The 114,913-nt window shown below is 65.5% G+C and carries 102 protein-coding genes, 1 tRNA gene and 1 riboswitch (2 of these 104 only partly in view); of the genes, 45 read left to right on the top strand and 58 right to left on the bottom strand.

Going from position 1 to position 114,913, the window contains the following annotated elements; all coding sequences use genetic code 11:
• The 14 genes from C722_RS0114030 to C722_RS0113965 all read right to left on the bottom strand — a co-directional run.
• A protein-coding gene (locus C722_RS0114030) for a LysR family transcriptional regulator (protein ID WP_017641099.1) crosses the window boundary here: on the bottom strand, positions 1–698 show its 5' portion. It extends 214 nt beyond the left edge of the window; the window shows 698 of its 912 coding nt (coding positions 1–698); the start codon lies at positions 696–698; the stop codon falls past the left edge of the window.
• A gap of 105 nt (positions 699–803) precedes the next feature.
• Positions 804–1,505, bottom strand: coding sequence for a M48 family metallopeptidase (locus C722_RS0114025; RefSeq protein WP_017641098.1), 702 nt, complete (start codon positions 1,503–1,505; stop codon positions 804–806).
• A complete protein-coding gene (locus C722_RS0114020; RefSeq protein WP_017641097.1) occupies positions 1,502–4,828 on the bottom strand; it encodes a type I restriction endonuclease subunit R in 3,327 nt (1,108 codons plus the stop codon). The genes C722_RS0114025 and C722_RS0114020 overlap by 4 nt, the downstream gene beginning before the upstream one ends.
• Positions 4,829–4,901: 73 nt before the next feature.
• Positions 4,902–6,557: an ATP-binding protein gene (locus C722_RS0114015; protein WP_017641096.1), complete on the bottom strand. Its 1,656-nt coding sequence runs from the start codon at positions 6,555–6,557 to the stop codon at positions 4,902–4,904.
• A gap of 1 nt (position 6,558) precedes the next feature.
• Positions 6,559–7,896 (bottom strand): restriction endonuclease subunit S, encoded by a 1,338-nt coding sequence (locus C722_RS25820; protein ID WP_081594588.1) that lies wholly within the window; start codon positions 7,894–7,896, stop codon positions 6,559–6,561.
• Entirely contained in the window at positions 7,889–10,384 is a 2,496-nt protein-coding gene (locus tag C722_RS0114005) for a class I SAM-dependent DNA methyltransferase (protein ID WP_017641093.1), read from the bottom strand. Before C722_RS0114005 ends, C722_RS25820 begins: the two co-directional genes overlap by 8 nt.
• A gap of 340 nt (positions 10,385–10,724) precedes the next feature.
• Complete coding sequence (gene ychF / locus C722_RS0114000) at positions 10,725–11,825, bottom strand: redox-regulated ATPase YchF (protein ID WP_017641092.1); 1,101 nt, start codon at positions 11,823–11,825, stop codon at positions 10,725–10,727.
• 42 nt (positions 11,826–11,867) lie between these two features.
• Complete coding sequence (gene pth, locus C722_RS0113995; RefSeq protein ID WP_017641091.1) at positions 11,868–12,452, bottom strand: aminoacyl-tRNA hydrolase; 585 nt, start codon at positions 12,450–12,452, stop codon at positions 11,868–11,870.
• A gap of 34 nt (positions 12,453–12,486) precedes the next feature.
• A complete protein-coding gene (locus tag C722_RS0113990) occupies positions 12,487–13,110 on the bottom strand; it encodes a 50S ribosomal protein L25/general stress protein Ctc (RefSeq protein ID WP_017641090.1) in 624 nt (207 codons plus the stop codon).
• Positions 13,111–13,232: 122 nt separating this feature from the next.
• Positions 13,233–14,174: a ribose-phosphate pyrophosphokinase gene (locus tag C722_RS0113985; protein ID WP_017641089.1), complete on the bottom strand. Its 942-nt coding sequence runs from the start codon at positions 14,172–14,174 to the stop codon at positions 13,233–13,235.
• Positions 14,175–14,215: 41 nt separating this feature from the next.
• A tRNA-Gln gene (locus tag C722_RS0113980) sits at positions 14,216–14,290 on the bottom strand.
• 25 nt (positions 14,291–14,315) lie between these two features.
• Positions 14,316–15,176, bottom strand: coding sequence for a 4-(cytidine 5'-diphospho)-2-C-methyl-D-erythritol kinase (gene ispE / locus C722_RS25815; RefSeq protein ID WP_081594587.1), 861 nt, complete (start codon positions 15,174–15,176; stop codon positions 14,316–14,318).
• On the bottom strand, positions 15,173–15,793 hold the full coding sequence (gene lolB / locus C722_RS0113970; RefSeq protein WP_017641087.1) for a lipoprotein insertase outer membrane protein LolB: 621 nt from the start codon (positions 15,791–15,793) through the stop codon (positions 15,173–15,175). Before lolB ends, ispE begins: the two co-directional genes overlap by 4 nt.
• Entirely contained in the window at positions 15,790–17,514 is a 1,725-nt protein-coding gene (locus C722_RS0113965; RefSeq protein ID WP_017641086.1) for a tetratricopeptide repeat protein, read from the bottom strand. Before C722_RS0113965 ends, lolB begins: the two co-directional genes overlap by 4 nt.
• 244 nt (positions 17,515–17,758) lie before the next feature.
• Between C722_RS0113965 and hemA the strand changes: the two genes are divergently transcribed.
• The 6 genes from hemA (at position 17,759) to C722_RS0113935 (ending at position 23,153) form a co-directional block, all read left to right on the top strand.
• Complete coding sequence (gene hemA, locus C722_RS0113960; protein ID WP_017641085.1) at positions 17,759–19,027, top strand: glutamyl-tRNA reductase; 1,269 nt, start codon at positions 17,759–17,761, stop codon at positions 19,025–19,027.
• Complete coding sequence (prfA, locus tag C722_RS0113955) at positions 19,024–20,106, top strand: peptide chain release factor 1 (RefSeq protein ID WP_017641084.1); 1,083 nt, start codon at positions 19,024–19,026, stop codon at positions 20,104–20,106. Before hemA ends, prfA begins: the two co-directional genes overlap by 4 nt.
• 3 nt (positions 20,107–20,109) lie before the next feature.
• Positions 20,110–20,940 (top strand): peptide chain release factor N(5)-glutamine methyltransferase, encoded by an 831-nt coding sequence (gene prmC, locus C722_RS0113950; protein WP_017641083.1) that lies wholly within the window; start codon positions 20,110–20,112, stop codon positions 20,938–20,940.
• Positions 20,934–21,689 carry a molybdopterin-synthase adenylyltransferase MoeB gene (locus tag C722_RS0113945; RefSeq protein WP_017641082.1) on the top strand — a complete coding sequence of 252 codons (756 nt, stop codon included), beginning with the start codon at positions 20,934–20,936 and terminating at the stop codon, positions 21,687–21,689. Before prmC ends, C722_RS0113945 begins: the two co-directional genes overlap by 7 nt.
• Positions 21,682–22,473: a glutamate racemase gene (gene murI, locus C722_RS0113940; protein WP_017641081.1), complete on the top strand. Its 792-nt coding sequence runs from the start codon at positions 21,682–21,684 to the stop codon at positions 22,471–22,473. Before C722_RS0113945 ends, murI begins: the two co-directional genes overlap by 8 nt.
• 152 nt (positions 22,474–22,625) lie before the next feature.
• Entirely contained in the window at positions 22,626–23,153 is a 528-nt protein-coding gene (locus C722_RS0113935; protein ID WP_017641080.1) for an acyloxyacyl hydrolase, read from the top strand.
• A gap of 28 nt (positions 23,154–23,181) precedes the next feature.
• On the opposite strand, the gene C722_RS0113930 is transcribed toward C722_RS0113935, so the two are convergent.
• The 4 genes from C722_RS0113930 to C722_RS0113915 all read right to left on the bottom strand — a co-directional run bounded on the left by C722_RS0113930 (position 23,182) and on the right by C722_RS0113915 (position 27,728).
• Complete coding sequence (locus C722_RS0113930; protein WP_017641079.1) at positions 23,182–24,603, bottom strand: deoxyribodipyrimidine photo-lyase; 1,422 nt, start codon at positions 24,601–24,603, stop codon at positions 23,182–23,184.
• Positions 24,600–25,523 carry a MerR family transcriptional regulator gene (locus tag C722_RS0113925; RefSeq protein ID WP_051226154.1) on the bottom strand — a complete coding sequence of 308 codons (924 nt, stop codon included), beginning with the start codon at positions 25,521–25,523 and terminating at the stop codon, positions 24,600–24,602. The genes C722_RS0113930 and C722_RS0113925 overlap by 4 nt, the downstream gene beginning before the upstream one ends.
• Before the next feature lie 10 nt (positions 25,524–25,533).
• Complete coding sequence (locus C722_RS0113920; RefSeq protein WP_017641077.1) at positions 25,534–26,505, bottom strand: DUF523 and DUF1722 domain-containing protein; 972 nt, start codon at positions 26,503–26,505, stop codon at positions 25,534–25,536.
• 125 nt (positions 26,506–26,630) lie between these two features.
• On the bottom strand, positions 26,631–27,728 hold the full coding sequence (locus C722_RS0113915) for an NAD(P)/FAD-dependent oxidoreductase (protein WP_157225833.1): 1,098 nt from the start codon (positions 27,726–27,728) through the stop codon (positions 26,631–26,633).
• A gap of 65 nt (positions 27,729–27,793) precedes the next feature.
• Between C722_RS0113915 and C722_RS0113910 the strand changes: the two genes are divergently transcribed.
• Both C722_RS0113910 and C722_RS0113905 read left to right on the top strand, forming a co-directional pair.
• Positions 27,794–28,702: a TIGR01777 family oxidoreductase gene (locus C722_RS0113910; protein WP_017641075.1), complete on the top strand. Its 909-nt coding sequence runs from the start codon at positions 27,794–27,796 to the stop codon at positions 28,700–28,702.
• Positions 28,699–29,754, top strand: coding sequence for a ferrochelatase (locus C722_RS0113905; RefSeq protein ID WP_017641074.1), 1,056 nt, complete (start codon positions 28,699–28,701; stop codon positions 29,752–29,754). Before C722_RS0113910 ends, C722_RS0113905 begins: the two co-directional genes overlap by 4 nt.
• Before the next feature lie 19 nt (positions 29,755–29,773).
• Here the strand turns inward: C722_RS0113905 and C722_RS0113900 are convergent, their stop codons facing one another.
• Together C722_RS0113900 and upp are read right to left on the bottom strand one after the other, a co-directional pair.
• The gene (locus C722_RS0113900; RefSeq protein ID WP_017641073.1) at positions 29,774–31,039 is read right to left on the bottom strand and encodes a uracil-xanthine permease family protein; all 1,266 of its coding nucleotides are present in this window, start codon (positions 31,037–31,039) and stop codon (positions 29,774–29,776) included.
• Positions 31,040–31,041: 2 nt separating this feature from the next.
• Complete coding sequence (gene upp, locus C722_RS0113895; RefSeq protein WP_017641072.1) at positions 31,042–31,680, bottom strand: uracil phosphoribosyltransferase; 639 nt, start codon at positions 31,678–31,680, stop codon at positions 31,042–31,044.
• 255 nt (positions 31,681–31,935) lie between these two features.
• Between upp and C722_RS0113890 the strand changes: the two genes are divergently transcribed.
• The 3 genes from C722_RS0113890 (at position 31,936) to C722_RS0113880 (ending at position 33,361) form a co-directional block, all read left to right on the top strand.
• On the top strand, positions 31,936–32,490 hold the full coding sequence (locus C722_RS0113890) for a hypoxanthine-guanine phosphoribosyltransferase (protein WP_017641071.1): 555 nt from the start codon (positions 31,936–31,938) through the stop codon (positions 32,488–32,490).
• Positions 32,487–32,957 carry a WbuC family cupin fold metalloprotein gene (locus tag C722_RS0113885; RefSeq protein WP_017641070.1) on the top strand — a complete coding sequence of 157 codons (471 nt, stop codon included), beginning with the start codon at positions 32,487–32,489 and terminating at the stop codon, positions 32,955–32,957. Before C722_RS0113890 ends, C722_RS0113885 begins: the two co-directional genes overlap by 4 nt.
• Positions 32,958–33,073: 116 nt before the next feature.
• The gene (locus C722_RS0113880; RefSeq protein ID WP_017641069.1) at positions 33,074–33,361 is read left to right on the top strand and encodes a PA4642 family protein; all 288 of its coding nucleotides are present in this window, start codon (positions 33,074–33,076) and stop codon (positions 33,359–33,361) included.
• Positions 33,362–33,440: 79 nt separating this feature from the next.
• Here the strand turns inward: C722_RS0113880 and C722_RS0113875 are convergent, their stop codons facing one another.
• From C722_RS0113875 to ahcY, 3 genes are all read right to left on the bottom strand, one after another.
• A complete protein-coding gene (locus tag C722_RS0113875) occupies positions 33,441–35,318 on the bottom strand; it encodes a DEAD/DEAH box helicase (protein WP_017641068.1) in 1,878 nt (625 codons plus the stop codon).
• 184 nt (positions 35,319–35,502) lie between these two features.
• Positions 35,503–36,339 carry a methylenetetrahydrofolate reductase [NAD(P)H] gene (metF, locus tag C722_RS0113870; RefSeq protein ID WP_017641067.1) on the bottom strand — a complete coding sequence of 279 codons (837 nt, stop codon included), beginning with the start codon at positions 36,337–36,339 and terminating at the stop codon, positions 35,503–35,505.
• A 52-nt stretch (positions 36,340–36,391) separates the two neighbouring features.
• Positions 36,392–37,798, bottom strand: a complete 1,407-nt coding sequence (ahcY, locus tag C722_RS0113865; RefSeq protein ID WP_017641066.1) for an adenosylhomocysteinase — start codon at positions 37,796–37,798, stop codon at positions 36,392–36,394.
• A gap of 22 nt (positions 37,799–37,820) precedes the next feature.
• A riboswitch (S-adenosyl-L-homocysteine riboswitch) is annotated at positions 37,821–37,962 on the bottom strand.
• Between the two features lie 151 nt (positions 37,963–38,113).
• Between ahcY and C722_RS0113860 the strand changes: the two genes are divergently transcribed.
• Entirely contained in the window at positions 38,114–38,509 is a 396-nt protein-coding gene (locus tag C722_RS0113860) for an acyl-CoA thioesterase (protein ID WP_017641065.1), read from the top strand.
• On the opposite strand, the gene C722_RS0113855 is transcribed toward C722_RS0113860, so the two are convergent.
• The 12 genes from C722_RS0113855 to C722_RS0113800 form a co-directional block, all read right to left on the bottom strand.
• A complete protein-coding gene (locus C722_RS0113855; RefSeq protein ID WP_017641064.1) occupies positions 38,493–41,267 on the bottom strand; it encodes a hybrid sensor histidine kinase/response regulator in 2,775 nt (924 codons plus the stop codon). The two genes, C722_RS0113860 and C722_RS0113855, sit on opposite strands and share 17 nt — an antisense overlap.
• Before the next feature lie 94 nt (positions 41,268–41,361).
• Entirely contained in the window at positions 41,362–42,645 is a 1,284-nt protein-coding gene (gene purD, locus C722_RS0113850) for a phosphoribosylamine--glycine ligase (RefSeq protein WP_017641063.1), read from the bottom strand.
• Between the two features lie 90 nt (positions 42,646–42,735).
• Positions 42,736–44,328 (bottom strand): bifunctional phosphoribosylaminoimidazolecarboxamide formyltransferase/IMP cyclohydrolase, encoded by a 1,593-nt coding sequence (gene purH / locus C722_RS0113845; protein WP_017641062.1) that lies wholly within the window; start codon positions 44,326–44,328, stop codon positions 42,736–42,738.
• A 66-nt stretch (positions 44,329–44,394) separates the two neighbouring features.
• The gene (gene fis, locus C722_RS0113840) at positions 44,395–44,712 is read right to left on the bottom strand and encodes a DNA-binding transcriptional regulator Fis (protein ID WP_026083845.1); all 318 of its coding nucleotides are present in this window, start codon (positions 44,710–44,712) and stop codon (positions 44,395–44,397) included.
• Positions 44,709–45,701 carry a tRNA dihydrouridine synthase DusB gene (gene dusB, locus C722_RS0113835; RefSeq protein WP_026083844.1) on the bottom strand — a complete coding sequence of 331 codons (993 nt, stop codon included), beginning with the start codon at positions 45,699–45,701 and terminating at the stop codon, positions 44,709–44,711. Before dusB ends, fis begins: the two co-directional genes overlap by 4 nt.
• Positions 45,702–45,856: 155 nt before the next feature.
• On the bottom strand, positions 45,857–47,287 hold the full coding sequence (locus C722_RS0113830) for a DUF3426 domain-containing protein (protein WP_017641060.1): 1,431 nt from the start codon (positions 47,285–47,287) through the stop codon (positions 45,857–45,859).
• A gap of 110 nt (positions 47,288–47,397) precedes the next feature.
• On the bottom strand, positions 47,398–48,273 hold the full coding sequence (prmA, locus tag C722_RS0113825; RefSeq protein ID WP_017641059.1) for a 50S ribosomal protein L11 methyltransferase: 876 nt from the start codon (positions 48,271–48,273) through the stop codon (positions 47,398–47,400).
• A 210-nt stretch (positions 48,274–48,483) separates the two neighbouring features.
• Positions 48,484–49,830 (bottom strand): acetyl-CoA carboxylase biotin carboxylase subunit, encoded by a 1,347-nt coding sequence (gene accC / locus C722_RS0113820; RefSeq protein WP_017641058.1) that lies wholly within the window; start codon positions 49,828–49,830, stop codon positions 48,484–48,486.
• A 16-nt stretch (positions 49,831–49,846) separates the two neighbouring features.
• A complete protein-coding gene (gene accB / locus C722_RS0113815; protein ID WP_017641057.1) occupies positions 49,847–50,308 on the bottom strand; it encodes an acetyl-CoA carboxylase biotin carboxyl carrier protein in 462 nt (153 codons plus the stop codon).
• Positions 50,309–50,361: 53 nt separating this feature from the next.
• Positions 50,362–50,808: a type II 3-dehydroquinate dehydratase gene (gene aroQ, locus C722_RS0113810; RefSeq protein WP_017641056.1), complete on the bottom strand. Its 447-nt coding sequence runs from the start codon at positions 50,806–50,808 to the stop codon at positions 50,362–50,364.
• A 116-nt stretch (positions 50,809–50,924) separates the two neighbouring features.
• A complete protein-coding gene (gene dsbD / locus C722_RS0113805) occupies positions 50,925–52,688 on the bottom strand; it encodes a protein-disulfide reductase DsbD (protein ID WP_017641055.1) in 1,764 nt (587 codons plus the stop codon).
• Between the two features lie 51 nt (positions 52,689–52,739).
• Positions 52,740–54,359: a PleD family two-component system response regulator gene (locus C722_RS0113800; RefSeq protein ID WP_017641054.1), complete on the bottom strand. Its 1,620-nt coding sequence runs from the start codon at positions 54,357–54,359 to the stop codon at positions 52,740–52,742.
• A 268-nt stretch (positions 54,360–54,627) separates the two neighbouring features.
• Here C722_RS0113800 and C722_RS0113795 point away from each other — a divergent pair, with 268 nt between their 5' ends.
• From C722_RS0113795 to C722_RS0113765, 7 genes are all read left to right on the top strand, one after another.
• A complete protein-coding gene (locus C722_RS0113795) occupies positions 54,628–55,644 on the top strand; it encodes a DUF2333 family protein (protein ID WP_017641053.1) in 1,017 nt (338 codons plus the stop codon).
• A complete protein-coding gene (locus C722_RS0113790) occupies positions 55,644–56,195 on the top strand; it encodes an NUDIX hydrolase (protein ID WP_017641052.1) in 552 nt (183 codons plus the stop codon). Before C722_RS0113795 ends, C722_RS0113790 begins: the two co-directional genes overlap by 1 nt.
• Positions 56,196–56,338: 143 nt before the next feature.
• Positions 56,339–56,683 (top strand): translation initiation factor Sui1, encoded by a 345-nt coding sequence (locus tag C722_RS0113785; protein ID WP_017641051.1) that lies wholly within the window; start codon positions 56,339–56,341, stop codon positions 56,681–56,683.
• Between the two features lie 86 nt (positions 56,684–56,769).
• Positions 56,770–58,683, top strand: coding sequence for an arginine decarboxylase (gene speA, locus C722_RS0113780; protein WP_007161593.1), 1,914 nt, complete (start codon positions 56,770–56,772; stop codon positions 58,681–58,683).
• A gap of 64 nt (positions 58,684–58,747) precedes the next feature.
• Positions 58,748–59,002: a hypothetical protein gene (locus C722_RS0113775; RefSeq protein ID WP_017641050.1), complete on the top strand. Its 255-nt coding sequence runs from the start codon at positions 58,748–58,750 to the stop codon at positions 59,000–59,002.
• The gene (locus C722_RS0113770; RefSeq protein WP_007161595.1) at positions 58,999–59,562 is read left to right on the top strand and encodes a lipocalin family protein; all 564 of its coding nucleotides are present in this window, start codon (positions 58,999–59,001) and stop codon (positions 59,560–59,562) included. The genes C722_RS0113775 and C722_RS0113770 overlap by 4 nt, the downstream gene beginning before the upstream one ends.
• A gap of 16 nt (positions 59,563–59,578) precedes the next feature.
• A complete protein-coding gene (locus C722_RS0113765) occupies positions 59,579–60,073 on the top strand; it encodes a YbhB/YbcL family Raf kinase inhibitor-like protein (protein ID WP_017641049.1) in 495 nt (164 codons plus the stop codon).
• A 17-nt stretch (positions 60,074–60,090) separates the two neighbouring features.
• Here the strand turns inward: C722_RS0113765 and C722_RS0113760 are convergent, their stop codons facing one another.
• Positions 60,091–60,894 (bottom strand): hypothetical protein, encoded by an 804-nt coding sequence (locus tag C722_RS0113760; protein ID WP_017641048.1) that lies wholly within the window; start codon positions 60,892–60,894, stop codon positions 60,091–60,093.
• Positions 60,895–61,026: 132 nt separating this feature from the next.
• On the opposite strand from C722_RS0113760, the gene pip reads away from it, so the two are divergent.
• From pip to mdoH, 4 genes are all read left to right on the top strand, one after another.
• Positions 61,027–61,992 (top strand): prolyl aminopeptidase, encoded by a 966-nt coding sequence (gene pip, locus C722_RS0113755; protein WP_017641047.1) that lies wholly within the window; start codon positions 61,027–61,029, stop codon positions 61,990–61,992.
• Entirely contained in the window at positions 61,989–62,426 is a 438-nt protein-coding gene (dtd, locus tag C722_RS0113750) for a D-aminoacyl-tRNA deacylase (protein ID WP_017641046.1), read from the top strand. Before pip ends, dtd begins: the two co-directional genes overlap by 4 nt.
• 213 nt (positions 62,427–62,639) lie before the next feature.
• Positions 62,640–64,160 carry a glucan biosynthesis protein G gene (locus tag C722_RS0113745; protein WP_186354039.1) on the top strand — a complete coding sequence of 507 codons (1,521 nt, stop codon included), beginning with the start codon at positions 62,640–62,642 and terminating at the stop codon, positions 64,158–64,160.
• Positions 64,153–66,750 (top strand): glucans biosynthesis glucosyltransferase MdoH, encoded by a 2,598-nt coding sequence (mdoH, locus tag C722_RS0113740; RefSeq protein WP_017641044.1) that lies wholly within the window; start codon positions 64,153–64,155, stop codon positions 66,748–66,750. The genes C722_RS0113745 and mdoH overlap by 8 nt, the downstream gene beginning before the upstream one ends.
• Before the next feature lie 85 nt (positions 66,751–66,835).
• Here the strand turns inward: mdoH and C722_RS0113735 are convergent, their stop codons facing one another.
• The 9 genes from C722_RS0113735 to ubiE form a co-directional block, all read right to left on the bottom strand.
• A complete protein-coding gene (locus tag C722_RS0113735) occupies positions 66,836–67,546 on the bottom strand; it encodes a 16S rRNA (uracil(1498)-N(3))-methyltransferase (RefSeq protein ID WP_017641043.1) in 711 nt (236 codons plus the stop codon).
• Positions 67,543–68,340 (bottom strand): twin-arginine translocase subunit TatC, encoded by a 798-nt coding sequence (gene tatC / locus C722_RS0113730; protein WP_017641042.1) that lies wholly within the window; start codon positions 68,338–68,340, stop codon positions 67,543–67,545. The genes C722_RS0113735 and tatC overlap by 4 nt, the downstream gene beginning before the upstream one ends.
• Positions 68,337–68,693 carry a Sec-independent protein translocase protein TatB gene (tatB, locus tag C722_RS0113725; RefSeq protein ID WP_007161604.1) on the bottom strand — a complete coding sequence of 119 codons (357 nt, stop codon included), beginning with the start codon at positions 68,691–68,693 and terminating at the stop codon, positions 68,337–68,339. The genes tatC and tatB overlap by 4 nt, the downstream gene beginning before the upstream one ends.
• A 9-nt stretch (positions 68,694–68,702) precedes the next feature.
• Positions 68,703–68,969, bottom strand: coding sequence for a twin-arginine translocase TatA/TatE family subunit (locus C722_RS0113720; protein ID WP_007161605.1), 267 nt, complete (start codon positions 68,967–68,969; stop codon positions 68,703–68,705).
• A 27-nt stretch (positions 68,970–68,996) separates the two neighbouring features.
• The gene (locus tag C722_RS0113715; protein WP_007161606.1) at positions 68,997–69,329 is read right to left on the bottom strand and encodes a phosphoribosyl-ATP diphosphatase; all 333 of its coding nucleotides are present in this window, start codon (positions 69,327–69,329) and stop codon (positions 68,997–68,999) included.
• Positions 69,322–69,723 (bottom strand): phosphoribosyl-AMP cyclohydrolase, encoded by a 402-nt coding sequence (gene hisI, locus C722_RS0113710; RefSeq protein ID WP_017641041.1) that lies wholly within the window; start codon positions 69,721–69,723, stop codon positions 69,322–69,324. Before hisI ends, C722_RS0113715 begins: the two co-directional genes overlap by 8 nt.
• Positions 69,724–70,000: 277 nt before the next feature.
• The gene (gene ubiB, locus C722_RS0113705) at positions 70,001–71,599 is read right to left on the bottom strand and encodes a ubiquinone biosynthesis regulatory protein kinase UbiB (RefSeq protein ID WP_017641040.1); all 1,599 of its coding nucleotides are present in this window, start codon (positions 71,597–71,599) and stop codon (positions 70,001–70,003) included.
• Positions 71,596–72,231, bottom strand: coding sequence for an SCP2 domain-containing protein (locus tag C722_RS0113700; protein ID WP_017641039.1), 636 nt, complete (start codon positions 72,229–72,231; stop codon positions 71,596–71,598). The genes ubiB and C722_RS0113700 overlap by 4 nt, the downstream gene beginning before the upstream one ends.
• On the bottom strand, positions 72,231–73,001 hold the full coding sequence (gene ubiE / locus C722_RS0113695; protein ID WP_017641038.1) for a bifunctional demethylmenaquinone methyltransferase/2-methoxy-6-polyprenyl-1,4-benzoquinol methylase UbiE: 771 nt from the start codon (positions 72,999–73,001) through the stop codon (positions 72,231–72,233). Before ubiE ends, C722_RS0113700 begins: the two co-directional genes overlap by 1 nt.
• A gap of 151 nt (positions 73,002–73,152) precedes the next feature.
• Here ubiE and C722_RS0113690 point away from each other — a divergent pair, with 151 nt between their 5' ends.
• The gene (locus C722_RS0113690) at positions 73,153–73,431 is read left to right on the top strand and encodes a polyhydroxyalkanoic acid system family protein (protein WP_017641037.1); all 279 of its coding nucleotides are present in this window, start codon (positions 73,153–73,155) and stop codon (positions 73,429–73,431) included.
• A gap of 7 nt (positions 73,432–73,438) precedes the next feature.
• On the opposite strand, the gene C722_RS0113685 is transcribed toward C722_RS0113690, so the two are convergent.
• The 6 genes from C722_RS0113685 to C722_RS0113660 all read right to left on the bottom strand — a co-directional run bounded on the left by C722_RS0113685 (position 73,439) and on the right by C722_RS0113660 (position 80,992).
• Complete coding sequence (locus tag C722_RS0113685; RefSeq protein ID WP_017641036.1) at positions 73,439–73,810, bottom strand: gamma-butyrobetaine hydroxylase-like domain-containing protein; 372 nt, start codon at positions 73,808–73,810, stop codon at positions 73,439–73,441.
• A 228-nt stretch (positions 73,811–74,038) separates the two neighbouring features.
• Positions 74,039–75,388 carry an ATP-dependent protease ATPase subunit HslU gene (hslU, locus tag C722_RS0113680; RefSeq protein ID WP_017641035.1) on the bottom strand — a complete coding sequence of 450 codons (1,350 nt, stop codon included), beginning with the start codon at positions 75,386–75,388 and terminating at the stop codon, positions 74,039–74,041.
• 19 nt (positions 75,389–75,407) lie between these two features.
• A complete protein-coding gene (gene hslV, locus C722_RS0113675; protein WP_017641034.1) occupies positions 75,408–75,941 on the bottom strand; it encodes an ATP-dependent protease subunit HslV in 534 nt (177 codons plus the stop codon).
• Positions 75,942–76,171: 230 nt separating this feature from the next.
• Positions 76,172–76,909 carry an SPOR domain-containing protein gene (locus tag C722_RS0113670; protein ID WP_026083841.1) on the bottom strand — a complete coding sequence of 246 codons (738 nt, stop codon included), beginning with the start codon at positions 76,907–76,909 and terminating at the stop codon, positions 76,172–76,174.
• 15 nt (positions 76,910–76,924) lie between these two features.
• Entirely contained in the window at positions 76,925–78,682 is a 1,758-nt protein-coding gene (gene argS, locus C722_RS0113665) for an arginine--tRNA ligase (protein WP_026083840.1), read from the bottom strand.
• Positions 78,683–78,778: 96 nt separating this feature from the next.
• Entirely contained in the window at positions 78,779–80,992 is a 2,214-nt protein-coding gene (locus tag C722_RS0113660) for a primosomal protein N' (RefSeq protein ID WP_017641031.1), read from the bottom strand.
• Positions 80,993–81,149: 157 nt separating this feature from the next.
• On the opposite strand from C722_RS0113660, the gene rpmE reads away from it, so the two are divergent.
• The 3 genes from rpmE to C722_RS0113645 all read left to right on the top strand — a co-directional run bounded on the left by rpmE (position 81,150) and on the right by C722_RS0113645 (position 83,573).
• Complete coding sequence (gene rpmE / locus C722_RS0113655; protein ID WP_007161618.1) at positions 81,150–81,365, top strand: 50S ribosomal protein L31; 216 nt, start codon at positions 81,150–81,152, stop codon at positions 81,363–81,365.
• The gene (locus C722_RS0113650) at positions 81,365–82,192 is read left to right on the top strand and encodes a thermonuclease family protein (RefSeq protein ID WP_037063937.1); all 828 of its coding nucleotides are present in this window, start codon (positions 81,365–81,367) and stop codon (positions 82,190–82,192) included. The genes rpmE and C722_RS0113650 overlap by 1 nt, the downstream gene beginning before the upstream one ends.
• 112 nt (positions 82,193–82,304) lie before the next feature.
• The gene (locus C722_RS0113645) at positions 82,305–83,573 is read left to right on the top strand and encodes a malic enzyme-like NAD(P)-binding protein (RefSeq protein ID WP_017641029.1); all 1,269 of its coding nucleotides are present in this window, start codon (positions 82,305–82,307) and stop codon (positions 83,571–83,573) included.
• A gap of 52 nt (positions 83,574–83,625) precedes the next feature.
• On the opposite strand, the gene C722_RS0113640 is transcribed toward C722_RS0113645, so the two are convergent.
• Entirely contained in the window at positions 83,626–86,046 is a 2,421-nt protein-coding gene (locus tag C722_RS0113640; protein ID WP_017641028.1) for a penicillin-binding protein 1A, read from the bottom strand.
• A gap of 167 nt (positions 86,047–86,213) precedes the next feature.
• Between C722_RS0113640 and C722_RS0113635 the strand changes: the two genes are divergently transcribed.
• From C722_RS0113635 to C722_RS0113550, 18 genes are all read left to right on the top strand, one after another.
• On the top strand, positions 86,214–87,278 hold the full coding sequence (locus tag C722_RS0113635) for a pilus assembly protein PilM (RefSeq protein ID WP_026083838.1): 1,065 nt from the start codon (positions 86,214–86,216) through the stop codon (positions 87,276–87,278).
• Positions 87,279–87,866, top strand: a complete 588-nt coding sequence (locus C722_RS0113630; RefSeq protein WP_017641026.1) for a PilN domain-containing protein — start codon at positions 87,279–87,281, stop codon at positions 87,864–87,866.
• Positions 87,863–88,516, top strand: a complete 654-nt coding sequence (gene pilO, locus C722_RS0113625; protein ID WP_017641025.1) for a type 4a pilus biogenesis protein PilO — start codon at positions 87,863–87,865, stop codon at positions 88,514–88,516. Before C722_RS0113630 ends, pilO begins: the two co-directional genes overlap by 4 nt.
• Entirely contained in the window at positions 88,513–89,031 is a 519-nt protein-coding gene (locus C722_RS0113620; protein ID WP_026083837.1) for a pilus assembly protein PilP, read from the top strand. The genes pilO and C722_RS0113620 overlap by 4 nt, the downstream gene beginning before the upstream one ends.
• Positions 89,031–91,280: a type IV pilus secretin PilQ gene (gene pilQ / locus C722_RS0113615; RefSeq protein WP_026083836.1), complete on the top strand. Its 2,250-nt coding sequence runs from the start codon at positions 89,031–89,033 to the stop codon at positions 91,278–91,280. The genes C722_RS0113620 and pilQ overlap by 1 nt, the downstream gene beginning before the upstream one ends.
• A 5-nt stretch (positions 91,281–91,285) precedes the next feature.
• Positions 91,286–91,804 carry a shikimate kinase AroK gene (aroK, locus tag C722_RS0113610; protein WP_026083835.1) on the top strand — a complete coding sequence of 173 codons (519 nt, stop codon included), beginning with the start codon at positions 91,286–91,288 and terminating at the stop codon, positions 91,802–91,804.
• A 52-nt stretch (positions 91,805–91,856) separates the two neighbouring features.
• A complete protein-coding gene (aroB, locus tag C722_RS0113605) occupies positions 91,857–92,951 on the top strand; it encodes a 3-dehydroquinate synthase (RefSeq protein WP_017641021.1) in 1,095 nt (364 codons plus the stop codon).
• 18 nt (positions 92,952–92,969) lie between these two features.
• Positions 92,970–94,574, top strand: a complete 1,605-nt coding sequence (locus C722_RS0113600) for an AAA family ATPase (RefSeq protein ID WP_017641020.1) — start codon at positions 92,970–92,972, stop codon at positions 94,572–94,574.
• 216 nt (positions 94,575–94,790) lie between these two features.
• Positions 94,791–99,239 carry a glutamate synthase large subunit gene (gene gltB, locus C722_RS0113595; RefSeq protein ID WP_017641019.1) on the top strand — a complete coding sequence of 1,483 codons (4,449 nt, stop codon included), beginning with the start codon at positions 94,791–94,793 and terminating at the stop codon, positions 99,237–99,239.
• Between the two features lie 90 nt (positions 99,240–99,329).
• A complete protein-coding gene (locus C722_RS0113590; protein ID WP_017641018.1) occupies positions 99,330–100,748 on the top strand; it encodes an FAD-dependent oxidoreductase in 1,419 nt (472 codons plus the stop codon).
• 371 nt (positions 100,749–101,119) lie between these two features.
• Complete coding sequence (gene hemE / locus C722_RS0113585; protein WP_017641017.1) at positions 101,120–102,187, top strand: uroporphyrinogen decarboxylase; 1,068 nt, start codon at positions 101,120–101,122, stop codon at positions 102,185–102,187.
• 92 nt (positions 102,188–102,279) lie between these two features.
• On the top strand, positions 102,280–103,293 hold the full coding sequence (locus C722_RS0113580; RefSeq protein ID WP_017641016.1) for an Ldh family oxidoreductase: 1,014 nt from the start codon (positions 102,280–102,282) through the stop codon (positions 103,291–103,293).
• A 113-nt stretch (positions 103,294–103,406) separates the two neighbouring features.
• The gene (locus tag C722_RS0113575) at positions 103,407–104,930 is read left to right on the top strand and encodes an MFS transporter (protein WP_017641015.1); all 1,524 of its coding nucleotides are present in this window, start codon (positions 103,407–103,409) and stop codon (positions 104,928–104,930) included.
• A 191-nt stretch (positions 104,931–105,121) separates the two neighbouring features.
• The gene (locus C722_RS0113570) at positions 105,122–105,595 is read left to right on the top strand and encodes an RNA pyrophosphohydrolase (protein ID WP_007161635.1); all 474 of its coding nucleotides are present in this window, start codon (positions 105,122–105,124) and stop codon (positions 105,593–105,595) included.
• Positions 105,596–105,706: 111 nt separating this feature from the next.
• A complete protein-coding gene (gene ptsP / locus C722_RS0113565) occupies positions 105,707–107,986 on the top strand; it encodes a phosphoenolpyruvate--protein phosphotransferase (RefSeq protein ID WP_017641013.1) in 2,280 nt (759 codons plus the stop codon).
• A 76-nt stretch (positions 107,987–108,062) separates the two neighbouring features.
• Positions 108,063–108,845, top strand: a complete 783-nt coding sequence (locus tag C722_RS0113560; protein WP_017641012.1) for a sulfite exporter TauE/SafE family protein — start codon at positions 108,063–108,065, stop codon at positions 108,843–108,845.
• A 19-nt stretch (positions 108,846–108,864) separates the two neighbouring features.
• Entirely contained in the window at positions 108,865–109,677 is an 813-nt protein-coding gene (gene lgt / locus C722_RS0113555; protein WP_017641011.1) for a prolipoprotein diacylglyceryl transferase, read from the top strand.
• A gap of 85 nt (positions 109,678–109,762) precedes the next feature.
• On the top strand, positions 109,763–110,119 hold the full coding sequence (locus tag C722_RS0113550; protein ID WP_017641010.1) for a hypothetical protein: 357 nt from the start codon (positions 109,763–109,765) through the stop codon (positions 110,117–110,119).
• 10 nt (positions 110,120–110,129) lie between these two features.
• On the opposite strand, the gene C722_RS0113545 is transcribed toward C722_RS0113550, so the two are convergent.
• The 6 genes from C722_RS0113545 to C722_RS0113520 form a co-directional block, all read right to left on the bottom strand.
• A complete protein-coding gene (locus C722_RS0113545; RefSeq protein ID WP_017641009.1) occupies positions 110,130–110,381 on the bottom strand; it encodes a YfhL family 4Fe-4S dicluster ferredoxin in 252 nt (83 codons plus the stop codon).
• A 99-nt stretch (positions 110,382–110,480) separates the two neighbouring features.
• Positions 110,481–110,966 (bottom strand): pantetheine-phosphate adenylyltransferase, encoded by a 486-nt coding sequence (gene coaD, locus C722_RS0113540; protein ID WP_007161641.1) that lies wholly within the window; start codon positions 110,964–110,966, stop codon positions 110,481–110,483.
• A gap of 99 nt (positions 110,967–111,065) precedes the next feature.
• Positions 111,066–112,070 carry a hydrolase gene (locus tag C722_RS0113535; RefSeq protein ID WP_017641008.1) on the bottom strand — a complete coding sequence of 335 codons (1,005 nt, stop codon included), beginning with the start codon at positions 112,068–112,070 and terminating at the stop codon, positions 111,066–111,068.
• A complete protein-coding gene (gene rsmD / locus C722_RS0113530; RefSeq protein ID WP_017641007.1) occupies positions 112,067–112,636 on the bottom strand; it encodes a 16S rRNA (guanine(966)-N(2))-methyltransferase RsmD in 570 nt (189 codons plus the stop codon). The genes C722_RS0113535 and rsmD overlap by 4 nt, the downstream gene beginning before the upstream one ends.
• A gap of 1 nt (position 112,637) precedes the next feature.
• A complete protein-coding gene (locus C722_RS0113525) occupies positions 112,638–114,077 on the bottom strand; it encodes a pitrilysin family protein (RefSeq protein ID WP_017641006.1) in 1,440 nt (479 codons plus the stop codon).
• On the bottom strand, positions 114,074–114,913 hold the 3' portion of the coding sequence (locus C722_RS0113520; protein WP_017641005.1) for a pitrilysin family protein. 522 nt of this gene lie beyond the right edge of the window; 840 of the gene's 1,362 nt are visible here — the last part of the coding sequence; its start codon lies beyond the right edge, outside the window — the gene reads right to left on this strand; the stop codon is at positions 114,074–114,076. Before C722_RS0113520 ends, C722_RS0113525 begins: the two co-directional genes overlap by 4 nt.

The raw sequence follows: 114,913 nt of genomic DNA, 5'->3' as shown, positions 1-114,913 counted from the left end.
CCCTGACCGGCAATGGCCGCATCCCGCACCACCTCACCGTTGTTGGCCCGGAGCTGACCCTGCATGGGCAGCACCAGCGGCTTGCCTCCGCGCTGAAAGCGCCATTCCACCTGGCGACCATGGCCATAGAGCAGACAGCTGTGCTCGGCCAGATCCTCCGGCTGCAGCAGCGGCGGCGCCTTCTGCAGATAATCCGGACTGGCACAGGTCACCAGCTGCATCTCGGTCAGCCGCTTGGCGATCAGGCTGGAATCGGCCAGGGTGCCGATGCGGATCGACATGTCGTAGCCCTCGGCGAGCAGATCCACCGCCCGGTCATTGAGATCCAGCTCCAGGCGGATCTGCGGATAGGCCGAGAGAAAATCCGGCAGCAGGGGACTCAGGTGCAGGGTGCCGAAGGTCATGGGCGCACTCACGCGCAGCACCCCCTGGGGCACCGTCCGCCGGCTGGAGAGCAATTCCTCGGTGTCGTTGACGTCCTCGAGGATCTTCACCGCCCGCTCATAGAGCAGCATCCCCAGTTCGGTCGCCTGCAGGCGTCGCGTGGTGCGATTGAGCAGCCGCACCCCCAGACTTTCCTCCAATGCCATGGTCCGCCGGCTGACGAACTGCTTGGAGAGCCCCAGCTTGTCGGCGGCGGCGGTGAAGCTGCCCTCGTTCAGGGTGGTGACGAACAGGCGTAGGTCATCGAAATTCATGGCGGCATCCAGGCAGCGAGAAGGTTGACTAAGAATTGATATCCTGGAGTAGGAAATACTCGGGGCATGATCGCTTAACTAGAATGGCGGCTTGGCCATCAAAGGCTAGATCCCCTCAACCTCAATGCCGTGTTCTGCCAACCAGACCTTGCGTTGCGCATAGTCCGGCATGGCGCGTTCCAGACGCAGCCAAAACTCCGGGGTGTGGTGCGGCTCGTGCAGGTGCACCATCTCATGCACCACCACGTACTCGGCAATGTGCTTGGGCAGCAAGATGGTCTTCCAGTGAAAATACAACTGCGCGCCCTTACCACAGGACCCCCAGCGATAGCCCAGGTCCTGCACCCGCACTCCTCCCGGGGCTAGTTCCATGCGGGCTTGGTAAAGCTTCACGCGCGAGGTCAGCCAATTGCGCGCATGGTTGCTGTACCAGCGGACAAAATGTTCCCGAGCGTTTGGCAGCTCGCTACGCAACAAGCAGAAGCGGCCGGCTGAGAGTTTGAGCGGCACCTCTTGCTCCTCTACTAGCTTGAGACGATAACTTCGCCCCAGATACAGGAAACCCTCGCCATTGACATACTCCTTGGTAGGGATAGCGCGCTGCAGGCGATCCTTTTCGGCTAGACGCGAGTAAATCCAGAAGCTTTTTTCCGCTACGAATTGGCGCAGCCTTTGTTCCTCCACTTCGGGTGGTGCGGAAAGAATCAGGGTGCCATCTCGCTCGACGGTGATCTGCATCGTCTTGCGGCGTGCACTACGATGCAGCCTCAAGTGCAGGTCGTTAACGGTGAGGGATTGATGGCTCATAACTGCACCAGCCGCTCATGGCTGGCCCTGGCCTGATCCAGCAGGCGGTCAGCCAATACCCCCGCCGTATCAGTATTCACCAAGGGCGGACGCAGCCGCATCAGGTGGTCGAATAACTGTCCGGCCAGCTCCTCCTGTGCCGCTCGCTTGCGCGGGCTCCAGATGTCACGGTGGCTTTGCAGTTCGTCCACCAATAGATCGACCAGATCTACCGTGACATCCTTCAGTCGGAGCAGTGCTGCAGGCTCCGGAGTGGCGTCGGCGCACACCACATCCAGCAGCGTGCGCAGGAAGGGCGCATAGTGCTCGGGCACATCCAGGGAGCTGTTGTCATCGCTCATTTGGCCGCTACGCAACTCGTCGATGAGCTTCTGCAGTTGTGCAACAAGTTGATCCCACTGGTCACCAAACGCCTTGAGCAGTTCGTTCAGGCGCTCGGATAGCTTGCGATACCGCACCGGATCCTCATCTACATGCTTGCGCACATGTGAGCGGATGGCGTGCTCCATCTCCGAAGCCTTGGCGCGGTCGTTGACACTACGCGATAGCTGCTTTTCGAAGTCCGCGTCGGTGAGCTGGATCGGCGGAATCTTCGGGTCGATGCCCAGCGAGATCACGTGATCGTCGATCAGCTTGCGCACCTTGGCGCCAACATCCTTGCCCAGTTGCGGTAGGTCTTTGTAGCGCCCGCGCGCCCGGGCATGGATATAGGCCAGGCGCTTGGCATCCTTGACGAAGGGCAGGCCCTCTGGGCGCGGCAAGACGGTATCCAGTGTATCGAGAAAGGCTTTTAGCTTGACCGCGAACTCAGCGCGTACCTTTTCCGATTCAAGTGCCGTAAGACAGGCTTCCACATCGTCCAGCGACTCGATCCCCTGACGGCGCAACACATCCACCACCCGCAGGTGTCGGTCACGGAGCACCGGCACCTCGTCCTTGATGCTGCTCAGCGCACCCTCGATATCCTCGTCGGCATAGGCAGCCAGGGCTTCGCGTAGATGGTTGGCGACTCCGTAGTAGTCGACCACGATGCCACAACGCTTGCCGAAGCCGGTGCGGTTGACCCGCGCGATGGCCTGCAGCAGTTCGGCTTCCCTGATCGGCCGGTCGAGGTACATCACCCCCTCGATGGGGGCATCAAAGCCGGTCAATAGCATCGACTTGACGATCAAGAAGGCGAGCGGATCGGACTTGCCCACCTGCTCATGCTTCAGGGGCTTCTTGAATCTTTGGATCAGGTGTTCGTGCTTACTGCCATCCGTCCAGCTTTTCCACTCGGCTGGGTCGTTATTGGATCCGGAAATAATGGCCGCGAACTCCAGACCGCGTAGCGTGTCGCGATAACGCCACGCCTGTATTTGCGCCTGCAGCTTGGGCGGGCGTTGGCACAGGGCTTCATCGTCCAGGGCCTTCTCATCAGCAGGCAAGGCGTCGGCTTCAGCGAGCAGTTCATTGCGGGCAGTATCTAGCGCATGGAAATAGCGGACGGCTGCAAGCCGGCTGTAGGCCACCACCTGCGCCTTGTAGCCATTGGGTAGGATATGGGTGACATAGTGACGGAGGATGTCACGAGCCTTGTCCGCGATCAGTGCTGGAGCATCGAGGATATGGCCCTTGGTGGCGTACTTCCGCTTGATCAGTTCCAGCTCGTCCTGGCTGTGATCACGGAACAAATCCTCGAATAGCCCGTCCAGGCTAGCCCCGTCTTTCACGGCGCCCCGTGCGGTGCGCCCTTCATAAAGCACCGGCACGGTCGCGCCATCTGCCTCGGCTTCCTTGATGGTGTACTTGTCGATAAAGGCGCCGAAAATCTCATGGGTACGCTTCTTGTCACCCATGATGATCGGCGTACCGGTAAAGCCGATACGCACGCAGTTGGGCAGACCTGCCAGCAGGTTGGCGTGCAGGTCGCCGGCCTGGGTGCGGTGCGCCTCATCGATCAGCACCAGAATGCTCTCGTCGGGGTTCAGCACCTCAAACGGTTTGCCTACCTGGTAGGGCGCACGCTTTTCCGCGGCTTTGGCAAGGGCAGGGGGTTCTGAAGCGCTACTGGTCGAGCCATCCTCATCCTGCTCGGGGTTGCGATATTTCTGGATGGTGGCGAACACCAGGCCGGGCCCCCGGCGGCGTGCCAAGGCTTTAACGCCCTCGATAGTAGAGGCCACCTCGGGCAGCTCGCCACTCAAGGTAGCGGTGGCCGCGAGTTGGTTCTGCAGGTCCTTGCGGTCGGTGACCACGATGATCTTGAAGCGGCGCAACTGCGTATCCGTGCGCATCTTGCGCACCAGGAATACCATGGTCAGGCTCTTACCCGAACCCTGGGTATGCCAGACGATGCCGCCGCGCTGGTCGCTCTCGCCATGCTCCAAGCGCGTCTGTCCGCGTTTCATACGGGGCACCGTACGATTCACGGCGCGATACTGCTGGTAGCGGCAGACCGTCTTGATGGTCTGCCCGCCCACTGGCATGAACAGCATGAAATGCCGAACCAGATCGAGCAGGTGATCAGGCGTCAGCATGCCCGCCACCAAGCGCTCCTGCTCGGACAGTTTGGCTTTGCCCAACCGCTCGGCCACCACCTGTTCACTGCCGTTGCCGTCGGGACCAACTACCGTTTTCCACTGGAAAAAATGCGCGAAGCCGGCGCCAATGCAGCCCACCCGTGCTTCGTCGTAGCTGCTGGCGATCAATAGCTGCACGCTGGCGAACAACGCCTCGTTGCCCTCGTTCTCCTCGACCTCGAAGGCCGCCTTGCGTTGATTGCTGTAGCGGCGCAGTTGATCGACAGACTCGGCCAGCGGTTCGTGAGTGGATGGGCTCTTGCATTCCACCACCACCAAGGGGATGCCGTTCACCAACAGCACCAGATCCGGGACGATGAATTGCCTGCCGCTGTTGTAGCCTGGCGGGCAATCAACCCGGTATTGATTGATCACGCTGAAGTGATTGTTGGCCGGAGTGTCCCAGTCGATGTACTGGATGGTTTGGCCGCGCCCACCCTCCCAGCCAGGAAGCCCGTCAACGGTAATGCCCTTGAGCAGCAACTCGGTGACCTTCTGGTTGGCTTCCATCAGCTTGCCGCTGCCCACGCGGGTAATGGCCGCGACTGCCTCGGCAATGCGCTGATCGTCCAGCCACGGCTGGCCGTCGCGCAGGTTGATGGCGCGCAAGCGCTCGACCAGTGCGGCACGCTGAATGACTTCACTGAAACTGCTGCGGCCGGTCGTGGCCGGGTTGTCGAGGCTGCCCTCGGTGTGCTGCCAGTTCAGCCCCTGCAACTGCGCCACAAAGGGTTTTTCGACGTCTTCCAGTTCCCAGCCCACAGGGTTTCTCCTTTAATCCAGTTCAGGCGTGTATGGGCTCATACAGGCTTATTCCGGCTCATTCCGGCTCATTTCAGGGGGCGATGGTGTAGGACGCCCCTCGATTCTTACCGCTCTGGACAATGGCGCCTTTATCTTTCAGCTTTTTCAGAAGCTTGGCCGCCTGGTCTGTCGATATCCGACATAACTCCATGACCTCGGCACGTTTGATTTGCCCATGCTGCTGCACATAGTTGAGCACCATCTGCTCATGCTGAATCGGTGCGAAGCCTGCCTGGCGGGTATAGGCGGCTTTGTCCCCCGCGGCCTGGTACAGGCTGGCCGACAGGGTGTAACTGCGCCCGCGGGTGGCGCCGTGGGCTTCCACCAGGCCGGCTTCGGTCAGAGCTTCCAGGGTGCGTTTGGCGCTGGCGGTGTCGCGCTGAATCTGCACAGCCAGTTCATCGGCGGTGACGCGTTTGCTCGCGCGCAAGGCGGCCAGGGCGATCAGGCTGTCGATGGGCAGCTCGGCATTGGTGGCGCGCTCGTGCTCCACCACCAGGCGGCGGAAATCCAGGTCAGCCTCGGCGGTGGGCAGGCGCAGTACCACGCTCTGGGCGGTGGTATAGCTGTAGTCCGGGGCCGGGCGACCGAACTTGAGCATGCCGCGAAAGATCTTGTCCACGCCACGACCGGAGCGTTCGACCACGCCGATGCGCTTCATGGCGTCGGCCAGTGCTGGGTTGCGTGGGCGGGGTTCGGTTACTAGAAGATTGGCCAGAGTCACACCATCGACTAGGCCTCCGGGATTGCTGACCACCAGAGCCTCGTCTTCGAGGCGCACATGTACCGCCCCCCGGCCATGGTAATCCCTGTGTACCAGGGCATTGGCCACCGCTTCGCGAAAGGCGCCGAGGTCCACCTTGGGCACCGGCACGCGGAACAGGCCGACCTGCAGCTCTTCTTCTGGGTTATAGGGGCGGAAATTGGTTTCCAGCCAGTCCAGCGCCTTGAGTAGCGGAAAGCGGCGGAACTCGTTGAAGCGCACTGCTTGCTGGGCCAGCACCTGGAAGGCGAACTCGTGGGTGGGCACCAGTTGCCGCAGTGAGGTCTCCCGACCGATCAGCAGCAAGCCAGTAAGGGTTGGTACGCGTGAGCCGTCGGCTTGGCGCGCGGTGAGCAGAAGCGCACCGTCGAGGGCTTCATCGTCCAACTCCAGCAGCACACGGTCGCCACCATACTGCTGCACGGCCTGGCGCAGGCGTTCGCGTTCCAGCGGATCGAGGTCTGCCAGAGTGGCGCCGGCCACCGGCTGGGCGGACACATCGAGCAGACCGAAGCTACTGGCGCGGCTACTACGCTCATGGGGCAGCATGGCCACGCATTCGGGCGTGCCGTCGTGCTTCAAACGGCGGCGCAAGTACACGCCACTGGTGGTGGCTACCTCGCCCGCGAACTTGGGCACCAGGATGCGCGCCACCGTCACACCAGCTAGATCAACCGCCTCTGCTTGGACGCTTAGAGACGGCGAGGTACGCGCCGCGACCATGCCAGCCAGCCCCTCCAGGAGGCGATGCTCGGCATGTAGGCCACTAGGCGTCCCGTCGTCCTCCACGCCCAGCCACAATTCGCCACCCTCGGCATTGGCCAGGCACATCAGCGCCTCGATCAGGTCTCGGTCGGGGAGTTTGCTGCGGTCGCTCTTGAACTCGACGGTAAGGGATTCCAGGGGCGGCAGGCGCTGGGGCATATCAGGCTCCCGTAGGAGTTGCGGCTTGTTGTATGGATTCCAGCAGTGGGGTGACGCAGACGCGGCCGGTGAGTAGGTCGTCCATTAGGCCGAATTTTTTCTGGCACAGCTTGTTCACAGCGATCTGTTCCGCCTCCAGCTGTGCCTGAATGGCGTCATAACGTGCCGCAATGGCATCTTGCTCGATCCTGCCTGGCACTGCCAGCAAGAGTGGGCGCAGGTCTTGGAGGTTGATGTTTTTCTGTGCGCTCTGAGGAGCACGAGTATCCAAGGTTCTCTTTGCCCGACGAATCGACAGTTCAACAAAGCGGATGTTGTATTCTGGCGCAACCACAGCCCCTACAATACTGTCTGGAAAAAACATTGGGCACGCCAGAATTGCGGTGTCTGCAATGTTGGCTGCGATCGTAATGGCGATAGTGCCAGCCGGGAACTCTTGGCTTACGGAAATGCCCCGCTTACTTAGCGTTTGGGAGTAGCTATATATGTAGCCTCCCTGAGCTAGTGCGACATCTCCAGTTTGGATGAATGGGTATTCTCCACCAAAGAAAGCAGGGTCATTCCTCGGTCTATGCGTGAATTTCCCACGCGAAATTTCTGCCAGTTTTCCAAGTTCTCGCAATTCCCATTCCCTCGGAATCCACCCCAACGGCGATTCTCTGTAGAGCTGCGGCGCTTCGCTCTGTAGCGGGCGCAGTTGGCCGTTGGTGTCGATGCCACGGGTCAGCAGGTCGTGCAGCAGGCCCTGCTTGACGGCCTTGAGCTTGTCGATCAGCGCTTCGGTTTCGCGGATGGCGGTGTCGAGAGTGTCGAGGACTTGGGCGATGGCGTGCTGCTCTGCAAGCGAAGGCACGGGAAGCATGCTCGCTGTAACAGGAGTCCGGCTTAGCTCAAGCTGGTTGGTCGAACCCGCGTAGCAAAACCGCTCAAGGTGCCTCTGTCCCCAAGAAGTACGCAGTAGAGCATTGAGCCATCTTCCATCGGCGCCTTCAGGCTTTGGCCGAAGTACGGTGACATGCCCATCAACAATAAAAGCCCCGTCATGATCGAATACAACTGATCGGCCAATTGTTCCGGTGCCAGTGGAATTCAGCAGCACATCGCCAGACTCCGGGCGCAGAACATTGCGGATCGCTCGTTCTGCATGCGGGCGCGCAAACTCCGGAGCGAAGCGTGATGTTGTGACACAGCGCTGACCGATGGCCAAAACGCTGCTGCTTTCCACATAAACCGGAGCTGTACCTCGGGAAATCAGGCTGCACAGCTCATCGAGAGTCTTCTTTGGCCATCCTGCTTTATCAGGTATCGCAACGTCCAAGGACTGGAGTTTCTCAGACATAACCCAACCCCTTCAGGAACCCCTGCAACTCCTTTGTCGCCGCATCACGCTTCTGCTCGATCTCGTTCAGCGTCACCCGATACTTGTCCCACCAGTTCTCGAATGCGGCGACTATCTGCTTACGCTGGGCGGCGATATAGCGCTCGACGATGGCCTGCATATCGTCATGCAGAATGGTCAGCAACAGCTCGGCGGCCTGCGCCTCGTCCAGGCCGTCGACGGCCTGGTTCAGATGGCTGGCGAAGTTTTCCTGCTGGGTCTTGAGCTGCTTCTTCACCTTGGCCAACTCGGCCTTCCAGGCCTTGAGCTGGGCTTCGTCGATGGGATTTTCCTCATCATCAGCATCCGCCTGGCTGTCAGCTTCATCGGAATCTTCCCCCCTGGTTGGGGCGGCAGCCTTGAGCTGGCTCTCCAATTCGGCCTTTTTCGCTTCCAGCTCGGCCAGCCCGGTGACGAAGTCACTGAGCAGGAATTTCACCAGCTTGTGTTCCAGCGGGCTTTGCTTGCTGGCCTTGTCTTCCAGGGCGGTGATGATGCTGGTGCGCCAGGCGTCGATCACGCCCCGGCTGCCACGGGCCATCAAGCCGAGAAAGTCGTATTTGCTCTGGTACCAGAAGCCGGCCACGATGCCCCGCACCTGGAAGGGGTCGAGCAGGCCGATGCCTTCCAGGGTCTGGCTAAAACTGTTTAGTAGCTCGCCGCGCAACTCGACCAGGGCGGCGCTGTTATCCAGCTTGCCCGCCAGGGCGGTGATGCGTGGGCTGTGCAGGTGCCACCAGGTCTCGAAGGTATCGCGCAGGGTGGCTTCTTTGGCTAACAGGCCGGCGTTGCCTTCGATAGCCGGCTTGAGGTCGGCGCCGCGGCTCAGCTCATGGCGAAAGTCGAAATACTGCGCGTCGCGCGCGATGAACAGGTCATGCGGGTCGAGGCCATGGGCGGCGAACAGCGGCGCTTTCGCTTCGACTTCAGCCTTGGGCACGCCGCCTAGCAGGTGGGCACGCACATCATGGGGCTCGGGCGGTGGGGCATTGTCCACATAGCGGCGGATGTTCAGGTTGTAGTCATTGGCGCGCAGCGTGGCGATATCCACCACATCGCTGAGACCGTCGATGCGGCGGAATTCGTCGAAGGCGTTGCTGATCTTCTCGATATGTTCGGGCAGCAGATGGTTCTGCGCGCGGCCCTCGAAGTATTCGCGGTCGGCGTTGATGAATAGCACCTTGCCCTGGCGCGCGGATGGCTTGCTACTGATGCGATTAGCACCATCCTGCTTTTGTTGGCGCAGGATGAGAATGCAGGCCGGGATGCCTGTGCCATAGAACAGATTGGCCGGCAGGCCGATCACCGCTTCGAGCAGATCGTTCTCGATGATGCTGGCGCGAATGCCGCGTTCCTCACCACCCCTGAACAATACGCCGTGAGGCAATACAGTGGCGATCATGCCCTCGTCGCGGGTGACGCCGAGCATGTGTTGGAGGAACATTAGATCGGCCTTTTTCGAGCCCAGCGGCACCTCGCCGAAGGGAAAACGTATCTCGCGGAAGGTTGGGTTCCAGGCCAGGCTGCCATCCGGGTTCTTTTCGGTGTGACCCCAGTTGATAGAGAACGGCGGGTTAGTGAGGATGCGGTCGAAGCGGCGCAGTTCGCCACCTTCGATATGCCTGGGATCGGCCAGAGTGTCTTCGTTCTCCAGCCAAGCGTTGCTGATGCCGTGCAGCAACATATTCATCTGTGCGATGGACCAAACGGTACCGTTGAACTCCTGACCGAACAGATTGGCCTTGCGACCGTCCTCGCCGTGCTCTTCGATATATTCCTTGGCCGCAATCAACATGCCACCTGAACCGCAGCAGGGGTCATAGATATCGTGTTCGAGGGTTGGCTTGAGCAGATTCACCATCAACCGTACCACCGAACGCGGCGTATAAAATTCTCCGCCTTTCTTGCCAGCTGAATCGGCAAATTCCGCAATCAGGTACTCGTAAGCGGCCCCCAAGAGGTCGGGAAATTCGAAGTCGCTATTACGCAGCCGTACCTCACCGAAATGGGTAATGAGTTGGCGCAGCTTCTGATCGGGAATCTTGCTCTGACCGACCTTGCGAGTGAAGTCGATATGATCGAGCACCCCGTTTAAGGAGGTGTTGTTATCTTCGATACCACCCAGCGCCTTATTTAGCAGGCTGCCAACGTTGATGTGCGCTTCGTTACGCAGATACCAGAACCGCGAATGCGTGGGCACCCAGAAATTGCCGTGGAGCTTGTACCAACGTGGGTTTTCCGCTGTAGCGCAGGCCTCGGATTTGCTCTTGCCAGCATTCATCTCAGCGGCAACGACCTGCTCATAGCGTTCCTCGAAAACGTCGGAGCAACGCTTCAAGAACAGCATGCCGAAGATGTATTCCTTGAACTCCGAGGCGTCCATCTTACCGCGCAGAATATCGGCGGCCTTGAACAGGTGACGTTCCAATTGTTGCAGCGTAAGGGGCATTGCTGAGTCTCTTGTGGGCACCCTTGGGCAGGCGCCAGTCGTGATGACATAAAGGTCAGTGATTGTATCTCAAGCAGAGGGCTGGACTGCCTCCAGGCTCCCGTTAGGTCACTGCAAAGGGCGGCGCTAGCGACAGTCGGGAGCTGGTTCGTCGACCGATGTGCCACTGGTTCAGCGGCATCCAGGTAACCGACCTGCTGACGGCACAGTCATGATCGAGCTGATGAGCGGCATCGCCTCGGCTGGCAATCCACCCATGGCTAATGCATCCGTCAGAAAAGAAAAACCCTCTCAGGCTGCATGCCTGAGAGGGTTTGTTCAGTAAGATCCGGGTAGTGGATCAGACGTTGAAGCGGAAGTGCATGACATCACCGTCCTTGACGATGTAGTCCTTGCCTTCCAGGCGCCACTTGCCGGCTTCCTTGGCGCCGTTCTCGCCCTTGAAGGCGATGAAGTCGTCATAGGCCACCACTTCGGCGCGGATGAAGCCCTTCTCGAAATCGGTGTGGATGGCCGCGGCCGACTGGGGCGCGGTGGCGCCGACGCGGACGGTCCAGGCGCGGACTTCCTTCACCCCGGCGGTGAAGTAGGTCTGCAGGTTGAGTAGTTCGTAGCCGGCGCGGATCACCCGGTTCAGGCCCGGCTCTTCCATGCCCATGGACTCGAGGAACATCTGCTTTTCCTCGTCGTCGTCCAGTTCGGCGATTTCCGCCTCGATCTTGTTGCACACCGGCACCACCACGGCGCCTTCTTCCTCGGCGATGGCGCGGACCACGTCCAGGTGCGGGTTGTTCTCGAAGCCGTCTTCGGCGACGTTGGCGATGTACATCACCGGCTTGCTGGTCAGCAGGTGGAAGCTGCGCACCAGGCGCTTCTGCTCCTCGTCCAGCCCCTTCATCAGGCTACGAGCAGGCTTGCCGGCCTCGAAGTGGGGAATCAGCTGTTCCAACAAGGCCTTTTGCGCCAGGGCTTCCTTGTCGCCGCCCTTGGCGTTGCGGGTGACGCGCTGCAGCTGCTTCTCGCAGCTGTCGAGGTCGGCGAAGATCAGCTCCAGGTCGATCACCTCGATGTCCCGCTTGGGATCCACCGAGTTCGACACGTGGATGACGTTCTCGTCTTCGAAGCAGCGCACCACATGGGCGATGGCATCGGTCTCGCGAATGTTGGCGAGAAACTTGTTGCCCAGGCCTTCACCCTTGGAGGCACCCGCCACCAGGCCGGCGATATCGACGAACTCCATGGTGGTGGGGATCACCCGCTCGGGCTTGACGATCTCCGCCAGGGCGTTCAGCCGCGCATCGGGCATGGGCACGATGCCGCTGTTGGGCTCGATGGTGCAGAAGGGGAAGTTTTCCGCCGCGATACCGGATTGGGTCAGGGCATTGAACAGGGTGGACTTGCCGACGTTGGGCAGGCCGACGATGCCGCAATTGAATCCCATGGTGTGTGTCCTCGCGGAAGAAAAGGAAGAGGGTAGGGTAGGTCAGGCTTTGCGGCTGTGCAGGCGTTGCATGGCCCGGGTCAGGTCGCCGGAGAGCAGCTCCGGTACCACTTCCAGGGCGGCGTCGATGCTGGTGTCGAGCAGCTCCTGCTCGCTGCGCGGGGCGCGACCCAGCACGAAGTTGGAGACCAGGCTGGCATGCCCCGGATGGCCGATGCCCAGACGTAGACGCTGGAAACCGTTCTGATTGCCGAGCTGGGCGATGATGTCGCGCAGTCCGTTGTGCCCCCCATGGCCGCCGCCGGTCTTGAGGCGGGCGGTGCCGGGTGGCAGGTCGAGTTCGTCATGGGCCACCAAAATGGCCGCCGGCGGGATGCGAAAAAAGCCGGCGAGTGCCGCCACGGCCTGGCCGCTGCGGTTCATATAGGTGGTGGGGATGAGTAGACGAACCTCGTTGCCCGCGTGGCGAAAGCGCCCCACGAGGCCATGATACTTGCGCTCGACAGCCAGGCTCGCACCTTGGGCAGCTGCCAGTCGCTCAACGAAAAGGGCCCCTGCATTATGCCGGGTCTGGTCGTATTCGGGGCCTGGATTACCCAGGCCGACGATCAGTTGAACGGCAGTCATGTCAGGAGCCCTTCTCTTCCAGGCGTGCGCGAACTTACTCGGCAGTGCCTTCTTCGGCAGCGCCGTCTGCAGCTTCTTCACGGATGCGCGGCAGGTGGATGCTGGCAACCGGCAGATCGCTGCCGTGGGCCAGGGACACCAGCTCGACGCCAGCCGGGACGTTCAGGTCGCTCAGGTGCACGATCTGGTCCAGCTCGACCTTGGCCATGTCGACTTCGATGAATTCCGGCAGGTCTTTCGGCAGGCAGGAGACTTCGACTTCGTTGATGGTGTGCAGGATCTCGCCACCCTGTTGCTTCACGCCCACGGAGGTTTCCTGGTTCATGAAGTGCAGGGGCACGTGAGCGGTCAGCTTCTGACCGGCGATGACGCGCAGGAAGTCGGCGTGCATGACGTAGCCCTTGGAGGGATGACGCTGCAGGGCCTTGACCAGCACGCTTTCGTTGCTGCCATCAACCTTCAGGGTGATGACGCTGGCGAAGGCGGCTTCGCTTTCCAGCATCTTGGCCAGGTCTTTGCCGACCAGGGTGATGGACGTCGGAGCCTTGTCGCCACCGTAGATCACGGCGGGAACGTTACCGGCATTACGACGCAGGCGGCGGCTCGCACCTTTCCCCAGGTCGGAACGCACTTCGGCATTCAGAGTGAAATCAGACATTGTGAATCTCCAGGATAAGGAATCGGCAGACCGGGACTTGCGACCAGTTCCACGGCCCTACCGACTAAAAAGCCCCGGTAGACCGTCACGGCCTTCCGGGGCGCTTCCAGAGCGGCTGTTCCTTAACGGAACATCGCGCTGATGGATTCTTCGTTACTGATCCGGCGTACCGCCTCGGCCACCACCGGCGCGATGTCCAGTTGGCGGATACGGCTGCAGGCCTGAGCCGCGGCGGACAGCGGAATGGTGTTGGTCACCACCAGCTCGTCCAGCACGGAGTTGTCGATGTTCTCTATGGCGCGACCCGACAGCACCGGGTGGGTGCAGTAGGCCAGGACCTTGGCGGCGCCGTGTTCCTTCAGCGCCTTGGCCGCATGGCACAGGGTGCCGGCGGTATCGACCATGTCGTCGACCAGCACGCAGGTGCGGTCCTGGATGTCACCGATGATGTGCATCACTTCCGACTGGTTGGCCTTGGGCCGGCGCTTGTCGATGATCGCCAGGTCCACACCCAGGCTCTTGGCCACGGCACGCGCACGCACCACGCCGCCGATGTCCGGGGAGACGATCATCAGATTTTCGAAACGCTGGTCTTCGATGTCATCCACCAGGGCGGGGGAGCCGTAGATGTTGTCCACGGGAATATCGAAGAAGCCTTGGATCTGGTCGGCGTGCAGGTCGACGGTGAGCACGCGATTGATGCCCACCACGGTCAGCATGTCGGCCACGACCTTGGCGCTGATGGCGACCCGCGCGGAACGCGGACGGCGATCCTGGCGCGCATAGCCGAAATAGGGGATGACTGCGGTGATACGAGTCGCCGAGGAGCGGCGGAAGGCATCGGCCATCACCACCAGTTCCATCAGGTTGTCGTTGGTCGGCTCGCAGGTAGGCTGGATGATGAAGACATCCTTGCCCCGTACGTTCTCGTTGATTTCGACGCTGATCTCGCCATCGGAGAATTTTCCGACGGAGACGTCACCGAGAGGGATGTGCAGCTGGCGCACGATGCGCCGTGCCAGATCGGGGTTGGCGTTCCCCGTGAAGACCATCATCTTGGACACGCTGCAGTTCCTGCGGCTTGAGGTGGGTCTTGGAAGGAAAATGGCAGGGGCGGCTGGATTCGAACCAACGCATGGCAGGATCAAAACCTGCTGCCTTACCGCTTGGCGACGCCCCTGTATCTTGCAGAGTACTAGCTGTACTCATTCTCTGGTCAGGCTTGCCAGCGCCCGGTGCAACATGGAAGTGTTGCTGCCTTTGGCTACGAAGCCTGGAAGTGATGCTGGTAGCTGGCTAGCTACTGTATCAGCTTCGGTCTTATTTGGAAAGCTTCCAAATATGCAACCTCCAGTGCCGGTTAATCTAGCTGAAACAAATTTGTTTAGCAAGATCAAAGCGTTACGAATTTCTGGGTAACGCCTTTCGACCGTACTCTGGCAGTCGTTTCGACCTGACCACTTGAGAACGGCGCAAACTTTAATGGCGGGAGTGTCCCGTGTCAACAGCGGATCTGAAAAAATTTCTGCTGTACTTACAGAGACTTGCGGCACCGCCACGAGATACCAGGGTTCCGGCGGCGCGACGGGGGTGAGCTTTTCCCCCACGCCCTCGGCAAAGGCGGCCTGGCCGCGGACGAATACCGGCACGTCAGCGCCCAGGCGCAGCCCCAGTGCCGCCAGGTCGTCGAGGCTGGCGCCCAGGCCCCAGAGATGATTCAGACCGAGCAGGGTGGTGGCGGCATCCGAGCTGCCGCCACCGATGCCGCCACCCATGGGCAGGCGCTTGGTCAGCCAGAGGTCAGCGCCCTGGCGGGTACCGCTTGCTTCCTGCAGCAGGCGAGCGGCGCGCAGGATGAGATTCTGTTCGGGGGCGACGCCCGGCAGGCCATCGTGCAGGTGTAGTTCGCCGTCATCGCGCCCGGCGAAGCCCAGGTCATCGCCCCAGTCGAGAAACTGAAACAGCGTCTGCAGTTCGTGATAGCCGTCCGGGCGGCGACCAAGGATGTGCAGGAACAGATTGAGCTTGGCCGGCGCCGGCAGGGTGAAGGCGGGCGCCGGGGTCATTTGCCCAGCTCGCGCGGCTGCCAGGTCTTCACCACCAGGATGACTTCCAGGTCCTTGCCGGTGAGCTTGAGGCGCTCGGGCAGGGTGTAGCCGTTCTGCTCGGTGTAGCGGGTGTATTCGACGGTCCAGCCGTCCTGCACCAGGCGCGCCAGGTGGCTGTCGGCGTCCAGGGTCAGCTGGCTGCGACTGTCCGGCGCCGGCAGGCCGCGCACCCACCAGAGCAGGTGCGAGACCGGCAGGCGCCAGCCGAGTTGCTGTTCCAACAAGGCTTCCGGGGAATCGGCCTGATAGCTGCCCTGGCCGGAGACGTCGAGGGTGACGGCGCCCGGACGCCCGGTGAGGCGAGTGGCGCCGCGGCCCAGGGGGCCGGCCAGGCGGATATCGTAGTAGTCCTGGCGCTGCAGCCAGAACAGGGTGCCGCTGCCGGAATCGCGCGGGGCGCGGATGCCGACCTTGCCGTCGATCTGCCAGCCGTCGAGGGCAGCGATACGTTTTTTATGCGCCTGCCATTGGGCGGCGTTGCCCTGGCCTTCCACGGCCTCCTGGCGAGAGGTGCTGGCGCAACCGGCCAGCAGGGCGAGCAGCAACAGGGTGAAGAGGGTACGGACGCGGATCATCGGAGGGTTTCGCTTCCAGTCAGGCGTTTGAGGGTACTGCGCAGGATGGCGTCATCGGCGTCGGCGTCGAGGCCCACGCGCCAGACCTTGCGCGCTTCGCTGCGCTTGCCCTGGGCCCAGAGCACCTCGCCCAGGTGGGCCGCCACTTCGGCATCGGGGAAGCGTTCGTAGGCCTGGCGCAGATATCGTTCGGCGTCGGCCAGCTGGCCCTGGCGATAGCGGATCCAGCCCATGCTGTCGAGGATGGCCGGATCGTCCGGGCTCAACTGGTGGGCCTTGTCGATCAGCTGGCGCGCCTCGGCCAGCCGCGGCGTGCGATCGGCCAGGGTGTAGCCGAGGGCGTTGAGCGCCATGGCGTTGTCGGGGTCGTGGGCGATGATGTAGCGCAGATCGCTTTCCAGCTGCCCGAGGTCGCCGCGCTTTTCCGCCAGCATGGAGCGGACATAGAGCAGGTTGAGGTCGTTGGGATACTGCTGCAGGGCCTGCTGCACGGTCTGGTCGGCGAGGGCGGTCTGGTCGGCACTGGCCAGGCCTTCGACTTCCAGCAGATAGAGCGGCACGGCGTATTCGCTCTGGCGCTTGCGCGCCTCGGCCAGGCGTTGACGGGCCTCGGCGATGCGGCCGCTGCCGAGCAGGATTTCCGCCTGACGCTGTTGGGCGGCCAGGTAGTCGGTGCCCGGGCCGACCTGGGCGTATTCGGCCAGCGCCTGTTCGGGCTGGTCGAGTTCTTCGTAGCTGCGGCCCAGGTTGAGGTGCGCGGCGTCAACGTGGCTGCCGCGGTCGATCAGTTCTTTCAGATAGATCTGGGCTTCGCGCCAGGCCTGGGCTTCCAGGCAGACCAGCGCCAGGGAGAATCTCAGGTCATCGTCGTCCGGGAACTGAGTGACCAGTTCGGCGAATTCACGCTTGGCCTGGTCCAGGCGATCCAGCTCCACCAGCAGCCGGGCATGGGCCAGGCGCAGGCGGCGGTCTTCCGGATGCTGACGGATGCCGGCTTCGAGCAGCGGCAGGGCCTCGGCGCTGCGGTCCTGGCTCTGCAGCAGGCGCGCGCGCAGGAGCAGGGGCGCGACTTCGCGCTTGGCCGCCGGATTGCGCTCCAGCAGTTTCAGCGCCTCGTCGGCGCGGCCGTCCTGTTGCAGCAGCAGGGCCTTGCCGAACAGCAACTGACCGTTGTGCGGATACTTGGCCAGCAGCCGATCGAAGCTCTTGAGCAGCCCGGCGCGGGTGGTCTCGTCGGTTTCCGCCGCGGATAGGGCGAGGAAGTCGAAATGGGTGTCGCCCTGGCCCTGGAGCACCCGCTCCATATAGGCCATGGACTCGTCATAGCGACCGGCGCGGGCCAGCATGATGGCGGCGGCGCGCTGGGCATCCAGGTTGTCGGGGGCGTTGCGCGCCCAGATCTGTGCGGTTTCCAGCGCCGGGGTATCGGCGCCCAGGTATTCGGCGATGCGGAAGGCGCGCTCGGCGATGCCCGGATCCTGGGTCGACTTGGCCTGTTCGACATAGTTGGTCAGGGCGATGTCGAATCGGTTGCGCTGGCCGGCCAACTCGCCGACCAGCAGGTCATAGAGGGTGTCTTCGCGAAAGGAACCGGCCGGTTGCGGCGTGCTGGTCTTGGCGGTGGGCGGCGGGATGGCGGCAGCGGGCGTCGGCTGGCGGCCGAGGTTTTGGCAGCCGGCGAGCAGCAGGGCGGTCGTCAGCAGCGCAAGGTATCTGGTCATAGGGTCGGGGCGGCCTTTTTACAGTCGGTCCATCATGCCACAAGAGTCGCCGTGGCCGCGTCGCGCATGCGCAGCGGCCGGCCGAAAGTGCGGTGGTCGAGGCTGTTGACGCCTTTTGCCCGGCAAGATTCATTCGCTCAGGCTATGACGGCGATTGTCCGACGTCTCGTCGCTGCTGGTTGTCGCCACCGCCCGCGCGTAGGACAATGTTCGGCTTTCCCAATCCGTTCGACTGCTTGCGTCCATGGCCTTTCTCGCGCTCGGCATCAATCACAAGACCGCCTCGGTTGAGGTGCGCGAACGCGTGGCTTTCACTCCGGAGCAGACGGTCGAGGCCCTGCGCCAGCTGGAGCAGGCCACCCACAGTCGCGAAGCGGCGATTCTGTCCACCTGCAATCGCAGCGAACTCTACCTGGAGCTGGAGCCCAGCCTGGCGGAAGCCGTGCTGGCCTGGCTCGCCCAGTACCACCGGGTACCCCTGGAAGACCTGCGCGCCAGCATCTATCTGCACCAGGACGAGGCCGCGGTCCGCCACATGATGCGGGTGGCCGCGGGGCTGGATTCCATGGTGCTGGGCGAGCCGCAGATCCTCGGCCAGCTCAAGTCGGCCTATGCCGTGGCGCGTGAGGCCGGCACCGTCGGTCCGCTGCTGGGCCGGCTGTTCCAGGCCACCTTCAATACCGCCAAGGCGGTGCGCACCGACACGGCGATCGGCGAGAACCCGGTATCCGTGGCCTTTGCCGCGGTCAGCCTGGCCAAGCAGATCTTCAGCGACCTCAGCCGCAGCCAGGCGCTGCTGATCGGCGCCGGCGAGACCATCACCCTGGTCGCCCGCCATCTCCATGAGCAGGGCGTGCGGCGCATCGTCGTCGCCAACCGCACCCTGGAGCGCGCCAGTCACCTGGCGGAAGAATTCGGCGCCCATACCGTGCTGTTGGCCGACATTCCCGACGAGCTGGTCAACAGCGACATCGTCATCAGTTCCACCGCCAGCCAGTTGCCCATCCTCGGCAAGGGCGCGGTGGAGCGGGCGCTCAAGCAGCGCCGGCACAAGCCCATCTTCATGGTCGATATCGCCGTGCCGCGCGACATCGAACCGGAGGTGAGCGAGCTGGAAGACGTCTACCTCTATACAGTGGACGACCTGCACGAGGTGGTGGCGGAAAACCTCAAGAGTCGCCAGGGCGCCGCCCAGGCCGCCGAAAAGCTGGTGCTGGCCGGGGTCGAGGACTTCATGCAGCGGCTGCGCGAGCGCGCTGCGGTGGATGTGGTCCGCGCCTATCGCCAGCAGGGCGAGCAGATCCGCGACGACGAACTGGCTCGCGCCCAGCGCCAGCTGGCCAATGGCGCTGATCCCCAGGAAGCCCTGGCCGCCCTGGCGCGCAGCCTCACCAACAAGCTGATGCACGCACCGAGCGTACAGCTCAAGAAACTATCCGCCGAGGGGCGCATCGATGCGCTGACCCTGGCTCAGGAACTCTTCGCCCTCGACGAGGGTTTGGACAAGACATGAAGACCTCTCTGTTGCACAAGCTCGACGGTCTGCAGGACCGCTTCGAGGAGCTGACCGCGCTGTTGGGCGACGCCGAAGTCATCAGCGACCAGACCCAGTTCCGCGCCTATTCCAAGGAATACGCCGAGCTCGAGCCGGTCAGCCAGGCGTTCACCGAATACCGCAAGGTGCAGGCCGACCTGGAGGGCGCCCAGGCGCTGCTCAAGGACAGCGATCCGGATCTGCGCGAGATGGCCGAGGAAGAGGTCGCCAGCGCCAAGGCGCGGTTGCAGGAGCTGGAAGACGAGCTGCAGCGCATGATGCTGCCGCGCGATCCCAACGACGGCCGCAACGTCTTCCTGGAAATCCGCGCCGGTACCGGTGGCGACGAGGCGGCGATCTTCGCCGGTGACCTGTTCCGCATGTACTCGCGCTACGCCGAGCGCCAGGGCTGGCGCCTAGAGGTGCTCTCGGAGAACGAAGGCGAGCACGGCGGCTTCAAGGAAGTCATCGCCCGGGTCGAGGGCGACAACGTCTACGCCAAGCTCAAGTTCGAATCCGGTGCGCACCGGGTGCAGCGGGTCCCGGAGACCGAGTCCCAGGGCCGCATCCATACCTCGGCCTGCACCGTGGCGGTGCTGCCCGAGCCTGACGAGCAGCAGGCCATCGAGATCAATCCGGCCGATCTGCGCGTCGACACCTATCGCTCCTCGGGCGCGGGCGGTCAGCACGTCAACAAAACCGACTCCGCGGTGCGCATCACCCACCTGCCCACCGGCATCGTGGTGGAGTGCCAGGAAGAGCGCTCCCAGCACAAGAACCGCGCCAAGGCCATGGCCTGGCTGTCGGCCAAGCTCAACGACCAGCAGGATGCGGCGGCGCACAAGGAAATGTCCGACACCCGCCGGCTGCTGGTGGGTTCGGGTGATCGCTCCGAGCGCATCCGCACCTACAACTTTCCCCAGGGCCGGGTGACCGATCACCGCATCAACCTGACCCTCTATTCCCTGGGCGAGGTGGTCAACGGTGACGTCCAGCAGATCATCGACCCGCTGCTGCAGGAATACCAGGCTGACCAGCTGGCAGCGCTGGGAGACTGAAGCATGGCCACCATCGGCGCCCTGTTGCGCGAAAGCCAGTTGCCGGATTCGCCCAGCGCTCGTCTCGACGTGGAACTGCTGCTGGCCGCCGCTCTGGACAAGCCGCGCAGCTACCTGCGCACCTGGCCGGAAAAACTGGTGCCACGCGAGGCCCTGGCACGTTTCCAGGCCGATCTCGAGCGGCGCCGGCAGGGCGAGCCGGTGGCCTACATTCTTGGGCAGCAAGGCTTCTGGTCGCTGGACCTGGAAGTGAGCGCCGACACCCTGATCCCGCGGCCCGACACCGAGGTGCTGGTGGAAACCGCCCTGGCGCTGCCGCTGGCCGACGAGGTGCGGGTACTGGATCTGGGCACGGGTACCGGCGCCATCGCCCTGGCCCTGGCCCATGAACGGCCACGCTGGCAGGTCAGCGGCGTGGATCGCATCCCGGCGGCGGTGGCGCTGGCCCAGCGCAATGCCCAGCGCCTGCGCCTGGGCAACGTCACCTTTCAGCCCAGTCACTGGTTCGCCGCCCTCGCCGGGCAGCGCTTCGAGCTGATCGTCAGCAATCCCCCCTATATCGCCGGCAGCGATCGCCATCTCGACGAGGGCGATGTGCGCTTCGAGCCACGCAGCGCCCTGGTGGCCGGGGCCGATGGCCTGGACGACATCCGCGAGCTGATCGGGGCGGCGCCCGCGCACCTGCAGCCGGGGGGCTGGCTGTGGCTGGAACACGGCTTCGACCAGGCCGCCGCGGTGCGCGAACTGCTGGTCCGCCAGGGTTTCGCCGAGGTCGAGAGTCGCCAGGACCTGGGCGGTCACGCGCGTATCAGTGGAGGCCGCTGGCCATGCTGAGCGACGGCGAACTGCTGCGCTACAGCCGGCAGATCCTGCTGGCCCAGGTGGATATCGCCGGCCAGCTGCGGCTGAAGGACGCCAAGGTGCTCATCGTCGGCCTCGGTGGGCTGGGTTCGCCGGTGGCGCTCTATCTGGCCGCGGCCGGCGTCGGCGAATTGCACCTGGCCGATTTCGACCGGGTCGACCTGAGCAATCTGCAGCGCCAGGTGCTGCACGACGAGAGTCGCATCGGCCAGGGCAAGGTGGATTCCGCCCTGCAACGCCTGGCAACGCTCAATCCTGAGGTACGCCTGGTGCCGTGGCGCGAGGCGCTGGACGCCGACAGTCTGGCGGCGCGCGTCGCCGCGGTGGATCTGGTGCTGGACTGCTCGGACAACTTCACCACCCGGGCGGCGGTGAATGCCGCCTGCGTGGCCCAGGGGCGGCCGCTGGTGAGTGGCGCCGCCATTCGCCTGGAGGGCCAGCTCAGCGTCTTCGACCCGCGCCGCGCCGACAGTCCCTGCTACCACTGCCTCTATGGCGAGGGCAGCGAGGCCGAACTCAGTTGCAGCGAAGCCGGGGTGCTGGGTCCGGTGGTGGGCCTGGTGGGCAGTCTGCAGGCGCTGGAAGCGCTCAAGCTCCTGGCCGGTTTCGGCGAGCCGCTGGTGGGTCGGCTGCTGCTGGTGGATGCGGCAGGCAGCCGCTTCCGTGAATTGCGGGTCAAGCGCGATCCGGGTTGCCCGGTGTGCGGCGCCCGCCATGGCTGACGAGGCGCCGATCGGGGTCTTCGACTCGGGCGTCGGCGGCTTGTCGGTGCTGGCCGAGATACGGCAGCTGTTGCCGGCGGAAACCCTGCATTACGTCGCCGACTGCGGGCATATCCCCTATGGCGAAAAGACCCCTGCCTTCATCCGCGAGCGCTGCCAGCTGATCGCGGCGCGGCTGCATGCCCAGGGTGCCAAGGCCCTGGTGGTGGCCTGTAACACCGCCACCGTGGCGGCGGTCGCTGATCTGCGCGAACGCTATCCCCAGTGGCCCATCGTCGGCATGGAGCCGGCGGTTAAGCCGGCGGCCGCGGCTACCCGCAATGGCCGGGTCGGGGTGCTGGCCACCACCGGTACCCTGCAGAGCGCCAAGTTCGCCGCCCTGCTGGACCGCTTCGCCCTGGGCGTCCAGGTGCTGACCCAGCCCTGCCCGGGGCTGGTGGAGCAGGTCGAGCGCGGCGACCTGCAAGGCCCCGAGACCCGGCGTCTGCTGCAGGGCTTTCTCGAACCGCTGTTGGCGGCGGAGTGCGACACCCTGATCCTGGGCTGCACCCATTATCCCTTCCTGCGGCCCCTGCTGGCCGAGCTGGTGCCGCCGGAAGTCATCCTGGTGGATACCGGCGCCGCCGTGGCGCGGCGCTTGCAAAGTCTGCTGGCGGTGGCTGGACGCCTGGCCAGCGGGCCGGCCGGCCCAACACGCATCTGGACCTCTGGCCCACCCACCGAGCTAGGCGCGGTGCTGCCGCAGCTCTGGCCGGCAGGGGCCGAGGTAAAGGCGTTCGTCTGACTTTTCTGCCCGGGTTTCGCTCGCCAAACGGTCGTCCAGCGACTAGCATCCGACCCTGTAGGTAAAAATGTCCAAGGCTGTGAACACCTTCACGTCTTGATGGTCAATGCTGGCAGTTCGTAAAAACTAGAAACATCCATAAGGGCACTTTCATGAACAACAAATTGCTTTCCCTTGCAGTGGCCGCCGCGCTTTCGCTGGGTGGCATGGCGTCGGCACAGGCTGTGGAAATCACCGGGGCAGTCGGAGCCACCAGCCAGAGCGGCATGACCTATCGCATCGGTGCCGGTTGGAATTGGGACAAGAGCTGGTGGCAGAGCTCTACCGGCCGCCTGACCGGTTACTGGGATGCGGGCTACACCTATTGGGAAGGCGACAACGGGCGCTCTTCCGATCAGCATTCGTTGTCCTTCGCCCCGGTATTCGTCTACGAATTCGGCCAGGGTCATGTGAAGCCCTTCGTCGAAGCCGGTATCGGCGTCGCGGTCTTCTCCAGCACCAAGGTTGGCGAGCAGGACCTGGGTTCGGCGTTCAACTTCGAAGACCGTATCGGCCTGGGCCTGAAGATCGGCGACACCCAGCGCGTCGGCATCCGTGCGACCCACTATTCCAACGCCGGCATCAAGCAGCCCAACGATGGCATCGAGTCCTATGCGCTGTTCTACAGCCACACCCTCTGATCCAGGGCTGATATGAAAAAAGCCGGATCTAGTCCGGCTTTTTCGTGTCCGTCTTGCGCGCCATGCCGCGGTAGGTGGCCAGCGCCCGCTGGCGACTTTCGCCAAGGTCCACCAGGGGGGTGAGGTAACGGCCCCCCGGGGTGTGCACGGCCTTGCCCTTGAGCTCGGCCAGTTCCGGTACCCAGGTGCGCACATAGTCGCCGCGGGCATCGATCTTGAGCGCCTGGGTGTGGGGATTGAACACCCGGAAATAGGGCACCGAGTCGGTACCGGTGGAGGCGCTCCACTGCCAGCCACCGTTGTTGGAAGCCAGGTCGCCATCGATGAGATGCTGCATGAACCAGCGCTCGCCTTCGCGCCAGTCGATCAGCAGGTTCTTGCAGAGGAACATGGCGGTCAGCATGCGCATGCGGTTGTGCATCCAGCCGGTCTGCAAGAGCTGGCGCATGGCGGCATCGATGAGGGGGATGCCGGTGCGCCCCTGTTGCCAGGCCGCCAGGCCCTCGGGGTCGTCGCGCCAGGGCAGGGCGGTCAGCTCCCGGTTGAACGGCTGGTGCCGCGATACCCAGGGATAGCCCACCAGCACGTGGCGATAGAATTCGCGCCAGAGCAACTCGGTGATCCAGGTGGCCGCGCCCTGCATACCGCCGCTGAGCAGGCCATCGTTGGCCCGAACCGCTGCCTGCAGGCACTGCCGCGGCGTCAGCACTCCCGCATTGAGATAGGCCGACAATTGGCTGGTACCGGGTTCTGAGGGGATGTCCCGCGCCTGATGATAATCGCCCAGATCCTCCTGGATGAAGGCTTCCAAGCGCTGCAGCGCCGCCTCTTCGCCGGCCGGCCACAGCCGTTGCACCTCGAGCGAGGGGGTGACGAAGCCCTCGACCGAGCTGGGCGACTCGTCGGCCTGGAGCGGGCCCTTCCGCTGCTTGCCGGGGGCAGGCAGGGGCGCTGGCAGACCGGTTTCCAGGCGCGCCAGGCAGGTCTTCTTGAATTGGCCGAAGACCTTGAAATAACCCCCGCTCTTGGTCAGTACCGTTCCCGGCGCGAACAGCGTCTGGTCCAGATAGCGATGGGCGGCCAGCCCTGCCGCATCGAAGGCCTCTGCCACGGCGTCATCGCGGGCGGCTTCGTTGACGCCGTATTCGTCGTTGAAGTGCAGGTGTTCGATGCCCAGTTCCCTGGCCAGGTCGAGCAACACCTGGGGTGCCTGCGCCCAGCGCTCGGCACTGCGGATCAGCAAGGGAATGCCGAGGGACCTGAGCGTCTTGCCCAGGGCGGCGAGATTGCGCAGCCAGAAGTCGACCTTGACCGCGGCCTCGTCGTGCGCCTGCCACTGGGCAGGACTCAGCAGGAACACGGCCACCACCGACCCCTGCTCGGCGGCGGCGTGGAGAGCGGGGTGATCTAAGGTGCGCAGGTCGGTACGAAACCAGACGAGCTGACTCATGCATGCCGATCCTGACGCAGGAGTCCGGCACTCTGCAGGCGATCGAAAGCCTCGCCTGGACTGCGCGCCGGGGCGGCGTCGGCGGTGAGGGATTCGCCCAGGGCACCCAGGGTCAGGCAGGGGCGTGCATGGCGATTGGCAAAGGTCTGCAGCTGGCGACGCAGCTCGATGTCGGGCCGGCTGTCGCGGCAGAGAACCAGCGCCCGCGGGTCGAGCTGCTCGACCAGGCGATCGAGATTAGCCGCGGGAATCGACCATTCCACCACTTCGACGGGACAGTCCGTGGCGCTGATCAGCCAGGCGCAGAGCCACAGCGAGACATTCATCGGCGTCTCGTCGAGATTGAGCAGTACCAGCGGCGCACCGCGCAGGCTGTGCTGACTGTGGTAGATCCGCGCGCCCAGCTTGCTGCGCAGCCAGGACTGGAAAAACACCTGTTGCAGGCGACCGTCGTCGGTGGCCTGGCTGAGTCGCTCCAGTTCCCGCAGCAACGGCCACAGCAACTGATCCAGCAGCACCCGCGGCGGATAGAGGGAGGCGGCGCGGTTGTAGGCCTCATCGAGAACACGCGAGGCGAGCCGGCCAATGGCGTCCATCATCTCTTGGTGGATGCCCTGCCAGGGCGTATCGCTGGGCACCGCTGCCGGTCGTTGGTCGTCGAGCAGGCCCTTGACCTGGCTGACCGCCACACCGCGGGCGATCCAGGCGAGGATCTGCTGCACCCGAACCACATGGGCCTCGCTGTACAGCCGGTGTCCCTTGGGGGTGCGCTTGGGGACCAGCAGGCCGTAACGCCGCTCCCAGGCCCTCAGGGTCACGGCGTTGACGCCGGTACGCCGGGCGATTTCCCGGATGGGCAGCCAGCCTTCGTGCAAGGCGGACTGATAATCCTGCTCCTCGCCATTCGACGGTGAGGGCAAGGGAATGACGCTAGATGGCATTTCGCAGACTCAGACGTTCGGGGTGCGGTTGGAGATAGGCCTGCTCGTTCACATAACGATCCGGATGCTGGCGGAAGTGGTGCTTGAGCAGCGTCAGGGGCACGACCAGGGGGACGATGCCCTCGTGGTACTGCTCGATCAGCTGCTGCATTTCCTGCTTCTCGCTGTCGCTCAGGACCCGGCGCAGATAACCGAAGAGATGATAGAGCACATTGCAGTGAGTACCACGGGTAGCGCACTTTTTCAGTGCAGCCATCAGGCCACTGAAATACTCCTGACCCAGCTCGTCCAGATTGCGCTGACCGATGCTGCCGACCAACTGCCCAAGGGCCCGTGCACGATGGGCATCGTGGGCCATGAGCTGGTACTTGTAGCGCGAATGATAGGACAGCAGCGCCCGCGCCGTCAGACCCTGTTGCAGCAGTTGCTGCCAATGGGCATGGGCGAAAACCCGGGTGACGAAGTTTTCCCGCAGTACCGCATCGTTCAGCCGACCGGCCTCTTCGACCGGCAGGTCCGGGCGTAGACGCATGATGGCGGCGGCGAACAGACCGCGGCCGTCGGTTTCACTGCCTTGGCCATTGGCGTGATAAACCTTGACCCTTTCCATGCCGCAAGAGGGCGACTTCTGCATGAAGATGAAGCCGGATAGGTCGGCGAGCTCGCCCGCCATCTTTTCCCCGTAGGCGGTCAGGGCGGCGGTCACGTCCAGGCTGGGATTCAAGGTGCCGACGGCACGCGGCGCCCGGGAATCGCCCACCAGGCGGATGGGTTCGCGCGGCGTACCGAGGCCGATGGCCATCTCCGGGCAGACCCGGACGAAATCGAAATGCTCGGCGAAGGTCTGGCTGCAGAGCCGGGATTCCTTATGTCCACCGTTGTAGCGGACTTCGTCACCCAGCAGGCAGGCACTGATGCCGAGGCGTGGACGGGGCAGGCTGGAAGAGGCGTTGGCAAGCATGGAGATCCCCTGTCGTGTATTTTCTTGTACAAGGATTTCTATTTTGTACAAGTTTGGTGAAACTTTCGACAGGGGGCTTCGGCAAAAGATTCGTCTCAGGTTACAGACGGTATGCGCTTCGTCGCTTAGTCCAGACTATCCAGGAGCTGCTGCGCGGCCTCATGACCACTCAACCAGGCACCTTCCACGCGTCCGCTGGAGCACCAGTCGCCACAGACGAAGACGCCCATGTCGGGATCGGCCAAGGCGCCCCATTGGTGGGGTTGCGCAGGTCGCGCATAGAGCCAGCGATAGGCCAGGGTAAAGCTCGGCGCCGGCAGCGGGCAACCGATCAACTCGGCGAAGGCGCCATGCAGGCGTTCGATCACCTCTTCCTTGGAGGCGTCGAGATGCGCCTTGCTCCAGGCGCTGGTGGCGTGCAGTACCCAGGTGTCCAGGGTGGTGTCGCGTTCGGGCTTGCAGCGATTGCGCGCCAGCCAGTCCAGTTCGCTGTCCTGCACGAAGCAGCCTTCCACCGGGGTTTGCAGGGGCGTGGCGAAGGCCAGGGCCACCGACCAGGTCGGCTCCATGCTGACGCCGGCCACGGTGGCCGCCAGCTTGGGCACGCTGGAGAGCAGCGCCGTGGCCTGAGGCGCCGGCATGGCGATGACGACTTGGGCGAAAGGCCCGTGGGTCTCGCCGCTGGCGTCCAGCAGGTGCCAGTGCTGGGCCCCGCGAAAGACCTCGGTGATACGGCAGTCGAAGGTGACCGGCAGGTCGCCCAACAGATGGCGGGTGATGGCGCTCATGCGCGGTACCCCGACCCAGCGTGGCTGCTCGTCTTGGGACGGACTCAGGCGCCCGTCGCGATACTGGTAGAGCACCGGATTCCATTCGGCCGCGCAACCGGCCCGCCGCCATTCGTTGAGGGCGTCGATGAAGCGGCGATCGCGAGCGGTGAAATACTGGGCGCCCAGGTCCAGGGCCCCGGCTTCACTTCTCTTGCTGGCCATGCGGCCGCCGCTGCCGCGGCTCTTGTCGAAGATCTGGACCTGCTGCCCGGCGCGAATCAGCGTCTGGGCTGCGGCAAGTCCGGCTATTCCTGCGCCAACGATGGCGATGGGGGCAGTCATGATGGACCTCGCTTGTCTGACGATTCGCCCTTGTCGAACGTTTGCGCGTGCAAGGGCTCTACGGCTACGACTGGCAACCGTTCTGGATCTTTCGACCCACGACCATACCAAACAATCCTCTTCCCTTCGTTCAGATGCATCCGGGCGGCAGGGCAATACGAGAAGGAAGTGACGACATGCATATCCTGCTGACAGGTGGCACCGGATTGATCGGCCGTGCGCTGTGCCGCCAATGGGCGGCCGCCGGGCACCAGCTCACCGTGCTCAGCCGCGACCCGGCACGGGTGGCGCGTGAGTGCGGACCCGGCGTGCGCGGCATCGCTCAATTGGAGGCGCTGGGCGACGAGCACCTGGATGCGGTGGTCAATCTGGCCGGCGCGCCCATAGCCGACAAGCCCTGGACCCGCAGTCGCAAGGCCGAACTCTGGCAGAGCCGCATCGGCACCACCGAGCGGTTGATGGAGTGGCTGCGTGGGCGCAGCCAGAAGCCCGCGGTACTGCTGTCGGGCTCGGCCACCGGCTTCTATGGCGACAGCGGCGAGAAGCCGGTGAGCGAAGCGGACAGCCTGGCCGGCGCCGACTTCGCCGGCGAGCTGTGCCTGGCCTGGGAGCAGATCGCCAACGAGGCCGAGCAACTGGGTATCCGCGTGGTCAACCTGCGCACCGGCCTGGTGCTGGCCGCCGACGACGGCTTCCTGCTGCGGTTGTTGCCGCCGTTCCGCTTCGGCCTGGGCGCGCGCCTGGGCAACGGACGCCAATGGATGCCCTGGATTCATTTACAGGATCAAATCGGGGCCATCGATTTTCTTCTCAACCGCAGCGACGCCCAGGGTCCTTATAATCTCTGTGCCCCCGAGCCAGTGCGCAACCGGGACTTCACCGAGGCGCTGGGACGGGCCTTGCGGCGCCCGGCGCGATTGCTGATTCCCGCCTTCGCCCTGCGCCTGATGGGAGAGCTGTCCATCCTCTTGCTGGGTGGTCAGCGCGCCCGGCCCGAGCGCCTGCTCGCTGCCGGCTATGTCTTTCGCTATCCCGAGCTGGATGCGGCCCTGGCCGACCTGCTCGCCGCCAAGGATTCACGATGACTACCAACGCTCTGCTGCTCGCCAACCTGGGTTCGCCCGATTCGCCCCACGTCCCCGACGTGAAGCGCTATCTGAACCAGTTCCTGATGGATCCCTATGTGGTCGATCTGCCCTGGCCACTGCGTCGGCTGCTGGTGTCCCTGGTGCTGATCAAGCGGCCCGCCGCCTCGGCCGAGGCCTATGAGTCGATCTGGTGGGACGATGGCTCACCGCTGATCGTGCTCAGCCGCCGGCTGCAGGAGGCCGTGCGGCCCCTCTGGCGCCATGGTCCGGTGGAGTTGTGCATGAGATACGGCGAGCCCTCGGTGGAGTCGGTGCTCAAGCGCCTGGCCAGCCAGGGCATCCGCGAGGTGACCTATGCGCCGCTCTATCCGCAATTCGCCGACAGCACCACCACCACCGCCATCGTCGAGGCGCGGCGGGTGATCGAGGCCCACCAGCTGCCACTGACGCTGAAGATCCTGCCGCCGTTCTACGATCGCCCGGAGTACCAGGCGGCGCTGGCGGCCAGCGTCGAGCCCTATCTCGAGGAGCCCTACGACCACCTGCTGCTGTCCTTCCACGGCCTGCCCGAGCGGCACATCCGCAAGCTGGTCAAGGATCGCAGCCACGACCTGCGCGCGCCCGACAGCAGCAAGGTCACCGCCAAGGCCCTGGCCGTCTGCTACCGCAGCCAATGCCAGCGCACCGCCGAACTGGTGACCAAGCGCCTGGGCATTCCCGCTGGCAAGTGGTCGGTGTCCTTCCAGTCGCGGCTGGGCAAGGACAAGTGGATTGAGCCCTACACCGAGGCACGGCTGGACGAGCTGGCCAAGGCCGGGGTCAAGCGCCTGCTGGTGATGTGCCCGGCCTTTGTCGCCGACTGCATCGAGACGCTGGAAGAGATCGGCGATCGCGGCCGCGAGCAGTTCATCGAAGCCGGTGGCCGGGAGCTGGTGCTGATTCCCTGCGTCAACGACGACCCGGCCTGGGCCCGGGCGCTGGTGGAGCTGTGCGAAGAGGTGGCGGAGCTGCCGCCGCAGCCCATTGAGCAGCCCAGGATGCCGGCGTAACGGCATCCTGAGCTGGCCGTCAGAGCAGCGGACGCTCTGGCGGTTCGGCATCCTTCTTCCAGGCGTTGTGCCCGGGCAGGACCAGGTTGAGGCCGATGGCGATCAGGCCGCAGAGGGAGATGCCCTTGAGGCCGATCTCGCCGTTGCCGAAGACGATGCCGCCGATGCCGAACACCAGGGTCACGGACACGATCACCAGGTTGCGCGCCTCGGACAGGTCCACCTGGTGGCGGATCAGGATGTTCAGGCCCACCACCGCGATGGAGCCGAACAGCAGGCAGAGGATGCCGCCCATGACCGGCACCGGGATGGTCTGCAGCGCTGCGCCGAACTTGCCGACGAACGCCAGCACCATGGCGAAGCCCGCCGCCCACAGCATGACCCGTGGATTGTGGTTCTTGGTCAGCATCACCGCGCCGGTCACCTCGGCGTAGGTGGTGTTGGGCGGCCCGCCGAACAGCCCGGCGGAGGAGGTGGCCAGGCCATCGCCCAGCAGGGTGCGGTGCAGACCGGGCTGCTTGAGGTAGTTCTTGCCGGTCACTCCGCCCACCGCGATCACCCCGCCGACATGCTCGATGGCCGGCGCCAGGGCCACCGGCACCATGAACAGGATGGCGCCCCAGTGGAATTCCGGCGCGACGAAGGCCGGGATCGCCAGCCAGGGCGCGGCGGCTATCCCCTCGGTATGGACGATGCCGAAGACGAAGGCCAGCGCGTAGCCGACGAAGACGCCCGCCAGAATGGGTACCAGGCGGAACATGCCCTTGCCGTAGATGGCCACCAGCAGGGTGGTGACCAGCGCCGGCATGGAGATCAGCATCGCCGTGGCATAGGGCACCAGCTGGGCGCTGCCGTCACCGGCCTTGCCCATGGCCATGTTGGCCGCCACCGGCGACAGACCGAGGCCGATGGAGATGATCACCGGGGCGATCACCACCGGCGGCAGCAGGCGGTCGATGAAGCCCACGCCGCGCACCTTCACCGCCAGGCCGAGGAAGGTGTAGACGAAGCCGGCCGCCACCACCCCGCCGAGCACCGCCGGCAGGCCGAATTCCGCCTTGGCGGCGATGATCGGGGCGATGAAGGCGAAGCTCGATGCCAGGAACACCGGTACCTGGCGGCCGGTGACCAGATGGAACAGCAGGGTGCCGAAGCCTGCGGTGAAGAGGGCCACATTGGGGTCCATGCCGGTGATCAGCGGCATCAGCACCAGCGCGCCAAAGGCCACGAAGAGCATCTGGGCGCCCACCACGATCTCCCGCCAGAGCGGTTCCCGCGCGGTCACGCTCAGGCGTCCTTCTGCTTGGTGCCGAAGATCTTGTCACCGGCATCGCCCAGCCCCGGCAGGATGTAGCCGTGCTCGTTGAGGCGCTCGTCGATGGAGGCGGTGTAGAGGCGCACGTCCGGATGGGCTTCCTCGACCGCGGCGATGCCTTCGGGCGCCGCCACCAGCACCAGGGCGCGAATTTCCTTGGCCCCGGCCTTCTTCAGCAGGTCGATGGTGGCGATCATGGAGCCGCCGGTGGCCAGCATGGGATCGATGATCATGGCCATCCGCTGGTCCAGTTCACCCACCAGCTTTTCCAGGTAGGTGTGGGCCTGCAGGGTGGATTCGTTGCGGGCGAGGCCGACCACGCTGACCCGGGCGCTGGGGATCAGGCTGAGCACGCCGTCGAGCATGCCGATGCCGGCGCGCAGGATGGGCACCACGGTGACCTTCTTGCCGGAGATCTTTTCCACCTTGACGGTGCCGCACCAGCCCTCGATGTCCACCTCTTCCACCGGCAGGTCTTTGGTCGCCTCGTAGGTGAGCAGGGCGCCGACTTCCTGGGCCAGTTCGCGAAAGTTCTTGGTGCTGATGTCGGCGCGCCGCATCAGGCCGAGCTTGTGACGGATGAGCGGATGGCGGATTTCGTGAACGGGCATGGGATTCTCCAGAGACGGTAGGGCAGCGGATCGAGGACGGTTTCGGTACGACCGGCGGCCCGAAGGCCTGCCGCAGGAAGGGCAGGCGCACAAAAAAACCGCGGTACATTAAAGCATCCGACCCGAGGTGGGCAGTACCCTGCGACAATAGTAGCCGCCTGGCGGCGCTTGAGATCGGTCCGCGGTGTCTGTACCTTTGCCGCCTTTTATCCGCGCCAACCATCAGGCCGGCGCCCCGTCCCCCGGAGAAGCCCCATGTCCGCCGATCTCGCCCACATCCGCCAGGTCATGCAGGAAGCCGATTGCCTGTATGACGAAGCCCAGGTCGAAGCGGCCATCGACCGGCTCGCCGCGTCCATCACCGCCGATCTCGCCGAGCGTAATCCGGTGGTCTTCTGCGTCATGAACGGCGGCTTGATCCTGACCGGCAAGCTGGCCACCCGGCTGAATTTCCCGCTGGAGATGTCCTATCTGCACGCTACCCGCTATCGCAACGAGACCACCGGCGGCGAGCTGTTCTGGAAGGCCAAGCCCGAGGTGTCCTTCATCGATCGCGACGTGCTGATCGTCGACGACATCTTCGACGAGGGCCACACCCTCAAGGCCATCATCGACTTCTGCCGCCACGCCGGCGCTCGCGAGGTCCATACCGCCGTGTTGATCGACAAGACCCACGACCGCAAGGTCAAGGGCCTGGAGGCCACCTACGTCGGCCTGCCCTGCATCGATCGCTACATCTTCGGCTACGGCATGGACTACAAGGGCTACTGGCGCAACGCACCCGGCATCTATGCCGTGAAGGGGCTGTGACCGCGCGGCTGTTCGATCAGGCGCTGTTCGCCGACCTGCTCCGGCAGGCGGCGGCCAGCCCGCGACGGCGCGCCCATCACAACCTGCACAGCATGGATGAGCCCTGCCATCGCCTGGTGGTGGGGATGTGCGAAGACAGCTACATACCGCCCCACCGCCATCTGGATCCGCGCAAGGCCGAGAGTCTGCTGGTGCTGCAGGGCCGGCTGGGGCTGCTGACCTTCAGCGACGAGGGGCAGGTGCTGGTGCGCCGCGAATTGTCCCAGCGCGCCGGTTGCCAGGGCGTCGATCTCGCTCCCAGGCACTACCATGCGCTGGTGGCCCTGGACGGCGACTGTCTGTTCTTCGAATGCAAGGCAGGGCCCTTCGTGCCGCTGGGCGAGGGTGAACGACCGGCCTGGGCCCCGCTGGAGGGTGCACCCGACGCCGAGCGCTATCGCAGCTGGATGCGCGCTCAATTCGATTGAACTTTCGACCAGGGTCGCGGTATCACCACGGTTTGTCACTGGCGGGCAGGCGAGGGGCAGGGTTAGAATCGGTCCTCCTTTTCTCCAAAGAATCCCCCAGCACAGGTAGCCAAAGGATGCGCAAGGATAAAAAGCAGGTCATCGGTGAAGCGATCAGCGACGAGCAGATCAGGCTGTTCCTCGATGTCGAACCGGCGGACGATACCCCCGCGTCTCTGCACAAGCTGGTCAAGGCCTATCGTGGCCTGCGTCCGGACGATTTCGAGCGCTTCGTCGGCTTCTTCGTCGAGGCCGGCTACGACCTGGATGCCCGCAACGACCAGGGCGAGGACTTCATCGAACTGATCCGCAGCCATCGTCAGGCCGAGCCCTATATTGACGCCCTGCGCGCCGCCCACGCCTAAATGGCCGCATAAAAAAACCCCGCCATGGCGGGGTTTCTTTTTGCCTGGTGAACGGGCCGCCTGAGCGGCCCGTCGGCCATCAGGCGTCGCGGTTGCGGGTCAGCAGCGCGGGCTTCTCGCTGCGGGGCCGGCTTGGCATCTCTTCCAGCTGCTCCAGGGTCGGCAGGCGATCGGCACGCGACGGCTTGTGCACGATCTTCGGCTGCGGCTTGTTCGACGCCCGCTCTTCCGTGGCATAGGCGCGTGGCTCGCTGGGCGCGGCTTCATAGGGCCGGGCGGCACGGGGCTGGCCGTTCTGACCACGACGCTTGCCGGGCTGCTGCTGTTGCTGGCTGCGCGGACCGCGGGCAGCGCCCTGGCCTTGACCCTGGCGGGGCTGGCCCTGGCCGCCGGTCGTGGCGGCGCGCGGCGCGTTGCCGCCGTTGCCACTACGCGGACCCTTGCGGCCCTTGCCCTGGTAGGGGCTCACGTAGTCGACGCTATTGCCGAAGTTGTCGTAGGCGTCATCCAGAAATTCTTCCGGATCACGATTGCGCGGCTGCTGCACAACGGCCTGGCCGGGTTGCGCATTGGCCTGACCGGCGTCATCGCGATCGCGGCGGTCGCGACGATTGCGGGAACGACCCTTGCGCTCGCCCTGGGGCTGGGCGCCGGACTGCTCGCTACCGGCGGCCTTGCCCTGGTTCTGGCCCTGATTCTGGCCTTTGCCTTCGCTGCGCGCCGGCTTGTCGGCCTTCTTCTGACGATTCTGCTGCGGCTTGCCACGGGGTTCGCGCGGGGCGCGCACTTCCGGCTGCTCGGGCGGCACGGACTGCGGATCGAAGCCCTGCATGTCGCCATCCGGAATGCTCTGCTTGGTCAGGCGCTCGATGGCCTTGAGCAGCTTCTCTTCGTCCGGCGCCACCAGCGAGATGGCTTCGCCACTGCGACCGGCCCGGCCGGTACGGCCGATGCGGTGCACATAGTCTTCCTCGACATTGGGCAGCTCGAAGTTGACCACGTGGGGCAACTGGTCGATGTCCAGGCCGCGGGCGGCGATGTCGGTGGCGACGAGGACGCGAACCTCGTTGCTCTTGAAGTCGGCCAGGGCCTTGGTGCGGGCATTCTGGCTCTTGTTGCCATGGATCGGCGCGGCCGGCAGGCCATGCTTGTTCAGGTACTCGGCGAGACGGTTGGCGCCGTGCTTGGTGCGGGTGAACACCAGCACCTGTTCCCAGGCACCCAGGGTGATCAGGTGGGCGAGCAGGGCGCGCTTCTGGTTGGCCGGAATGCGGAACAGCCGCTGTTCGATGCGCTCGACGGTGGTGTTCGGCGGGGTGACCTCGATCCGCTCGGGATCCTGCAGCAACTTGCCGGCGAGGTCGGTGATGTCCTTGGAGAAGGTGGCCGAGAACAGCAGATTCTGGCGCTGCGCCGGCAGGCGGGCCAGGACCTTCTTCACGTCATGGATGAAGCCCATGTCGAGCATGCGGTCGGCTTCGTCCAGCACCAACACCTCGACGGCGGACAGATCGACGCTTTGCTGGCCGGCGAGGTCCAGCAGCCGACCCGGGCAGGCGACGAGGACATCGACACCCTTGGCCAGGGCGGTGACCTGCGGCTTGAGGCCGACGCCACCGAAGACGCAGGCGCTGCGCATGGGCAGGTCGCGGGCATAGACCTTGAAGCTGTCGTGCACCTGAGCCGCCAGTTCGCGGGTCGGCGTCAGTACCAGCACGCGGGGCTGCTTGGCCACATAGTGGTGACCATCGGGATGACCGTTGGGGAACAGGCGCTCGAGCACCGGCAGCGCGAAGCCGCCGGTCTTGCCGGTGCCGGTCTGGGCAGCCACCATCAGATCGCGACCCTGCAGGACGGCCGGAATGGCGCGTTGCTGAACAGGCGTGGGATTCGTGTAGCCAGCGTCTTCCACGGCGCGGGCAAGGGCCTCGGAGAGACCGAGGGAAATGAAGGACATGCGGGGTTCCTGTCTCTGTCGGCGTCCCGCCGACGTGGGGGCGCGGTTGCGCTGCCGGTTGACGTCCGAAAGGTTTCGGACGTCTCGCCCACCCTCATCATCCTGCGCTGGATGAAGAGTCGGGCGATGACCGGTAGCGGTAATCACGATTGGGCGAAGTCGCCGCCAGTTCGCCTGGCCGACTTCAAAAACCGAGGTTTCGCCAGATGGCGATACACGGCTCCGCTTGGTTCAGGGTGTAGAAGTGCACACCAGGTGCCCCGCCTTCGAGCAGTCGCTCGCAGAGGGCGGTCATGACTTCTTCGCCAAAGGCCTGGATGCTCTGGGTATCGTCACCGTAGGCTTCCAGTTGCTTCCGCAGCCAGCGTGGCAGTTCAGCGCCACAGGCATCGGAGAAGCGTGCCAACTTGCTGTAGTTGGTGATCGGCATGATGCCAGGGATCACCGGGGCTTCGACTCCCAGTTTGCGGACACGTTCCACAAAATGGAAGTAGCAGTCGGCGTTGAAGAAGTACTGGGTGACCGCGCGGTCAGCACCGGCCTCCATCTTGTACACGAAATTGCGCACGTCGTCCGTAAAGCTGCGCGCCTGCGGATGGGTTTCCGGATAGGCGGCGACTTCGATATGGAAGTGATCGCCGGTCTCCTCGCGGATGAAGGCGACCAGATCGCTGGCATAGCGCAATTCGCCACCGCCGGACAGGCCCATGCCGGACGGCAGGTCGCCGCGCAGGGCGACGATGCGGTTGATGCCGGCTTCCTGGTACTGCTGGAGCAACTCGCGCAGCTTGGCCTTGCTGTCGCCGACGCAGGACAGATGCGGCGCAGTCGGTACCCCGACCTCGTCGTTGAGCTGGCGCACGGTGCGATAGGTGCCGTCGCGGGTGGAACCGCCGGCGCCGTAGGTGCAGGAAAAGAACTCCGGCCCGTGGCCAGCCAGCTGCCGCGCCGTGGCGATCAGCTTCTCGTGGCCCGCTTCGGTCTTGCAGGGAAAGAATTCGAAACTCAGACTGGGTTTCACGGCGTCTCTCTCGTGAGCAGCCTCCCGCTCCGGGGAGCGGGAGGCTTGGCCATCAGTAACGGTAGCTGTCGGGCTTGAAGGGGCCTTCCTGGGTCACGCCGATGTACTTGGCCTGAGCCTCGGTCAGGCGGGTCACCACGCCACCGAAGCCCTTGACCATTTCCAGCGCCACCTCTTCGTCGAGCTTCTTGGGCAGGACCATGACGGTGACGTTGGCGGTCTTCTCGGCGACCGGCAGGTCGGCGAACTTCTCCTGGTACAGGTGGATCTGCGCCAGCACCTGGTTGGCGAAGGAACCGTCCATGATGCGGCTGGGATGGCCGGTGGCATTGCCCAGGTTCACCAGACGGCCTTCGGCCAGCAGGATCAGGTAGTCGTCGTTGGTCGGATCGACGGTCAGGCCGGTGCGGTGGATCTTGTGCACCTGCGGCTTCACCTCTTCCCAGCCCCAGTGCTGGCGCATGAAGGCGGTGTCGATCTCGTTGTCGAAGTGACCGATGTTGCACACCAGGGCACGCTTCTTCAGTGCCTTGAGCATGTTGGCGTCACAGACGTTGACGTTGCCGGTAGTGGTGACGATCAGGTCGATCTTGCCCAGCAGGGCGCGATCCACGGAGGCTTCGGTGCCGTCGTTCAGACCGTCGACATAGGGCGAGACCAGCTCGTAGCCGTCCATGCAGGCCTGCATGGCGCAGATCGGGTCGACTTCCGAGACCTTGACGATCATGCCTTCCTGGCGCAGCGAGGCAGCCGAACCCTTGCCCACGTCGCCGTAGCCGATCACCAGCGCCTGCTTGCCGGACAGCAGGTGGTCGGTGGCACGCTTGATGGCGTCGTTGAGGCTGTGGCGGCAGCCGTACTTGTTGTCGTTCTTGCTCTTGGTGACCGAGTCGTTGACGTTGATCGCCGGGACCTTGAGGGAGCCGTCCTTGAGCATGTCCAGCAGGCGGTGCACGCCGGTGGTGGTCTCTTCGGTGATGCCGTGCACGCGTTCCAGCACCTGGGGGTACTTGTCGTGCAGGATCTGGGTCAGGTCACCGCCGTCGTCCAGCACCATGTTGGCGTCCCAGGGCTGGCCATCCTTGAGGATGGTCTGCTCGATGCACCACTCGTATTCGGCTTCGGTCTCGCCCTTCCAGGCGAACACCGGGATGCCGGCGGCGGCGATGGCGGCGGCGGCCTGGTCCTGGGTGGAGAAGATGTTGCAGCTGGACCAGCGCACTTCGGCGCCCAGGGCCACCAGGGTCTCGATGAGCACGGCGGTCTGGATGGTCATGTGGATGCAGCCGAGGATCTTGGCGCCGGCCAGGGGTTGTTCACCGGCGTACTTGCGCCGCAGACCCATCAGGGCGGGCATTTCCGATTCGGCGATGATGACTTCGCGACGACCCCAGTCAGCCAGGGAGATGTCGGCGACCTTGAAATCGTTGAAAGCGGCAGGCGTGAGGACAGCGCTCATTGAAGAGTCTCCATTCGTTAGGTGCGAATGGGCGCCGTTGATGCGTTCTGATAACGCTCCGCTCGAGCCTGACAACGTCTGGCGTCATGCCCGCCGAGGGTCCGCGCCAGCGGCGGGTCGGCTAGGATGGGATAACGCAGCGTGCTGCAGCGCCCCTCGAACGGAAGGCGGAGCGGCCTGGTGGCCGCGATGCGCGGGCAGTATAACGAGGATCGCGATAAACCCAAAGGGTGGCGCTCTGCCTCAGGTCCGGCGGAATCTACCGTGCGCACCCCGATCTGATGCTCAACCCCCCCGGAAATTCAAGGAGCCCTGATGAACTTCCATACCCGCAAGTGGGTGAAACCCGAAGACCTCAACGCCAATGGCACCCTGTTCGGCGGCAGCCTGCTCAAGTGGATCGACGAGGAGGCGGCGATCTACGCCATCGTGCAGCTGGAAAATCCCAAGGTGGTGACCAAGTACATCTCGGAGATCAATTTCATCAGCGCCTCGCGTCAGGGCGACATCATCGAACTGGGCATCACCGCCACCGAGTTCGGCCGGACCTCCATCACCCTGAGATGCGAGGTGCGCAACAAGATCACCCGCAAGAGCATCCTCACCATCGACAAGATCGTCTTCGTCAACCTGGACGAGGAAGGCAATCCGGTGCCCCACGGCAAGACCCGGATCACCTACGTCGAGGACAGGTTCAAGGACTCGCCCTGAGCCCCCCACGGGTCACGTCCAGTCGGCGCCGTTCGGCCCAGTAGAGCAGCAGTTCGCGCAGCTGGGAGAGTTCGATCGGTTTGCCCATGTGGCCGTCCATGCCGGCCTCCTGGGCACGATCCTTGTGCTCGGCGAGGATATGGGCGGTCAGGGCCACCACCGGGGTGCGCGAGCGGTGATTCTGCTGTTCCCAGGCGCGTAGCCGGCGGGTGGCGCCGAAGCCGTCCAGCAAGGGCATCTCGCAGTCCATCAGAATGAGGTCATAGGTGTTCTGCTGGAGCTTTTCGAAGGCCTCCAGGCCGTTGCTCACGGTGTCAGGTTCGACCCCGAGTTTCTTGAGCATGCCGCGGATCACCTTGACCGAGATGCTGTTGTCTTCGGCCACCAGCACGCGGAAGTCGCTGGGAATGCCGCTGGGCTGTTCCTGGGGCTCGGGTTCGCTGACCCGCTGACCACGGCGCGACAGCTCGTCGGCCAGGGTGGCCCTGAGGGTGTAGCCGGCCACCGGCTTGGCCAGCACCCGCTTGATGCCGGCGTTGCGGGCGATGACCTTGCTCGGCGCATTGCTCAGGCCGGTGAGCATGATCAGCAGCAGGTCGTGGTTGAGATTCTCGTCTTCGTTGATGCGCGCGGCGAGCTGCATGCCGGTCATGCCCGGCATCTGCTGATCGAGCAGCACCACGTCGAAGTATTCCCGCAGGTGCGACTGGGTGCGCAGCAGAGCCAGGGCCTCGCGCCCGGAGGCGGCGGTGACCGCCTGCATGCCCCAGGCGCTGCACTGCTGCTGCAGGACCTTGCGGCACAGTTCGTTGTCATCGACCACCAGCACCCGCACGTCCTGCAGCGGATAGTCGCTGTCGCCGCGCGACAGCACCAGGGCCTGGGCCGGGATGGGCAGGCTGATCCAGAAGCTCGACCCCCCCTCGGCGTTGTTCTGGATGCCGAAGTCGCCCTGCATCAACAGCACCAGCTGGCGAGCGATGATCAGGCCGAAATCCAGGCTGTCGGTATCGCCGGTGAGGAAGTCGCGGCTGTTGAGGTGGGTGGACAGCAGCTGGCGACTCAGCGCCGCGTCCAGCGGGGTGCCGCTGTCCTGCACCGAGATGCGCAGGCGCGGCGCCTGACCGGTGGCCTCTTCCAGGGAGATCACCAGCAGGATCTCGCCTTCTTCGGTGCGCTGGAAGGCGTTTTCCAGCAGGTTGAGCAGGATCTGGCGCAGGCGGGTGGGATCGCCGATGAAGCGCCGGGGCACCTGAGGCTGGATGAAGCTGAGCAATTCGACGCGGTGTTCCTCGGCGCGGGGCCGGAAGATGTCCAGGCAGTCGTCGAGCAGGGCATTGAGGTCGAAGGTGACCTCTTCCAGTTCGATCTGGCCGCTTTCCAGGCGGGTGATGTCGATGATCTCGTTGATCAGATTGAGCAGCTCGGCGCCGGCGCTGTGAATGGTCTGCACATAGTCGCGCTGCTTGGCCGACAGGGCGGTGCCCTGCAGCAATTCGGTCATGCCCAGCACGCCGTTCATGGGGGTGCGGATCTCGTGGCTGATGCGCGAGAGGAATTCGGCCTTGCCCTTGAGCTCCGCATGGTTGGCCACGCGATCGCGGGTACGGGTGAAGTGCTCTTCGCGCAGGTAGCGGCGGCGCTCCTCCAGGGCCAGGGTGAGCAGGATGCCGCTGAACATGCAGCTGGCGATCAGGCCGCGGCCCATCCACACCGGGGGGTTGGCATAGCCGGCCAGGATCGGTAGCGCGATCAGCCCGGCCAGGGCCAGCAGGGCGCAGCTCACCACCAGCAGGCGGGCATAGCGGGCGCCCTGGTGCCAGCGCTCCACGGCGATGCCCAGGCAGGCGAGCAGAGCCATGCCGTTGACGGCCATCAACCAGTCGCCGACGTAGATATCGCCCGCGGCGATGCGACCCACCGCGGCCAGGCCGACCACGGCCAGCAGGACTCTGACCAGTTGACGCATCCAGGGTGGCAGGCGCCGCCAGCCAAAGAAGGCGCCGATCAGATTCAGCCCGGCGGCGCTGCAGGCCAGCACCGACAGATCGGTCAGCAAGGGCGCCTGGCCCTTGAAGCTGCCGAGCAGGAACTTGCTCAAGCCGAACAGGTTCAGCGCCACGCCCACCAGCATCACCAGCAGCAGGGTCAGGGCACTGGTAGCACGACTGCGGTGATAGAGCAGCTGGACGCCGTTATACAGCGCCAGCATCGCCAGGCAACCCAGCAGTACGCCGAACATCACCAGGCGGTGAGTGACCTCGGCTTCGGCACTGCTGCTCAGGGTCAGGGCGATCCGCAGCGGCTGGGGCGATTCGAACCTCAGGAAGAGGTCGAGCGGTTCATCGCTGTGCGGAATCGGAAAGACGAAGTCGCGACTGACCTGCTGCGGATTGAGCAGCGGTCGCGACAGGCCATCGCGGATCTCGCTGAGCAGTTGGTCGTCGCGGTAGGCGAAGAAGTCGAGATAGCCCACATTGGGCGAAATGATGCGCAGCAGACGCTGTTGCGTATCGGGCTGGATACGGGTGTGCAGCCAGAGCGCGCCGGTGCCGGCGGGGCGGTGGGCCTTGGCGGCGGTCAGCGGCTTGAAGGCGGACAGGCGGTCGCGGACGTCGTCGAGCGAGAATTCGCCGGTGACGTCCTCATACTGCGCCCAGCCCGCATCCGGCGTGTTCTCGGCCTGTACGGAGTTGGCCACCAGCAGCAACAGCAGCCAGCTGATCACAAAGCCTATGGCGATCCAGAGCCGGTGCACGAGAGTTCCCTTCGCGAATGCGGACGTCGAGTATAGATCAGCTAGTCACGTCTGTTGACGTAACAGTGTAACAGGCTGATCCCTTGGGCGAGCTTCAGTGTCGCTCGCGAGCGATGGCGCGGTAGCCGATGTCGCTGCGGTGGAAGCAGCCATTCCAGGAGATTTCCCGGGCTAGCACAGAGGCGTTCTGCTGGGCGGCGGAGACCGTTTCGCCCAGGGCCGTGGCGCACAGCACCCGACCGCCGGCCGTCACGACCTGACCGTCGCGCAGGCTGGTGCCGGCGTGGAACACCTTGCCCGGCAGGGCCGCGGCAGCTTCGAGACCGGCGATGGCATCACCCTTGGCATAGTCACCTGGATAGCCGCCAGCGGCCAGGACGATGCCCAGGCTCGGGCGCGGATCCCAGCAGGCTTCGATCTTGTCGAGGGCCTCGGCCAGGGCGGCTTCCACCAGCAGCACCAGGCTGGACTGCAGGCGCAGCATCACCGGTTGGGTCTCGGGATCGCCGAAACGGCAGTTGAATTCGATGACCTTGGGCGCACCGCTCTGGTCGATCATCAGACCGGCGTAGAGAAAGCCGGTGTAGACATTGCCTTCGCGGGCCATGCCGGCCACGGTGGGTTCGATGATTTCGCGCATGACCCGGGCGTGGACCTCGGGGGTCACCACCGGCGCCGGGGAGTAGGCGCCCATGCCGCCGGTGTTGGGGCCGCTGTCGCCGTCGCCGACGCGCTTGTGGTCCTGGCTGGTGGCCATGGGCAGCACGTTCTTGCCGTCGACCATGACGATGAAGCTGGCTTCCTCGCCGTCGAGGAATTCCTCGATCACCACCCGCGCCCCGGCATCGCCGAAGGCGTTGCCGGAAAGCATGTCACGCACGGCGTCCTCGGCTTCGGCCAGGGTCATGGCGACGATCACGCCCTTGCCGGCGGCCAGGCCATCGGCCTTGATCACGATGGGCGCACCCTGCGCGCGCAGATAGGCCAGGGCCGGCTCCACCTCGGTGAAGTTGGCATAGGCGGCGGTGGGGATCTGGTGCCGGGCCAGGAAGTCCTTGGTGAAGGCCTTGGAGCCTTCCAGCTGGGCCGCGCCGGCGGTGGGGCCGAAGCAGGGCAGGCCGCGGCGGCGGAACAGATCGACCACCCCGGCTACCAGCGGCGCCTCGGGGCCGACGATGGTCAGCTCGACGTTGGCGGCGGCGAAGTCGGCCAACTGGTCCAGGGCCAGGACGTCGAGGGCGACGTTCTCGCACTTGGCCTCGGTGGCGGTGCCGGCGTTGCCGGGAGCGACGTAGACCTTGGTGACCCGGGTGTCCTGGGCGACCTTCCAGGCCAGGGCGTGTTCGCGACCGCCGCTGCCGATGATGAGTACGTTCATGAAGCTTTCCTCTGGGCGGACCGCACGTGGCCATCCGCCGTTGACGATGGAGTCGACGCCGAAGGCCCGATGCCTTCGGCGGGGCGGGCCTTAGTGACGGAAGTGGCGCATGCCGGTGAAGACCATGGCGATGCCGGCTTCGTCGGCGGCGGCGATGACTTCGGCGTCGCGCATGGAGCCGCCCGGCTGGATCACCGCGGTGATGCCATTGGCCGCGGCGTTGTCGATGCCGTCACGGAAGGGGAAGAAGGCGTCCGAGGCCATGACCGCCCCGGCCACGGCCAGACCGGCGTGTTCGGCCTTGATGGCGGCGATGCGTGCCGAGTTGACGCGGCTCATCTGGCCGGCACCGATACCCACGGTCTGCTGACCCTTGGCGTAGACGATGGCATTGGATTTGACGAATTTGGCCACCTTCCAGGCGAAGATCAGGTCTTGCAGCTCCTGCTCGCTGGGCGCGCGCTGGGTCACCACCTTGAGGTCGTCGGCGGTGATCATGGCGATGTCGCGGCTCTGCACCAGCAGACCGCCGTTGACGCGCTTGAGGTCCAGGCCGGGCTTGCGCTCGGCGGGCCATTCGCCGCATTCCAGCAGGCGGACGTTGGCCTTGGCCGCCACCACCTCGCGGGCCTCGGCGCTGACGCGCGGGGCGATGATCACCTCGACGAATTGACGTTCGACGATGGCGCGGGCGGTCTCGGCGTCCAGTTCGCGGTTGAAGGCGATGATGCCGCCAAAGGCCGACTCGCTGTCGGTGGCATAGGCCAGTTCATAGGCCTGGCGGATGTCGCTGGCCACGGCCACGCCGCAGGGGTTGGCGTGCTTGACGATGACGCAGGCCGGCGCGTCGTAGCTCTTCACGGTTTCCAGGGCGGCGTCGGTGTCGGCGACGTTGTTGAAGGACAGTTCCTTGCCCTGCAGCTGGGTGGCGGTGGCCACGCAGGCTTCGCTGGCGTGCTCGACATAGAAGGCGGCCTGCTGGTGCGGGTTCTCGCCGTATCTCATGTCCTGCGCCTTGATGAACTGGGCGCTGAAGGTGCGCGGGAAGGCGGCGCGGCCTGCGGTGGACAGGGTCTCGGCCTGCTGGTCGATGCTGCCCAGGTAGTTGGCGATCATGCCGTCGTAGGCGGCGGTGTGCTCGAAGGCCTTGAGCGCCAGGTCGAAGCGCTGGGCATAGGTCAGGCCGCCGGCCTTGAGGTCGTCGAGGATGGCCGCGTAGTCGCTGGCATTGACCACGATGGCGACGTCCTTGTGGTTCTTGGCCGCGCTGCGGACCATGGTCGGCCCGCCGATGTCGATGTTCTCGATGGCGTCGGCCAGGCTACAGCCGGGCTTGGCCACGGTGGCGGCGAAGGGGTAGAGATTGACCGCGACCAGGTCGATCGGACGGATGCCGTGTTCGCTCATCACCTCATGGTCGACGCCACGACGACCGAGGATGCCGCCGTGGATCTTGGGATGCAGGGTCTTGACGCGACCGTCCATCATCTCCGGGAAGCCGGTGTAGTCGGCGACTTCCACCGCCGGGATGCCTTCGTCGCGCAAGAGCTTGTAGGTGCCGCCGGTGGACAGGATTTCCACGCCGATGGCCGCGAGTTCACGGGCGAAGTCGACGACGCCCGTCTTGTCGGACACGCTGATCAGCGCACGGCGGACGGGGAGGCGAGAGGTCTGGTCGGTCATGGTCATGTCCATCAGGAGGAAGAAGACCGCCGGTCAAGCCCCCTGGGCCGCCGGCGAGGAGGCGGATCAGAGCAGGTCGTACTGCTTGAGCTTCTTGCGCAGGGTGCCGCGATTGAGCCCGAGCATCTCCGACGCCTTGGTCTGGTTGCCCTTGACGTAATTCATCACGCTTTCGAGCAGGGGTGCTTCCACTTCGCAGAGCACCATGTTGTAGACGTCGGTCACCGGCTGCCCATCGAGGTGGGCGAAGTAATTGCGCAGCGCCTTTTCCACGCTGTCGCGCAGCGTCTGGCCTTCCTGCAGGGGAGCGGTCAGGTGCTGCTTGAGGTCGCCGTTGTCACTCACGGGCGCTGTTCCAGTCAAAGTCTCGGTCATCGAATTCATGCCACCTGCTTCCCGGTCGGGGGCTGCGCGAAGAACGCGCGAATGCTGGCGTGCTGGGCTTGGGTGTCTTGCAGTCGGTTGAACTGGGCGCGCGATTCCGCGGCGCCCGGCCGGTCGGCCAGGTACCAGCCGACGTGCTTGCGGGCGATGCGCACGCCCATTTCCGGGCCGTAGAAGGCGTGCAGGGCGTCGAGGTGCTCCAGCAGGATGGCCTCCACCTCCGCAGCGCTGGGCGCCGCCAGGTGTTCGCCGGTCGCCAGGTAGTGGGCGATCTCGCGGAAGATCCAGGGCCGACCCTGGGCGGCGCGGCCGATCAACAGGCCGTCGCAGCCGGTGTGTTCGAGCACCTTGCGGGCCTTTTCCGGGCTGTCGATGTCGCCGTTGGCGAACACCGGGATGCCGACCGCCTGCTTGATGGCGGCGATGGTGTCGTACTCGGCGGCGCCGAGGAACCGGTCGTCGCGGGTACGGCCATGCACGGCCAGGGCCTGGATGCCGGCCGCCTCGGCCAGCTGCGCGATGCGCAGGCCGTTGCGATTGTCGGGACTCCAGCCGGTGCGGATCTTCAGGGTCACGGGCACGTCCACTGCCGCCACCACGGCGGCGAGGATCTCGGCCACCAGGGCCTCGTCCTTCATCAACGCGGAGCCGGCGGCCTTGTTGCAGACCTTTTTCGCCGGACAGCCCATGTTGATGTCGATGATCTGGGCACCCAGTTCGACATTGCGCTGGGCCGCTTCGGCCAGCATCGCCGGATCGCCGCCGGCGATCTGCACCGAACGCGGTTCCTGCTCGCTGGCGTGGATCAGGCGCAGCCGCGACTTGCGGCTGTCATAGAGCCGCACGTCACTGGTCACCATTTCCGACACGGCCATGCCGGCGCCGAGTGCCAGGCACAGGCGCCGGAAGGGCAGGTCGGTGACCCCGGCCATGGGCGCGAGAATCAGCGGATTGGGCAAGGTATAAGGGCCGATGCGTACCATCGACATATCTTTTTCCCTGGCGAATAGGCGCCTGTTCCGCCTGCGCCGGAAACCGGCCGCGGACAGGGGCTGCTGTGCTTGAAAAGGGTTGGGAATGATACCCGCTCGCCGCCTCGGGATAAAGCGCGAGTTGGCTAGTTTATGAGCAATTCACCCTGGGGCTACTCCGGCGAGAAGAAGCTCAGACTGTAGTTCACCGCCCGCGGGCCGGGGTCGAGAATGTCCAGCGCGATGTGGATCGGCGTCTGCGGCGGCATCTCGTCCTGGCCTTTCAGTTCGCCATTCAGGTATTCGCCCGGCTTGAAACGGCGGCTGGCGAGCAGCTGGCCGTTGAGGTCGGCGAAGCGCAATTCCAGCATCGGAAAGGGCTGCGAGAAGGGCGCCCGGTTGTAGAGGATGGCATCGACGCGCAGGGCGCCGGAGAATTGCGGATGGCTGCGCACTACCAGGTTGCTGCTGCGGATCTGCTGGACATCGACCTTGGACGGCACCTTGCAGCCCAGGCTGGCACAGGCCTGGACGAACAGCGGGCGATAGCTGTCCTGCCGTGCGAGTTCGTCGAAGTGGTAATAGACGTACTGGCCGGCCAGGCCGAGCAGTGCCAGCAGGCAGAGCAGTAGCCACAGCAGGCGGCGCCCCCAGTGTGGGCGCTGCTGGTGACTGTCCAGTTGCAGCGGTTCGTCGTGCAGGTCCAGCAGCGGATCGTCCTGCCATTCCGGCTCGCTGCGCAGGACGCCCGCGGACTTGGCCGCCGGCGCCTCGTCGTCGCGGTCGCGGTCGGCGCTGAGAGGTTCGGCTGCGGGCTCCTGCCAGTCGTCGAGGCGGCCCAGGCCGGGTTCGGCGCGTTCGTCTTCGTCGGCCTCGACCCGGCCGAGTGCCGGCTCCTGGCGCTCGGCCGGGGCGGCGGTGAGGGGCGCGGGCGGCGTGGCCGGGGCCGGTTTCAATGGGGTGCGCAGGGCCGTGAGCGGGGCCGCCGGCGCGACGGCAGGCAAGGGGCTGATGGCCGGCTCGGGCTCGGGTTCCGATGCGAATGCAGGTTCCGGCGCAAGCGCTGGTTCCGGTTCGGCGGCGGTGAGGGGCACAGACAGCGGTTCGGGCTCGAACGCCACTTCGGGCTCGGTCGGCAGGCGCAGGGATTCCGGCTCGGGTTCGCGTGCGGCGGATAGGGCGCCAAGCGAAGGCAGCGCGAAGGCCTCCTCGTCTTCCTGGAGGCGGCGGGCAGCCAGGCCTTGGGCCGGTGCCGGTTCTTCCCGCGGCGTGGTGACGGCAGGCGGCGCGGCGATGGCGGGAGGCGCAGTCGGCGCGCGGCGCTGTTCTTCCAGGGCGCCCAGGCGAGCAACCTCGGCGTCCAATTCCAGATGGCTCAGGTCCAGTTCGTCATGGGGCCAGGCCGCTTCACTGGGCGTCGGCGCCGGCATGGGCGGCGCGGGCACGGGTTCCGGTGCCGTCAAAGGCGCGGCCTGATTGCTGGCGTTGAACACTTCCAGGCAGACGCCACAGCGTACGTCGCCATCCGCGGCGGCCAGGTGTTCCTGGGTGACGCGGAAGCGGGTATGGCAATGCGGACACTGGGCGACGAGGGATTCGGTCATGGCGAGGCGACAGCCAGGGAATTTAAGCGCGCTAGTGTACCCGAAGGCCCAGGCGAAAGAAGGGGCTCCACCGGGCCGCCGGGTAAGCGGCCTGGTGGAACCTTGGCCGATCAGCGGCGGCGGGTCCCGCTGATGCGCACCCAGCCGTCCAGGGTGGCGGTGGGCTCCAGGTCGAAGCAGCCGGCGTAGGCGGCGCGCACGTCCTCGGCCTGCTCGGCGAGGATGCCGGAAAGCGCCAGGCGCCCACCGATGCGGGTCAGGCGGGTGATTTGCTCGGCCAGGCCGACCAGCGGACCGGCAAGGATGTTGGCCACCACCACGTCGGCCGGCTCGTCTGGCAGATCGGCGGGCAGATAGAGCGGAAAGCGTGCCGGGTCGATGCCGTTGCGATTGGCGTTCTCCCGCGAGGCTTCCAGGGCCTGGACGTCGATGTCGGTGCCCACGGCGCGCTCGGCGCCCAGCAGCAGGGCGGCGATGGCGAGGATGCCCGAGCCGCAGCCGAAATCCAGCACCTGCCGACCTGCGACCGGTTCGCCGTCCAGCCATTGCAGGCACAGCGAGGTGGTGGGATGGGTGCCGGTACCGAAGGCCAGGCCCGGATCCAGCAGCAGATTGACCGCCTCGGGTTCCGGGGCCTCGTGCCAGCTGGGCACGATCCACAGCCGCTGGCCGAAGCGCATGGGCTGAAAGTTGTCCATCCAGCTGCGCTCCCACTCCTGGTCTTCCAGGCGCTCCACCTCGTAGGTCAGGCCGTTGGCCAGCAGCTGCACGCGCTGTTCCAGAGCCGCGGCGTCGGTGTCGCCTTCGAACAGCGCCAGCAGGTGGGTCTGGGACCACAGCGGGGTGGTGCCCAGATCCGGCTCGAAGATCGGCTGGTCTTCGGCGTCCATGAAGGTCACCGAGACCGCGCCCAATTCGAGCATGAGGTCTTCGTAGGTTTCCGCCTGGGCGGGGGTGAGGGCGAGGCGGACTTGCAGCCAGGACATGGTGGGCTACCTGAATCGGGTCAAAGCGGGGAGGGTAAATGAAAACGGGCTGCCCGAGGGCAGCCCGTTTACTAGGTAAGAAGCCGACGGGGCGAGCGAGCTAGGTCAGGCAAGGCGGAAATCGCCGAGGAAGCGCAGTTTACATAGAGTAAATGAGCATTCCGAGGCGGTTTCCAACGCAGCCTGGCCGACGCGCAGCCGTCACGCTAGTTAGTGGCGCATGCCGAGCTTCTTCTCCAGATAGTGGATGTTCACCGCGCCCTGGCCGAAGGCCTGGTCGCGGGTCAGCATCCGGTGCAGATCGGCGTTGGTCTTGATGCCGTCGACGATCAGCTCGTCCAGGGCGTTGCGCATCCGGGCCATGGCCTCGTCGCGGGTCTTGCCCCAGGTGATCAGCTTGGCGATCAGCGAATCGTAGTTCGGCGGAACCTTGTAGCCGCTGTACAGGTGCGAATCGACCCGCACGCCGTTGCCGCCCGGGGCATGGAAATGCTTGACCAGGCCCGGGGAGGGCATAAAGGTCTTGGGGTCTTCGGCGTTGATCCGGCACTCGATGGCGTGACCGGTGATCTTGATGTCTTCCTGCTTGATCGACAGTTTGTTGCCAGCGGCGATGCTGAGCATCTCCTTGACGATGTCGACACCAGTGATCATCTCGGTCACCGGATGCTCCACCTGCACGCGGGTGTTCATCTCGATGAAGTAGAAGCGGCCGTCTTCGTAGAGGAATTCGAAGGTGCCGGCGCCCCGGTAGCCGATGTCGATGCAGGCCTTGACGCAGCGCGCCAGGACTTCTTCACGGGCCTTTTCGTCGATCTGGGGCGCAGGCGCCTCTTCGATGACCTTCTGATGGCGGCGCTGCAGCGAGCAGTCGCGATCGTAGAGGTGCACGGCATTGCCCTGGCCATCGGAGAGCACCTGGACTTCCACGTGACGCGGATTGCCGAGGAACTTCTCCATGTAGACCATGGAGTTGCCAAAGGCGGCGCCGGCCTCGGTCTGGGTCAGCTTGATCGACTTGATCAGCTCGGCTTCGTCCTCCACCACGCGCATGCCACGACCACCACCGCCACCGGCGGCCTTGATGATCACCGGATAGCCGACTTCGCGGCCGATGCGCAGGCACTCGGCCTCGTCATCCGGCAGGGCGCCATCGGAGCCCGGTACGGTGGGTACGCCGGCCTGCTTCATGGCGTTCTTGGCGGAGACCTTGTCGCCCATCAGGCGAATCACGCTGGCGGTGGGGCCGACGAAGGCGAAACCGGACTGCTCCGCCTGCTCGGCGAAGTCGGCGTTCTCGGCGAGAAAGCCGTAGCCGGGATGGATGGCGGTGGCACCGGTGACTTCCGCGGCGCTGATGATGGCCGGGATGTTCAGGTAGGACAGGGGCGAGGGGGCCGGGCCGATGCACACCGATTCGTCGGCGAGGGACAGATGCATCAGTTCGCGGTCGGCGGTGGAATGAACCGCCACCGTCTTGATGCCCAGCTCCTTGCAGGCACGCACCACGCGCAGGGCGATTTCCCCGCGGTTGGCGATCAGGACTTTTTCCAGCATCGTGGGCTCCACGGGCTTAGACAATGGTGAACAGCGGCTGGTCGAATTCGACGGGCTGACCGTTCTCGACCAGCACCTGGCCGATGGTACCGCTGGCTTCGGCTTCGATGTGGTTCATCATCTTCATGGCTTCGACGATGCACAGGATGTCGCCTTTCTTCACCTGCTGGCCGACTTCGACGAAGGCCGGGGTGGTGGGCGAGGACGCGCGGTAGAAGGTGCCGACCATGGGCGAGCGAGCCACGTTACCGGTCAGTTGCGGAGCGGCGGCTTCGGCAGGAGCGGCGGCGGCCGGCGCAGCGGCCGGAGCCGGAGCGGCGACCGGCGCGGGGGCAGCGGCGTAGACGGTCTGCATGCCTTGGTTGCGGCCGGTGTTGCGGCTGATGCGGACGGACTCTTCGCCTTCGCGGATTTCCAGCTCGTCGATACCGGACTCTTCCAGCAACTCGATCAGTTTCTTGACTTTACGGATGTCCATTGGCGTTGGCTCTCCCCTCGGGTTCAGGTGATGTTCTGGATATTGAGTCGCGCTCAGCCGCGGGCGGCGAGCTGTTCGCAGGCGGCTTCCAGGGCCAGGCGATAGCCACTGGCACCGAGCCCACAGATGACACCGACCGCCACGTCGGAAAAATAGGAGTGGTGGCGGAAGGCTTCGCGCTTGTGCACATTCGACAGGTGCACTTCGATGAATGGGATGCTCACCGCGAGCAAGGCGTCACGTAGCGCGACGCTGGTATGGGTGAAGGCGGCCGGATTGATCAGGATGAAGTCCACCCCTTCGTCGCGCGCGGCGTGGATGCGTTCGATCAGCAGGTGTTCGGCATTGCTTTGCAGAGACTGCAGGCGATGCCCCGCCGCGGTGGCACGGGCTTCGAGATCGGCATTGATCTGGGCCAGGGTGGTGGCACCGTAGACGCCCGGCTCGCGGGTGCCCAGCAGATTCAGGTTGGGCCCGTGCAGTACCAGCAGATGCGCCATAGCCACTTGCCTCGCGATTTCGCAACCAGATTGGCCGCGGACTATGCCGCAACCAGAGGTGACTGTCCAGTCGCTAGACGTTTGCCGGAAATAGCCGCACGTTGGGCGAAATTCTTTTAATCGCTGGCGATAAGCCTTTTTGCTTCGCCCAGTCGGGCGAGAAAGCCCGCGGCGTCGATTTCGCCGACGATGCGTCCCTTTGCCTGTTCCTGGCCGTTGGCCGCATAGAACAGGATCGCCGGCGGGCCGAACAGGCCGTGCTGCTGCAGCCACTGCCGCTGTTCCCGGGTGCTTTGCGTCATATCGAAGCGGATCAGCTCGAAGTCCTTGAGTTGTGCCTGGACTTCGGGGTTGCCGAATACCTCGCGCTCGATGATCTTGCAGCTGATGCACCAGTCGGCGTAGACGTCTACCAGCACCGGTCGACCGCCGCCGAGACTGCTGGTTAGAGCAGCCGGATCGCTGAGGCTGCGCATGCCGTCGGGGTGCGCAGCCACTCCAGGCGCCGTCGAGTCACCCAGGGGCCGCAGCGGATCGCTGGCGCCGTGCAGGGCACCGATACCCGCCGCCACGCCATAGACCACCAGGGCCAGCCCGGCCAGTTGCAGCAGGCGCTGACGGGGCGGCTTGGGCACCCATTCCAGGGCCCCGAGAAACAACCCGACGCCGGCCGCCAGCAGGCCCCAGGCGGCCAAGGCCAGTGGTCCTGGCAACAGCCGTTCGAGCAGCCACAGGGCCACCGCCAGCAGCAGCACGCCAAAGGCGTTGCGCATGCCCACCAGCCAGGCGCCGCTGCGTGGCAGCAGGGCGCCGCCACCGGCGGCGATGAGGACCAGCGGGGTACCCATGCCCAGGCCCAGGGCGAACAGGGCGAGTCCGCCGCCAAGCCAGTCGGCGGTGCTGCTGATGTAGAGCAGCAGGCCCGCCAGGGGCGCCGAGACGCAGGGCGAGACGATCAGGCTGGAGAGCACGCCCAGGGTGGCCGCGCCGCCGAGGGAGCCGCCGCGGGTGCTGCTGGCCAGCTGTTCCAGGCGCTCGCGCAGGGCCGCCGGCAGGCGCAGTTCGAAAAGGCCGAACATGGCCAGGGCGAACAGCAGGAACAGCGCGGCGAAGGGAATCAGCACCCAGGCCGACTGCAGTTGCGCCTGCAGATTGAGACTGGCGCCAAAGACGCCCATGAGCGCGCCCAAGGCCGCGAAGCTCAGAGCCATGGGCACCACGTAGGCCAACGCCAGCAGCAGGCCACGACCCGGACGCGCCTTGCCGGCCAGCACCACCGCCGAGACGATGGGCAGCATCGGCAGGACGCAGGGGGTGAAGGTCAGCCCCAGCCCGGCGAGGAAGGCCAGCAGGAGTCTGTTCCAGCCGACCTGATCGGGGGCAGGGGCGCTGGCCGCCGGGCTCGCCGTGGGCAAGGCCGCGGAGCTGGCGATATCCAGGATGCGGGTTTCCGGTGGATAGCAGAGACCTCGGTCGGCGCAACCCTGGTAGGTGACCGTGATCCGACCGCCGCGGCCGGGCGCGAGGGGCAGGGGGATGTCGACGCCGGCGTGATAGACCTGGACATCGCCGAACCATTCATCGTGCTTGGGCTCGCCGGGCGGCAGGGCAACCGGCGCGGTGAGCAGACCAGGGTCGGCGTCGAAGGCGAAGCGTTGCCGATAGAGGTAGTAGCCCTCGGCGATGGTGAAGCGCAGCTGGGGGCGGCCTTCGGCGTCGCGGCGCTGCTCCAGGCGAAAGGCCTGATCCACCGGCAGGAATTGCTGACTGGGGCGCTGACCGTCCAGGCCCAGCGCGGCGCTCGGGCGCGGCGCATCGAACAGGCCGGCGGTGGCGGGCAGGGTCAGCAGCAGGGTGAGCAGGAACAGCAGGACACGCATGGGCTTCTCGGCGATCGGCAGCGGCCGATCATAGCAGAGGCATCTGGCTGGTCAGTCCTGGCCGTACTGGCGCACGCAATTGCGCCCCGCATGCTTGGCGGCATAGAGGGCTTCGTCCGCCTGCTTGGCCAAAGCGGGCATCTCCTGGCCGGGCTGCAGCTGCGCCACGCCGGCGCTGAAGGTGCAGCTGAGTTCCTTGGGCGGCGCCGGATAGTGGATCTCGGCGAAGCGCTGGCGGATCTCGTCGATCAGGCGGGTGGCGGTGGCCAGGTCGGTGTCGGGCAGCACGATGGCGAATTCCTCGCCGCCATAACGGCCGATGTGGTCGGACTTGCGCAGGCGCTGCTTGAGGAACAGCGCCAGGCTCTTGATCACCCGATCGCCCATGGGATGGCCGTAGTGGTCGTTGACCTGCTTGAAGTGGTCGATGTCCAGCATGGCGAAGGTGATCGGCCGCTGGCTGCGCCGGGCGCGGAAGCAGGCGTCTTCCAGCAGCTGCAGGGTGTGGGTGTGGTTGTACAGGCCAGTGAGGCTGTCCTGGACGATGCGCGCCTGAAGGCTGCGCGCCCGGGCCGCGCGGGTACGCACCGTGGCGATCAGGTGGCGCGGCTTGATCGGCTTGGTGAGGAAGTCGTCACCGCCTTCGCTCATGGCGTCCAGCTGCTTGTCGAGGTCGTCCTCGGCCGACAGGTAGATGATGGGCACGCTGACATAGCGCTCGTGCTGGCGGATGACCTTGGCCAGCTCGGTGCCGGTGCACTCGGGCATGTACATGTCGAGGATGATCAGGTCGGGCACGAATTCGGCCAGGTGCGCCATCACCGCGCCGGGTTGCATCAGGGTGCGGGTGACGATGCCGGCGCTGTTGAGCGCCATTTCCGTGGCCATGGCCTGGGCCCGGGAGTCGTCCACCACCAGGGCGCGGATCGGGTCGTAGTAGACGGTGCGGGTGAGGGTCTCGATCTTTTCCAGCAGCCGCGCCGAATCCAGGGTGCCGGTGTAGAACTCCTGGCCACCGGCGCGCACCGCGGCCAGGCGAAAGGGGGTGTCGGCTTCCTGGTGGCTGTAGAACAGCACCGGCAGCTTGCGCTCCAGACCGGTCTGGGCCTCCAGCGCCAGCTGGATGCCGGCACCCGCGCCGCCGAAGTCCACGTCCATGACGATGACCGCCGGGTGCCGGCTGTCCATCATCGCGCGGAAGTCGTCGGCGCCGTGGATGATCTGGATGGTGACGCCGAAGTATTCCATCTGCTGCGCCAGGCGCTCGGCGCGCTCGGTGTCGAGCAGGGCGATGTAGATCGGCTTGCGCAGCGGCGGCAGGCTGGTGGTTTCCAGCTGGTCGCCCTGGCGCAGTCCGGTGCGCGACAGGCTCTGCATGGCCAGGCTGAGTTCGGTGATGGCCTGGCTGTTGAGGCGGCCGCGATTGGCGGCGACCTGGGCCAGGGAGGCGCCGATGGCCTCGGCGAGCTCGGCATGGCCCTGCTGCTCGAAGCGCTTGGCGTATTGCAGCAGGCGCGCGTTGGCGTCGGTCAGCTCGACCAGGCTGCCGGCCGTCCACTCGTCTCGTTGCAGCCGTTGCCAGATCTCCAGCACCTGGCGCGACTGGTGGATGACCCGTTGCGCGAAGTGCAGCTTGAGGCGGTCCCGGCTCGGATCATCTGGTTCGCTCACGAATTGTTCCGTCATTCTTGAGGTGGTGGCCCTATGCTACCAATTGCTGGCGGGCAGGGGAGAGGCGGTACCCTGGTTAGCGGCGGCTATGCCGCTCGCATGGACACTGTCGGTCGCTTCTGGAGTAGCGTTTGTCGCCTGTTACCCTAGGCTCGGAGGCGGCTGCCCAGGTGCATTGCGCCCGAGCGGCCTGCGAGGGCTGCGCAACCGGCGCCGCGGGCAGGGGTCCAAGCGCCGACACCTTTGAAATCATTGCAAGGAATTGCCCATGCGGGAGTGGAACTTGAGATCGGGATGGCTCCGGCTGGTAGCAGCGCTCGTCGCGCTCTACCTGCTGGTCAGCCTGGCGATAGGCTGGTACTGGAGTCGTGAGCCGGATTTCTTCCCGGTGCAGCAGCATGCCCAGGAGGCGGCCGCGGCCAGCGGGCGCAAGCTGGTGCTCGGCTACACCACGGTCGAGACCCTCAAGCAGGTGGCCGGCACCCTGCTGGACAAGCCGGGCGGCTATCTCTCCAACGACATCTTCCCGCCGGGCCTCTGGCTCGACGACATGCCGTCCTGGGAATATGGCGTGCTGGTGCAGACCCGTGACCTGGCGCGCGCCCTGCGCAAGGACTTCGCCCGTTCCCAGTCGCAGTCCACCGAGGACGTCGATTTGGCCCAGGCCGAGCCGCGCTTCAACTTCGACAACCACAGCTGGGCCATGCCCTCGTCGGAATCCGAGTACCGCGCCGGCATCGCCTCCCTGGATCGCTACCTGGCGCGCCTGGGTGGCCAGAACGCCCAGGGTCAGCCCGCCGCCTACTTCTATTCGCGCTCGGACAACCTGCGCAACTGGCTGGGCGACGTCGAGACCCGGCTGGGCTCGCTGTCCCAGCGACTCTCCGCCAGCGTCGGTCGCGTACGCCTCGATGCCGAGGTGCGGCCGAACCAGGACATCCCTGCCGGCCAGGTGCCGGAGGTGCATGAGCAGCGCGTCGAGACGCCCTGGCTGCAGATCGACAACGTCTTCTACGAGGCCCGCGGTCAGGCCTGGGCGCTGTCGCACATCCTGCGCGCCATCGAGGTGGACTTCGCCGACACCCTGGCCAAGAAGAACGCTACGGTTAACGTGCGCGAGATCATCCGCGAACTGGAAGCGGCGCAGCAGCCGGTCTGGAGTCCGATGATCCTCAACGGCAGCGGCTTCGGCATCCTGGCCAACCATTCGCTGGTGATCGCCAACTACATCTCCCGCGCCAACGCCGCCATCATCGACCTGCGCCAGTTGCTGGAACAGGGCTGATGACGCCGGACGCACGCGAGGCGGCGCATCGCGCCGCCTCCGACCGGGAGCTAGTGGTCTGGGTCGATCACCAGGACTGCATCCAGGGCGAATTGCCGCGGGCAGAACTGCGTGCCCGTGGCCTGATCGGCCGCTGCACCTTCATTCTGCTGTTCAATGACGCCGGCGAACTCTGCGTACACCGGCGCACCCTGAGCAAGGCGCTCTATCCCGGCTACTGGGATGTCGCTGCCGGCGGCATGGTGGCGCCCGGCGAGAGCTATGCGCAATCGGCGGCCCGCGAGCTGGCCGAGGAGCTGGGCGTCAGCGGCGTGGCCTTGCGCGAGCATGGCACCTTCTATTTCGAAGAGCCCGGCAATCGCCTCTGGGGCGGCGTGTTCAGCGCGCGCTGGAACGGCCCGCTGCGGCTGCAGCCGGAAGAGGTACTGGAGGCACGCTTCCTGGCGCCGGCCGCCATTCTCGATGAGGCTCGCCAGCGACCCTATTGCCCGGATTCGCTGGAGGCCCTGCGCCTGGCCGTCAGTCGGTCGGATGTCGCATCCCTGCCTTAATTTCTCGCATTCGCGCCTTAGCATCCGCGGGCGATGCTGCTACATTGCGCGGCCCCGGACTAGCGCGGCCCGTGCCGGCCGGCGCTGCATCCAAGGTTTCCTCCAGGCGCCCGGCGTCTGAATCGAACTGGGAGAACCGTCCCTTGAGCAAGAAAACCTCCTCGCTGTCGGATCTCAGCCGGCTGGTGTATTCCACCGACGTCGGCCGCATTCGTCCGGAAGAACCCCAGGCACCGACCCCGGCCGGTGACGGCATCGCCCGCGTGCGGCGCGAGACCAAGGGCCGCGGCGGCAAGACGGTGACCACGGTCAGCGGCGTCCCCCTGGGCGAGGAAGAGCTCAAGGACCTGGCCAGCGCGCTCAAGCGTCGCTGCGGGACCGGTGGGGCGCTCAAGGATGGCGTCATCGAGATCCAGGGCGATCATGTCGACCTGCTGCTCGGCGAACTCGAAAAGCGCGGCTTCAAGACCAAGCGGTCGGGAGGCTAGGCCAGGCCTTCCAGCCCCCGCGTACAACTTACCGCCCCTGGCGGCGGTCCATCCAAAGCAAGATTCCCTATAGGAGATTCCCGCGAATGTCCCCACGACGCACGCGCAAAGATGACGGCAGCCAGTGGACCGTGGCGGACAGCCGCAGCGTCTATGGTATTCGCCACTGGGGTGCCGGCTACTTCGCCATCAGCGATGCCGGCAACGTCGAAGTCCGCCCCCACGGTCCGGACGGCCAGCCGATCGACCTCCATGTGCTGGTCGGTCAGCTGCGCGAAGCGGGGCTGTCGCTGCCGCTGCTGGTGCGTTTCCCCGACATCCTCCAGGGCCAGGTGCGCCACCTGACCGGTGCCTTCGATCGCAACATCGAGCGCCTGGACTACCAGGGCCGCTACACCGCCCTCTATCCGATCAAGGTCAACCAGCAGGAAGCGGTGGTGGAAAACATCATCGCCACCCGTGACGTCTCCATCGGCCTGGAAGCCGGCTCCAAGCCGGAGCTGATGGCGGTGCTGGCGCTGGCGCCCAAGGGCGGCACCATCGTCTGCAACGGCTACAAGGACCGCGAATTCATCCGCCTGGCGCTGATGGGCCAGAAGCTGGGTCACAGCGTCTTCATCGTCATCGAGAAGGAATCCGAGGTCCCGCTGGTGATCGAGGAGGCGGCCGAGCTCAAGGTCACGCCCCAGGTCGGCCTGCGGGTGCGGCTGTCGTCCCTGGCGTCGAGCAAATGGGCCGACACCGGTGGCGAGAAGTCCAAGTTCGGTCTCTCCGCCGCCCAGCTGCTGTCGGTGATCGAGCGTTTCCGCGCCGCCGGCCTGGAGCAGGGCGTGCGCCTGCTGCACTTCCACATGGGCTCGCAGATCGCCAACCTGGCCGACTACCGCCAGGGCTTCCGCGAGGCCATCCGCTACTACGCCGAACTGCGCGCCCTGGGCCTGCCGCTGGACCACATCGACGTCGGTGGCGGCCTGGGCGTGGACTACGACGGCACCCACTCGCGCAACGCCAGCTCGATCAACTACGACATGGACGACTACGCCGGGACCGTGGTCGGCATGCTCAAGGAATTCTGCGACCAGCAGGAATTGCCGCATCCGAACATCTTCTCGGAAAGCGGCCGCGCCATGACCGCCCACCACGCCATGCTGGTGATGCAGGTCACCGACGTCGAACGCCACAACGACAGCGTGCCGGCCAGCGAGCGCTTCGAAGGCAAGGCCGAGGTGGTGCAGTGGCTGGCCGAGCTGCTCGGCGACACCGATCCGGAGATGGTCACCGAGACCTACTGGCGCGCCACCCAGTACGTCAGCGAAGCCGCTGCCCAGTACGCCGCCGGCACCCTGAGCCTGAGCGACAAGGCCCTGGCCGAGCAGTGCTACTTCGCCATCTGCCGTCGCCTCTACAACCAGCTCAAGGCCCGCCAGCGCTCCCACCGCCAGGTGCTCGACGAACTCAACGACAAGCTGGCCGACAAGTACATCTGCAACTTCTCGGTGTTCCAGAGCCTGCCCGACACCTGGGCCATCGACCAGATCCTGCCCATCGTGCCCCTGACCCGCCTGGACGAGGAGCCGGTGCGCCGCGCCGTGCTGCAGGACCTGACCTGCGACTCCGACGGCAAGATCAAGCAGTACGTCGACGAGCAGAGCATCGAGACCAGCCTGCCGGTGCACGAGGTGCGCGAGGGCGAGGACTATCTGCTGGCGGTGTTCCTGGTGGGCGCCTACCAGGAGATCCTCGGCGACATGCACAACCTGTTCGGCGACACCGATTCGGTCAACGTCTACCAGGACGCCGACGGCAGCGTGCGCCACGGCGGCATCGAGACCCACGACACCATCGAGGACATGCTCAGGTACGTGCACCTCTCGCCCGAGGAGCTGATGACCTACTACCGCGACAAGGTCGCCAGTGCGCGCCTCACCGCGCGCGAGCGCACCCAGTTCCTCGACGCCATGCGCCTGGGCCTGACCCGTTCCTCCTATCTCGCCGGCTGACGAAGCGAACCCTGGCGGCCGGGCGGGCTCTATAGCCTTGCCGTCAGGATGGAGGAGCAGAGGTATGAAAGGGCGCTTGGCGCTGTTGCTGATGGGCAGTCTGATGCTGGCCGGCTGCGGCAAGGTCAATCAGGAAAACTATTCCCGGCTCAAGGCCGGCCAGACCAAGGCCGAGGTGGAGCAGATCCTGGGTGCGCCCACGGAATGCGCGGGCGCCCTGGGCGTCACCACCTGTACCTGGGGCGACCGCGGCTCCTTCATCAGCGTGCAGTATCTCAACGATAAGGTGGCGATGTTCGCCGGGCAGGGTCTGCGATGAAAACCTCTACCAAACTGCTACTGCTGGCGGGTGCCGCCGGACTGCTCGCGGCCTGCGCCAGCGGCCCGCGCGAAGTCCCGCCGCTCACCGCGGGCAATGTCGATCTGCAGCGCTACCAGGGCCACTGGTACGAGGTGGCGCGACTGCCGATGTTCTTCCAGCGCAAGTGCGCCCAGTCCGAAGCCAACTATCACGTCATGGCCGATGGTTCGGTCGCCGTGTTCAACCGCTGCCGTACCCTGGACGGCAAGGTGGAGGAAGCCACCGGCACCGCCACCCCGATCAAGCCGGGCGTGACTGATCGCCTGGAAGTGCGCTTCGATACCTGGTTCAGCGGTGTCCTGCCCAACGTCGCCAAGGGACCCTACTGGATCCTCTATGTCGACGACGACTACAAGACCGCCCTGGTCGGCAGTCCGGATCGCAAGTACCTCTGGTTGCTGGCGCGCAAGCCCGACATTTCCGCGGCGCAGAGCGAAAAGCTGCTGCGCATCGCTCGCGAGAAGGGCTACAACCTCAATCGTCTGGTCTGGCGCGAGACCGACGCCCACATGCCCTAGGCCACAGGAGCTCTCCGTGAAACTCTGGACCGATGCCTTTGCCGACAACGCCTTCATGCCCAAGCGCCACGAATTCGACGTGGCCGACTTCGGTGCCCACGGCGACAACATCTCGCCCGCGCTGCAGTGGTCCGATCTGCCGGCGGATACCAAGAGCCTGGCGCTGACCGTCTACGATCCGGACGCTCCCACCGGCAGCGGATTCTGGCACTGGGTGGTGGTCAACATCCCGGTCGGCACCCAGGGTCTGGCGGAAGACGCCGGCCGCGCCGATGGCTCGGGCCTGCCGGCGGGCGCCCTGCAGCTGATCAACGACTATGGCACCCGCGGCTTCGGCGGCGCGGCGCCGCCCAAGGGTGATAAGCCGCACCGCTACATCTTCCAGCTGCATGCGCTCAAGGTCGATCAGCTGCCGGTGCCGGCGGACGCGACCAATGCAGTCGGTCGCTTCATGATCCATCTCAACCAGCTGGCTTCGGCGACCTACACCGGTCTCTACGAGATCAAGTAGGGCCGCGGACGGACGGGCTAGAGCGCGTCCGTCGAGGTCGCCAGGCGGATGCCGGCGGCGCGCATCTCGGCGAGGAAGGCGTCGCCCTGGGCTTCGAAGCCCGGCACCGAATGACTGCAGTCGGTCAGCAGCACCAGGTCCTGGCGCCGCTCCACCGGCCAGAATTCCAGTAGATCGCGAACGGTACTGGCCACGCAGTGCGAAAGCGCCTCGCCGGCGATCAACAGGGTATCGGCCGCCTGGAGGCGAGCGATCAGGCCCGCGTCCACCGCGGTGCCCGGGTCCGCCGGATCCGGGACCTCGGCGCGCAGCGCCGAATAGTGTTCGGTATGGGGATTGCCGCCCTTGGCGATGAAATCCACCAGGCGTCCCTGCTGCCGGCCCCAGGCATTGAGCGCCTGATGGACATCCTGCTGCACCCCATGGCCCCAGCCGCCCACCAGGCAGTGCTCCGGCCAGATCACCAGGCGATAGCGACCCCCGGCTTCCAGTGCCTGCACATAGGCCAGCGCCCGGGCGCGTTCGGCCGGATCGCGGGTCTGCCAGCGCCCGTTGGCCACCTCGTCCGCACCGATCTGGGTAAAGGGCGCCGGTGGCTGGCCCTGGGCATCCTGCCAGCCGTGCGGGTGGGCGATGTGCAGCGGCTGATGGGAGTCCAGGGTCACCTGCACCCCGCTGAGGCGGGCACCCAGGCGCTCGATCAGGGCCGCGACGCGCTGCAGTCCGGCCACCGCACCGGGCACCGGCAGGGCCGCGCCCGGCAGGTCGCAGAAATCGTTTTGCGGATCGATCAGCAGCAACTGCAGCTTGGCATGGGACATGGCGATCTCCTCGGGCGACTGGCCGTCGATGGTGCGGGTGTCACTGGACGCGAAGCAAGCCCGGGCAGCGTGGAAACCCGGTAAGGTGCAGGTCTATGATGAAGGGGCCGACCCTGCCCCGCGGAGCGCGACATGCTGAATCTGTATCCGGAAATCAAGCCTTATGCCCGCCACGAGCTGGCCGTCGAAGCGCCCCATGTGCTCTATGTCGATGAGAGCGGCTCGCCGGATGGTCTGCCGGTGCTGTTCATCCATGGCGGACCCGGCTCCGGATGCGATCGCCTGAGCCGGCGCTTCTTCGATCCCAATCTCTATCGCATCGTCACCTTCGATCAGCGCGGCTGCGGTCGCTCCACGCCCTATGCCAGCCTGGAAAACAACACCACCTGGCACCTGGTCGAGGACATCGAGCGCCTGCGCGAACACCTGGGCATCGAGCAATGGGTGCTGTTTGGCGGCTCCTGGGGGTCGACCCTGGCGCTGGCCTATGCCCAGCGCCATCCCGAGCGGGTCAAGGCCATGGTCCTGCGCGGCATCTTTCTCTGTCGCCCAGTGGATCTGCAGTGGTTCTACCAGGAGGGCGCGAGCCGGCTGTTTCCCGATTTCTGGCAGGACTATCTGCACCCCATCGCCGAGGAAGAGCGCGGCAATCTCATCCAGGCCTACTATCGCCGCCTGACCGGTCCGGACGAACTGGCACAGATGTCTGCCGCGCGCGCCTGGTCCTGCTGGGAGGGGCGTACGGTGTCTCTGAGGCCCAATCCCGACGTGCTGGAGAAATTCAGCGAGCACGCCCTGGCCATCGCCCGCATCGAGTGTCACTACTTCATCAACGACGCCTTCCTCGAGCCCAACCAGCTCTTGCGCGACATGCCCAGGATCGCCCATATCCCGGCGGTGATCGTGCACGGCCGCTACGACATGGTCTGCCCGCTGGATAATGCCTGGGCCCTGCACCACGCCTGGCCGGGCAGCGAATTGCAGATCATCCGCGACGCCGGTCATGCGGCCAGCGAGCCCGGTATCTGCGACGCCCTGGTGCGGGCGACCGACCAGATCGCCCGCCAGCTGCTCGATCTGCCCCAGGAGGCCGAGTGAAGGCGCTGCTGCAAAGGGTCAGCCGCGCTAGCGTCGAGGTCGAGGGAGATACGGTCGGCGCCATAGGCGCGGGCCTGCTGGTCCTGGTGGGTATCGAACCGGCGGATGACGAGGCCGCCTGCAGTCGCATGCTCAAGCGGCTGCTGGAGTACCGGGTGTTCGCCGATGGCGAGCAGCGTATGAATCTGTCCCTGCAGGACGTCGGCGGCGGCTTGCTGCTGGTCTCCCAGTTCACTCTGGCCGCCGATACCCGCAGCGGCCGCCGGCCGAGCTTTTCCAGCGCCGCGCCACCGGCCCAGGGCGAGCGGCTGTTCAACCATCTGATAGGCCTCGCCCGCGACCTTCATCCCGAGGTCCAGACCGGTCGTTTCGGCGCCGACATGCAGGTTTCCCTGGTCAACGACGGACCAGTGACATTTTTATTGTCGATTTAGTGAGGGCGCCCCTTACAGCGCCCTGCCAAGTGTCTATGATTGCGCAGTTCGAGTTTGAACGGTCGTCCAACTGGGGAATCATTGACCCCTGCGGGAGTCGGACCTCTGCCTATCCGTTTCGCGACCACCCGTCGCCAAACGTATTCGTACGCTGATTTAGGAGGCTGCGTGTTATCTCATTCCAAAGTTAAGCCGGGCAAGCAGGGCTTCGCCCTGATCGGGCTCTCCGTCGCTCTGGGTCTGTTCAGTGCCCAGGCCCTGGCCTTCAGCCTGGACGACGTGGCCGCCAAGGCCAAAGAACTCTCCGGCCAGAAATTCGTCGCGCCCAAGAGCAACCTGCCCGCATCCTTCAGCGGCATGAAGTATGCCGACTATCAGCAGATCACCTTCAATCAGGACAAGGCCTACTGGAAGGATGCCAAGACGCCCTTCCGCCTGAACTTCTATCACGAGGGCATGCACTACAGCGTGCCGGTGAAGATCAACGAGGTCACCGCCAACAACGTCGAAGAGATCAAATACGATCCCTCGATGTTCAACTTCGGCAACCTGCAGGTCGACCAGGCCCAGCTCAAGGATCTCGGCTTCGCCGGATTCAAGGTGCTCTATCCGCTGAACAAGGCGGACAAGCATGACGAGCTGATGACCATGCTCGGCGCCAGCTATTTCCGCGTGATCGGCAAGAACCAGGTCTATGGCCTGTCCGCCCGTGGCCTGGCCATAGACACCGCGCTGCCGTCCGGCGAGGAATTCCCGCGCTTCACCGAATTCTGGGTCGAACAGCCCCAGTCGGATCGCCGCAATCTGGTGATCTATGCGCTGCTCGATTCGCCGCGCGCCACCGGTGCCTATCGCTTCGTGCTGACTCCCGGCAAGGACAGCACCGTCGACGTCGAAGCCAAGGTGTTCCTGCGCGACAACGTCAACAAGCTCGGCATCGCGCCGCTGACCAGCATGTACCTGTTCGGCCCCAACCAGCCCAGCGCCCAGGTCAACTATCGTCCGGCGCTGCACGACTCCAACGGGCTGGCCATCCATGCCGGCAACGGCGAGTGGCTGTGGCGTCCGCTGAACAACCCGCGCCGCCTGTCGGTCAGCACCTACACCATCGAGAATCCGCGTGGTTTCGGTCTGCTGCAGCGTGGCCACGAGTTCTACAAGTACCAGGACCTGGACGAGCGCTACGACAAGCGTCCCAGCGGCTGGGTAGAGCCCAAGGGCGACTGGGGCAAGGGTCACGTCGAGCTGGTGGAAATCCCCACCCCGGACGAGACCAACGACAACATCGTGGCCTTCTGGACGCCGGACACCCTGCCGGAGAAGGGTCAGCCGATCGATGTCAGCTATCGTCTGCACTTCACCACCGACGAACCCAACCTGCACACCAAGGACCTGGCCTGGGTCTCCCAGACCCGTCTGTCCACCGGTGACGTGCGCCAGTCCAACCTGGTGCGCCAGACCGATGGCAGCCTGGCCTACATCATCGACTTCGAAGGTCCGAACCTCGATGACCTGCCCGAGGATTCGCAGGTCGGCTCCCAGGTCAGCCTGGATGCCAACGGTGAACTGGTCGAGAACTCTGTGCGCTACAACCCGGTTACCAAGGGCTATCGCCTGACCTTGAGACTCAAGGTCAAGGATCAGACCAAGCCGGTGGAAATGCGCGCCAACCTCGCCCAGGGTGACAAACCGCTCAGCGAAACCTGGACTTACCAGCTACCTGCCAATGAATAACACCACCCGCGATACCTCGGTCGCCGCTGCTGGCGACTACCTCGAACACCTGCCGTTGCCCGCCGGGCAACGGCAGGTGCTGGACCAGACGGCGGACGTCGAGTCGCTGCACCGGCAACTGGCCGGTGCCCGCGGCGCAGGCGCCCAGGGTGCCGAGGCGGTGATCGCCTCCACCGAAGCGCGTCTGGCCGCTGGTTGGGACGACACCCTGGAGGATGGCGAGCTGCTGGGCAGCGATGCCCAGGGTCGCGTCTTCATCAAGGCCACCCCGCCCATGACCCGCTCCATGATGGTGCCCGATCCCTGGCGCACCAATCCTGTGGCGCGGAGCTGGAAGCGGCTGCTCGGCCGCAAGGATCACAGCCGCTGGCAACCCGATCCCGAAGCCGATGCCCATGCGCACTGGCGCAAGGTCGGTTCCTTCCGGCGCTTCATCCTGCTGATCCTGATGCTGGTGCAGACCGGCATCGCCACCTGGTACATGAAGGCCGTGCTGCCCTATCAGGGCTGGGCGCTGGTTGATCTCGGCGAGGTCTACCGTCAGGGCTGGGGCGAGTCCATCCGCCAGGTACTGCCCTATGTGGTGCAGACCAGCATCCTGCTGCTCTTCGCCCTGCTGTTCTGCTGGGTATCCGCCGGTTTCTGGACCGCCCTGATGGGCTTCTGGCAACTGCTCAGCGGCCGCGACAAGTACAGCATCTCGGCCAGTTCCACCGGCACCGAGCCGATCGATCCCCAGTCGCGTACCGCCCTGGTGATGCCCATCGCCAACGAAGACGTGCCGCGGGTCTTCGCCGGTCTGCGCGCCACCTACGAGTCGGTCCGCGCCAGCGGCGAGCTGGAGCACTTCGACTTCTTCATCCTCAGCGACAGCAACGATCCGGACAAATGCGTGGCCGAAGAAAAGGCCTGGCTGGAGCTGTGCCGCGAGGTCGGTGGCTTCGGCCACATCTTCTATCGCCGTCGTCGCCGTCGGGTGAAGCGCAAGAGCGGCAACATCGACGACTTCTGCCGTCGCTGGGGCAGCCAGTACAAGTACATGGTGGTGCTCGACGCCGACAGCGTCATGAGCGGCGAATGCCTGGCCAGTCTGGTCCGGCTGATGGAAGCCAATCCGCGTGCCGGCATCATCCAGACCGCGCCCAAGGCGTCCGGCATGGACACCCTGTACGCGCGCCTGCAGCAGTTCGCCACCCGGGTGTACGGACCGCTGTTTACCGCCGGCCTGCACTTCTGGCAGCTGGGTGAATCCCACTACTGGGGCCACAACGCCATCATCCGGGTCAAGCCGTTCATCGACCACTGCGCCCTGGCACCGCTGCCGGGCAAGGGTTCGTTCGCCGGCGCCATCCTCTCTCACGACTTCGTTGAAGCGGCGCTGATGCGGCGTTCCGGCTGGGGCGTGTGGATCGCCTACGACCTGCCGGGCAGCTACGAAGAACTGCCGCCCAATCTGCTGGACGAACTCAAGCGTGACCGCCGCTGGTGCCATGGCAACCTGATGAATTTCCGGCTGTTCCTGGTCAAGGGCATGCACCCGGTACACCGCGCGGTGTTCCTCACCGGGGTGATGTCCTACCTGTCGGCGCCGCTGTGGTTCCTCTTCCTGGTGCTGTCCACGGCGCTCTTGGCGATCCACAAGCTGCTGGAACCCCAGTACTTCTTCCAGCCCCGCCAGCTGTTCCCGGTCTGGCCCCAGTGGCATCCGGAGCAGGCGATCGCGCTGTTCTCCACCACCCTGATCCTGCTGTTCCTGCCCAAGCTGCTCAGCGTGGTGCTGATCATCGCCAAGGGTGCCAAGGAATTCGGTGGCGGCCTGCGGCTGTTCCTTTCCATGATGCTGGAGATGCTCTTCTCGGTGCTGCTGGCGCCGGTGCGGATGCTGTTCCACACGGTGTTCGTGACCGCCGCCTTCCTGGGCTGGTCGGTGCAGTGGAATTCGCCCCAGCGGGACGACAACGACACGCCCTGGAGCGAAGCCTTCCGCCGCCATGGTTCGCAGATGCTGCTTGGTCTGATCTGGACCGCCGGCGTAGCCTGGCTGGATCCGCGTTTCCTCTGGTGGCTGTCGCCCATCGTGGTATCGCTGATCCTGTCGGCACCGGTGTCGGTGATTTCCAGCCGGACCAACCTGGGTCTGGGCAGTCGCCGCCATCACCTGTTCCTGATCCCGGAAGAGTACGCACCGCCGCGCGAGCTGGTGGCGACCGACGAGTACCTGCACCTGAACAACCGCAACGCCCTGACCAAGGGCTTCCTGCGCGCCACTGTCGATCCGGTGCTCAATGCCCTAGCCATCGGCATGGCCCGCGGTCGCCACGGCAAGGTGGTGGAACCGGCACGCCGGCTGCGCGAAGAGCGGGTAGCCCGGGTCCTGGCCGCCGGTCCCGAGAAGACCAAGGGCGACGACCAGTGGCGTCTGCTCAGCGATCCGGACGGCATGGCGCAGCTGCACCTGCAGGTCTGGAAGGCCGAAGAGCACCGCAATTGGCGGGAAGCCTACGCCACCCTGCGGCCGCGCTCCCATAGCGACTCGGCCGCGGATGCCGCAGCCAGTCCGGCCAGTCTGAACCCGCGGCCCGCCTCCTGAGGCGGCGCTCCGCGCATTGAAAAAGCCCCGGTGTCGCGAGACGCCGGGGCTTTTTCTTGTCCCTGATCGGGCTAAAACAGGCGCGCTAGAACAGGCGGGCGAGGAGGGCGGGTACGGCGTTCTCGACGCGCAGGATGCGCTCCCCGAGCTGTACCGGCGCCAGGCCCGCTTCCTGCAGCTTTTCAACCTCATAGGGTATCCAGCCACCCTCCGGACCGATCGCCAGCGTCACGGGCTCGCTGAGGGCGCGCGGGCAGGCCGGGTAGTTGCCCGGATGACCGACCAGGCCGCGGGTGCCGGCGGCGAGCGCGGGCAGGCGATCCTCGACGAAGGGCTTGAAGCGCTTTTCGATCAGCACCTCCGGCAGCACCGTGTCCCGGGCCTGCTCCAGTCCCAGGCGCAGTTGCTCCTCGATGGCCGCGGGCGCCAGGAACGGGGTCTGCCAGAAGCTCTTTTCCACCCGGTAGCTGTTCAGCAGCACCAGGCGTGCGACGCCCATGGCGGACACCGTCTGCAGCACCCGGCGCAGTATCTTGGGACGGGGCAGGGCCAGCAACAGGGTGAGCGGCAGCTTGGCCGGCGGTGGCTGGTCGAGGGTGACGGTCAGGCAGGCCTGGCCAGCGTCGAGGGACTCGATCTGGCCGGTACCCATCAGGCCATCCAGCAGGCCGACGCGCATCCGGTCGCCGGCAGCCGCCTGGTGGACCTCGCGCAGATGGGCGAGACGGCGCGGATCGCGCAGCACGACCCGGTCAGCGGCCGTGAAGTCGGCCGCTTCGAGCAGGATCAGATTCACGGACGTTCGGCGGGCGGCTGGGCTTCGGGGGCGGCGTCTTCGTCGCTGAGCGGGCGCTCGCGCTTCTGCACGAAGCGGCCGAACAGCAGGCCGATCTCGAACAGCAGCCACATGGGCACGGCCAGCATGGTCTGGGAGAAGACGTCCGGCGGGGTCAGGATCATGCCGACCACGAAACAGCCGATGATGACGTAGGGCCGGATCTTCTTCAGGTAGGCCACATCGACCACACCGATCCAGATCAGCAGCACGGTGGCCACGGGAATCTCGAAGGCGACGCCAAAGGCGAAGAACAGCGTCAGGATGAAATCCAGATAGGCGTTCAGATCCGGCATCATCATGGCGCCTTCCGGCGTGATGCTGCTGAAGAAGTGGAAGATGATCGGGAACACCAGGAAGTAGGCGAAGGCCATGCCGGCGTAGAACAGCACGATGCTGGAGATCAGCAGCGGGATGGCAACCTTCTTTTCATGTCGATAGAGCCCGGGCGCGACGAACCCCCAGACCTGGTGCAGGATCACCGGCATGGCGATGAACAGCGATACCACCAGCGTCAGCTTGAAGGGCGCGAGGAACGGCGAGGTGACGTCCGTGGAGATCATGGTCGCGCCTTCGGGAAGGACGCGGCGGATCGGCTCGGAGGCGAAGGCATAGATCTTCTGGGCGAAGTAGAACAGCCCGAGAAAGATCAGAAAGGTCGCCAGCACGCATCTGAGGATGCGGGTACGTAATTCGGTGAGGTGCGAGACCAGGGGCATTTCCTGGTCATCGTGTTCGGAAGGCTTGTCGCTCATGGTGCTCTTGGCGGCGTCTGGGGCGGATCCTGCGGGCGTTCGGCAACCACGTCCTGAGGCATGGGCGGAGCAACGGCGGCCGGTGGAGTCTGGGCTTCCGGGGTGGAAGCGGCAGGCTTGGGCCGGTTGTCGCGCTGTTCCATGGACAGGATATGCTCGTTGCGCAGCTGCTGGCGAATTTCGTCAGCGCCGATCTCGCGCTCCACTTCCTGGCGGATGCTGTTGAAGCTGCGCCTCAGGCGACCGATCCACAGACCCGCGGTGCGCGCGGCACCGGGCAGGCGTTCCGGGCCCAGCACCAGCAGGGCCACGAACCCCACCAGCATCATTTCGGGAAAGCTGATTCCGAACATGGCGGGGCCTTAGTCCTTGCGCACCACCGGCTCTTCGACCTTGCGATGCTCGGCATCGAAGGTCTGGGGACGATTCAGGGGCGCATTCGGGTTGGCCGTGCTGGCGGTGGGCGCCGGCTGTTCGGCCTTGTCGTCCTCATCGGTGTGCATGGCCTTGCGGAAGCCCTTGATGGCCTCGCCCACGTCGGAGCCCAGATGCTTCAGGCGTTTGGTGCCAAAGACGATCACCACGACGAGCAGGATGACGATCCAGTGTTTCCAGTCGAAGATACCCATGGTCTTTCCTCGTTGCGAAGCTTGGGGTCAGGATTGAGTGCGGGCGGCCTTTTCGGCGTGCCCGGAGAGGCCGAAACGACGATCCAGCTCGTCCAGCACGGCCTGGGGATGCTGGCCCAGGGCCGAGAGCATGATCAGGCTGTGGAACCAGAGGTCGGCGGTCTCGTAGATGACGTCGTCGTATTGCTGGCTGATGGCGGCGTCCTTGGCGGCGAGAATGGTCTCGACGCTTTCTTCGCCGACCTTTTCCAGGATCTTGTTCAGACCCTTGTGGTAAAGGCTGGCCACATAGGAGGAGTCCGGGGCGGCCTGCTTGCGTTCTTCCAGCACCTGCGCCAGGCGCGCGAGGGTGTCAGTCATGGCCGTGCCCTCCGGCATAGATGGCGCTGGGGTCCTTGACCACCGGATCGACGGTCTCCCACTGGCCGTCGCGCAACACGCGATAGAAGCAGCTTTCCCGGCCGGTATGGCAGGCGATGCCACCGAGCTGTTCCACCTGCAGTACCACCACGTCGGCATCGCAATCCAGGCGCAGCTCGAGAACGCGCTGCACATGCCCGGATTCCTCGCCCTTGCGCCACAGCCGGTTGCGCGAACGCGACCAGTAGACCGCACGGCCTTCGGCGGCAGTCAGGGCCAGGGATTCGCGGTTCATCCAGGCCATCATCAGGATGCGCCCCGAGGTGGGGTCCTGGGCAATGGCCGGTACCAGGCCGTCGCTGTTCCAGTGGATCTCGTCTAACCAGTCGCTCATGAGTCTGTTCAATACTACGAATTAGGGTACTTGGCTCTGTCCGAAAAATGCCTGCGCTCGGTCATGCGGCGTTAAAAATCCGTTCGGAATGCTCATTTACCGTTCGTAAACTCCGCTTCCTCACGGATTTTTGCCTTGCCTGACCTTCGCTCGGCGACTTTTCAAACAGGCCCTAGCCTCGCATAAGACGCAACTCGAATACAGCGGCAGGGCACCAGTGGCTGAGGGCGTGTATTTCGCCCGATAAAAATGACAGGACGGTTACAGCTTAAGGAGTTCAGCGCCTGATCACCAGAACCAGACCGCCGACCAGCATGGCCCAGGCCGGCCAGGCGTGGGGCTGGGGTTCGAGGCCCAGCTGGGCGGCACCGACCAGCAGGACCGCGCCGATGACCCGCACGATCCAGTCGTCGTTGCGTCTGCCCCAGGGGTTGGGTGGATCCTTGCGATGCGGCTGGGTGATGCGTTCCAGGGTATCGCGGGCCATCTGCGCCAGATGCGGGATCTGTTCCAGTTGCTGCTGGATGTTGCGGGCGACCTGCGGCGGACTCAGCCGCTTGCGCATCCACTTTTCCAGATAGGGCTTGGCGGTGGACCAGAGGTCCAGGTCCGGATAGAGCTGGCGACCCAGCCCTTCGATGTTGAGCAGGGTCTTCTGCAGCAGCACCAGTTGCGGCTGGATCTCCATGTTGAAACGGCGCGCCACCTGGAACAGCCGCAGCAGCAGCTGGCCGAAGGAGATGTCCTTGAGCGGCTTCTCGAAGATCGGCTCGCAGACGGTGCGGATGGCCGCTTCCAGTTCGTTGACCTGGGTGTTGGCCGGCACCCAGCCGGAGTCGATGTGCAACTGGGCGACCTTGCGGTAGTCGCGCTGGAAGAAGGCCCAGAGGTTGCGCGCCAGGTAGTCCTGGTCCTCGGGGGTCAGGCTGCCGATGATGCCGCAGTCCACGGCGATGTAGAGCGGATCCCAGGGCTTGGCGGTGCTGACGAAGATGTTGCCCGGGTGCATGTCGGCGTGAAAGAAGCTGTCGCGAAACACCTGGGTGAAGAAGATCTCCACGCCGCGCTCGGCCAGCAGCTTGAAGTCCGTGCCCTGGTCGCGCAGGGCGGCCAGATCGGTCACCGGGATGCCGTAGATGCGCTCCATGACCAGCACTCGCTCGCGGCACCAGTCCCAGTACACCTGGGGCACGTAGAGGCGCTCGGAACCCTCGAAATTGCGTCTGAGCTGGCTGGAGTTGGCCGCCTCGCGCAGGAGGTCCAGTTCGTCGTAGATGGTCTTCTCGTAGTCGCTGACCACGTCCATCGGATGCAGGCGGCGGGCTTCGGCGGAGAGCTTTTCAGCGGTGCGCGCCAGCAGGAACAGCCAGGCGATGTCCTGGCTGATGATGTTCTTCAACCCGGGCCGCACCACCTTGACCACCACTTCCTCGCCGGTGCGCAACTGGGCGGCATGGACCTGGGCCACCGAGGCCGAGGCCAGCGGCTGGTGATCGAAGCGGGCGAAGGCCTGCTTGATGGGTACGCCAAGCTGGGACTCGATGAGCGCCACGGCCTTTTCCGGCGGAAAGGGCGGGACCTTGTCCTGCAGGAACATCAGTTCGTCGGCGATATCCTCGGGCATGAGATCGCGCCGGGTGGAGAGGATCTGGCCGAACTTGACGAACACTGGGCCCAGACCTTCCAGCGCCAGGCGCAGGCGGGCACCGCGCGGCAGGGTCTTGCTCGGCCGCGGCAGCCAGCGCCAGGGCAGCACGTAGCGGGTGGCGCGCAGGTACCAGGGCAGCGGCAGGGCGTAGACGATGTCGTCCAGCCGATAGCGGATCACCACGAAGAAGATCCGCAACAGGCGGTTGAGGGCAGCGAACAGCTTCATTCGTCGGGGTTATCCCTGGCGTTGCGGGCGGTGCCCAGGCGGGCGAGGCGGGCGTCGAGACGATCCACGTCCAGGCGCAGGGCATCGATCTCGGCGAAGCGGGCCTCGCCTTCCAGGCGGCCGACCAGCTGACGACTCTCCTCGTTCAGCCAGTTGGACAGCGTCAGCTGCAGACTGTCACGCGTCTGTTCGCCGAGTGCCTGGCTGCGTCGGGCCAGATCACCCAGGAGTGCGGCTGGCAGCGGGCCGAGCCAGCGACTGACTTCGTGCTGCCAGTCCAGCTCCAGCTTCTGCAGGATGTCGGACAGTTCGATCAGCAGGGCGCTGTCGCCCTCCAGGCGCACGTCCGGCTGGTGCAGCACGCGTTGCTTGTCGCGGGCCAGAGCCAGTTCAGCGAGGCGCGTCGCCGGGGCGCTCAGGGTGCAGTCGATGTCGCCCTCGTGATGGGCGGCGAAGTGCAGGCCGTCACCCGCGGGCAGGATGTACAGGCGTAGCGCCGGTTGCCGGGTCTGGACCGCGATCACCCGTCCGGTCAGGCCGGCCAGGCGCGGCAAGGCCACCGGATCGAGCGCCAGCAGCGGATTCAGGCCACGCTCCAGTGCGGCCAGCAACGCCTGGGTGACGAGGGCCATCAGGGCTTGATGCCGCGATGCAGGGCGACCACGCCGCCGGTCATGTTATGGAAGGTGACCCGGGCGAAGCCGGTCTCTTCCATCATGGCCTTGAGGGTCTGCTGATCGGGGTGCATGCGGATCGATTCGGCCAGGTAGCGGTAGCTCTCGGCATCGCCGGCCACCAGCTTGCCCATCAGCGGCAGGAAGCCGAAGGAGTAGGCGTCATAGGCCTTGGACACCAGCGGGTTGGTGGGCTTGGAGAATTCCAGCACCAGCAGCCGGCCACCGGGTTTGAGCACGCGCAGCATCGAGGCCAGGGCCTGGTCCTTGTGGGTGACGTTGCGCAGGCCGAAGGCGATGGTGATGCAGTCGAAATGGTTGTCGGGGAAGGGTAGCTTCTCGGCATCCGCCTGGACGAAGCGCACATTGCTGGCGACGCCTTCGTCGAGCAGGCGATCGCGGCCGACCCGTAGCATGGAGTCATTGATGTCGGCCAGGACCACCTCGCCGGTGGGGCCGACCAGACGGGCGAACTGCTTGGTCAGGTCGCCGGTGCCGCCAGCGATGTCCAGTACGCGGTTGCCGCGGCGCACGCCGGACAGTTCGATGGTGAATCTCTTCCACAGCCGGTGGATGCCCGCCGACATCAGGTCGTTCATCACATCGTACTTGGCCGCCACCGAATGGAAGACCTCCGCGACCTTGTAAGCCTTCTGGCTCTCCGGGACGCTCTGGTAGCCGAAGTGGGTCTGGGATTCGGCCTCGGGGCCTTTGCGCGGATCGCTCATGGGGCTACACCTGGGACAGGGACAAGAGGGCATTCTAGCAGGCCGATCGCCCGGGATGTCCGGCTAAAACGGGGGCTGACCGCTCGGTTCTCGCGATTGGCGACGTGGCGGGCCCTCGCTATAGTCAGGGCCCCTTATCCGGAGTTCCCCGATGTCCCAGATCACCATCGAACGCAGCCATTCGCTCGGCCTGGAAGGCGCTCGCCAGAAAGCCGACCAGCTGGCGGAAAAACTCACGCGCGACTATGGGGTGGCCTGCGCCTGGGAAGGCGATACCCTGACATTCACGCGCAGCGGCGTAGACGGGCGGATCGAGGTCGGCGAAGACCGGGTGCGGGTACTGGCGACCCTGGGCATGATGTTCTCGATGCTCAGTGGCCAGATCGAAAAGGAAATCGAGCGCAAGCTGGACAAGGCCCTGGCGGCCTGAGCCAGCGCTAGAGCATCAGCTTGACCGCGCTGACGTGCGGATCCCGCGTCTTGCCGGCGCGGGCCAGCTGTTCCAGGTAGTCGGCCCAGAGCTGGTCGCGGCGACTGCCCAGTTCATAGAGATAGTCCCAGCTGAACAGGCCGCTGTCGTGGCCATCGTCGAAGGTCAGCTTGATGGCGTAGCGCCCCGCCGGTTCCACGGCGGTGATGCCGACCTGCTGCTTGCCCCACTGTAGTACCGGATTGCCGTGACCCTGGACCTCGGCCGAGGGCGAATGCACCCGCAGGAATTCGGCGGGCAGCTCGAAGGTTTCCGCGCCATAGCTGACGCTGAGGATCTTGGAGGCCTTGTGGAGCTGGATGGCGGTAGGGGTACGCATGCTGAGGTTCTCTGGGCGGCGATTCAGTCTTTGCTTGAGGCCAACGCGGCCCTGACGGTCCGCCGATGTGGCCGCTCTTAGCAACCGCTGTAGGTTGGGTTGAGCGCAGCGAAGCCCACCATGGGTTCAGGGCGCAGGCAACGTTGGGCTTCGACGATAGAGCTGTCTCAACCCAACCTACGGTCTGTTGCAGCCATGGCCGCGATCAACCAGGCATCAGGCTTGCCGTCACAGTATATAGCGCGACAGGTCTTCGTCCTGGGCCAGTTCACCCAGATGGCCGTTCACATAGGCCGCGTCGATGACGATGGGCTCGCCATTCTGCTGACCGGCGAGGTCGGCGGCGCTGAAGGACACCTCTTCCAGCAGGCGCTCCAGCAGGGTGTGCAGGCGGCGGGCCCCGATGTTCTCGGTCTTCTCGTTGACCTGCCAGGCGATCTCGGCGATGCGGGTGATGCCGTCGGCGGCGAATTCCACCAGCAGTCCCTCGGTCTTGAGCAGTTCGCGATACTGCTCGGTGAGGGAGGCATGGGGCTCGGTGAGGATGCGCTCGAAGTCCTGCGGGGTCAGCGCCTTGAGTTCGACGCGAATCGGCAGACGACCCTGCAGCTCCGGTACCAGATCGCTGGGCTTGGACAGGTGGAAGGCACCCGAGGCGATGAACAGGATGTGGTCGGTCTTGACCATGCCCAGCTTGGTGTTGACGGTGCAGCCTTCGATCAGCGGCAGCAGGTCGCGCTGTACGCCCTCGCGGGAGACATCGGCACCGCTGGTGTTGCCGCGCTTGGCGACCTTGTCGATCTCGTCGATGAAGACGATGCCGTGCTGCTCGACGGCTTCCAGGGCGCGGCCCTTGAGTTCTTCCTCGTTGACCAGGCGCGCGGCTTCTTCATCGCGCACCAGCTTGAGCGCTTCCTTGACCTTGAGCTTGCGCTGCTTGGTCTTGCCCTTGTGCATGCCGGCGAAGAGATTCTGCAGCTGGCTGGTCATCTCCTCCATGCCGGGCGGGGTCATGATCTCGACGCCGGCCGGGGTGTCGGCCACCTCGATGTCGATTTCCTTGTCGTCCAGCTGGCCTTCGCGCAGGCGCTTGCGGAACAGCTGGCGGGTGTTGCTATCGGTGACGGTCGGCTGGGGTTCGTTGCTGAAGCCCACCGAAGGCCGCGCCGGCGGCAGCAGGGCATCGAGGATGCGCTCTTCGGCGGCATCTTCGGCGCGATGGCGGTTACGCACCATCTCCTGCTCACGCAGCATCTTCACGGCGGCATCGGCGAGATCACGGATGATGGACTCGACGTCGCGGCCGACATAGCCGACCTCGGTGAACTTGGTCGCTTCCACCTTGAGGAAGGGGGCGTTGGCCAGCTTGGCCAGGCGCCGGGCGATCTCGGTCTTGCCCACACCGGTCGGGCCTATCATCAGGATGTTCTTGGGGGTGACCTCGGGGCGCAATTCGACGGGCAGCTGCATGCGCCGCCAGCGGTTGCGCAGGGCGATGGCCACGGCGCGCTTGGCGTCGTCCTGGCCGATGATGTGGCGGTTGAGTTCGTGGACGATCTCGCGGGGGGTCATGGACATGGGCAGTCTCTAAACCGGATCACGCCTGGGGCGCGTCCAGCTCCTCGATGGTCAGGTTGCGGTTGGTGAACACGCAGATGTCACCGGCGATATTCAGGGAGGTCTCGGCGATCTCGCGGGCACTGAGGTCGGTATGCATGAGCAGGGCGCGGGCGGCGGCCTGGGCATAGGCGCCACCGGAGCCCATGGCGATCAGGCCTTCTTCGGGTTCCACCACGTCGCCGTTGCCGGTGATGATCAGGGAGGCGTCCTTGTTGGCGACTGCCAGCATGGCTTCCAGGCGGCGCAGGGCACGGTCGGTGCGCCAGTCCTTGGCAAGCTCGACGGCGGCGCGGACCAGATGACCCTGGTGCTTTTCGAGTTGCGCCTCGAAGCGCTCGAAGAGGGTAAAGGCGTCGGCGGTACCGCCAGCGAAACCGGCCAGCACCTCGCCCCGGTACAGCCGCCGGACTTTCTTGGCATTGCCTTTCATGACGGTGTTGCCCAGGGAAACCTGGCCGTCGCCGCCGATCACGACCTTGCCGTTGCGGCGTACAGAAACGATGGTGGTCAAGGGAATCTCTCCGCGTTGCTTGGGGCATCGGCCCCGGTTACGCGGAGATATGGGGATGGCCGCGGCGCCCTTCAAGCATCACGGCGAGGGGATTCGCCGGGCGAGAGCCGGTTCACGGCCTGGCGAGCTAGCGCCAGACCGGGCGAAAAAACCTGAGGACCCGGAGTTATAGGCATTCCAGAGGTCTTTTCACACCGTCTGGCCGACGTGCAACCGGCCGTGGACCGGTTTCAGTGACCGCGGCGTTGCTGCAGCAACAGATTCTTGAAGCCGCTGCCGGCGAGTTGTTTCTGCGCCTGGGTCAGCTGATCACGATCGCTGTAGGGACCGACCAGCACTCGGTACCAGGTGTCGTCCTTGACCTTGCCCGACTCCACCCGCACGTCCTGGCCGAGCATGATGATCTGGGCGCGGACCCGGTCGGCATCGGCCTGGGTACGGAAGGAGCCGGCCTGGAGGAAGAACAGGGTCACCGGCGGCTGGGCCTTGGTGGTGGCTTCCTTGGGCGGCGTCGCAGCGGGCTGGCCCGGAGCGGTGCCTGGCGTGGTCGGCGTCGCGGTGGTCGGCTGGCCGGGCTGCGCCGGGGTCGCCGCGGCATCCGGTTTGGCCGGGGTGGTCGGCTTGGCGGCCGGCGTGCGCGGCACGGCGTCCGGCGGCACGATCACCTCGGATTCGGGCAGCAGGGTATAGAAGTCGTACTTGGGCTTGATCGGCGTGGGCGGCGTGCCTTCGGTCTTGCCAGCAGCGGTCGACGCCTTGCCGTTGCCCGCCGCGGCCGCCGGGCGGCCTTCTTCCGGCTTGGCGCGTTGCACCGCCTTGTTGCCCGGTTCGAGCTTCATCAGGAACACGACGAAGGCGCCGATGGCCAGACCCGACGCGAGCCAGACCCAGCCGGGCAGGGGCTGTTTCTTGGGGGCCGAGGTATTGCGACTGGCGCCGCGCTTGGGTGGGGCTTTCTTGGCCATCAGGCGGTGATCCGTCTCTTACATGCGTTCCAGGGTATGCAGACCGAGCAGTTCCAGGCCCTGCTTGAGGGTGTGTCCGGTGAGCGCGGCCAGGCGCAGGCGGCTCTGGCGCAATTCGGGGTCCTCGGCGGTCAGGATCGGGCAGTTCTCGTAGAAGCTGGAGAACAGCCCGGCCAGGTCATAGAGGTAGCTGCACAGCAGGTGCGGGGTGCCCTTGTCGGCGACGCTGGCGAGGATCTCGCCGAATTGCGCCAGGCGGCCGCCCAGGTCCTGCTCCTGCGGGGCGTCCAGGCGGATGCGGCCGGTGGGCTCGCTCTGCCCGGCCTTGCGCAGCACGCTGGCGACCCGGGTGTAGGCGTACAGCAGGTAGGGCGCGGTGTTGCCCTCGAAGCTGAGCATCTGCTCGAAGTTGAAGCTGTAGTCGCTGGTGCGGTGCTTGGACAGGTCGGCGTACTTGACCGAGGCGATACCCACCACGCGGCCGATGTGGCGCAGTTCGTCTTCGCTGAAGGGTGTCTCGCCACGCTCGGCGCGTCCGGCATTGCGCTCCTTGACCAGTTGGTAGGCACGCTCTTCGGCTTCGTCGAGCAGGTCGACCAGCTTGACGGTGCCGCCATCACGGGTCTTGAAGGGGCGGCCATCGGCGCCGTTCATGGTGCCGAAGCCCATGTGTTCGAGTTGCATGGCCGGATCGACGAAGCCGGCGCGACGCGCCACCTCGAAGGCCATCTGGAAGTGCAGGGCCTGGCGCTGGTCGACGAAGTAGAGCGCGCGATCGGCCTGCAGCTGGCGGCTGCGATAGCGCATGGCGGCGAGGTCGGTGGTGGAATAGAGATAGCCACCGCCGGCCTTCTGTACGATCACCGGCAGCGGATTGCCCTCGGCGTTCTTGAATTCGTCGAGGAAGACGCAACGGGCGCCGTCGCTTTCGGTTAGCAGTCCGGCGGCCTCCAGATCGGCGACCACCTGGGCCAGGTCGTCGTTGTAAGCGCTCTCGCCCTTGACGTCCGCCGGGGTCAGACGGACGTTGAGGCGATCGTAGACCTCCTGGCAGTGGGACAGGGAGACGGCATTGAAGCGCTCCCAAAGACGCAGGCAATGGGCATCGCCCGCCTGCAGCGCCACTACCAGCTCGCGGGCCCGCGCGGCGAACTCCGGCGAGGCGTCGAAGCGGCCCTTGGCCGCGCGGTAGAAGACCTCCAGGTCGGCCAGCTCGCCTTCGGCGGCCTGGGGCTGTTCTTCCATGTAGGCCAGCAGCATGCCGAACTGGGTACCCCAGTCGCCGACGTGGTTCTGGCGGATCACCTCGTCGCCGAGGAACTCCAGCACCCGCGCCACGGCGTCGCCGATGATGGTGGATCTCAGGTGGCCGACGTGCATCTCCTTGGCCAGGTTCGGCGAGGAGAGGTCCACCACCACGCGCTGGCGTGGGTCGTGCGTGGGTACGCCCAGTTGCGGATCGGCGAAGGCCGCATCCAGCCGCGCGGCCAGTTGCGCGTGATTCTGGAAGAAGTTGAGGAAGCCGGGGCCGGCGATCTCCACCTTGCTCACCGCCGGATCGGCGGGCAGGGCGGCCAGCAGCTTCTCGGCCAGGTCACGGGGTTTGGCGCGGGCCGGCTTGGCCAGCAGCAGGGCGACGTTGCTGGCGAAGTCGCCGTGGCTCTTGTCCTTGGTATTCTCGACCTGGATGGCCGGCGCCACGTCGGCCGGCAGGGTGCCGTCGGCGATCAGGCGGTCGAGGGCGTGCTGGATGAGCTGGCGGATGCTGTCTTTCATGGTCATTGGCCTTCGGCGTGCGCCGGGCGCGCACTGCGATGAAAACCCGGCATTATCCGTGGCGAGCCCGGCCTTGCCAATGGTAAGCCAGTGCCACTAGAAGAGATCGATGGGATCGACGTCCAGGGACCAGCGCACCTGGCGCGCTTCCGGCAGGCTTTCCAGTTGGGCCACCCAGATGCCCAGCAGCCGGTGCAGAGGCGCACGGCTGCTGCTCTGCAGCAGCAGCTGGGCGCGATGGCGACCGGCGCGCCGCTCCATGGGCGCCGGTACCGGGCCGAGCAACTCCACCTGGGGCAGGGCGAGATTGACCGCCAGGCCTTCGGCGACGTGATAGGCCGCTTCGAGAAAATTCTCCACCTGATCCTGGCGATGGGCATCGGCGCGCAGCAGCGCCAGATAGGCGAAGGGCGGCAGACCGGCGGCGCGGCGCTCCTGCAGCGCCTGGCGGGCAAAGGCCGGATAGCCTTCCTCGGCCAGCTGCACCATCAGCGGATGATCGGCCAGGTGGGTCTGGATCAGCACCTGGCCCGGTTCCTCGGCGCGCCCGGCGCGCCCGGCGACCTGGACGATCTGCTGCGCCATGCGCTCGCTGGCGCGGAAGTCGGCGGAAAACAGCCCACTGTCGGCGTCCAGCACGGCCACCAGGGTCACCTTGGGAAAGTGGTGCCCCTTGGCGAGCATCTGGGTGCCGACCAGGATGCAGGGCACCCCGCTATGAATGGTGCGCAAGAGCTTGCCCAGGGCGTCCTTGCGCGCGGTGGTGTCGCGGTCGATGCGCAGCACCGGGATGTCTGGAAAGAGCAGCTGCAGGCGTTCCTCGGCGCGCTCGGTGCCGGCGCCCACCGGGCGCAGGTCGAGCTTGCCGCAGGAAGGGCAATGACGCGGCGGCGCCTGGCGGTGATCACAATGATGGCAGCGCAGCTCACCGGAGCCGCGGTGGTAGGTCATGCGCGCATCGCAGCGCGGGCACTGGGCCAGCCAACCGCAGTCGTGGCAGAGCAGGGTAGGGGCGAAACCACGCCGATTGAGGAACACCAGCACCTGCTGGCCGCGCTCCAGGGTCGCGCCCATGGCCTTGAGCAGTGGCTGGGACAGACCGCTGTCGAGCGGGCGACTGCGCACGTCCAGGCGCTCGAAGCGTGGCGGCTGGGCACCGCCGGCGCGCAGTGACAGGCGCAGGTGGGCATAGCGCCCCTGATCGGCGTTGTGCAGGCTCTCCAGCGAAGGGGTGGCCGAGCCCAGCACCACCGGCAGATTCTCGAAGCGCGCGCGGACCACGGCCAGGTCACGGGCGTGGTACCTGAGGCCTTCCTGCTGTTTATAGGAGGCGTCGTGTTCTTCGTCGACGATGATCAGCCCGGGGTGCTTGAGCGGGGTGAACAGCGCCGAGCGGGTGCCCACCACGATATCCAGTTCGCCATCGCGAGCGGCCAGCCAGATGTCCATCCGCTCGCGATCGGTCAGCGCCGAGTGCAGCAGGGCGATGCGCGCATTGAAGCGCTGCTCGAAGCGGCCCAGGGTCTGGGGGCCCAGGTTGATCTCGGGAATCAAGAGCAGCGCCTGGCGTCCCGCTTCCAGGGTGGCGCGGATCAGCTGCAGATAGACCTCGGTCTTGCCGCTGCCGGTCACCCCTTCCAGCAGATAGCAGTGGAAGCCGCTGTCGGCGCGGACCGCTTCGTAGGCCAGGCGCTGCTCGCCGTTGAGCGGCAATTCGGCCTGGGCGAGCCAGGAGCCCTGGTGCCGGGTCGGCTGGTGATAGCGGGTCTCCACCTTGACCAGGCCCTTGGCCTGGAGGAGGTCGAGACTGTCCTTGACCAGGCCGAGCTGGCCAAGCAATTCGTGCAGCACGCCATGGGGATGCTGGCGCAGGGTCTTGAGCGCCTCGCGCTGGCGCGGCGCCCGGGCCAGGCGTGGATCTTCCGGGCGGGCATCGGGCTGGGCGATCCAGAAACGCTGCAGCCGGCGCTCGGCCGGCTCCCCCTGACGCAAAAGGGCAGGAAGTGCCCAGCTCAGGGTGTCGCCGAGGCTGTGCTGATAGTACTGGGCGGACCACTGGCAGAGTTCGAACAGGGCGCTGGGCAGCGGCGGGCGCTCGTCGAGCAGTTGCAGGGCCTTGCGCAGCTTGTCCGGCGGCACCTCGGTTTCCTGGGCCACCTCGATCAGCACCCCGACCACCTCACGGCGACCGAAGGGCACCCGCAGTCGCACGCCGGGGCGCAACTGCTCCTCCACCGCGCCCTTGGGCGGCAGATAGTCGAACAGGCGGCGCAGGGGGGAAGGCAGCGCCAGGCGCAGGATCAGGGGCACGGCAGGGCTCACAGATGTAAAGCCCGATGGTAGCAGACAGGCGGTGAGGGGGCTGCTTGCGCCTCCTATCCGCTCTGGTATGATTTGCAGCCCAAATCTGTGCGGTATCCGGCAATGGCGCCGGGTGGCGGCACAGCTAGACCCCGAGGATAGTTCCATGAAAGCTGATATCCATCCGCAGTACGATGCCATCGAAGCCACCTGCAGCTGTGGCAACGTCATCAAGACCCGCTCGACCCTGAGCAAGAACATTCACCTGGACGTCTGCTCCGAATGCCACCCGTTCTACACCGGCAAGCAGAAGGTCCTGGACGCTGGCGGCCGTATCGATCGCTTCAAGCAGCGCTTCGGCGTGTTCGGCAGCAGCAAGTAATGCGCTGCCGTCGACCATCTCCGCATGGTTCGACACTGAAAAAGGCGTCCCTCTGGGGCGCCTTTTTCGTTTCTACCCTGGCAATTGCGCCGCTGGCCCTGGCCGCGGCGTGCCCCTTGCTGCCGGGCGGCCAGGAGGTCGAGGTGCGGCAGGTGGTGGACGGCGATACCCTGCGCCTGGTCGATGGTCGCTCCGTGCGCCTGATCGGCATCAACGCACCGGAGCTGGGCAGGTCCGGCGGCACGGCGCAGCCCTATGCCGAGGATGCACGTCGACGCCTGCAGGCGCTGGTGGACGCCAGTGACGACCGCCTGCGCCTGGTCCCGGGTCGTGAGGCGACCGACCACTACGGTCGCACCCTGGCCCATCTCTATGACCGCCAGGGCCGCAATCTCGAAGCCCAGTTGATCGCCGAGGGTCTCGGCTACGCGGTGGCCATCGCGCCCAATACCCGACTGGCCGGCTGTCAGGTCGCGGCGGAAGGCGCGGCGCGCAAGGCTCGACTCGGTGTTTGGAAAAAGGACCCCACCCTTTCCGCCACGCATATCCAGGAGAGTGGTTTCGCCGTGGTGCAGGGGCGCCTGCAGGGGATCGAACGCAACCGGGGCGGACTCTGGCTGCAGTTCGACGGCGATCTGGTGTTCAATGTGCCGAATCGCTTTGTGAATGCCTTCGCTGAGCTGCCACTGCAGCAATGGATCGGGCGCCAGCTCGAGGCACGGGGCTGGATCGTCGATCGCAGCCGTCGCCAGGAAGCGGGGCGGGCACGCTGGCAGCTTACCCTGAGCGATCCGCACATGCTGGGTTTGCGGGTTGAATCGTTTTAGCCGAAAGTCGTATTGCGATTGATTTCAGGCATATGGCCGATTGCTTGTGGCACCTTGAGTCTTTGCGTATTCTCGCCCGACCCAAGACCCACACCACGCGGATATACCAATAATGTCTGATCTCAAAACCGCCGCCCTCGAATACCATGCTCAGCCGCGTCCCGGCAAACTCAGCGTCGAGCTGACCAAGCCCACCGCGACCGCTCGTGACCTGTCCCTGGCCTACAGCCCCGGCGTCGCCGAACCGGTCCGCGAGATCGGCCGCGATCCCGAACTGGCCTACCGCTACACCGGCAAAGGCAACCTGGTCGCCGTGATCTCCGACGGTACCGCCATCCTCGGCCTGGGCAACCTCGGCCCGCTGGCCTCCAAGCCGGTGATGGAAGGCAAGGGCGTGCTGTTCAAGCGCTTCGCCGGTGTGGACGTCTTCGACATCGAGGTGGACGCCGAGAGCCCCCAGGCCTTCATCGACACCGTCAAGCGCATCTCCATCACCTTCGGTGGCATCAACCTGGAAGACATCAAGGCGCCCGAGTGCTTCGAGATCGAGCGCGCCTTGATCGAACAGTGCGACATCCCGGTCTTCCACGATGACCAGCACGGCACCGCCATCGTCACCGCCGCCGGCATGCTCAACGCCCTGGAAATCGCCGGCAAGCGCCTGGAAGACGCCAAGATCGTCTGCCTGGGTGCCGGTGCCGCCGCCATCTCCTGCATGCGCCTGCTGGCGAGCATGGGCGCCAAGGTCGAGAACATCTACATGATCGACCGTCAGGGCGTGGTCCACAGCGGCCGCAACGACCTGAACCAGTACAAGGCGGCCTTCGCCACCGAGACCAGCAAGCGCACCCTGGACGACGCCCTCGAAGGCGCTGACGTCTTCGTCGGTCTGTCCGGCCCCAACCTGCTGTCGGCCGAAGGCCTCAAGCGCATGGCGGCCAACCCTATCGTCTTCGCCTGCTCCAACCCGGATCCGGAAATCACCCCCGAGCTGGCCCACGCCACGCGCGACGACGTGATCATGGCCACCGGTCGTTCCGACTACCCGAACCAGGTCAACAACGTCCTGGGCTTCCCCTTCATCTTCCGTGGTGCCCTGGACGTCCGCGCCCGGGTCATCAACGAAGAGATGAAGATCGCCGCCGCCTTGGCCTTGCGTGATCTGGCCAAGCTGCCGGTGCCCAAGGAAGTCTGCGCCGCCTACAACGTCGACAGCCTGAGCTTCGGTCGTGAGTACATCATTCCCAAGCCCATGGATGCTCGTCTGATCACCCTGGTATCCGATGCCGTGGCCAAGGCCGCCATCGAGACCGGCGTGGCCACGCTGCCCTACCCGGCGAACTATCCGCTGAAGTCGGTGGATGACGTCTTCGCCAAGTAAGGCCCGAAGCAATAAAAAACCCCGCCACGGCGGGTTTTTTATTGGCTGGAGATCAGAAGATGTCCATGGGCACGTTTTCGCTGGAGGGCAGCGGCGTGCCGGGCGCCACGCCGGGCGGCAGTTCGTCCAGGCTCGGCGGGGTGTCCTCGCTCTTGAACAGCTCGAAGTAGGCGTTAGGCGTGCCGGGCGGCGCGGCGCGACCCGTGGTGGGATCGACACGGATGGAGACGATGCCGTCCGGTTCCTTGAGCTGATGCGGTGGCTTGTCCTTGAGCGCGGCGCCCATGTAGCTCATCCAGATCGGCAGGGCCACGGTACCGCCGAATTCCTGGCGGCCCAGGGTCTCGGGTTGGTCGAAGCCGGCCCACACAGTGGTCACGTAGTCGCCGTTGTAGCCGGAGAACCAGGTGTCCTTGGATTCGTTGGTGGTGCCGGTCTTGCCGGCCAGGTCGTTGCGGCCCAGTTCCAGCGCCTTGCGGCCGGTGCCGCGCTTGATCACGTCCTGCAGCATGCTGTTCATGATGAAGGCGTTGCGCGGATCGATGACCTGGGGGGCGAACACCGGCGCCGGATTGGCCGGGTCGGCGGCGGCGGTGTCGGCCGCCGGCGTGACCTCGACGCCCGGCGCGGTCGTGGCCTGCGCCTGCTGGGGCACCCGTGGCGCGGCCATGCGATAGACCACCTTGCCGTCGCGATCGGTCACGTGATCGACCACGTAGGGTGTCACCTTGTAGCCCTCGTTGGCGAACACCGACCAGCCGGTGGCCACTTCCAGCGGCGTCAGGCCCGGGGTGCCGAGAGCGAGCGACAGGTTGCGCGGCAACTGGTCGCGCTCGAAGCCGAAACGACTGACGTAATCCAGCGCATAGTCGATGCCGATGGCCTGCAGCACCCGGATGGACACCAGGTTGCGCGAGCGATAGAGGGCCTCGCGCAGGCGGATTGGGCCGAGGAAGGTGTTGTTGTCGTTCTTTGGCCGCCAGGCTTCGTCGGGATTCTCGTCCATGAAGACGATGGGCGCATCGTTGACCAGGCTGGCGGCGGTAAAGCCCTTCTCCAGCGCAGCGCTGTAGATGAACGGCTTGAAGCTGGAACCGGGCTGGCGCCGGGCCTGGGTGGCGCGGTTGTAGTTGCTCTGCTCGAAGGAGAAGCCGCCGATCAGGGCGCGAATGGCGCCATCCTGGGGGTCGAGGGAGACCAGGGCGCTCTGCGCCTTGGGAATCTGCGAGAACTTCAGGCTGCCATCGTCCTGGCGCTGCACCCGGATCAGGTCGCCGACCTTGACCACGTCGGCCGGACCGTTCGGGCGTGGCCCCAGGCTGTTGGCGCTGAGGTAGGGGCGTGCCCATTTCATCGAGTCCCAGGAGACCGCCTCTTCCTTGCCCTCGCGGGTCAGGACCAGGATGCCGCTCTTTTCCACCTGGGTGACCAGGGCCGGATCCTGACCGCCGACGATGCGCTGCTTCTGGATCAGCGCGGTCCATTCGGCGCGGCTGCGATTGGGCCACTGGGCCTCGGGGCCGCGATAGCCGTGCCGGCGGTCGTAATCGGTCAGGCCGTCACGTACGGCTTCGAACGCATCCGTCTGCAGCCGGCTGTCGATGGTGGTGTAGACCTGGTAGCCATCGGTGTAGGCATCGCCACCATAGCGACCGACCATTTCCGCCCGTGCCATCTCGGCGATGTAGGGGGCGTTGAGCTCAGGCACGGCGACGTGATGATAGGCCTCGAGCGGCTCGGCGATGCCGGCCTGGTAGGCCGCCTGATCGATATAACCGAGCTTGAACATGCGTTCGAGAATCCAATTGCGTCTTTCCAGGCTACGCTCAGGATTAGCGACCGGGTTGTAACGCGACGGCGCCTTGGGCAGACCGGCGATCATCGCCATCTGAGCGACGGTCAGGTCCTTGATGGACTTGCCGTAGTAGACCTGGGCGGCGGCCTCGATGCCGTAGGCGCGGTTGCCCAGGTAGATCTTGTTGACATAGAGCTCGAGGATCTCGTCCTTGGTCAGTTGGCGCTCGATTTGCAGCGCCAGGAGGATCTCGGTGAATTTGCGCGAGAAGCTGCGCTCGCTGGTCAGGAAGTAGTTCTTGGCGACCTGCATGGTGATGGTGCTGCCACCGGTCTGGATGTGTCCGGTCTTGACCAGCTGGCTCACTGCCCGTGCCAGGCTTTTCACATCCACGCCATAGTGATTGGCGAAGTTGTCATCCTCGGCGGAGAGCAGGGCATGGATGAAATCGGGCGGTATCTCGTTGAAACGCAGCGGCGAGCGGCGCATTTCGCCGAATTCGGCGATGAGTTTGCCGTCCGCGCTGAACACCCGCAGAGGGATCTGCAGTTGCACGTTACGCAGGGCATCGATGGAGGGCAGGCTGGGGCTGAGGTAGAGGAAGGCACCGCTGAGACCCAGCAACAGGCTGCAGACCAGGGCGACCAACGACCACCAGAAAAATTTCAGAACACGCATCAAGAGACTTTTCGAATGGAAAGAAGGAAAGGGCGACAGGTGACGGTCAGCCTACACGGCGTCGCCATTATAGGCGCGTTTGGCGGTTGGCCGCTATTTGCTCGGGTGTCAAGTCTGTTATCTAATGCCCGTCCGCGGAAGACCACCGTCGCTCATAGGGAACTGATGTGCTAGGGCTATTCAGAAAGAAGGCGAATACGCTGCTGGGTATCGACGTCAGTTCGACATCCGTGAAACTCATCGAGTTGAGCCGTGCAGGCGGGCGCTACCGGGTGGAAGCCTATGCGGTCGAACCTCTGCCGGCCAATGCCGTGGTGGAAAAGAACATCGCCGAGCTGGAGGGCGTGGGCCTCGCCATCGGCAGGGTGCTGGTCAAGGCGCGCAGTTCCGCACGCAGCGCCGCCGTGGCCGTCTCCGGCTCGGCGGTGATCGCCAAGACCATCGAGATGGATGCCGGCCTCACCGACGACGAGCTGGAAAACCAGATCAAGCTGGAAGCTGACCAGTACATTCCCTATCCGCTGGACGAGGTCGCCATCGACTTCGAGGTGCAGGGGCCGTCGCCACGCAACGCCGAGCGCGTCGAGGTGCTGCTGGCCGCTTGCCGGAAGGAAAACGTCGAGGTCCGCGAAGCGGCCCTGGCGCTGGCCGGCGTCTCGGCCAAGGTGGTCGACGTCGAGGCCTATGCCCTGGAGCGTGCCTACCAGTTGCTGGCCAATCAGCTCGGCGGCCATGTCGACGACCTGACCGTGGCGGTGGTCGACATTGGCGCCACCATGACCACCCTGAGCGTGCTGCACAACGGCAAGACCATCTACACCCGCGAGCAGCTGTTTGGCGGCCGCCAGCTCACCGAAGAGATCCAGCGCCGCTACGGCCTGTCGGTGGAGGAGGCCGGTCTGGCCAAGAAGCAGGGTGGCCTGCCTGACGACTACCAGAGCGAGGTACTGACGCCCTTCCGCGAGGCGGTGGTGCAGCAGGTGGCGCGCTCGCTGCAGTTCTTTTTCGCCGCTGGGCAATACAATGATGTGGACTACATCTTGCTTGCTGGAGGAACCGCGTCAATTTCCGGACTCGACCGCTTGATCCAGCAGAAAATCGGCACCCCCACGGTCCTGGCCAATCCCTTCGCCGACATGACCGTCAGCAACAAGGTCAATGCGGCGGCCCTGGCGGGTGACGCCCCGGCGCTGATGATCGCCTGCGGCCTGGCCATGAGGAGTTTCGACTAAATGGCCCGCATCAACCTCTTGCCCTGGCGGGAGCAGCTGCGCGAAGAAAGGCGCAAGCAGTTCCTGGTGATCCTGGGCGGCATCTTCGTGCTCTCGTGCGGCGCTGTGTTTCTCGGGGATCAGTACCTGTCCGGCGAGATCGCCCGTCAGGAGGCGCGCAATGCCTTCATCCAGCAGAACATCGCCCAGCTGGACGTGCGCATCAAGGAGATCAGCGAGCTCAAGACCCGGCGCCAGCAACTGCTGGCACGGATGAAGATCATCCAGGACCTGCAGGGCAACCGCCCGGTCATCGGCCACGTCTTCGATCAACTGGTGCGCACCCTGCCGGACGGCGTGTACTTCCGCGAGCTGAAGATGCAGGGCGACACCCTGTCCATCAGCGGCGAGGCGGAATCCAACAACCGGGTCTCCAACCTGATGCGTAATCTGGACGCCTCCGACTGGTTCGCTTCGCCTACGCTGATCGAGGTGAAGGCCACCACCGCCGGGGCGGTGGATCAGGCCAACACCTTCCAGCTCACCGTCAAGCAGACCCAGCCCGGCGCTCCTGCTCCGGCCCCGCTCGCCAAGGGAGGCAAACCATGAGTCTCGCCGATTCCCTGGCCAGCCTGCGCAAGGTCGACATCAACGAACTCAGCCTGGAGAACCTCGGTTCCTGGCCCAAGCCGGTCAAGGTCATCGCCTGCCTGCTGATCGTGCTGGTGGTGCTCCTGCTCGGCTATCAGTTCCATCTCAGCGACATGCAGGCGCAGCTGGACAGCCAGCGCACTCAGGAAGAAACCCTCAAGCAGCAATACGCCAGCAAGGCCTTCCAGGCCGCCAATCTGGATGCCTACAAGCAGCAGATGGTCGAGATGGAAGAGTCCTTCGGCGCGCTGCTGCGGCAACTGCCCGGCGATACCGAAGTGCCGGCGCTGCTGGAAGACATCACCCGCACCGGTCTGGGCAGTGGTCTGGAGTTCGAGCAGATCAAGCTCCTGCCCGAGGTGACACAGCAGTTCTATGTCGAGTTGCCGATCCAGATCACCGTGGTGGGCAATTATCATGACCTGGCGACCTTCGTCAGCAGCGTCTCCAGCCTGCCGCGCATCGTCACCCTGCACGACTTCGACCTCAAGCCGGTGGATGACCGAAACGCCAATGGCGGCGGCACGGTATCCGGGACCGGTGGCAAGTTGCGCATGAACGTCCTGGCCAAGACCTATCGCTACAACGACAAGGGGCTCGGCAAATGAGGACGCCTCTGTTGCTCTGCCTGCTGACCGGCGTGCTGGTCGGCTGCGGTTCCAGCGATACCAGCGATCTGCAGGCCTTCATGGACGAAACCCGCGCCAAGCCGCGCGGTTCCATCGAGCCGCTGCCGCAGTTCCGCGCCTACGAACCCTTCACCTATGCCGCTGCGGCGCTGCGCAGCCCCTTCCAGGCGCCGGTACGCATCGACCCCACGGTGCGCCAGCGCGGGACCGGCAACATCAAGCCGGACGTGAATCGGCCGAAGCAGTTTCTCGAAGGCTTCAACATCGAGACCTTCAGCATGGTGGGCATCCTGGCCAACGCCAGTGGCCGCTATGCGCTGGTCAACGGCGCCGGGGGCGTACATCGCGTCAAGGTGGGGGACTACCTGGGCCGCAATGACGGGCGCATCACCAAGATCACCGACGGTGAGATCGACGTGATCGAAATCGTCCCGGATGGCGAGGGTGGCTGGCTGGAACGGCCGCGCACCATCACCTTGAAGGAAAAGACTTAATGGGCGGGGCAAGTACAGTGAAGACGAATAGCGCAAGACGGCTGGGACTGGGATTGGCCTTGTTGCTGGGTAGCCTGGCCGGCCAGGTCCTGGCCGCCGATCTGCAGGCCTTGAACGTCGCCTCCCTGCCCGGGGATCGCATCGAACTCAAGCTGACCTTCGATCAGCCGGTGCCGATCCCCAAGGGCTACACCATCGAGCAGCCGGCGCGGATCGCTCTGGACCTGCCCGGCGTGGCCAACAAGCTGGGTACCAAGAGCCGCGAGCTGGGCAATGGCAATGCCCGCAGCGTGACGGTGGTCGAGGCGGGCAACCGGACCCGGCTGATCATCAACCTCACCAATCTGGCCAGCTACGACACCCGTGCCGACGGTCGCAACCTGTTCGTCACCATCGGCGGTACCGCGGGTCGCCAGGCGGCCGGCGCCCAGGCCAACCTGACGCCGAATCTGCCGCGCGCCGCGGCGCCGGCCACCGTGACCGCGCCGTCGTCCGCCCCGCTGCCCAGCGCCGTCACCCGCACGCCGCTGCCGCCGACCCAGGCCTCTTCCACCGTGGCGGCCATGACCGCGCCGCGGCCGCAACTGCGCGGCAAGGCGATCCGTCATCTCGACTTCCAGCGGGGTCCCCAGGGCGAGGGCAACGTGGTCATCGACCTGAGCGAGACCGGCATCAACCCGGACATCCAGGAGCAGGGCGGCAAGATCCGCCTGACCTTCGCCGGCACTCAGTTGCCTGAGGAGTTGCGGGTACGGCTGGACGTCAAGGACTTCGCTACCCCAGTGCAATTCGTCAACGCCTCGGCTGACAGCGGTGGCGCCTCCATCGTCATCGAACCGACCGGGACCTACGACTACCTGGCCTACCAGACCAACAATCGCCTGACCCTGAGCGTCAAGCCGCTCACCACCGAGGAAAAGGAAAAGCGCGCAGCCGATCGCTTTACCTACACCGGCGAAAAGCTGTCGCTGAACTTCCAGGACATCGACGTCCGTTCGGTGCTGCAGCTGATCGCCGACTTCACCAACCTCAACCTGGTGGCGAGCGACACCGTGCAGGGCAACATCACCCTGCGCCTGCAGAACGTACCCTGGGATCAGGCGCTGGACTTGATCCTCAAGACCAAGGGCCTGGACAAGCGCCAGATCGGCAACGTGCTGCTGGTCGCGCCGGCCGACGAGATCGCCGCGCGTGAGCGCCAGGAGCTGGAATCCCAGAAACAGATCCAGCAGCTCGCTCCCCTGCGGCGCGACCTGATCCAGGTCAACTATGCCAAGGCCGCCGACATCGCCAAGCTGTTCCAGTCGGTGACCAGTGCCGACAAGACCGCCGACGAGCGTGGCTCCATCTCGGTGGACGAGCGTACCAACAGCATCATCGCCTACCAGACCCAGAATCGCCTGGACGAACTGCGGCGCATCGTCTCGCAGCTGGACATCCCGGTACGTCAGGTGATGATCGAGGCGCGGCTGGTGGAAGCCAATGTCGACTACAGCAAGCAGCTGGGCGTGCGCTGGGGCGGCAATACTCGCCAGGGCAATTTCTCAGTCTATGGCAAGGATGGCGCGACGACCGTTGATAGCACCACTAACCAGGCTTTCCTGCCTGGAACCAGCACCATCGGTAACGTCACCGCCGCCACTGGCCTCGCGCCCACGCCCTTCGTGGACATGGGCGTCTCCGGCAGCACTTCGGGCATCGGCATCGGTTTCATGGCTGGTGGTCAGATGCTCGACCTGCAGCTGTCCGCTCTGCAATCCAGCGGCAATGGCGAGATCATCTCCCAGCCCAAGGTAGTGACCTCGGACAAAGAAACCGCCAAGATCCTGCGCGGTACCGAGATTCCCTACCAGGAAGCCAGTTCCAGCGGTGCCACCAGCACCAGCTTCAAGCAGGCCGCGCTGTCGCTGGAGGTCACGCCGCAGATCACCCCGGACAACCGCATCATCATGGAGGTCAAGGTCAACAAGGATGCCCCTGACTACCAGAATGCGCTCAATGGCGTGCCGCCGATCAGCAAGAACGAGGTCAATGCCAAGGTCCTGGTGAGCGATGGCGAGACCATCGTGCTGGGCGGGGTGTTCTCCAACACCCAGACCAAGTCCACCACCAAGGTGCCGATGCTGGGGGATATCCCCTATGTCGGCCGGCTGTTCCGCCGGGATTCGGTCACCGACAGCAAAGTCGAGCTGCTGATCTTCCTCACGCCGCGTATCATGAACAACCAGGCGATAGCGGTTGGTCGATGACATAAGTGCGTAATCTGTTTCTCGTAGGACCGATGGGCTCGGGCAAGAGCACCATCGGCCGGCTCCTGGCGAAGGAATTGCGGCTGCCGTTCAAGGATTCCGACAAGGTAATCGAAGAACGTACCGGTGCCGACATCCCCTGGATCTTCGATGTGGAAGGCGAGCAGGGCTTTCGCGAGCGCGAACGCGCCGCGATCGCTGAGCTGTGCGCGGAGAACGGCCTGGTGATGGCTACCGGCGGGGGTGCCGTGCTGCGCGAAGACAATCGTCAGGCGCTCAAGCGTGGCGGGCGGGTCATCTACCTGCATGCCTCCATCGAGCAGCAGATCGAGCGCACCTCCCGGGATCGCAATCGACCGCTGCTGCAGACCGCCGATCCCGCGGCGGTGCTGCGCAATCTCATGGCCATGCGCGATCCGCTGTATCGGGAGATCGCCGACATCATCATCGAGACCGACGAGCGGCCACCCCGGATGGTCGTGCTGCAGATACTCGACCGTCTGAAAGCCCTGGCACCGCATTAAAGCCGCGAGCGTTCTGCGCTATGCTAGGCGCCCTTTGAATCAAGGTGACGGCATGCGGACTCTTCACGTCGAGCTCGGTGAGCGCAGCTACCCGATCTACATCGGCCAGGGCCTTCTGGATCGACCGGAATGCGTCCTGCCCCATCTCGCCGGGCGCAAGGTGGCGATCGTCACCAACGAAACCATCGCGCCGCTCTATCTGGAGCGTCTGCTGCGCACCCTGGGCGATCGCCCGGTCAGCTCGATCGTGCTGCCCGATGGCGAGGCGCACAAGAACTGGGAGACCCTGCAGCTGATCTTCGACGGCCTGCTGCAGGATCGCCATGATCGCAAGACCACCCTCATCGCCCTGGGCGGCGGGGTGATCGGCGACATGGGCGGTTTCGCCGCGGCCTGCTATCAGCGCGGAGTGGACTTCATCCAGGTGCCGACCACGCTGCTGTCCCAGGTCGATTCCTCGGTGGGCGGCAAGACCGGCATCAACCACCCGCTGGGCAAGAACATGATCGGCGCCTTCTACCAGCCCAAGGCCGTGGTCATCGATACCGACAGCCTGGCGACCCTGCCGGCGCGCGAACTCTCGGCGGGTCTGGCCGAGGTCATCAAGTACGGCCTGATCTGCGACGAGCCCTTCCTCGGCTGGCTCGAAGAGCATGTCGAGGCGCTGCTGGCACTGGATCAAAGCGCACTCACCGAAGCCATCGAGCGCTCCTGCGCGGCCAAGGCCCAAGTGGTGGGCAGCGACGAGCGCGAGTCGGGTCTGCGGGCGATCCTCAACCTCGGCCATACCTTCGGTCACGCCATCGAGACCCACCAGGGCTATGGCGTCTGGCTGCACGGCGAGGCGGTTGCCGCCGGCATGGTCATGGCGCTGCAGATGTCCCTGCTGCTGGGCTGGCTCAGTGCCGCGCAACGCGACCGCGCCATTCGCCTGCTGGTTAAGGCCAAGCTGCCCGTGGTACCGCCGGCGGACATGCAGCCGGCCGATTTCGAACGCCTCATGGCGGTGGACAAGAAGGTCCTGGATGGACAACTCCGGCTGGTACTGCTCAGTGACCTGGGCCAGGCCGTGGTGACCGCCGACTTCGCCCGCGACATTCTCGAGCAGACGCTGCGTACCGATTACCAAGCGCTGACCGCCCAGTAAGGAGAACAAGAGAGTCCCATGTCCAATCTGCACGCCGACGAAGCCTTCCTCGGTCACTATCAGTTCACTCACGACCCGTTCGCCGCCCGCGTTCCCGGTTTCAAATTCTTTCCGGCCCAGCGCAAGCCGGTGCTGGGCCAGTTGCATCACCTGGCCCGCTACAGCCAGCTGCTGCTGGTGGTCAGTGGTCCCGACGGCAGTGGCAAGACGCTGCTGCGCCAGGCGCTGGCGGCCAGTACCAAGAAGGAGGCCGTGCACTGCGTGGTGATTTCCGCGCAGAACGGCGGTGACGCCCGCACCGTGCTGGCCCAGGTCGCCAAGGGCGTTGGCGCCGACAGCCAGACGCCGGCGGCCATTCTCGCGCAGGCGGCGGAAGTGCGCCTGGCGGGGCAGGAGGTCTACATCCTGGTGGATGACGCCGAGGCCCTGGCCACTCCCGCGCTGGAAGCCCTGCTGGAACTGGCCGGGGGCAGCGAAAAGGAGCGCCTGCACGTCTTCCTGTTCGGCGAAGCGGAAGTGGTGATGCGCCTGGAGGACATCGCCCAGGGCGAAGAGCGCTATCACGCCATCGAGTTGCTGCCCTACAGCGAGAGCGAGGCCGAGGAGTACCTGGCCCAGCGCCTGGAAGGTGCCGGCCAGGGCCTGGAGATCTTTACCGACGAGCAGCTCGCGACTATCCACGAGCGCTCCGGCGGCTGGCCCGGTCGGCTCAACGAAGAAGCCCGGGATGTGCTGGTGGCCGGCATGAGCGCCCGGCGCAAGAAGGCCGCCGCACCGGTGAAAGGCTCGCGCAATCTGCTGGCGGCCCTGCCGCGCAAGCATCTGGTCATTCTCGGGGTGGTGGTGCTGGCGGTGGGCGCCGCCGCCCTGTCGCTCAAGGGCGGCAAGAGCGAGGCCCCGGCGACCGCGACCACGGGGCAGGACCTGCCCATGGGCGGTCAGAACACGGCGTCTGCCGGCAAGGACGCCCAGGGTGCGCCCATCCAGTTCGACGGCTCTTCCAAGCCGCTGCCCCTGCCGCTGGTGGGTGAGTCGCAGCCGGTCATCCGTGAACCCTTGGCGGAAGCGGCGGGCGGTCGTCAGGCGGGTACCGCCGCGGGCAACGACATGGGTGCGGGCGGCGTGCCGCCAACCGTGACCACCGATGCCCCACCCATCAGTGACGAGGACGAACTGCCCAGCCGCACGCCGGCGCGTACTCCAGCGGCCAGCGCTCCGGCAGTGGCGGCTCCGGCGCCCCGGCATACCGCGCCTGCGCCTACCCCTGCACCGGCACCGGCACCGACCAAGCCGGCTCCGGCTGCAGCGCCCGCTCATGCTGGCAGCGCAGCGGCGGGTTGGTACGGTAGTCAGGCGGGCAGCAAGTACGCCTTGCAGGTGGTGGGTACCAGCACCGAGAAGGCGGCGCAGGACTTCATCGCCGCCCAGGCCGACAGTGGCAACTTCCGCTATTTCAAGAAGAGCTACCAGGGCAAGGCGCTCTATGTGGTGACCTACGGCAACTTCGCCAATCGGGCAGCGGCCGAAGCGGCCGTCAAGCAGTTGCCAGCCAAGGTGCAGGCCAGCAAACCCTGGCCGCGGACCTTCGCCAGCATCCAGCAGGACATCGCCACCAGTCGCTGATTCTTGCCTGCTACGCAAAGAAAGCCCCGGTGCTATCACGAGAGTGATGCCGGGGCTTTCTTTTTTGCGTCATCGAATTTTCATCAGGTGTCATCAGTGTTTGTTGCAAGCGATTTTTTCGCTACACTGGTCAGCCTTTGACTGTCCGAAAAAAGTTCAAATAAGCGGACCGTTTTGTGATGCCTTCGCAATAACCTGATTGCCGGTGAGAGCGCTATGAAAGCAGGCCTGTTCAATCCCGATAGCTTCAAGGACAACTGCGGCTTCGGCCTGATCGCCCATATGCAGGGCGAGCCCAGCCATGACCTGCTGGAAACGGCCATCGAAGCCCTGACTTGCATGACCCACCGGGGCGGTATCAACGCAGACGGCAAGACCGGTGACGGTTGCGGTCTGCTCATGCAGAAGCCGGACGCCTTCCTGCGCGCCATCGCCCAGGAGCAGTTCGGCGCCGAGTTGCCCGAGCAGTACGCCGCGGGCGTGGTGTTCTTCAACCAGGACGAGGCCCGCGCCGAACAGGCCCGCGCCAACATGAACCTGGAGATCGAGGCCGCTGGTCTGACCCTGGTCGGCTGGCGCAAGGTACCCATCGACACCTCGGTACTGGGCGAGCTGGCCCTGGCGCGACTGCCGCGCATCGAGCAGGTGTTCGTCGCCGGTCCGGGTCTCGACGACCAGCAGTTCGGGGTCAAGCTGTTCTCCGCCCGCCGCCGTTCCTCAGTGCGCAACGCCGAAGACGCCGAGCACTACATCTGCAGCCTGTCGTCCCGCGTCATCGTCTACAAGGGCCTGATGATGCCGGCGGATCTCGCCGCCTTCTATCCGGACCTCGGCGATCCGCGCCTGGCTACCGCCATCTGCGTGTTCCACCAGCGTTTCTCCACCAACACCCTGCCGAAGTGGCCGCTGGCGCAGCCCTTCCGCTATCTCGCCCACAACGGCGAGATCAACACCATCACCGGCAACCGCAACTGGGCCCAGGCGCGGCGGACCAAGTTCGTCAACGAACTGATCCCGGATCTCGACCAGCTCGGTCCGCTGGTCAACCGCGTCGGTTCCGACTCCTCCAGCATGGACAACATGCTGGAGCTGCTGGTGACCGGCGGCATGGACCTGTTCCGCGCCGTGCGCATGATCATTCCGCCGGCCTGGCAGAACGTCGAGACCATGGACGCCGATCTGCGCGCCTTCTACGAATTCAACTCCATGCACATGGAGCCCTGGGACGGTCCGGCCGGTGTGGTGCTGACCGAAGGCCGCTACGCGGTCTGCCTGCTCGACCGCAACGGCCTGCGCCCGGCGCGCTGGGTGACCACCAAGAACGGCTACATCACCCTGGCTTCGGAAGTCGGCGTCTGGAACTACCAGCCCGACGACGTCATCGCCAAGGGCCGGGTCGGCCCGGGCCAGATCCTGGCCGTGGACACCGAGACCGGCGAGGTGCTGCAGACCGACGACATCGACAATCGTCTCAAGGCGCGCCATCCCTACAAGCAGTGGCTGCGCAAGAACGCCATGCGCATCCAGGCGACCCTGGACGACCATGATCACGGTTCGGCCTTCTACGACCAGGATCAGCTGCGCCAGTACATGAAGATGTTCCAGGTCACCTTCGAGGAGCGTGACCAGGTGCTGCGTCCGCTGGGCGAGCAGGGCCAGGAAGCCGTGGGCTCCATGGGCGACGACACCCCGATGGCGGTGCTGTCGCGGCGCATCCGTTCGCCCTACGACTACTTCCGCCAGCAATTCGCCCAGGTCACCAATCCGCCGATCGACCCGCTGCGCGAGTCCATCGTCATGTCCCTGGAGACCTGCCTGGGTGCCGAGCGCAACGTCTTCGAGGAAACCGCCGAGCACGCCGATCGCGCCATCCTGAGCAGCCCGGTGATCTCGCCGGCCAAGTGGCGGACCATCCTCAACATGCCCAAGCCCGGCTTCGAGCATGTCACGATCGACCTCAATTACCCCGAGTCCATGGGGCTCGAGGCGGCGCTGCGCAACATCGTCGAGCAGGCCGAGGAAGCGGTGCGCGCCGGCAAGGTGCTGTTGGTGCTGACCGACCGCCACATCGAACCGGGCAAGCTGCCGGTGCATGCGGTGCTGGCCACCGGCGCCGTGCATCACCACCTGGTCAACCTGGGGCTGCGTACCAGCAGCAACATCCTGGTGGAGACCGCCACCGCCCGTGATCCGCACCACTTCGCCGTGCTGCTGGGCTTTGGCGCCACTGCGGTCTATCCGTTCCTGGCCTATGAGGTGCTGGGCGATCTGATCCGCACCGGCGAGGTGCTGGGCGACCTCTACGAGGTGTTCAAGTACTACCGCAAGGGCATCACCAAGGGCCTGCTCAAGGTGATCTCCAAGATGGGCATCTCCACCGTCGCCTCCTATCGCGGCGCCCAGCTGTTCGAGGCCGTGGGCCTGGCAGACGAGGTCACCGATCTGTGCTTCCCCGGCGTCACCAGCCGCATCAAGGGCGCGCGCTTCGTCGACCTGGAAGCCGAGCAGAAGCTGCTGGCCGGCGAAGCCTGGAACAACCGCAAGCCGATCCAGCCGGGTGGCCTGCTCAAGTTCGTCTATGGCGGCGAATACCATGCCTACAACCCGGACGTGGTCAATCTGCTGCAGGCCGCCGTGCAGCAGGGCGACTACGCCAAGTTCCGCGAATACACCGCGCTGGTGGACCAGCGCCCGGTGGCGATGATCCGCGACCTGCTCAAGGTCAAGACCAGCGACCAGCCCCTGGCGCTGGAAGAGGTCGAGCCGCTGGCCAACATCTTCACCCGCTTCGATGCTGCCGGGATCTCCCTGGGCGCCCTGTCGCCGGAAGCCCACGAGGCCCTGGCCGAGGCCATGAACCGCCTGGGCGGCCGCTCCAACTCCGGTGAGGGCGGTGAGGATCCGGCGCGCTACGGCACCATCAAGAGCTCCAAGATCAAGCAGGTGGCCACCGGCCGCTTCGGCGTCACTCCCGAGTACCTGGTCAATGCCGAGGTCTTGCAGATCAAGGTGGCCCAGGGCGCCAAGCCGGGCGAGGGCGGTCAGCTGCCCGGCGGCAAGGTCAACGGCCTGATCGCCAAGCTGCGCTATGCGGTACCCGGCGTGACCCTGATCTCGCCGCCGCCGCACCACGACATCTATTCCATCGAAGACCTGTCGCAGCTGATCTTCGACCTCAAGCAGGTCAATCCCAAGGCGCTGGTATCGGTCAAGCTGGTGTCCGAGCCTGGCGTAGGCACCGTGGCCGCCGGTGTGGCCAAGGCCTATGCCGACCTCATCACCATCTCCGGCTACGACGGCGGTACCGGTGCTTCGCCGGTGACCTCCATCAAGTACGCCGGCTCGCCCTGGGAACTAGGCCTGGCCGAGGCGCACCAGACCCTGCGCGGTAACGATCTGCGCGGCAAGGTCCGGGTGCAGACCGACGGCGGCCTGAAGACCGGCCTGGACGTGATCAAGGCGGCCATCCTCGGCGCCGAGAGCTTTGGCTTCGGCACCGCGCCGATGATCGCCCTGGGCTGCAAATACCTGCGCATCTGCCACCTGAACAACTGCGCCACTGGCGTCGCCACCCAGAACGACCGGCTGCGCAAGGAACACTTCATCGGCACGGTGGAGATGGTGATGAATTTCTTCACCTTCATCGCCGAGGAAACCCGTGAGTGGCTGGCCAGGCTGGGCGTACGCAGCCTGGGTGAGCTGATCGGCCGTACCGATCTGCTGGAAATCCTGCCGGGCGAGACCGCCAAGCAGCAGCACCTGGACCTCACCCCGCTGCTGGGGAGCGATCACATTCCGGCCGAGAAGCCGCAATACTGCCAGGTGGAAAAGAACCCGCCGTTCGACCAGGGCCTGCTGGCCGAAGAAATGGTGCGCCTGTCGCTGCCCGGGATCGAAAAGCTCGAAGGCGGTGACTTCAGCCTCAGTATCGGCAACTGCGACCGCTCCATCGGTGCCCGTGTCTCCGGCGAAATCGCCCGGCGTCACGGCAACCAGGGCATGGTCAAGGCGCCGCTGACCTTCCGCTTCAAGGGCACCGCTGGCCAGAGCTTCGGCGTCTGGAACGCTGGCGGCCTGCACCTGTATCTGGAAGGCGATGCCAACGACTACGTGGGCAAGGGCATGACCGGCGGCAAGCTGGTCATCACCCCGCCCCAGGGCGCGTGCTTCAAGAGCCAGGAATCGGCCATCATCGGCAATACCTGCCTCTATGGCGCCACCGGTGGCAAGCTGTTCGCCGCTGGTACCGCCGGTGAGCGCTTCGGGGTGCGTAACTCCGGGGCCCACACCGTGGTGGAAGGCACCGGCGACCACTGCTGCGAGTACATGACCGGCGGCTTCGTCTGCGTCCTGGGCAAGACCGGCTACAACTTCGGCTCGGGCATGACCGGCGGCTTCGCCTATGTGCTGGACCTGGACAACGGCTTCTATGACCGGGTCAACCACGAACTGGTGGAGATCCAGCGCATCAACAGCGAGGCCATGGAGGCCTACCGCAGCCACCTGGAAGGGGTGCTGGCCGAATACGTGCGCGAGACCGGCAGCGCCTGGGGCAGCCATCTCCATGAGAACCTGGACGACTATCTGCGCAAGTTCTGGCTGGTGAAGCCCAAGGCCGCGAGCCTGGCCTCGCTGCTGGTCAGTACCCGCGCCCGTCCGGAATAACGACTTCGATGCCGGCTGCCCATGGCGCCGGTTTCACCGTGATAGCTCGTGGCGCCCTGCTGAAGGGGCGTCGCTTCAAGAGGTTTGGAAATGGCTGAACGTCTGAACAACGACTTCCAGTTCATCGAGGTCGGTCGCAAGGATCCGAAGAAGAAGCTGCTGCGCCAGCGCAAGAAGGAATTCGTCGAGATCCACGATCCCTTCAAGCCGCAGCAGGCCGCCGAGCAGGCGCATCGCTGCCTGGGTTGCGGCAACCCCTATTGCGAATGGAAGTGCCCGGTGCACAACTTCATTCCCAACTGGCTCAAGCTGGTGTCCGAAGGCAACATCCTGGCGGCGGCGGAACTGTCGCACCAGACCAACACCCTGCCCGAGGTCTGTGGTCGCGTCTGCCCGCAGGATCGGCTCTGCGAGGGTGCCTGCACCCTCAACGACGGCTTTGGCGCGGTGACCATCGGCTCGGTGGAAAAGTACATCACCGACACCGCCTTCGCCATGGGCTGGCGCCCGGACATGTCCAAGGTAAAGCCCACCGGCAAGCGGGTCGCCGTGATCGGTGCCGGTCCGGCCGGCCTGGGTTGCGCCGACATCCTGGTACGCAATGGCGTGACCCCGGTGGTGTTCGACAAGCATCCCGAGATCGGTGGCCTGCTGACCTTCGGCATCCCCGAATTCAAGCTGGAAAAGACCGTGCTCAGTCGCCGTCGCGAGGTCTTCGGCGGCATGGGCGTGGAATTCCGTCTGAATACCGAGGTGGGCAAGGACGTGACCATGGATCAGCTGCTCGAGGAATTCGATGCGGTCTTCCTGGGCATGGGTACCTACACTTACATGAAGGGCGGCTTCCCTGGCGAAGACCTGTCAGGCGTTCACGACGCCCTGGATTTCCTGGTGGCCAACGTCAACCGCAACCTGGGCTTTGAAAAGGATGCGGCCGACTTCGTCGACATGAAGGGCAAGCGCGTGGTGGTCCTGGGCGGTGGTGACACCGCCATGGACTGCAACCGCACCTCCATCCGCCAGGGTGCCAAGAGCGTGACCTGCGCCTACCGCCGCGACGCCGCCAACATGCCGGGCTCGCGCAAGGAAGTGAAGAACGCCAAGGAAGAGGGCGTGAAGTTCCTCTTCAACCGCCAGCCCATCGCCATCATCGGTGAAGACAAGGTGGAAGGCGTCAAGGTGGTGGAAACCCGTCTGGGCGAACCCGATGCCCGTGGCCGCCGCAGCCCCGAGCCGATCCCCGGTTCCGAGGAGATCCTGCCGGCCGATGCGGTGGTCATCGCCTTCGGTTTCCGCCCAAGTCCGGCGCCCTGGTTCGAGCAATTCGGCATCGACATCGACAGCCAGGGCCGGGTCGTCGCGCCGGGGCTGCACGAGTTCAAGCACCAGACCAGCAACCCGAAGATCTTTGCCGGTGGCGACATGGTGCGCGGCTCCGACCTGGTGGTGACCGCCATCTTCGAGGGTCGCAACGCCGCCGAGGGCATCCTCGACTACCTGGGCGTCTGAGGCCAGGCCGCTGGACAAGAGCCGACCGGTGCAAGCCGGTCGGCTTTTTTTTTGGGGTGGGATCCTGCCGGCACGGGGCTTCGTGCAGTATCCGCCAAGCAATCGCGGCCATGGGCCGCTCCTACGAAAAGCGTCACTCTGTAGGAGCGGTCGCTACGGCGCACCGGCATGGCCACGATTAGCCCGCCGAGCCGTAGGATTGAAAACCGCACAGCGTTTTTCATCTGGATGACCGTCCGGCGATAGGCGAGGCTGCACCGTCACCCTACGGAGCACCCCATCACCCCGATAGACAAAAGGCACGCCCCCCTGCCGTGCCTTTTGCCAGCCGCTTTGCGACAATGCCGGCACTTTTGCTGCCGGATGTCGCCATGACTGCCCTGAAGAACGACCGTTTTCTGCGTGCCCTGCTCAAGCAGCCGGTGGACGTCACCCCGGTGTGGATGATGCGCCAGGCCGGGCGCTATCTGCCCGAGTACCGCGCCAGCCGGGCCCGCGCCGGTGACTTCATGAGTCTGTGCAAGAACCCGCAATTCGCCTGCGAGGTGACCCTGCAGCCGCTGGAGCGCTATCCCCTGGATGCGGCCATCCTCTTCTCCGACATCCTCACCATCCCCGATGCCATGGGCCAGGGCCTCTATTTCGAGACCGGCGAGGGGCCGCGCTTTCGCAAGGTGATCGATACCCCGGCCGACATCGAGGCGCTGCCGATCCCCGATGCCGAATCCGACCTGGGCTACGTGATGGACGCCGTGCGCACCATCCGCGCGGCGCTGGACGGCCGAGTACCCCTGATCGGCTTTTCCGGCAGCCCCTGGACCCTCGCCACCTACATGATCGAAGGCGGCTCCAGCAAGGATTTCCGCAAGGCCAAAGCCATGCTCTACGACTCCCCCGAGGCCCTGCACCTGCTGCTGGATAAGCTGGCCCAGGCGGTCACCGCCTACCTCAACGGCCAGATTCGTGCTGGCGCCCAGGCGGTGCAGATCTTCGATACCTGGGGCGGCAACCTATCCGCCGCGGCCTACCAGGAGTTCTCCCTGGCCTATATGCGCAAGATCGTCGCCGGGCTGATCCGCGAGCATGAAGGACGACAGGTACCGGTGATCCTCTTCACCAAGAACGGCGGTCTCTGGCTGGAAAGCCTGGCCGACAGCGGCGCCGAGGCCCTGGGCCTGGACTGGACCTGCGACATTGGCGAAGCGCGCCGCCGCGTGGGTGCCAAGGTTGCCCTGCAGGGCAACATGGATCCCAGCGTGCTCTACGCCAAGCCGGCGGCCATTCGCGCCGAGGTGGGGCGTATCCTGGAAAGCTATGGCCAGGGCAGCGGCCACGTCTTCAACCTGGGTCACGGCATCACTCCCGAGGTGGACCCGGCTCACGCCGGCGCCTTCATCGAAGCCGTGCACGAGTTGTCGGGGCGCTACCACCAGGGCTGACTGTGCCGGGATCGGCACGACCGGTCCCAAGTCGAGCGAGCGGGCCGTGGCTGGTTGCGGCATAGTCGGGGTTTTCCCGATGGAGCGCCGCCATGGCCCAGATGACCCCGGAAGAGCTGCAGCACCTGGCCGAAGAGGTGCTCGCGGCCCAGGGTTTCAGTCAACCGCAGAGTACAGCCATCGCCGCCATGATGGTGGCCGGCCAGCGTGATGACTGTGCCTCCCACGGCATCTATCGGCTGCTGGGCATCGTCAAGACGCTCAAGGCCGGCAAGGTGGTGCCGGATGCCGAACCCCGCATCGAGGACGTGGCGCCGGCCATCGTCCGGGTCGATGCCGGGGGTGGCTTCTCGCCGCTGGCCTTCCACGCCGGTCTGCCGCTGCTGGAAGCCAAGGCGCGCGCCTGTGGCCTGGCGGCCCTGGCGATCAACAACTGCGTGCACTTCTCGGCGCTCTGGGTGGAGATGGAAGCCCTCACCGCCAGGGGCCTGGTGGCCCTGGCCTGCAATCCGACCCAGGCCTATGTCGCCCCGGCCGGCGGTCGTCGCCCGCTGTTCGGTACCAATCCCATCGCCTTTGGCTGGCCGCGACCGGAAGGGCAACCCTTCGTCTTCGATTTCGCCACCAGCGCCGTGGCCCGCGGCGAAATCGAATTGCACCGCCGTGCCGGCAAGGCCCTGCCCGAAGGCTGGGGAGTGGATGCCGAGGGCGCTCCCAGCAGCGATGCCCGCACCGTGCTGGAGGAGGGCGCCATGCTCACCTTTGGTGGTCACAAGGGCTCGGCGCTGTCGGCCATGATCGAATTGCTCGCCGGACCCCTGATCGGCGATCTCACCAGCCCGGAATCTTCCGCGGTCGACGCCGGGGCGGGCGGACTGCCTTATCACGGCGAACTCATCCTGGCCTTCGATCCCCAGCGTTTTCTCGGCGCAGCGGTAGGCGACTACCAGCAGCGCGCCGAGCAGTTGTTCGCCGGCATCGAGGCCCAGGGCGCCCGCCTGCCGTCGCAGCGCCGCTACCAGGCGCGGGCTCGCAATACCACCCGTGGCTGGGTGGAGGTGCCGGACGAACTCCTAGCAGACGTCCGGGCCCTGCTACCTGGCTGAGCCGGGACGCGATGCGCATCACCTGAAGGAGGCTGCGACAACGCGGCCTCTGAACCCCGTGCCAGACGCAGGGTCCACGACTGGCCCCCCCTTAGTGCCAGCCCTGGGTCTTCATGTACGCCGACGACACCGATCGCCCCCATCACCGCGGCCTGTTGCTGCTGAGCATCACCCTGATGGTGCTGGTGTACTTTCTCGACAACCTGTCCATCGCCCTGGCCAACCGCTATGTCTATGGCGGCCTCGGCATCGACCCGCGCAGCTACAGCCTGGCGACCGCCTGCTACAGCGTCGCCGTCATCGTCACCAGCGCGCCGCACCAGTGGTTCGCCCAGCGCCTGGGCTATCGCAACCTGATCTTCACCGCCGTCGGCATCCATCTGGTCGGCCAGGTGTGCTGCCTGGTGGCCACGGATCTGCCGACCTTCATCGCCGGACGCGTCCTGATGGGCGCCGGCGCCGCTACCTTCTTTGCCGGGGCGCGGGTGCTGGTGCAGATGTATTTCTCCGGTCCGCAGCTGCCGACCGGGATCCGCGCCTTCGCCTCGGGCGTGCCCCTGGGGGGTGCGCTGGCGTCCTTCACCACCGCGGAATTGCTGGAAGGCCATCAGTGGCGTGCCATCTTCATGGTGCCGGCGCTGGCCTGCGCGCTGGTGGCCATTTGCATCTGGCTGTCGCTGCCGCGGCGTTCCCATCCGCTGGAGAATTCCGGGGCGCCGTCGCTGCTGTCCATGGTGCTGCTGGCGGGTGGCAGTCTGCTGTTGACCACCACCACCCAGCGGCTGGCCTTCGATTTCTTCAGCGATGGTCCGTGGCTGGCCCTGGAGCTGCTGCTGGGCACGGCCATCCTCGGGCTCTACGTCTATTACGAGCGCGGCCTGGCACGGCCGACCCTGGACTTCAAGCACGCCATCACCCCCGGCTTTCTCGCCGGCATGCTGTTCATGATGCTCAATTACTTCCTGCTCGGGGCCTACAACTTCATCATTCCCCAGTACGTGGTCAACGGTCTGCAGCTGCCGGTCTATACCGCCGGGGGCGTCATGGCGCTGGGCTGGCTGTGCGGCCTGGCACCCTTGCTGATGATCACCTCGGTGCGGCTGCGCGAGCGCTTTCCCTGGGGCGGTTTTCGCAAGTACCTGGTGGCGGGCTATCTGCTGCTGGCCGGCTACGGCTTCTGGATGGTGCACCAGCACGCCGACGTGCCCCTCTATCAGCAGCTGGTGCCGGGCCTGATGATGCATGGCACCTACCTGATCGGCACCTTCGCGGTGATCATCATGTACACCTTCATGCGCGTCGAGCCGGCCTATTTCAGCCAGGCCTACCAGATCAAGAACATGACCCAGCAGCTGGTCATGCCCATGGGTATCGTGCTGTCCAACGTCTTCCTGCAGTGGCGCGACGCCTTCCACGCCTCGGTGCTCAGCGCTGCGGTCAATCCCTATGCGCAGAACTACCAGGCCTATGGCGAACGCTATCGGCAGGCTACCGGCGCCGACAGCGCCCTGGCGCAGATCTCCAGTCTGGTCACCCGCCAGAGTCAGGTGCTGGGCTATCTCGACTATTTCTGGCTGGTCGGCTGGATCGGTCTGGCGCTGGCGGTCTACATGGCCGTACAGCGGCATTTCCGCTAGCGCACGACGATTGCCCGCCCTTAAGCCGACGTTCAGCTGGCGACCACCATAATGCGGGCCTTTGCAGGTCGCGGCGGTTGCCGGGAGCCTGCGCCGGTCGGCCGCGCCCCGGTCGGTCCGGAGCTTGCATTGCTGGGCTGTCGGGCTTTGTGGAACAATGCGGGCAACGATATTTTTCAAGGGTGGCAGCCGTGATCGACGCTGATGGTTTTCGCCCCAATGTCGGCATCATTCTCGCCAACGATGCCGGCCAAGTACTGTGGGCTCGCCGCATCAACCAGGATGCCTGGCAGTTTCCCCAGGGTGGGATCGATGACCGGGAAACGCCCGAAGAGGCGCTGTACCGGGAGCTCAACGAAGAGGTGGGGCTGAGCCCCGATGATGTCCGTATCCTGGCCTGTACCCGGGGCTGGCTGAGGTATCGTCTGCCGCAGCGCATGGTGCGCACCCATAGCCGTCCGCTGTGCATCGGCCAGAAGCAGAAGTGGTTTCTGCTGCGGCTGACCGCGGAAGAGCAGCGGGTGCGGATGGATGTGACGGGCAAGCCGGAATTCGATGGCTGGCGCTGGGTAAGCTACTGGTACCCTCTGGGCCAGGTGGTGACCTTCAAGCGAGAGGTCTATCGGCGGGCGCTCAAGGAGTTGGCACCCCGCTTGCTGGCCTGATTGCCGGTACGGCCGGTGCGAAAGAGGTGAGGAGAAGCTGTGGTCATGCAGGATGAACGACACGTGATGCACGCCGGCGGATCCGCCGGGCGTCGGCTGCGGAGGCGCTAGATGCTTGCAGTTCTGCGCAAGATCGTCCAGGAGGTCAATGCCGCCAAGGATCTGGGGTCGGCACTGTCCATCATCGTGCAGCGCGTCCGCGCGGCCATGCAGTCGCAGGTCTGCTCCGTCTATCTGCTGGATCCGGACACCAACCGTTTCGTGCTGATGGCCACCGAAGGCCTCAACAAGAAGTCCATCGGCCGGGTCAGCATGGCCCCCAACGAGGGCCTGGTCGGTCTGGTCGGCACCCGCGAAGAGCCGCTCAATCTCGAAGACGCCGCCAGCCACCCGCGCTTTCGCTATTTCGCCGAGACCGGTGAGGAACGCTATGCGTCTTTCCTCGGTGCACCCATCATCCACCACCGTCGGGTCATGGGCGTGCTGGTGGTGCAGCAGAAGGAACGCCGTCAGTTCGACGAGGGCGAAGAAGCCTTTCTGGTCACCATGAGCGCCCAGCTCGCCGGGGTGATCGCCCATGCCGAGGCCACCGGGACCATCCGTGGTCTGGATCGGCAGGGCAGGGGCATCCAGGAAGCCCGCTTCGTCGGCATCCCCGGCGCGCCCGGGGTCGGCGTCGGCAAGGCGGTGGTGGTCCTGCCACCGGCCGACCTGGAAGTGGTCCCGGACAAGACCGTGACCGACATCGACGCCGAGCTGCAGTTGTTCCGCTCGGCGCTGGAAGGCGTGCGGGCGGACATGAAGGCGCTCTCCAAGCGGCTGTCCACCCAGTTGCGCAAGGAAGAGCAGGCGCTGTTCGACGTCTATCTGATGATGCTCGACGACGCCGCCCTCGGTAACGAGGTGACCACCATCATCAAGAGCGGCCAGTGGGCCCAGGGCGCCCTGCGCCAAGTGGTGATGGAGCACGTCCAGCGCTTCGAGCTGATGGACGACGCCTATCTGCGCGAACGTGCCGCCGATGTGCGTGACCTCGGGCGCCGGCTGCTGGCCTATCTGCAGCAGGCCCACCAGGCCTGCCTGATCTACCCGGAAAACACCATCCTGGTCAGCGAGGAGCTCTCGCCGGCCATGCTCGGCGAGGTGCCCGAGGGGCGCCTGGTCGGCCTGATCTCGGTGCTGGGTTCGGGCAACTCCCACGTCGCCATCCTGGCGCGTGCCATGGGGGTGCCCACCGTCATGGGCGCAGTGGACCTGCCGTATTCCAAGGTGGACGGCATCGACCTCATCGTCGACGGCTACCACGGCGAGATCTTCACCAACCCCTCGCCGACGCTGATCAAGCAGTACGGCGACGTGGTGGAAGAGGAACGCCAGCTGACCCAGGGCCTCGACGCCCTGCGCAGCCTGCCCTGCGAGACCCTCGACGGCCACCGCATGCCGCTGTGGGTCAACACCGGCCTGATGGCCGACGTGGCCCGCGCCCAGCAGCGGGGCGCCGAAGGGGTCGGGCTGTATCGCACCGAAGTCCCCTTCATGGTCAACGAGCGCTTTCCCAGCGAGAAGGAGCAGCTCTCCATCTATCGCGAGCAGCTGGCGGCCTTCCATCCGGCGCCGGTGACCATGCGCACCCTGGACGTTGGCGGCGACAAGGCGCTGTCCTATTTCCCGATCAAGGAAGACAACCCCTTCCTGGGCTGGCGCGGCATCCGTGTCACCCTGGATCATCCGGAAATCTTCCTGGTGCAGACCCGTGCCATGCTCAAGGCCAGCGAAGGCCTGAACAACCTGCGCATCATGCTGCCGATGATCTCCGGCGTGCACGAGGTGGAGGAATCCCAGCATCTGTTGCATCGTGCCTGGTGCGAGGTGCGTGACGAAGGTGTCGACATTCCCATGCCGCCGGTGGGCGTCATGGTCGAGGTACCCTCGGCGGTCTACCAGGCCCGTGATCTGGCGCGCCAGGTGGACTTCATCTCGGTAGGCTCCAACGACCTGACCCAGTACCTGCTGGCGGTGGATCGCAACAATCCGCGGGTGGCCGATCTCTACGACTACTTCCACCCAGCGGTGCTGCAGGCGCTGCAACAGGTGGTCGATGGCGCCCATGCCGAAGGGGTGCCGGTCAGCATCTGCGGCGAGATGGCCGGCGATCCGGCGGCGGCGGTGCTGCTCATGGGCATGGGCTTCGATACCCTGTCGATGAACGCCACCAACCTGCCCAAGGTGAAATGGCTGCTGCGCCAGGTCACCCTGGAAAAGGCCCGGGAACTGGTGCAGCAGATGCGCCAGATCGACAACCCCCAGGTCATCCACAGCGCCCTGCATCTCGCCTTGCGCAACCTCGGACTGGGTCGGGTGATCAACCCGGCGGCCAGCGTCCAGAGCTGAGCGTGTCCGGCGGGAGGGCCGCTTCCCGCCGGGCAGGCAGCGGCGTACCATGCCGCCTCCTGCGCCCGAGGTGATGATGGATCTCTTGCTCTTCCTGGTGCTCGGCGTCTGCGCCGGGCTGCTGGCCGGTCTGTTCGGGGTCGGCGGCGGCCTGATCATCGTGCCGGTGCTGGTCTACAGCTTTACCGCCCAGGGTCTCGATCCGGATATCCTCACCCACCTGGCGGTGGGTACCTCGCTGGCCACCATCGTCTTCACCTCGCTCAATTCCGTCTGGGCCCATCACCGGCTTGGCGCCGTGCGCTGGCGGCTGTTCGCCTGGATGGCCCTGGGCATCGTCTTCGGCAGCGCCCTGGGTGCGCTGACCGCCGCCGCCATCCACGGCCCGCTGCTGCAGAAGATCATCGGCACCTTCGCCATCCTGATCGCCCTCCAGTTGGCGCTGGACCTGCGCCCCAAGGCCCAGGCCGGTGAGCCGGGCAAGCCGGCGCTGACGGTGGCCGGCGTGGTGATCGGCTGGGCCTCGGCCATCTTCGGCATCGGCGGCGGCTCGCTTACCGTCCCCTTCCTGATCTGGCGCAGCCTGAGCATGCCGCAGGCGGTGGCCACCTCGGCGGCCTGCGGCCTGCCCATTGCCCTGTCCGGGGCGCTGTCCTTCATCCTGGTCGGCTGGCAGCAGCCGGGCCTGCCCGCCTGGAGCCTGGGCTATGTCTATCTGCCGGCCTTGCTGGGTATCGCCCTGACCAGCATGTTCTCGGCCCGTTTCGGTGCGCGACTGGCCCATCGCCTGTCGCCCCGACTGCTCAAGCGCCTGTTCGCCCTGTTGCTGTTCGGCGTCGGTCTCAACTTCCTACTCTGATCCCCTTCAAGGAGGCACCATGCTGCCGTATCCGCAAATAGACCCGGTGGCCCTGTCGCTGGGGCCGCTGAAGATCCACTGGTACGGCCTCATGTACCTGGTGGGTATCGGTGGCGCCTGGTGGTTGGCCAAGCGTCGGCTCAATCGCTTCGATCCGCGCTGGACCAGCGAGACCCTGTCCGACCTGGTGTTCTGGGTGGCGCTGGGGGTCATCGCCGGGGGGCGGCTCGGCTATGTGCTGTTCTACAACCTGGCGGAGTACATCGCCAATCCAACGTTGATCTTCGAGGTGTGGAAGGGTGGCATGTCCTTCCACGGCGGCCTGCTCGGGGTGATCCTGGCGGTCTGGTGGTTCGGCAAGCGCCACAACAAGGGCTTCTTCGAGCTGATGGACTTCATCGCGCCGCTGGTGCCCATCGGCCTGGGTGCCGGCCGCATCGGCAACTTCATCAACGCCGAACTCTGGGGCAAGCCCACCGATGTGCCCTGGGCGATGATCTTCCCGCCCTACAGCGATCCGGCCCAGTTGCCGCGCCATCCCTCGCAGCTCTACCAGTTCGCCCTGGAAGGCGTGGCGCTGTTCGTGATCCTCTGGCTGTATTCGCGCAAGCCGCGGCCGACCATGGCCGTGTCCGGCCTGTTCGTGCTCTGCTACGGCATCTTCCGCTTCATCGTCGAATTCGTCCGGGTGCCCGACGCCCAGCTCGGCTATCTGGCTTGGGGCTGGCTGACCATGGGGCAGGTGCTCTGCGTGCCCATGGTGCTCGGCGGTATCGCGCTCATGGTCTACGCCCATCGCCGCGCACCGCAGCCGGTCGTCCGCGCCGAATGACGTCTGGGGACCGCCCGCATGACAAGTGCGGGCGGCCTGTTATAGTTCAGGGACCACCATCACAACCGCGCAAGGGATCAGCCGTATGAATCCGTTCCGTAGCCTGGCTGCCGTGCTGGCGCTGGCCCTGACGATGCAGGTCCTGCCGGCGCAGGCGCAACAGGCTCAGGGTGACGTCACCGAGTATCAGACCGCCGACCAGGCGTTCGGTGAAGCCCAGGCTCCCGCCGCCTTTTCCATGATCGGCGATCTCTTGATCGCGCGGCCGCTGCTGATCGCCGCCACCGTGATCGGCGCGGGCGTCTTCGTGGTCAGTCTGCCATTCACCGCCGCGGGCGGTAACATCGGCAAGGCCGGCAAGGCCCTGGTGGTCGAGCCGGGCAAGGCGGCCTTCGTGCGCTGCCTGGGCTGCACCCAGAGCGGGTACGGGCGTACCGAGTAAGGCCCTGGCGCTAGCCCTGGCCGCTGATCTTCAGGTATTTGTCGTGCAGCTGCTCCTTGGTCTCGACATGGTTTTCGTCGAGGGGGATGCAGTCCACCGGGCAGACCTGCTGGCACTGGGGTTCGTCGTAGTGGCCCACGCACTCAGTGCACAGGTTCGGATCGATCACGTAGATCTCCGCGCCCTGAGAGATGGCGCCGTTCGGGCACTCGGGCTCGCACACGTCGCAGTTGATGCAATCGTCGGTAATGATGAGGGACATCGTCGGCTCCTCGCCACGCGAACGCGCAGCGATCCAAAAGTCAGGCGCGCATTTTGCCCCATCCGCGCGCCGGCTGCACCCGACAGTCCTTGGGGTTAATCAGCTGGCCGGGGCAAAACGCTCCAGCAGCGCCTGATGCACGGTGGGATGGACGAACTTGGTCACGTCGCCACCGAGGGCCGCGATCTCGCGCACCAGGGTGGAGGAGAGGTAGGAATAGTGTTCCGACGGGGTCAGGAACATGCTTTCCGCCTGGGGCGCCAGCACCCGGTTCATGTTGGCCAGCTGGAATTCGAACTCGAAATCCGACACGGCGCGCAGGCCGCGCAGGATGATGGTCGCCTTCTGCTGTTCCACCAGGGTGGCCAGCAGGCAGCTGAAGCCGATCACCTCGACGTTGGGCAGGTGCGCGGTCACCGCCTTGGCCAGCTCGACCCGGCGTTCCAGCGGAAACAGCGGGTTCTTCTTGGGGCTGGCCGCCACCGCCACCACGACTTCGTCGAACAGCCGCGAGGCGCGCTCCACCAGATCGCCATGGCCCTTGGTGATGGGGTCGAAGGTGCCGGGGTATAGCACTCGGTTCATGACGCTGTCCTGGGGGCGAAGCTGTTGGGGCTTGGATGGTAGCTCAGGGGCGGGGTGAGGCCAAGGCGACAGCCGCCAGGATCGCCGACCCGTGGGCGTTTATCGGCCGGATGGCGCTGCCCGTTGGCTGACCAGCCAGTCGGGGATGCGCCTTTCCAGATAGTAGTCCGGGTCGCGGAAGGAGCCGCCGACGAAACCCACGTGGCCGCCGTGGGGCAGGCGCTCGAACAGGGTGTCGGGCGCCAGTTCGGCGCGGGCGGGCAGGGCGTCGGTGCCGATGAAGGGATCGTCCTCGGCCTGGATCAGCAGGGTGGGGATGCGGATACCCCCCAGGTAATAGCGGCTGGAGGCCTGGCGATAGTAGTCCCGGGCATCGCGAAAGCCATGCAGGGGCGCGGTGTATCTGTCGTCGAAGTCCCAGAAGGTCTTGAGCCCCTCGGGCGGGCCCAGGCGGGCGAGGATCTCATGCTGCTCGGGATGGCGCTCGCGATCGAACAGTGCCTGCTTGTCGCGCACATAGCGCGCCAGTTCGCGGATGAAGTGTCGCTGATAGATACGCGAGAAGCCGATGCCGATGCGATCGGCGCAGAGGTCCAGACGAAAGGGCACCGACACCGCCGCCGCGGCTCGTAGTCCGCTTTCCGCGCCGCGCTCACCGAGGTACTTGAGCAGCACATTGCCACCGAGGGAAAAGCCCACCGCATACAGCGGAGCCTCCGGACGACTGGCCTGCAGATAGCGCACCACCGCGGCCAGGTCTTCGCTGACGCCGGAGTGATAGCCTCGCGGCAGGCGGTTGGGTTCGCCGGAGCAGCCGCGCCAGTTGAGGCCGACGCTGGCCCAGCCGCGGGCGGCCAGGGCGAATTGCAGGCCGAGCACATAGTGGGAGCCGGAGCTGCCGGTGAGGCCGTGGGCGATCAGCACCAGGGGCGCCTGTGGGTCCTCGGCGTGATACCAGTCCAGATCGAGGAAGTCGCCATCCTCCAGCCATAGCCGTTCGCGCGGGCGGGTGATAGGCGGCAGGCGGCGCCACAGCGAGCCCCAGAGGGTCTGCAGGTGCGGGCCGGGCAGCCAGCGCGCCGGGCGAAAGGGGGCGCTGTTCACGCCTGGCGGTGCCAGAGGGCGTAGTGGACGTTGCCGGTCTTCTTCTCGCGGTGCAGTTGCCAGGTCGCGGGCAGGCTCAGGCGCGAGGGCTGGGTCTCGCTCTCGGTATAGATCCAGGCGTCCGCGGCGAGCCAGCCCTGGGCTTCCAGGGTCGCGCAGGCCGGCTCCAGCAGGTCCTGGCCAAAGGGCGGATCGAGAAACACCAGATCGAAGGGCGTCGCCGCCGGCTTGGCCAGCGCCTGCAGGGCGTCGGTCTGGCGCACCTCGGCGTGGGCGCAGCCGAGGGCCTGCAGATGGCCGCGCAGGGCATTGGCGGCCTGGGCATTGAGGTCGAAGGCCAGCGCCGGGCCGGCGCCGCGGGACAGGGCTTCCAGCAGCAGGGCGCCGCTGCCGGCGAAGGGGTCCAGCACCCGGGCGCCCGGGGTGACGGCGGCCAGCCAGTTGAACAGGGTCTCGCGGACCCGATCCGGGGTGGGTCTCAGGCCCAGGGCATCGGGAAAGACGAAGCGCCGGCTGCGCCAGTCGCCACCGATGATGCGCAGTTGGTTGGCGGTCTTCTGGGCCATGCTAGTGCTCCGGAACGCCGCTGGGCGGCAGGTTGGGAAGAGGGCGGGGTGGCGGCAGCGGCTGCTGGGCGACCCGTGGGCCGGCGCTGACCACGACGAAGTTGGCCGGATCCAGGTGGCGCTGCAGGGCGGCATGCACCTGCTCCACCGTCAGCCGGCGGACCTGCTGGAGGAAGTCATCGAGGTAGCTGCTGGGCAGGTCATAGAAGCCGATGTTGCCCAGTTGGGCGACGATGGCGCCGTTGCTGGCGTTGGCCAGCGGGAAGCTGCCTTCGATCTGCCGTTTGGCGCGGTCCAGTTCGGCCTGGGTGGGGCCCTGGGCCAGGTAGTCGCGCAGCAGGTCACGGACCAAGGCCAGGGTGGCATCGCCCAGTTCGGCGCGGGTCTGCAGGCCGAGGGTGAAGGGGCCAGGCTGACGCATGGGGGTGAAGCCCGAGCTGACGCCGTAGGTGAGACCGCGGCGTTCGCGCAATTCGGTCATCAGGCGACTGCCGAAACCGCCACCGCCGAGGATCTGGTTGCCGACGAACAGGGCGGCGTAGTCGGGATCGCGGCGGGTGATGCCGAGTTGGCCGAGCAGCAGGCGCGTCTGCTGCGCCGGGATCTCCAGCTGCACCCGGGCCGGTGCGGCAAGCGCTGGCACCGGCAGTGGCGGCAGGGCCGGGCCGCGGGGCAGGGCGCGCGACAGCTGGGCGGCGATCTGCTCGGCGCGGGCGCGATCCAGGTCGCCGGTGAGGGCGATCACGGCATTGCCGGCGGCATAGGCACGGGAATGGAAGGCCCTGAGGCTGGCCGCGTCGAGGCGTGCCAGTCCGGCTGCCGTGCCCCGTGGCGAATGGGCATAGGGATGGCTGCCATAGAGACTTTCCTGCAGGGCTTCGCCGGCCAGGCTGGCCGGCTCGCGACGGCTGGCGGCGATCAGCGTCAGCAACTGGTCGCGGATGCGCTGGATGGCCTCGGCGGGAAAGGTCGGGCGACCGACCACGTCGGCCAGCAGTGCCAGGGCCGGTTCGCTGTGGGCCGGATCGGCAAGGGTGCGCAGCCCGGCCACCGCCTGGTCACGGTAGGCGCCGTTGCTGAAATCGGCGCCCAGGCGCTCGAAGCCGTCGGCGATGGCGCCGGCATCGCGTCCCGGGATGCCTTCGTTGAGCAGGCCGTTGGTCAGCATGGCCAGGCCCGGCGTGGCGCCGTCCTGGCTGCTGCCGGCGGCGAAGATCAGGCGCACGTCAAACATCGGCAATTCCGGCGCCGGCACGAACAGCACCTGGGCGCCCTCGGCGGTGCGCCAGCGCTGGATGTCCAGCTGGCGCCCCAGGGGCGGTACCTCCTTGAGGGTCTTGAGGCTGTCCACGGCGGGATAGGCGCGCGCCAGGTCGCCGACCGGGGTGGGGGACTGACAGCCCGCGAGCAGGCACAGCGCAAGGCACAGCAGACGCTTCATCGACGGGCCTCCGCGGTGGGTTCGGGGCGCAACTGGCCCAGGGTCAGGCGCTCGCGAGTGAAGTAGGTACGGGCCACGCGGCGCAGGTCGTCGGGAGTGACCTGGCCCAGCTCGTCGAGCAGCCGATCGCCCTGGCGCCAGCCGAGGCCGACGCTTTCCAACTGGCCGATGCTGCTGGCCTGAGCGGTGATGGAGTCGCGGCCATAGACCAATCCGGCCACCAGCAGGGCGCGGACCCGGGCCAGTTCCTCGGTGCTGGGCGGCTCGCGCTTGAGCAGGTCCAGTTGCGCCCAGAAGGCCGCTTCCAGCTGGTCGAGGGTCTTGCCACGCTGGGTATTGGGGGTGCCGCTGAGCAGGAAGAGGCTGTCGCCGCGGGTATAGGCGCCATAGGCGGCGCGCACGCTGCTGGCCACTTCCGCGCCGCGTTCGAGACGACTGGGCAGGCGTGCCCCCGAGCCGCCGCTGAGCAGGGCGGCCAGCAGTTGCAGCGCATAGGCATCGCGCGGCTGGGCGGCGGTGGCCAGGCTGGGCACGTTGAAGCCCATCAGCAGGCTGGGCAGTTCACGGGCCTGCAGGGCCAGACGACGCTCGCCCGGCGCGGGCAGTTCCAGCGGGCGTCGCGGCGCGGCCAGGTCGCTGCGGGGAATGCCGCCGAACCAGCGCTGCACCTCGGCGCGGATTGCCTGGGGCTCGACGTCGCCCACCACCACCAGGGTGGCGTTATTGGGTGCGTACCAGGTCTGGTACCAGCGGCGCAGGTCGTCGACGCCGAGGCGCTGCAGGTCCTGGGGCCAGCCGATGGTGGGGTTGCGATAGCCGCTGGCCGGGTAGGCCGC

This window comes from Pseudomonas sp. 313, assembly GCF_000316965.1.
In the GTDB taxonomy this organism is placed as follows: domain Bacteria; phylum Pseudomonadota; class Gammaproteobacteria; order Pseudomonadales; family Pseudomonadaceae; genus Chryseomonas; species Chryseomonas benzopyrenica.
Note: the sequence above shows the minus strand (reverse complement) of the source record. Positions and strands in the feature narration are given on the sequence as shown.

Excerpts from the sequence above, each read along its gene's own strand:
- C722_RS0114025 (WP_017641098.1), bottom strand. The coding sequence starts at position 1,505 with ATGAGCCATCAATCCCTCACCGTTAACGACCTGCACTTGAGGCTGCAT.
- C722_RS0114015 (WP_017641096.1), bottom strand. The coding sequence starts at position 6,557 with ATGCCCCAGCGCCTGCCGCCCCTGGAATCCCTTACCGTCGAGTTCAAG.
- C722_RS25820 (WP_081594588.1), bottom strand. The coding sequence starts at position 7,896 with ATGTCTGAGAAACTCCAGTCCTTGGACGTTGCGATACCTGATAAAGCA.
- C722_RS0114005 (WP_017641093.1), bottom strand. The coding sequence starts at position 10,384 with ATGCCCCTTACGCTGCAACAATTGGAACGTCACCTGTTCAAGGCCGCC.
- ychF (WP_017641092.1), bottom strand. The coding sequence starts at position 11,825 with ATGGGATTCAATTGCGGCATCGTCGGCCTGCCCAACGTCGGCAAGTCC.
- pth (WP_017641091.1), bottom strand. The coding sequence starts at position 12,452 with ATGACTGCCGTTCAACTGATCGTCGGCCTGGGTAATCCAGGCCCCGAA.
- C722_RS0113990 (WP_017641090.1), bottom strand. The coding sequence starts at position 13,110 with ATGTCTGATTTCACTCTGAATGCCGAAGTGCGTTCCGACCTGGGGAAA.
- ispE (WP_081594587.1), bottom strand. The coding sequence starts at position 15,176 with ATGACCCCGGCGCCCGCCTTCACCCTGCCGGCGCCGGCCAAGCTCAAT.
- lolB (WP_017641087.1), bottom strand. The coding sequence starts at position 15,793 with ATGATCCGCGTCCGTACCCTCTTCACCCTGTTGCTGCTCGCCCTGCTG.
- C722_RS0113965 (WP_017641086.1), bottom strand. The coding sequence starts at position 17,514 with ATGACCAGATACCTTGCGCTGCTGACGACCGCCCTGCTGCTCGCCGGC.
- hemA (WP_017641085.1), top strand. The coding sequence starts at position 17,759 with ATGGCCTTTCTCGCGCTCGGCATCAATCACAAGACCGCCTCGGTTGAG.
- prfA (WP_017641084.1), top strand. The coding sequence starts at position 19,024 with ATGAAGACCTCTCTGTTGCACAAGCTCGACGGTCTGCAGGACCGCTTC.
- prmC (WP_017641083.1), top strand. The coding sequence starts at position 20,110 with ATGGCCACCATCGGCGCCCTGTTGCGCGAAAGCCAGTTGCCGGATTCG.
- C722_RS0113945 (WP_017641082.1), top strand. The coding sequence starts at position 20,934 with ATGCTGAGCGACGGCGAACTGCTGCGCTACAGCCGGCAGATCCTGCTG.
- murI (WP_017641081.1), top strand. The coding sequence starts at position 21,682 with ATGGCTGACGAGGCGCCGATCGGGGTCTTCGACTCGGGCGTCGGCGGC.
- C722_RS0113935 (WP_017641080.1), top strand. The coding sequence starts at position 22,626 with ATGAACAACAAATTGCTTTCCCTTGCAGTGGCCGCCGCGCTTTCGCTG.
- C722_RS0113930 (WP_017641079.1), bottom strand. The coding sequence starts at position 24,603 with ATGAGTCAGCTCGTCTGGTTTCGTACCGACCTGCGCACCTTAGATCAC.
- C722_RS0113920 (WP_017641077.1), bottom strand. The coding sequence starts at position 26,505 with ATGCTTGCCAACGCCTCTTCCAGCCTGCCCCGTCCACGCCTCGGCATC.
- C722_RS0113910 (WP_017641075.1), top strand. The coding sequence starts at position 27,794 with ATGCATATCCTGCTGACAGGTGGCACCGGATTGATCGGCCGTGCGCTG.
- C722_RS0113905 (WP_017641074.1), top strand. The coding sequence starts at position 28,699 with ATGACTACCAACGCTCTGCTGCTCGCCAACCTGGGTTCGCCCGATTCG.
- upp (WP_017641072.1), bottom strand. The coding sequence starts at position 31,680 with ATGCCCGTTCACGAAATCCGCCATCCGCTCATCCGTCACAAGCTCGGC.
- C722_RS0113890 (WP_017641071.1), top strand. The coding sequence starts at position 31,936 with ATGTCCGCCGATCTCGCCCACATCCGCCAGGTCATGCAGGAAGCCGAT.
- C722_RS0113880 (WP_017641069.1), top strand. The coding sequence starts at position 33,074 with ATGCGCAAGGATAAAAAGCAGGTCATCGGTGAAGCGATCAGCGACGAG.
- C722_RS0113875 (WP_017641068.1), bottom strand. The coding sequence starts at position 35,318 with ATGTCCTTCATTTCCCTCGGTCTCTCCGAGGCCCTTGCCCGCGCCGTG.
- ahcY (WP_017641066.1), bottom strand. The coding sequence starts at position 37,798 with ATGAGCGCTGTCCTCACGCCTGCCGCTTTCAACGATTTCAAGGTCGCC.
- C722_RS0113860 (WP_017641065.1), top strand. The coding sequence starts at position 38,114 with ATGAACTTCCATACCCGCAAGTGGGTGAAACCCGAAGACCTCAACGCC.
- purD (WP_017641063.1), bottom strand. The coding sequence starts at position 42,645 with ATGAACGTACTCATCATCGGCAGCGGCGGTCGCGAACACGCCCTGGCC.
- purH (WP_017641062.1), bottom strand. The coding sequence starts at position 44,328 with ATGACCGACCAGACCTCTCGCCTCCCCGTCCGCCGTGCGCTGATCAGC.
- fis (WP_026083845.1), bottom strand. The coding sequence starts at position 44,712 with ATGAATTCGATGACCGAGACTTTGACTGGAACAGCGCCCGTGAGTGAC.
- dusB (WP_026083844.1), bottom strand. The coding sequence starts at position 45,701 with ATGTCGATGGTACGCATCGGCCCTTATACCTTGCCCAATCCGCTGATT.
- C722_RS0113830 (WP_017641060.1), bottom strand. The coding sequence starts at position 47,287 with ATGACCGAATCCCTCGTCGCCCAGTGTCCGCATTGCCATACCCGCTTC.
- prmA (WP_017641059.1), bottom strand. The coding sequence starts at position 48,273 with ATGTCCTGGCTGCAAGTCCGCCTCGCCCTCACCCCCGCCCAGGCGGAA.
- accC (WP_017641058.1), bottom strand. The coding sequence starts at position 49,830 with ATGCTGGAAAAAGTCCTGATCGCCAACCGCGGGGAAATCGCCCTGCGC.
- accB (WP_017641057.1), bottom strand. The coding sequence starts at position 50,308 with ATGGACATCCGTAAAGTCAAGAAACTGATCGAGTTGCTGGAAGAGTCC.
- aroQ (WP_017641056.1), bottom strand. The coding sequence starts at position 50,808 with ATGGCGCATCTGCTGGTACTGCACGGGCCCAACCTGAATCTGCTGGGC.
- dsbD (WP_017641055.1), bottom strand. The coding sequence starts at position 52,688 with ATGCGTGTCCTGCTGTTCCTGCTCACCCTGCTGCTGACCCTGCCCGCC.
- C722_RS0113795 (WP_017641053.1), top strand. The coding sequence starts at position 54,628 with ATGCGGGAGTGGAACTTGAGATCGGGATGGCTCCGGCTGGTAGCAGCG.
- C722_RS0113790 (WP_017641052.1), top strand. The coding sequence starts at position 55,644 with ATGACGCCGGACGCACGCGAGGCGGCGCATCGCGCCGCCTCCGACCGG.
- speA (WP_007161593.1), top strand. The coding sequence starts at position 56,770 with ATGTCCCCACGACGCACGCGCAAAGATGACGGCAGCCAGTGGACCGTG.
- C722_RS0113775 (WP_017641050.1), top strand. The coding sequence starts at position 58,748 with ATGAAAGGGCGCTTGGCGCTGTTGCTGATGGGCAGTCTGATGCTGGCC.
- C722_RS0113770 (WP_007161595.1), top strand. The coding sequence starts at position 58,999 with ATGAAAACCTCTACCAAACTGCTACTGCTGGCGGGTGCCGCCGGACTG.
- C722_RS0113760 (WP_017641048.1), bottom strand. The coding sequence starts at position 60,894 with ATGTCCCATGCCAAGCTGCAGTTGCTGCTGATCGATCCGCAAAACGAT.
- pip (WP_017641047.1), top strand. The coding sequence starts at position 61,027 with ATGCTGAATCTGTATCCGGAAATCAAGCCTTATGCCCGCCACGAGCTG.
- mdoH (WP_017641044.1), top strand. The coding sequence starts at position 64,153 with ATGAATAACACCACCCGCGATACCTCGGTCGCCGCTGCTGGCGACTAC.
- tatC (WP_017641042.1), bottom strand. The coding sequence starts at position 68,340 with ATGAGCGACAAGCCTTCCGAACACGATGACCAGGAAATGCCCCTGGTC.
- tatB (WP_007161604.1), bottom strand. The coding sequence starts at position 68,693 with ATGTTCGGAATCAGCTTTCCCGAAATGATGCTGGTGGGGTTCGTGGCC.
- C722_RS0113720 (WP_007161605.1), bottom strand. The coding sequence starts at position 68,969 with ATGGGTATCTTCGACTGGAAACACTGGATCGTCATCCTGCTCGTCGTG.
- C722_RS0113715 (WP_007161606.1), bottom strand. The coding sequence starts at position 69,329 with ATGACTGACACCCTCGCGCGCCTGGCGCAGGTGCTGGAAGAACGCAAG.
- hisI (WP_017641041.1), bottom strand. The coding sequence starts at position 69,723 with ATGAGCGACTGGTTAGACGAGATCCACTGGAACAGCGACGGCCTGGTA.
- ubiB (WP_017641040.1), bottom strand. The coding sequence starts at position 71,599 with ATGAAGCTGTTCGCTGCCCTCAACCGCCTGTTGCGGATCTTCTTCGTG.
- C722_RS0113700 (WP_017641039.1), bottom strand. The coding sequence starts at position 72,231 with ATGGCCCTCGTCACCCAGGCGTTGCTGGCCGCACTGGAGCGTGGCCTG.
- ubiE (WP_017641038.1), bottom strand. The coding sequence starts at position 73,001 with ATGAGCGATCCGCGCAAAGGCCCCGAGGCCGAATCCCAGACCCACTTC.
- C722_RS0113690 (WP_017641037.1), top strand. The coding sequence starts at position 73,153 with ATGTCCCAGATCACCATCGAACGCAGCCATTCGCTCGGCCTGGAAGGC.
- C722_RS0113685 (WP_017641036.1), bottom strand. The coding sequence starts at position 73,810 with ATGCGTACCCCTACCGCCATCCAGCTCCACAAGGCCTCCAAGATCCTC.
- hslU (WP_017641035.1), bottom strand. The coding sequence starts at position 75,388 with ATGTCCATGACCCCCCGCGAGATCGTCCACGAACTCAACCGCCACATC.
- argS (WP_026083840.1), bottom strand. The coding sequence starts at position 78,682 with ATGAAAGACAGCATCCGCCAGCTCATCCAGCACGCCCTCGACCGCCTG.
- rpmE (WP_007161618.1), top strand. The coding sequence starts at position 81,150 with ATGAAAGCTGATATCCATCCGCAGTACGATGCCATCGAAGCCACCTGC.
- C722_RS0113650 (WP_037063937.1), top strand. The coding sequence starts at position 81,365 with ATGCGCTGCCGTCGACCATCTCCGCATGGTTCGACACTGAAAAAGGCG.
- C722_RS0113645 (WP_017641029.1), top strand. The coding sequence starts at position 82,305 with ATGTCTGATCTCAAAACCGCCGCCCTCGAATACCATGCTCAGCCGCGT.
- C722_RS0113640 (WP_017641028.1), bottom strand. The coding sequence starts at position 86,046 with ATGCGTGTTCTGAAATTTTTCTGGTGGTCGTTGGTCGCCCTGGTCTGC.
- C722_RS0113630 (WP_017641026.1), top strand. The coding sequence starts at position 87,279 with ATGGCCCGCATCAACCTCTTGCCCTGGCGGGAGCAGCTGCGCGAAGAA.
- pilO (WP_017641025.1), top strand. The coding sequence starts at position 87,863 with ATGAGTCTCGCCGATTCCCTGGCCAGCCTGCGCAAGGTCGACATCAAC.
- C722_RS0113620 (WP_026083837.1), top strand. The coding sequence starts at position 88,513 with ATGAGGACGCCTCTGTTGCTCTGCCTGCTGACCGGCGTGCTGGTCGGC.
- pilQ (WP_026083836.1), top strand. The coding sequence starts at position 89,031 with ATGGGCGGGGCAAGTACAGTGAAGACGAATAGCGCAAGACGGCTGGGA.
- aroB (WP_017641021.1), top strand. The coding sequence starts at position 91,857 with ATGCGGACTCTTCACGTCGAGCTCGGTGAGCGCAGCTACCCGATCTAC.
- C722_RS0113600 (WP_017641020.1), top strand. The coding sequence starts at position 92,970 with ATGTCCAATCTGCACGCCGACGAAGCCTTCCTCGGTCACTATCAGTTC.
- gltB (WP_017641019.1), top strand. The coding sequence starts at position 94,791 with ATGAAAGCAGGCCTGTTCAATCCCGATAGCTTCAAGGACAACTGCGGC.
- C722_RS0113590 (WP_017641018.1), top strand. The coding sequence starts at position 99,330 with ATGGCTGAACGTCTGAACAACGACTTCCAGTTCATCGAGGTCGGTCGC.
- hemE (WP_017641017.1), top strand. The coding sequence starts at position 101,120 with ATGACTGCCCTGAAGAACGACCGTTTTCTGCGTGCCCTGCTCAAGCAG.
- C722_RS0113580 (WP_017641016.1), top strand. The coding sequence starts at position 102,280 with ATGGCCCAGATGACCCCGGAAGAGCTGCAGCACCTGGCCGAAGAGGTG.
- C722_RS0113575 (WP_017641015.1), top strand. The coding sequence starts at position 103,407 with ATGTACGCCGACGACACCGATCGCCCCCATCACCGCGGCCTGTTGCTG.
- ptsP (WP_017641013.1), top strand. The coding sequence starts at position 105,707 with ATGCTTGCAGTTCTGCGCAAGATCGTCCAGGAGGTCAATGCCGCCAAG.
- C722_RS0113560 (WP_017641012.1), top strand. The coding sequence starts at position 108,063 with ATGGATCTCTTGCTCTTCCTGGTGCTCGGCGTCTGCGCCGGGCTGCTG.
- lgt (WP_017641011.1), top strand. The coding sequence starts at position 108,865 with ATGCTGCCGTATCCGCAAATAGACCCGGTGGCCCTGTCGCTGGGGCCG.
- C722_RS0113550 (WP_017641010.1), top strand. The coding sequence starts at position 109,763 with ATGAATCCGTTCCGTAGCCTGGCTGCCGTGCTGGCGCTGGCCCTGACG.
- C722_RS0113545 (WP_017641009.1), bottom strand. The coding sequence starts at position 110,381 with ATGTCCCTCATCATTACCGACGATTGCATCAACTGCGACGTGTGCGAG.
- coaD (WP_007161641.1), bottom strand. The coding sequence starts at position 110,966 with ATGAACCGAGTGCTATACCCCGGCACCTTCGACCCCATCACCAAGGGC.
- rsmD (WP_017641007.1), bottom strand. The coding sequence starts at position 112,636 with ATGGCCCAGAAGACCGCCAACCAACTGCGCATCATCGGTGGCGACTGG.
- C722_RS0113525 (WP_017641006.1), bottom strand. The coding sequence starts at position 114,077 with ATGAAGCGTCTGCTGTGCCTTGCGCTGTGCCTGCTCGCGGGCTGTCAG.